General features: G+C 55.0%; 96 protein-coding genes and 3 tRNA genes (2 of these 99 only partly in view). 50 read left to right on the top strand and 49 right to left on the bottom strand.

Annotated features, from left to right (window positions below):
• On the bottom strand, positions 1-1,247 hold the beginning of the coding sequence (locus CJD38_RS01625; protein WP_107938546.1) for a neutral/alkaline non-lysosomal ceramidase N-terminal domain-containing protein. It extends 1,387 nt beyond the left edge of the window; the window shows 1,247 of its 2,634 coding nt (coding positions 1-1,247); its start codon is at positions 1,245-1,247; its stop codon lies off the left edge, out of view.
• A gap of 166 nt (positions 1,248-1,413) precedes the next feature.
• On the opposite strand from CJD38_RS01625, the gene CJD38_RS01620 reads away from it, so the two are divergent.
• Positions 1,414-2,565 (top strand): metallophosphoesterase, encoded by a 1,152-nt coding sequence (locus CJD38_RS01620; RefSeq protein ID WP_107938545.1) that lies wholly within the window; start codon positions 1,414-1,416, stop codon positions 2,563-2,565.
• Between the two features lie 155 nt (positions 2,566-2,720).
• The gene (locus tag CJD38_RS01615; protein WP_107938544.1) at positions 2,721-3,665 is read left to right on the top strand and encodes an LpxL/LpxP family acyltransferase; all 945 of its coding nucleotides are present in this window, start codon (positions 2,721-2,723) and stop codon (positions 3,663-3,665) included.
• A gap of 10 nt (positions 3,666-3,675) precedes the next feature.
• Here the strand turns inward: CJD38_RS01615 and CJD38_RS01610 are convergent, their stop codons facing one another.
• The 9 genes from CJD38_RS01610 to hemA all read right to left on the bottom strand — a co-directional run bounded on the left by CJD38_RS01610 (position 3,676) and on the right by hemA (position 10,797).
• Positions 3,676-4,005: a hypothetical protein gene (locus tag CJD38_RS01610; protein ID WP_107938543.1), complete on the bottom strand. Its 330-nt coding sequence runs from the start codon at positions 4,003-4,005 to the stop codon at positions 3,676-3,678.
• A gap of 17 nt (positions 4,006-4,022) precedes the next feature.
• The gene (locus CJD38_RS01605; protein WP_107938542.1) at positions 4,023-4,745 is read right to left on the bottom strand and encodes a HesA/MoeB/ThiF family protein; all 723 of its coding nucleotides are present in this window, start codon (positions 4,743-4,745) and stop codon (positions 4,023-4,025) included.
• Between the two features lie 104 nt (positions 4,746-4,849).
• A complete protein-coding gene (locus tag CJD38_RS01600; protein WP_107938541.1) occupies positions 4,850-5,209 on the bottom strand; it encodes a hypothetical protein in 360 nt (119 codons plus the stop codon).
• Positions 5,210-5,302: 93 nt separating this feature from the next.
• Positions 5,303-5,716, bottom strand: a complete 414-nt coding sequence (locus tag CJD38_RS01595) for a roadblock/LC7 domain-containing protein (protein WP_107938540.1) — start codon at positions 5,714-5,716, stop codon at positions 5,303-5,305.
• 3 nt (positions 5,717-5,719) lie between these two features.
• Complete coding sequence (locus CJD38_RS01590) at positions 5,720-6,220, bottom strand: GTP-binding protein (RefSeq protein ID WP_240625578.1); 501 nt, start codon at positions 6,218-6,220, stop codon at positions 5,720-5,722.
• Positions 6,221-6,261: 41 nt separating this feature from the next.
• Complete coding sequence (locus CJD38_RS01585) at positions 6,262-7,260, bottom strand: hypothetical protein (protein ID WP_107938538.1); 999 nt, start codon at positions 7,258-7,260, stop codon at positions 6,262-6,264.
• Positions 7,261-7,495: 235 nt separating this feature from the next.
• Positions 7,496-8,326, bottom strand: coding sequence for a peptide chain release factor N(5)-glutamine methyltransferase (gene prmC, locus CJD38_RS01580; protein ID WP_107938537.1), 831 nt, complete (start codon positions 8,324-8,326; stop codon positions 7,496-7,498).
• A gap of 18 nt (positions 8,327-8,344) precedes the next feature.
• Positions 8,345-9,424, bottom strand: coding sequence for a peptide chain release factor 1 (gene prfA, locus CJD38_RS01575; protein ID WP_107938536.1), 1,080 nt, complete (start codon positions 9,422-9,424; stop codon positions 8,345-8,347).
• A 107-nt stretch (positions 9,425-9,531) separates the two neighbouring features.
• Entirely contained in the window at positions 9,532-10,797 is a 1,266-nt protein-coding gene (gene hemA, locus CJD38_RS01570) for a glutamyl-tRNA reductase (RefSeq protein WP_107938535.1), read from the bottom strand.
• 281 nt (positions 10,798-11,078) lie between these two features.
• On the opposite strand from hemA, the gene CJD38_RS01565 reads away from it, so the two are divergent.
• The 9 genes from CJD38_RS01565 (at position 11,079) to ychF (ending at position 19,563) form a co-directional block, all read left to right on the top strand.
• On the top strand, positions 11,079-12,776 hold the full coding sequence (locus tag CJD38_RS01565; protein ID WP_107938534.1) for a tetratricopeptide repeat protein: 1,698 nt from the start codon (positions 11,079-11,081) through the stop codon (positions 12,774-12,776).
• Between the two features lie 52 nt (positions 12,777-12,828).
• Positions 12,829-13,410, top strand: a complete 582-nt coding sequence (gene lolB / locus CJD38_RS01560) for a lipoprotein insertase outer membrane protein LolB (RefSeq protein WP_161554126.1) — start codon at positions 12,829-12,831, stop codon at positions 13,408-13,410.
• A gap of 24 nt (positions 13,411-13,434) precedes the next feature.
• Positions 13,435-14,286 carry a 4-(cytidine 5'-diphospho)-2-C-methyl-D-erythritol kinase gene (gene ispE, locus CJD38_RS01555; RefSeq protein WP_107938532.1) on the top strand — a complete coding sequence of 284 codons (852 nt, stop codon included), beginning with the start codon at positions 13,435-13,437 and terminating at the stop codon, positions 14,284-14,286.
• An 89-nt stretch (positions 14,287-14,375) separates the two neighbouring features.
• Positions 14,376-14,450 (top strand) — tRNA-Gln (locus CJD38_RS01550).
• A 120-nt stretch (positions 14,451-14,570) separates the two neighbouring features.
• Entirely contained in the window at positions 14,571-15,524 is a 954-nt protein-coding gene (locus tag CJD38_RS01545; RefSeq protein WP_107938531.1) for a ribose-phosphate diphosphokinase, read from the top strand.
• Between the two features lie 402 nt (positions 15,525-15,926).
• Positions 15,927-16,796 carry a hypothetical protein gene (locus CJD38_RS01540; protein WP_107938530.1) on the top strand — a complete coding sequence of 290 codons (870 nt, stop codon included), beginning with the start codon at positions 15,927-15,929 and terminating at the stop codon, positions 16,794-16,796.
• 319 nt (positions 16,797-17,115) lie between these two features.
• Positions 17,116-17,808 carry a 50S ribosomal protein L25/general stress protein Ctc gene (locus CJD38_RS01535; RefSeq protein WP_240625576.1) on the top strand — a complete coding sequence of 231 codons (693 nt, stop codon included), beginning with the start codon at positions 17,116-17,118 and terminating at the stop codon, positions 17,806-17,808.
• Positions 17,809-17,883: 75 nt separating this feature from the next.
• A complete protein-coding gene (pth, locus tag CJD38_RS01530) occupies positions 17,884-18,462 on the top strand; it encodes an aminoacyl-tRNA hydrolase (protein WP_107938528.1) in 579 nt (192 codons plus the stop codon).
• A gap of 9 nt (positions 18,463-18,471) precedes the next feature.
• Complete coding sequence (gene ychF, locus CJD38_RS01525; protein WP_107938527.1) at positions 18,472-19,563, top strand: redox-regulated ATPase YchF; 1,092 nt, start codon at positions 18,472-18,474, stop codon at positions 19,561-19,563.
• 50 nt (positions 19,564-19,613) lie between these two features.
• On the opposite strand, the gene CJD38_RS01520 is transcribed toward ychF, so the two are convergent.
• Positions 19,614-21,194, bottom strand: a complete 1,581-nt coding sequence (locus tag CJD38_RS01520) for an OpgD/OpgG family glucan biosynthesis protein (RefSeq protein WP_107938526.1) — start codon at positions 21,192-21,194, stop codon at positions 19,614-19,616.
• A gap of 174 nt (positions 21,195-21,368) precedes the next feature.
• On the opposite strand from CJD38_RS01520, the gene CJD38_RS01515 reads away from it, so the two are divergent.
• Positions 21,369-21,445 (top strand) — tRNA-Met (locus CJD38_RS01515).
• A gap of 174 nt (positions 21,446-21,619) precedes the next feature.
• On the opposite strand, the gene CJD38_RS01510 is transcribed toward CJD38_RS01515, so the two are convergent.
• The gene (locus CJD38_RS01510) at positions 21,620-22,624 is read right to left on the bottom strand and encodes a sensor domain-containing diguanylate cyclase (RefSeq protein ID WP_107938992.1); all 1,005 of its coding nucleotides are present in this window, start codon (positions 22,622-22,624) and stop codon (positions 21,620-21,622) included.
• A gap of 148 nt (positions 22,625-22,772) precedes the next feature.
• On the opposite strand from CJD38_RS01510, the gene CJD38_RS01505 reads away from it, so the two are divergent.
• The gene (locus CJD38_RS01505) at positions 22,773-23,513 is read left to right on the top strand and encodes an SDR family oxidoreductase (RefSeq protein WP_107938525.1); all 741 of its coding nucleotides are present in this window, start codon (positions 22,773-22,775) and stop codon (positions 23,511-23,513) included.
• Positions 23,514-23,516: 3 nt separating this feature from the next.
• On the opposite strand, the gene CJD38_RS01500 is transcribed toward CJD38_RS01505, so the two are convergent.
• Complete coding sequence (locus CJD38_RS01500; protein WP_107938524.1) at positions 23,517-24,701, bottom strand: lipid-transfer protein; 1,185 nt, start codon at positions 24,699-24,701, stop codon at positions 23,517-23,519.
• 213 nt (positions 24,702-24,914) lie between these two features.
• Here CJD38_RS01500 and CJD38_RS01495 point away from each other — a divergent pair, with 213 nt between their 5' ends.
• Entirely contained in the window at positions 24,915-25,766 is an 852-nt protein-coding gene (locus tag CJD38_RS01495) for a hypothetical protein (RefSeq protein ID WP_107938523.1), read from the top strand.
• 375 nt (positions 25,767-26,141) lie between these two features.
• Here CJD38_RS01495 and CJD38_RS01490 read toward each other — a convergent pair.
• The 9 genes from CJD38_RS01490 to CJD38_RS01445 all read right to left on the bottom strand — a co-directional run bounded on the left by CJD38_RS01490 (position 26,142) and on the right by CJD38_RS01445 (position 32,287).
• Positions 26,142-26,217, bottom strand: a tRNA-Asn gene (locus CJD38_RS01490).
• A gap of 171 nt (positions 26,218-26,388) precedes the next feature.
• Complete coding sequence (locus CJD38_RS01480; RefSeq protein WP_107938522.1) at positions 26,389-27,573, bottom strand: pyridoxal phosphate-dependent aminotransferase; 1,185 nt, start codon at positions 27,571-27,573, stop codon at positions 26,389-26,391.
• 312 nt (positions 27,574-27,885) lie between these two features.
• Positions 27,886-28,335 carry a protein YgfX gene (locus CJD38_RS01475; protein ID WP_366511302.1) on the bottom strand — a complete coding sequence of 150 codons (450 nt, stop codon included), beginning with the start codon at positions 28,333-28,335 and terminating at the stop codon, positions 27,886-27,888.
• The gene (locus CJD38_RS01470) at positions 28,304-28,540 is read right to left on the bottom strand and encodes an FAD assembly factor SdhE (RefSeq protein WP_240625574.1); all 237 of its coding nucleotides are present in this window, start codon (positions 28,538-28,540) and stop codon (positions 28,304-28,306) included. The genes CJD38_RS01475 and CJD38_RS01470 overlap by 32 nt, the downstream gene beginning before the upstream one ends.
• Positions 28,541-28,605: 65 nt before the next feature.
• Positions 28,606-29,391 (bottom strand): succinate dehydrogenase iron-sulfur subunit, encoded by a 786-nt coding sequence (locus CJD38_RS01465; protein WP_107938520.1) that lies wholly within the window; start codon positions 29,389-29,391, stop codon positions 28,606-28,608.
• 15 nt (positions 29,392-29,406) lie between these two features.
• Positions 29,407-31,194 (bottom strand): succinate dehydrogenase flavoprotein subunit, encoded by a 1,788-nt coding sequence (gene sdhA / locus CJD38_RS01460; protein ID WP_107938519.1) that lies wholly within the window; start codon positions 31,192-31,194, stop codon positions 29,407-29,409.
• 2 nt (positions 31,195-31,196) lie between these two features.
• Complete coding sequence (sdhD, locus tag CJD38_RS01455; protein WP_107938518.1) at positions 31,197-31,577, bottom strand: succinate dehydrogenase, hydrophobic membrane anchor protein; 381 nt, start codon at positions 31,575-31,577, stop codon at positions 31,197-31,199.
• Between the two features lie 10 nt (positions 31,578-31,587).
• Positions 31,588-31,995, bottom strand: coding sequence for a succinate dehydrogenase, cytochrome b556 subunit (sdhC, locus tag CJD38_RS01450; RefSeq protein WP_240625572.1), 408 nt, complete (start codon positions 31,993-31,995; stop codon positions 31,588-31,590).
• A 58-nt stretch (positions 31,996-32,053) separates the two neighbouring features.
• On the bottom strand, positions 32,054-32,287 hold the full coding sequence (locus CJD38_RS01445; protein ID WP_240625570.1) for a DUF1674 domain-containing protein: 234 nt from the start codon (positions 32,285-32,287) through the stop codon (positions 32,054-32,056).
• A gap of 67 nt (positions 32,288-32,354) precedes the next feature.
• Between CJD38_RS01445 and ygfZ the strand changes: the two genes are divergently transcribed.
• Together ygfZ and CJD38_RS01435 are read left to right on the top strand one after the other, a co-directional pair.
• Positions 32,355-33,290 carry a CAF17-like 4Fe-4S cluster assembly/insertion protein YgfZ gene (gene ygfZ, locus CJD38_RS01440; RefSeq protein WP_107938515.1) on the top strand — a complete coding sequence of 312 codons (936 nt, stop codon included), beginning with the start codon at positions 32,355-32,357 and terminating at the stop codon, positions 33,288-33,290.
• A 161-nt stretch (positions 33,291-33,451) separates the two neighbouring features.
• Positions 33,452-34,969, top strand: coding sequence for a trypsin-like serine peptidase (locus CJD38_RS01435; RefSeq protein ID WP_107938514.1), 1,518 nt, complete (start codon positions 33,452-33,454; stop codon positions 34,967-34,969).
• Here CJD38_RS01435 and CJD38_RS01430 read toward each other — a convergent pair.
• A complete protein-coding gene (locus tag CJD38_RS01430; protein ID WP_107938513.1) occupies positions 34,941-36,497 on the bottom strand; it encodes a peptide MFS transporter in 1,557 nt (518 codons plus the stop codon). The genes CJD38_RS01435 and CJD38_RS01430 overlap by 29 nt on opposite strands.
• 57 nt (positions 36,498-36,554) lie before the next feature.
• Positions 36,555-38,903, bottom strand: coding sequence for a beta-propeller fold lactonase family protein (locus CJD38_RS01425; RefSeq protein ID WP_107938512.1), 2,349 nt, complete (start codon positions 38,901-38,903; stop codon positions 36,555-36,557).
• 212 nt (positions 38,904-39,115) lie between these two features.
• On the opposite strand from CJD38_RS01425, the gene CJD38_RS01420 reads away from it, so the two are divergent.
• From CJD38_RS01420 to CJD38_RS01405, 4 genes are all read left to right on the top strand, one after another.
• On the top strand, positions 39,116-41,110 hold the full coding sequence (locus CJD38_RS01420) for an alpha/beta hydrolase family protein (RefSeq protein ID WP_107938511.1): 1,995 nt from the start codon (positions 39,116-39,118) through the stop codon (positions 41,108-41,110).
• Between the two features lie 190 nt (positions 41,111-41,300).
• A complete protein-coding gene (mfd, locus tag CJD38_RS01415) occupies positions 41,301-44,705 on the top strand; it encodes a transcription-repair coupling factor (RefSeq protein WP_240625569.1) in 3,405 nt (1,134 codons plus the stop codon).
• A 439-nt stretch (positions 44,706-45,144) separates the two neighbouring features.
• On the top strand, positions 45,145-46,893 hold the full coding sequence (locus CJD38_RS01410; RefSeq protein ID WP_107938510.1) for a beta strand repeat-containing protein: 1,749 nt from the start codon (positions 45,145-45,147) through the stop codon (positions 46,891-46,893).
• Positions 46,894-47,044: 151 nt separating this feature from the next.
• Positions 47,045-48,628 (top strand): ShlB/FhaC/HecB family protein, encoded by a 1,584-nt coding sequence (locus CJD38_RS01405; RefSeq protein WP_107938509.1) that lies wholly within the window; start codon positions 47,045-47,047, stop codon positions 48,626-48,628.
• Between the two features lie 61 nt (positions 48,629-48,689).
• Here the strand turns inward: CJD38_RS01405 and yihG are convergent, their stop codons facing one another.
• The 5 genes from yihG to CJD38_RS01380 all read right to left on the bottom strand — a co-directional run bounded on the left by yihG (position 48,690) and on the right by CJD38_RS01380 (position 55,317).
• Positions 48,690-49,586 (bottom strand): 1-acylglycerol-3-phosphate O-acyltransferase, YihG family, encoded by an 897-nt coding sequence (gene yihG / locus CJD38_RS01400; protein WP_107938508.1) that lies wholly within the window; start codon positions 49,584-49,586, stop codon positions 48,690-48,692.
• Between the two features lie 34 nt (positions 49,587-49,620).
• Entirely contained in the window at positions 49,621-50,274 is a 654-nt protein-coding gene (locus CJD38_RS01395; RefSeq protein ID WP_107938507.1) for a nuclear transport factor 2 family protein, read from the bottom strand.
• A gap of 3 nt (positions 50,275-50,277) precedes the next feature.
• Complete coding sequence (locus CJD38_RS01390; RefSeq protein WP_107938506.1) at positions 50,278-50,784, bottom strand: protease complex subunit PrcB family protein; 507 nt, start codon at positions 50,782-50,784, stop codon at positions 50,278-50,280.
• 153 nt (positions 50,785-50,937) lie between these two features.
• Complete coding sequence (locus CJD38_RS01385) at positions 50,938-51,579, bottom strand: DUF1134 domain-containing protein (protein ID WP_107938505.1); 642 nt, start codon at positions 51,577-51,579, stop codon at positions 50,938-50,940.
• Positions 51,580-51,816: 237 nt separating this feature from the next.
• The gene (locus CJD38_RS01380) at positions 51,817-55,317 is read right to left on the bottom strand and encodes a Calx-beta domain-containing protein (RefSeq protein WP_161554125.1); all 3,501 of its coding nucleotides are present in this window, start codon (positions 55,315-55,317) and stop codon (positions 51,817-51,819) included.
• Between the two features lie 403 nt (positions 55,318-55,720).
• On the opposite strand from CJD38_RS01380, the gene CJD38_RS01375 reads away from it, so the two are divergent.
• From CJD38_RS01375 to CJD38_RS01325, 11 genes are all read left to right on the top strand, one after another.
• Positions 55,721-56,701, top strand: coding sequence for a response regulator transcription factor (locus CJD38_RS01375; protein ID WP_107938503.1), 981 nt, complete (start codon positions 55,721-55,723; stop codon positions 56,699-56,701).
• 34 nt (positions 56,702-56,735) lie between these two features.
• The gene (locus CJD38_RS01370; RefSeq protein WP_107938502.1) at positions 56,736-57,047 is read left to right on the top strand and encodes a rhodanese-like domain-containing protein; all 312 of its coding nucleotides are present in this window, start codon (positions 56,736-56,738) and stop codon (positions 57,045-57,047) included.
• A 26-nt stretch (positions 57,048-57,073) separates the two neighbouring features.
• Positions 57,074-58,399 carry a TolC family outer membrane protein gene (locus tag CJD38_RS01365; RefSeq protein WP_107938501.1) on the top strand — a complete coding sequence of 442 codons (1,326 nt, stop codon included), beginning with the start codon at positions 57,074-57,076 and terminating at the stop codon, positions 58,397-58,399.
• 186 nt (positions 58,400-58,585) lie between these two features.
• Positions 58,586-59,980: an OprO/OprP family phosphate-selective porin gene (locus CJD38_RS01360; protein WP_161554124.1), complete on the top strand. Its 1,395-nt coding sequence runs from the start codon at positions 58,586-58,588 to the stop codon at positions 59,978-59,980.
• A 26-nt stretch (positions 59,981-60,006) separates the two neighbouring features.
• Positions 60,007-61,014 (top strand): sulfate ABC transporter substrate-binding protein, encoded by a 1,008-nt coding sequence (locus tag CJD38_RS01355; protein WP_107938499.1) that lies wholly within the window; start codon positions 60,007-60,009, stop codon positions 61,012-61,014.
• Between the two features lie 2 nt (positions 61,015-61,016).
• Positions 61,017-61,235 carry a TOBE domain-containing protein gene (locus tag CJD38_RS01350; protein WP_107938498.1) on the top strand — a complete coding sequence of 73 codons (219 nt, stop codon included), beginning with the start codon at positions 61,017-61,019 and terminating at the stop codon, positions 61,233-61,235.
• A 32-nt stretch (positions 61,236-61,267) separates the two neighbouring features.
• Entirely contained in the window at positions 61,268-61,891 is a 624-nt protein-coding gene (locus CJD38_RS01345) for a class II glutamine amidotransferase (RefSeq protein WP_107938497.1), read from the top strand.
• 23 nt (positions 61,892-61,914) lie between these two features.
• Positions 61,915-62,922 (top strand): sulfate ABC transporter substrate-binding protein, encoded by a 1,008-nt coding sequence (locus CJD38_RS01340; protein WP_107938496.1) that lies wholly within the window; start codon positions 61,915-61,917, stop codon positions 62,920-62,922.
• A gap of 22 nt (positions 62,923-62,944) precedes the next feature.
• On the top strand, positions 62,945-63,799 hold the full coding sequence (cysT, locus tag CJD38_RS01335; protein ID WP_107938495.1) for a sulfate ABC transporter permease subunit CysT: 855 nt from the start codon (positions 62,945-62,947) through the stop codon (positions 63,797-63,799).
• The gene (cysW, locus tag CJD38_RS01330) at positions 63,796-64,704 is read left to right on the top strand and encodes a sulfate ABC transporter permease subunit CysW (protein WP_107938494.1); all 909 of its coding nucleotides are present in this window, start codon (positions 63,796-63,798) and stop codon (positions 64,702-64,704) included. Before cysT ends, cysW begins: the two co-directional genes overlap by 4 nt.
• A 68-nt stretch (positions 64,705-64,772) precedes the next feature.
• On the top strand, positions 64,773-65,906 hold the full coding sequence (locus CJD38_RS01325) for a sulfate/molybdate ABC transporter ATP-binding protein (protein WP_107938493.1): 1,134 nt from the start codon (positions 64,773-64,775) through the stop codon (positions 65,904-65,906).
• Positions 65,907-66,021: 115 nt separating this feature from the next.
• On the opposite strand, the gene CJD38_RS01320 is transcribed toward CJD38_RS01325, so the two are convergent.
• From CJD38_RS01320 to prfB, 3 genes are all read right to left on the bottom strand, one after another.
• Positions 66,022-67,260, bottom strand: coding sequence for a Bcr/CflA family multidrug efflux MFS transporter (locus tag CJD38_RS01320; RefSeq protein WP_206362843.1), 1,239 nt, complete (start codon positions 67,258-67,260; stop codon positions 66,022-66,024).
• A 10-nt stretch (positions 67,261-67,270) separates the two neighbouring features.
• Positions 67,271-68,779: a lysine--tRNA ligase gene (gene lysS, locus CJD38_RS01315; RefSeq protein WP_107938492.1), complete on the bottom strand. Its 1,509-nt coding sequence runs from the start codon at positions 68,777-68,779 to the stop codon at positions 67,271-67,273.
• 48 nt (positions 68,780-68,827) lie between these two features.
• Positions 68,828-69,923, bottom strand: a protein-coding gene (prfB, locus tag CJD38_RS01310) for a peptide chain release factor 2 (RefSeq protein ID WP_107938491.1) whose coding sequence is annotated in 2 segments (ribosomal slippage) — positions 68,828-69,850 and positions 69,852-69,923 — 1,095 coding nt in all. Because the reading frame shifts where the segments join, the coding sequence is not laid out codon by codon here.
• A gap of 193 nt (positions 69,924-70,116) precedes the next feature.
• Here prfB and CJD38_RS01300 point away from each other — a divergent pair.
• Positions 70,117-71,772: an OmpA family protein gene (locus CJD38_RS01300; RefSeq protein ID WP_161554123.1), complete on the top strand. Its 1,656-nt coding sequence runs from the start codon at positions 70,117-70,119 to the stop codon at positions 71,770-71,772.
• Between the two features lie 613 nt (positions 71,773-72,385).
• Here the strand turns inward: CJD38_RS01300 and CJD38_RS01295 are convergent.
• The 3 genes from CJD38_RS01295 to CJD38_RS01285 form a co-directional block, all read right to left on the bottom strand.
• The gene (locus CJD38_RS01295; protein WP_107938489.1) at positions 72,386-74,365 is read right to left on the bottom strand and encodes a DEAD/DEAH box helicase; all 1,980 of its coding nucleotides are present in this window, start codon (positions 74,363-74,365) and stop codon (positions 72,386-72,388) included.
• Positions 74,366-74,508: 143 nt separating this feature from the next.
• On the bottom strand, positions 74,509-76,413 hold the full coding sequence (locus tag CJD38_RS01290; RefSeq protein WP_206362842.1) for an N-acyl-D-amino-acid deacylase family protein: 1,905 nt from the start codon (positions 76,411-76,413) through the stop codon (positions 74,509-74,511).
• Positions 76,414-76,580: 167 nt separating this feature from the next.
• Complete coding sequence (locus tag CJD38_RS01285) at positions 76,581-77,504, bottom strand: branched-chain amino acid transaminase (RefSeq protein ID WP_107938488.1); 924 nt, start codon at positions 77,502-77,504, stop codon at positions 76,581-76,583.
• A 167-nt stretch (positions 77,505-77,671) separates the two neighbouring features.
• Here CJD38_RS01285 and CJD38_RS01280 point away from each other — a divergent pair, with 167 nt between their 5' ends.
• Entirely contained in the window at positions 77,672-78,490 is an 819-nt protein-coding gene (locus CJD38_RS01280) for a glycosyl transferase (protein WP_107938487.1), read from the top strand.
• Positions 78,491-78,529: 39 nt separating this feature from the next.
• Complete coding sequence (locus CJD38_RS01275) at positions 78,530-79,276, top strand: glycosyltransferase (RefSeq protein WP_146165891.1); 747 nt, start codon at positions 78,530-78,532, stop codon at positions 79,274-79,276.
• Positions 79,277-79,292: 16 nt separating this feature from the next.
• Here CJD38_RS01275 and CJD38_RS01270 read toward each other — a convergent pair whose 3' ends face one another.
• The 5 genes from CJD38_RS01270 to CJD38_RS01250 form a co-directional block, all read right to left on the bottom strand.
• Entirely contained in the window at positions 79,293-80,141 is an 849-nt protein-coding gene (locus CJD38_RS01270; RefSeq protein WP_107938485.1) for an FkbM family methyltransferase, read from the bottom strand.
• Positions 80,134-81,213, bottom strand: a complete 1,080-nt coding sequence (locus CJD38_RS01265; protein ID WP_107938484.1) for a glycosyltransferase — start codon at positions 81,211-81,213, stop codon at positions 80,134-80,136. The genes CJD38_RS01270 and CJD38_RS01265 overlap by 8 nt, the downstream gene beginning before the upstream one ends.
• Before the next feature lie 123 nt (positions 81,214-81,336).
• Positions 81,337-84,159, bottom strand: coding sequence for a bifunctional [glutamate--ammonia ligase]-adenylyl-L-tyrosine phosphorylase/[glutamate--ammonia-ligase] adenylyltransferase (gene glnE / locus CJD38_RS01260; protein ID WP_107938483.1), 2,823 nt, complete (start codon positions 84,157-84,159; stop codon positions 81,337-81,339).
• 20 nt (positions 84,160-84,179) lie between these two features.
• Positions 84,180-85,664 carry an amidase gene (locus CJD38_RS01255; protein ID WP_107938987.1) on the bottom strand — a complete coding sequence of 495 codons (1,485 nt, stop codon included), beginning with the start codon at positions 85,662-85,664 and terminating at the stop codon, positions 84,180-84,182.
• 28 nt (positions 85,665-85,692) lie between these two features.
• On the bottom strand, positions 85,693-87,174 hold the full coding sequence (locus CJD38_RS01250) for an amidase (RefSeq protein ID WP_206362840.1): 1,482 nt from the start codon (positions 87,172-87,174) through the stop codon (positions 85,693-85,695).
• A 71-nt stretch (positions 87,175-87,245) separates the two neighbouring features.
• Between CJD38_RS01250 and CJD38_RS01245 the strand changes: the two genes are divergently transcribed.
• Complete coding sequence (locus CJD38_RS01245; RefSeq protein ID WP_107938482.1) at positions 87,246-88,013, top strand: DUF1295 domain-containing protein; 768 nt, start codon at positions 87,246-87,248, stop codon at positions 88,011-88,013.
• Between the two features lie 53 nt (positions 88,014-88,066).
• Here the strand turns inward: CJD38_RS01245 and CJD38_RS01240 are convergent, their stop codons facing one another.
• The gene (locus CJD38_RS01240) at positions 88,067-88,414 is read right to left on the bottom strand and encodes a DMT family protein (RefSeq protein WP_107938481.1); all 348 of its coding nucleotides are present in this window, start codon (positions 88,412-88,414) and stop codon (positions 88,067-88,069) included.
• A gap of 122 nt (positions 88,415-88,536) precedes the next feature.
• Here CJD38_RS01240 and CJD38_RS01235 point away from each other — a divergent pair, with 122 nt between their 5' ends.
• From CJD38_RS01235 to crcB, 3 genes are all read left to right on the top strand, one after another.
• Complete coding sequence (locus CJD38_RS01235) at positions 88,537-88,953, top strand: Hsp20/alpha crystallin family protein (RefSeq protein WP_107938480.1); 417 nt, start codon at positions 88,537-88,539, stop codon at positions 88,951-88,953.
• 115 nt (positions 88,954-89,068) lie between these two features.
• Positions 89,069-89,956: a DnaJ C-terminal domain-containing protein gene (locus CJD38_RS01230; protein WP_107938479.1), complete on the top strand. Its 888-nt coding sequence runs from the start codon at positions 89,069-89,071 to the stop codon at positions 89,954-89,956.
• Between the two features lie 124 nt (positions 89,957-90,080).
• Entirely contained in the window at positions 90,081-90,482 is a 402-nt protein-coding gene (gene crcB, locus CJD38_RS01225) for a fluoride efflux transporter CrcB (protein ID WP_107938478.1), read from the top strand.
• 65 nt (positions 90,483-90,547) lie between these two features.
• On the opposite strand, the gene CJD38_RS01220 is transcribed toward crcB, so the two are convergent.
• The 3 genes from CJD38_RS01220 to CJD38_RS01205 form a co-directional block, all read right to left on the bottom strand.
• Positions 90,548-91,546, bottom strand: coding sequence for a class 1 fructose-bisphosphatase (locus CJD38_RS01220; protein ID WP_107938477.1), 999 nt, complete (start codon positions 91,544-91,546; stop codon positions 90,548-90,550).
• Positions 91,547-91,852: 306 nt separating this feature from the next.
• Positions 91,853-93,502 (bottom strand): chaperonin GroEL, encoded by a 1,650-nt coding sequence (gene groL / locus CJD38_RS01210; protein ID WP_107938475.1) that lies wholly within the window; start codon positions 93,500-93,502, stop codon positions 91,853-91,855.
• A 30-nt stretch (positions 93,503-93,532) separates the two neighbouring features.
• Positions 93,533-93,823, bottom strand: coding sequence for a co-chaperone GroES (locus CJD38_RS01205; protein WP_107938474.1), 291 nt, complete (start codon positions 93,821-93,823; stop codon positions 93,533-93,535).
• 445 nt (positions 93,824-94,268) lie between these two features.
• Between CJD38_RS01205 and CJD38_RS01200 the strand changes: the two genes are divergently transcribed.
• On the top strand, positions 94,269-96,173 hold the full coding sequence (locus tag CJD38_RS01200; protein WP_107938473.1) for a DUF1302 family protein: 1,905 nt from the start codon (positions 94,269-94,271) through the stop codon (positions 96,171-96,173).
• 70 nt (positions 96,174-96,243) lie between these two features.
• On the opposite strand, the gene CJD38_RS01195 is transcribed toward CJD38_RS01200, so the two are convergent.
• Positions 96,244-96,990 carry a lysophospholipid acyltransferase family protein gene (locus CJD38_RS01195; RefSeq protein WP_107938472.1) on the bottom strand — a complete coding sequence of 249 codons (747 nt, stop codon included), beginning with the start codon at positions 96,988-96,990 and terminating at the stop codon, positions 96,244-96,246.
• Positions 96,991-97,183: 193 nt separating this feature from the next.
• Here CJD38_RS01195 and CJD38_RS01190 point away from each other — a divergent pair, with 193 nt between their 5' ends.
• From CJD38_RS01190 to CJD38_RS18530, 4 genes are all read left to right on the top strand, one after another.
• Positions 97,184-98,875 carry a phosphoethanolamine transferase gene (locus CJD38_RS01190; RefSeq protein ID WP_146165890.1) on the top strand — a complete coding sequence of 564 codons (1,692 nt, stop codon included), beginning with the start codon at positions 97,184-97,186 and terminating at the stop codon, positions 98,873-98,875.
• A 41-nt stretch (positions 98,876-98,916) separates the two neighbouring features.
• Complete coding sequence (locus tag CJD38_RS01185) at positions 98,917-99,600, top strand: response regulator transcription factor (RefSeq protein ID WP_107938985.1); 684 nt, start codon at positions 98,917-98,919, stop codon at positions 99,598-99,600.
• Positions 99,590-100,855, top strand: coding sequence for a sensor histidine kinase (locus tag CJD38_RS01180; protein WP_107938470.1), 1,266 nt, complete (start codon positions 99,590-99,592; stop codon positions 100,853-100,855). The genes CJD38_RS01185 and CJD38_RS01180 overlap by 11 nt, the downstream gene beginning before the upstream one ends.
• Positions 100,856-100,971: 116 nt before the next feature.
• Entirely contained in the window at positions 100,972-101,748 is a 777-nt protein-coding gene (locus CJD38_RS18530) for a phosphatase PAP2 family protein (protein ID WP_206362839.1), read from the top strand.
• A gap of 3 nt (positions 101,749-101,751) precedes the next feature.
• Here CJD38_RS18530 and CJD38_RS01170 read toward each other — a convergent pair whose 3' ends face one another.
• Entirely contained in the window at positions 101,752-103,065 is a 1,314-nt protein-coding gene (locus tag CJD38_RS01170; protein ID WP_107938469.1) for an alkaline phosphatase PhoX, read from the bottom strand.
• Positions 103,066-103,255: 190 nt separating this feature from the next.
• Between CJD38_RS01170 and CJD38_RS01165 the strand changes: the two genes are divergently transcribed.
• On the top strand, positions 103,256-104,740 hold the full coding sequence (locus CJD38_RS01165) for a hypothetical protein (protein ID WP_107938468.1): 1,485 nt from the start codon (positions 103,256-103,258) through the stop codon (positions 104,738-104,740).
• Between the two features lie 182 nt (positions 104,741-104,922).
• The gene (locus CJD38_RS01160) at positions 104,923-105,795 is read left to right on the top strand and encodes an FAD:protein FMN transferase (protein WP_107938467.1); all 873 of its coding nucleotides are present in this window, start codon (positions 104,923-104,925) and stop codon (positions 105,793-105,795) included.
• Between the two features lie 60 nt (positions 105,796-105,855).
• On the opposite strand, the gene CJD38_RS01155 is transcribed toward CJD38_RS01160, so the two are convergent.
• Positions 105,856-107,676, bottom strand: coding sequence for an acyl-CoA dehydrogenase C-terminal domain-containing protein (locus CJD38_RS01155; RefSeq protein ID WP_107938466.1), 1,821 nt, complete (start codon positions 107,674-107,676; stop codon positions 105,856-105,858).
• Between the two features lie 112 nt (positions 107,677-107,788).
• On the bottom strand, positions 107,789-108,190 hold the full coding sequence (locus CJD38_RS01150) for an NINE protein (protein ID WP_107938983.1): 402 nt from the start codon (positions 108,188-108,190) through the stop codon (positions 107,789-107,791).
• Between the two features lie 192 nt (positions 108,191-108,382).
• Here CJD38_RS01150 and CJD38_RS01145 point away from each other — a divergent pair, with 192 nt between their 5' ends.
• Entirely contained in the window at positions 108,383-109,786 is a 1,404-nt protein-coding gene (locus tag CJD38_RS01145; protein WP_107938465.1) for an amino acid permease, read from the top strand.
• Positions 109,787-109,853: 67 nt separating this feature from the next.
• On the top strand, positions 109,854-110,828 hold the full coding sequence (gene hemH / locus CJD38_RS01140) for a ferrochelatase (protein WP_206362838.1): 975 nt from the start codon (positions 109,854-109,856) through the stop codon (positions 110,826-110,828).
• A gap of 142 nt (positions 110,829-110,970) precedes the next feature.
• Here the strand turns inward: hemH and CJD38_RS01135 are convergent, their stop codons facing one another.
• On the bottom strand, positions 110,971-111,990 hold the full coding sequence (locus CJD38_RS01135; protein WP_107938463.1) for an OmpA family protein: 1,020 nt from the start codon (positions 111,988-111,990) through the stop codon (positions 110,971-110,973).
• Between the two features lie 211 nt (positions 111,991-112,201).
• Between CJD38_RS01135 and sohB the strand changes: the two genes are divergently transcribed.
• The 3 genes from sohB to CJD38_RS01120 form a co-directional block, all read left to right on the top strand.
• Positions 112,202-113,236, top strand: a complete 1,035-nt coding sequence (sohB, locus tag CJD38_RS01130; protein ID WP_107938462.1) for a protease SohB — start codon at positions 112,202-112,204, stop codon at positions 113,234-113,236.
• Between the two features lie 15 nt (positions 113,237-113,251).
• Positions 113,252-113,884: a YbhB/YbcL family Raf kinase inhibitor-like protein gene (locus CJD38_RS01125; RefSeq protein WP_107938461.1), complete on the top strand. Its 633-nt coding sequence runs from the start codon at positions 113,252-113,254 to the stop codon at positions 113,882-113,884.
• Between the two features lie 76 nt (positions 113,885-113,960).
• On the top strand, positions 113,961-115,343 hold the 5' portion of the coding sequence (locus CJD38_RS01120; RefSeq protein WP_107938460.1) for a DegQ family serine endoprotease. Its footprint extends 81 nt past the window's final position; 1,383 of the gene's 1,464 nt are visible here — the first part of the coding sequence; it begins with the start codon at positions 113,961-113,963; its stop codon lies beyond the right edge, outside the window.

Raw genomic sequence — 115,343 nt, 5'->3', positions numbered from 1 at the left:
TGCCCCGGCCCGTTACCGCCATTCACATCTTTGTCGAAAACGAAAAGATCAGAGATCGAGTCACCTTCATCGGTCTGAGCGAAAGCTGCGACGAAATTATCGGTACCTGAAAGTGGGCCTGCGCCATCAGGGGCGTAAACAGTACCCATCAGTTTTTCGAAACCAAGTGACGCATAACCTTTGCTATCGCTGGACGTCAAAAGATTGTGGTTGCCCATCGAAGTGGGATGCACACCAAACCAATTGATCACACCGACAACGCTGCCGTTATTACGCACGAGATTGAGTTGCAAGAATCGCTTATCGACGTTGGTCTCGCGTCCATCTTGGTTGATGTACGCAGCGCGTTCGGAAGATGAGTTCTGCTGATAACCAGGCGGCGTGCGATTGATGTTCGCATTGAGCAATTGCCCAATGGATAACTTGATGCTTGCGCCTTCTGGATGCGTTTCAAGATTGGCGTGTGCTCTGCGAATTGCTTGAACCACACCGTCAACGATGACCTTGAAATTATCTGCGTCAAAATTGTTGTTGCCGATAACGGCAGAAGTCACCCACAACGCTGGTGTATTAATCAACGAAGGCAGGGTGGCTGACAGATCCGGGAGGCCCAAAGCAATACCAAAGCCACCGCCCGCTGAATGGGTGTGCGTGCCAGAGATCATCAAGTTGTTGCTGTCGTAGTACTGGCTGAGCACGGGATCAGCAGCGATGCGCGCAAGTATGGTTTGTCGTTCGAGAACGGAGACGCCCATGATGTCTTGCGAGATAAACAGCACGCGCTTGCCGTTGCAGGGTGATGCAATCGCGTAGGCGCGCGCATACAAACGTGTGTGAATTCCCTCTGGAACCTGTGGCGGAAAAACGTTCCCATAAAAATCTGCGTGCCCAGTCGGATTGCCGCCGAGAGGGCCGGTAATGTCATAGAGACCGCTGCCGAATTGGTACTGACTATTGCCGCGGCAAGCGCCTGCTGGCTGCGGTCCCGGATTCGTAATCGGCAGTTCAATAGGGCCGGGCGCGTCTGGCTGATGCGTTTTCGTATACGTCACGCCGTTGACCACCAGATCAGAGCTGGCGCCAACTTCAAGATGAGGGCTCTTGAGGATGCACTGCGCGCCGGCTGGCAGCGTTGGGCCTGTGGCTGCTGTCGATGAGCTTGAGCGGCTACATCCAGAAACCAATACGACTCCCGCACTCAACAGAATCCAATGCAACTTGCGCGGTGCGCTGAAGTTGTTCGACATGTTCCCCCACCCCTAATCTGACGACATTCGTTGTCACTTTATATTTGATGACGCGCGTCGTCAAATATGCCGCCGCCTATTGATACTCAAACGTCGGGGTCCTATGCGGTGCGTTCGTTTTGAGGGATGTACTTGATTTACTGCCAAGGCGTCCCATGTTCTTGGGATGACTAAGAAAGCCGTCCCGACGCTGCTGTTCATCAGCGCCCTGCTCCATCTCTATATCGGCCTGCGTTTGCAGCCGGATCTCGCCTTTAGCCCGCTGGCGCAATGGAGCCTGACGGTTTGGCTCGTGATCTCGACGCTGCTGATCCCTGCGCCTTTGTTGGTTCGGCTCTCGCCTATGGGCCGCGCAGGCGATGCAATTGGTTGGATCGGGTATCTGGCGATGGGCGTGTTTTCGTCGCTGTTCGTGCTGACGATCCTGCGCGACCTAACACTCGCCACTAGCGGCCTCATCAACATGCTTAGGCCCGACACCATTGCCATGCTTACGCTGCGCGAAAACTCAGCAGTCGGCGTTATTGCTCTGACAGTTTTCGCCTCGCTGATTGGCGTGTTCAATGCTCGTCGCCTCGCCAAGGTTGTCGAGGTGAATGTTCCCATCGCCAATCTGCCGCAGGCGCTGCAAGGTTTCAGCATCGTGCAGATCAGCGATATTCATGTTGGCCCTACAATCAAGCACGGTTACATCCGCGCGATTGTTGATGCAGTGAACAAGCTCAAACCGGATGTGGTCGCGGTAACTGGCGATATCGTTGATGGCTCCGTCGCGCATTTACGCAAGCATGTGGCACCGCTAGGCGAGTTGTCTGCGCGCCATGGTGTTTACGCGGTGACCGGCAACCACGAGTACTACTCCGGCGCCGACGCATGGGTCGCAGAACTGCGTCGCCTTGGCCTGCATGTGCTGATGAACCAGAACCAAGTGCTGAATCACGATGGTACTAATGTGCTGATTGGTGGTGTCACCGATTACGCCGCGCATAAGTTTGATCCCACTCATAAGAGTGATCCGCTGGCCGCACTGGTCGGTGTGACGCAGGCTATCGCCATCAAAGTGCTGCTGGCGCATCAACCGCGCACGGCACCTGAAGCCGAAGCGGCGGGCTTTGATCTGCAATTGTCTGGCCACACGCACGGCGGTCAGTTTCTGCCTTGGAAGTGGTTTGTGCCGCTACAACAACCCTTTACCGCCGGGCTTCATCGCCTGCGCAAGCTTTGGGTCTATACCAGTCGCGGCACCGGCTACTGGGGGCCGCCGATCCGTTTCGGTGCGCCTTCTGAAATCACGCATTTGAGACTGGTTGCGCAATAGACCCGCATAGGTAAAGCGTCATCATCCAAGCGCAGACATGGGGTACCATGGCTGCAACATCGACGGCAGCAGGACGCTCCTTCGGGGCCGACAACATTGAGCAGCGCTGAAATGGGCTGCCAATATCCATTTCGCTACATTTGCTGCCACTTCACATGCCAACCTCAACGCGGACGGACGCCATTCCTTCACGGTTCCGTGTCAGTTTCTTTCATCCTCGTCACTGGCTGACTTGGCTGGGCATTGGCCTGCTTTGGCTGATTTGTCTGCTGCCGATCCCGCTCGTACTCAGCTTTGGTCGAAAACTCGGCTGGCTTGTTGGCCGCATTCTCAAACGCCGCCGTCACATCACCCGCGTCAATTTGCAGCTTTGCTATCCAGAGCTGACGGATGCTGCACGTGAACGTCTCGTCGACGATCACTTCGAAGCCCTCGGCGCTGGCGTTTTCGAAACCGGGTATGCCGCTTTTGCTTCTGATGCCAGCTTACGCAAGCGTGGCGAACTGATCGGTGTAGAACATCTCGATGCGGCGATGAAGGGCGGCCATGGCGTGCTGCTGCTCACCGGCCACTTCACGACGTTGGAAATGGGCGCACGTTATTTGTGCATCAACAACCGCCCCTTCCACGCGATGTATCGCCCGCTCAACGATGAAGTGCTCGATTACTTCATGCGCAAATGGCGCGAAGGCCGCTCACTGCTGCCTGCGCTGCCGAAATCAGATTTGAAGAAGCTGGTGCGCACGCTGCGTGAAGGCCGCTGCATTTGGTACGGACCTGATCAATCACTGGATAAAGAAGGCGCCGCACATGTGCCCTTCTTCGGCGTGCCAGCTTTAACACTGACGGCAACATCACGACTCGCACACATGGGTCGCGCCAAAGTTGTGCCCTACTTCCCTGCGTTCGTGGATGGACGCTACCGCGTCACCTTCTTGCCTGCGCTTGAAAATTTCCCCGGCGCCTGCGAAATCGAAGACACCAAGCTGATCAACAAGATGCTGGAAGCTGGTGTGCGTTTATCACCCGCACAGTATTTTTGGTCGCATCGTCGCTTCAAACATCCGCCGCCGGGAATGCCTGATCCTTACAAGCGATAAGGGCAAATCTTTATTCGTCGATTTTAAGAACTTGCTCGCTCGGCGCACCGGCTTCTAACTGCCAGGCGCGCATTTCCAGCACACCCTTGATGTTGAGCGAGATCACCAGGTGCAAGCCACCTGCTGACAATTGCGAAGCCTCAGGCACCGCAGGCGAAAGCGGATTCGACCACAGGCGCGCCCACAACTCTGCACCGGCTGGAGGTTCACCTGCGTGATACGACTGCGGTTGCGCAGTGCCGCGCACCCAACCCGTAATTGATTCAGGTTGTGCAATCTGCGCCTCGTGCAGAATTCTGATTGCGAGGCGACGAGGCATTACGAGTTCTTGGTTAGACATCAGTCATTCCCTGCTAATTATTTTTTGCCGCAGACGACGCATTGCGTGTCTGCAGATATTTTAAGTCGACGCCAGCGCATCGATAGCGCATCCCAAGTCATCAGATGAGCTGCATCGTCACCCAGACCCAATAACAACTTCAATGCTGCGAGTGCTTGCAGGCTGCCGATGGTGCCAACGACAGGCCCGAGCACACCCGCTTCTTCGCAGGTCTCTTGCGCTTCGCCAGCATCCGGATACAAGCATGCGTAGCAAGGACCGCCGCGACGCAAATCAAACACTGCGAGCTGGCCTTCAAAACGTATAGCAGCGCCTGACACCAGCGGCTTACGCGCAGCGACACATGCGGCATTCACGGCAAAGCGTGTTGGAAAGTTATCGCTGCAGTCGAGCACGACATCGGCCTGCGCAATCGCTTCAGACCAGTTGGTGTCGTCACGCAGTTCTACTTCGACTTGCGGATTGAGTGCTGCGAGTTGTTCGCGTGCAGCCTCAGTTTTGCTGCGGCCGAGATCGTTCTGACGATACAGAATCTGGCGCTGTAGATTGGTCAAATCAACGCGATCACGATCGGCGAGAATCAAGCGGCCAATGCCTGCGCCTGCGAGATACAGCGCCGCGACTGAGCCCAGGCCACCCACGCCAATCACCAGCGCAGTAGAGTCCTGCAATAGTTGCTGACCATTAACGCCAATCTCGCGTAAAACGATCTGGCGGCTGTAGCGGGCGAAATTACTCATACGCGAATTCTGACATGCACCCTGAGCCCCGGGTAGCCGCGGGCATAAAAAATCCCCCCTTGTGGCACAAGGAGGGACAGTTGTTGCGGGATTAACGATGAGGCTTAGAAAGCCATCGCCATTTCAATGTCCAGTACCTTGCGACGCGCCAGCGCGAGATTGGATTTGCTCTTGTCCAATACTACGTAGAGGAACAGACCCTGCTTCTTCGCCAGTGGACGAATGATGTGGTACTGCTTGCCCAGCGTGATGAGGATGTCTTCGATGCTATCGCTTAGCTTCAGCAATGACATGGTCTTCATCTTGGCACGCACGACTTCTGTGTTACCTGCGGCAGCCACGTCGAGATCGACGCCGGTACCAACGCTACCAAGCATCATGCCGCTATTTGCATCGACCAGCGCGCTGCACATTGCACCGTCAACCGTCATGACTTCAGCAAGCGATTCCTGGATATTCGACATTTTTTCTTCTCCTTAATTGAACTTTTGAATGCGGGGGACCGGAAAGGGAAACTGCAGCCACGGCCGGTGCCGACTGCTACAGGATTAATGATTTCAGGAGCTACTCGACTCCAACGTGGTGGCACACTGCTTGGCCGCCCACAACACCTTGCCGGTCATCGCCATTTCATCGGCGACAACACACAGCACAACGGGCAAATGCTCGCGTCGCACGTCGACCAGCATGATTTTGCCCATGGCGTTTTCGATCAGAACTGAACCACTGCCATTCATCGACAACTCGCGCAGTGCCGCTTGGCCCAGCGCTAATAGAGAACTGGCCAGCGCAGACAAACGCGTCGCCGACATGCGGCCCTCCGCTTGAGCCGACGCTACTTCGAAACCATCAGCAGTAGCCACAACCGCAGCGGTGATACTCGGCACATCATTCATGAGTGTGCGCAGCGCTTCTTCGCAGGTTGCAACGTAGTTGCTCCCAAGAATGTTTAATACGGAACCAGATTTCATCGACTAGATCGTCTCGTAGGCTTCAATTTGCTGAAGCAAAGCTTCCAGCAGCAATAGAACGTCGTCGCGCTTGCGCACGTCGACAGCGAATACCGGCAGACACAGACCGCGGGTTTGCAGTGCTTGGGTGTAGTCGTGAATGCGCGTGGAGCCTTCAGAGCAGCGGCCAACGCCAATCACCATCGACGAATTGCGCGCCAGTTCCTCAAAGGCATCGAGGTAAATTTCCATCTGGGCCACGGCATCATCGCGACTGTTGTCGAGCAAAAGAATCATGCCGAGCGCGCCCTTCATCACGATCTTCCACATGAATTCGAAACGGGTCTGCCCCGGCAAGCCATAGAGTCGCAAGCGCTCGCCACCGTCAAGCAAGGTTTCACCGTAGTCCAAACCGACCGTGGTCTCAGCTTTGCCGTGCTGCGCCCTGTCGATGTTCGCGGCTTCAGTACTCACCGGCACGATGTCGCTGATTGTGCGAATTGCCGTCGTCTTTCCTGCGCCCATGGGTCCTGCAAAAAGTAGTTTCAACTCCTGCGCTGGCATCCTCAGTTGGCTCCAAGAGCCAAAGCTTTGCGAATCCGCTGCAACATGCCACCAGCAATTGATGCTTCTGAATTCATATGGATGTTTGCTGGATTTGCGCGCGATACCGGTTGTGCTTCTTCCAGAAAACCGCACAGCGCACAAGCATTGAGAAAGCCGCTGATGCGCGCCTCCGACATACCTGTCGCAGCCGCCAACTCCGGCGGAGTCAGACTCTTGTGCGTCAACAAAGCAGTGCACTTGATATCGGAACTGCGCCGACCGATCGGGCCAAAATCAGGCCAGCGCTTGAGTTTGTAAGACTTGCGTAGATCCAGTCTGGGCAGAAGACGCGCTTGTGAAGTGCTGACACCGATTGCCCACATTACTGCATCCCAGGGCATACGCTCATGCATCTCTTGTTCCATGTGACGCAGCTTGTCGAGATCAGCGGCCAACAAGGGCTGTAACGTGACGTCTTCCATAATCAATTGCGCGATGCCATCGGCATCCAAAGAACGCGGCCAGTGAATCATCTGTCGCGCTGGATTGATCAATCCAGTTTTATTGCCAACAGTGATCGACACTGCAATGAGATCGCGCGTCTGCATCAGTCCATCAAGACGTTCACATAAGCTCGCATGCTTGGTTGCACCAATCGTGCTCATCGCCGCACTGAGCTGTACGGTCGCAACTTGAAGACAATGCAACAAGCGATCGGCACGCAACGGCAATGTCAGACCGTCTGCGCCAGGATCTTCGGACGAACACGGAATGAAGATGTGCGCACTACGTCCATTCGCCCTCGGCTTTGATTCGCGACGCAGCATCGCCATCGCGAGTGGACTCGCCGGGTTATAAACAATGACATCGGAGTTGATATCTTCAGAATGCTGCCAAGATCCCGAAGTCTTGTTCTTGAGAATGCCCAACAGCGACTTCAGCGATACCTCGACATGACCTTCCAGTCCGATGCAGGCCAGTGAGTAGGTCGTGCCTTCTTTAGATGAGCTTTTGAACATATGCCGATCTCCATATCTTGAATGCACCTTGTCGCAATGTCGTCGTTGAAGACCGACATAACGCGGTAGCAATTACTATGGAGGCATTGTTCAGGACATCGCTTCAGTCAGTCGTCAAAGACCGATAGTCGGTAGGAAATTTCCGAATAGCGTGGCCGCGGCTGTACAAGCCGGGAATGAACGTAGCGATAAGTCAGATAAACGGTAGTAGGCGCAATAGCCCACCACTCGGTACTCAGTTGATGCAGCCACCGCTACAACGTTCATGACCGCCAAGATCAATACGTGATTCGATCTGTGTGAAGCCTGCCTGTGCCAGCAATTCACGCACAGCGGGAGCTTGATCGTAGCCATGCTCCAATAAGAGCCAGCCACCGGGCAATAAATGCGCTGGAGCACCAGCAATAATTTCGCGAATGGCGTTGAGGCCGTCGCCGCCATCGGTCAATGCCATCAGCGGCTCATGACGCAGAGCTTGCAAATGTGTATCGCCCAGCGTGATGTAAGGCGGGTTGGATACGATCAAGTTGCACTGTTCGCCTTCCAGCGCTTGCAGCCAGCAACCATTGCGCATACTCACACGCTGCAAGCCTAGCTGACGCGCGTTGTCGCGTGCGATGGCGAGTGCGGCGTCGGAAAAATCGGTGGCGATAACTTTTGCGTCAGGACGCTCAGTCGCAATCGACAAAGCAATCGCACCACTACCTGTCCCCAGATCAGCGATACGTGGCTCGCGTTGATCGCGCACCACTTCGAGCGCCCATTCCACCAACAATTCAGTCTCAGGTCGCGGCACTAAAACACCGGGGCCAACTTTGAGCGTCAATGTCCAGAAGCCTTTTTCACCGGTGAGATAAGCCACTGGCTCTTGCTTGGCACGACGCGCAACCAATTTGTCGAAGCTTGCTTTGGTCGCAGCATCAATCGATTCATTCATACGCATGAAAATCTGCGCGCGATTAAATCCGGTGACATGCCCGAGTAGCAGCTCAGCATCAAGACGCGCGCTATCACTGATCGGTTCGATCAAAGCCTGCGCTGCCATCAATGCTTGGCCAATATTCATCGCCAAAATTGCTCGCTCTTACTCGCCAATTTCCGCCAGCAACTCCGCCTGATGCTCAGCCAGCAATGGCTTGATCACCGGATCTAGATCGCCCATCACGATGCGCTCCAACTGATACAGCGTCAGGTTGATGCGGTGATCGGTGACACGACCTTGCGGGTAGTTGTACGTACGAATGCGTTCGGAGCGATCGCCGCTGCCGACGAGTTTCTTACGCGTCGCCGCCATTTCACTTTCTTGCTTGCTGCGCTTGGCATCGAGCAAACGTGAACCCAACAACGCCATCGCTTTCGCGCGGTTCTTATGTTGGCTGCGTTCTTCTTGGCATTCCACCACCACGCCGGTTGGAACGTGCGTGATACGGATTGCCGATTCGGTTTTATTAACGTGCTGACCACCGGCGCCGGAGGCGCGATAGGTATCAACCTTTAAATCCGCAGGATTGATATCAATCTGCGCTTCTTCAATTTCCGGCAGCACTGCAACGGTTGCAGCAGAGGTATGAATACGGCCCTGCGTTTCTGTTTCTGGCACGCGCTGCACGCGATGCGCGCCCGATTCAAACTTGAGCACCGAGTACGCGCCGAAACCTTCGATGCGTGAAATCACTTCACGAAATCCGCCGTGCTCGCCTTCGTTCATCGACAGCACTTCAATCTTCCAACCCAAGAACTCGGCGTACTTGGAATACATGCGGAACAAATCGCCCGCGAAGATCGCCGCTTCATCGCCGCCTGTACCTGCGCGAATTTCCAAGAAGACGTTATTGCCATCGAGGGGATCTTTCGGAACCAGATGGCCCTGCAAATCTTTTTCCAGCTGCGCTTGTCGCTCGCGCGCCACCGGCAATTCGGAATCCGCCATGTCGCGTAGCTCGCGATCCGGATCAGACTGCATCTGTTCGAGACTTTTGATCTCATCAGCGATGGCCAAAAAAGCTGAGAAGGTTTCAGACAAAGGGCCGAGCTGCGCGTATTCCTGCGACATGCGCCGGAATTTGTCGTTGTTATTGATGACTTCCGGCGTCGACATTTCGCCCGCGATTTCTTCGCGGCGGTCGGCCAGTTGCTGGAGCTTGGTGAGAAAACTTTCTTTCATATCGTTCCTGCCTTCATCGCATCAGGAGACGAGAACAGAATGAAAGATGAAGGCGGAATATCGCCCACTTTCAGTCGCTCCCTCTCCCGCTTGGGAGAGGGATTTGTCTAATTTTCGGAGTCTGGGAGGCCGTACAGCTTGCGCGCAGCATTGAGCAGCAACGCTTGCTCCACCGCACCGGCGTGACGCAGCGCCTGACTGGGCGCGTGCATCAGTTTGTTGCTGAGCGTGTCAGCGAGGAAATTCATTACGTCTTCTGGCGCTTCACCAGAGGCGAGACGGCGACGTGCTTTTTCCAACACGTCATCACGTTGCGTACGTGCATGTGCACGCAGTTGCGAAATGGTGGCGGCAGCGTCGCGGCCTTCCAACCAATGGCTGAATTCCTGTGCGTATTCGCGCACCAGCACTTCCGCCTGCTGCGCTGATGCTTCACGCAGTTTCATATTTTCTTCGATGACCGAGCGCAGATCATCAACGGTGTAGAGATAAACGTCTTCCATCTTGCCGATGCGTGGATCGATATCGCGTGGCACGGCAAGATCAATCATGAACACCGGTTTACGGCGACGGCGCTTGCCGGCAGCGAGTTCCATCACCGAATGTTCCAGCACATAACCGCTGGCGGCGGTGCTGGAGATGATCAGATCAGCATTGCCGATATGACCCGACAGATCATTGAGGCTGATCGCATAACCGCGAACTTCGCGTGCGAGTTTTTCTGCGCGCTCAAGGCTGCGGTTGGCGACGACAATATGACCGATGCCATGCTGATTGAGATAACGCGCAATCAGCTGAATCATTTCGCCCGCACCGATCAGCAGCGCGGTTTGTTCGTGCAGGTCAGCAAAGATGCGCTTGGACATCTGTACGGCGGCATAAGCCATCGACACCGGATGCGCGCCAACCTGAGTCTCATTGCGGACCAATTTGGCGACAGCGAATGAGTGCTGGAACAGCCGCGACAGAACCGGACCGAGCGAGCGTGTTTCATTGGCCACCGCAAAAGACTGCTTCATCTGACCCAGAATCTGCGGCTCGCCGATCACCATCGAATCCAGACCCGACGCCACGCGCAAGCTGTGCGTGATGCTGCCGTTGTCGCGATGGGTATAAAGGAATTTTTCGAGATAGCCTTCAGGGGCCTGACGCTCGCGGCGCCACCAGTCCAGAATCCGGCGCTCTTCATCGAGCGCTGCCACCGCCATGATTTCGGTGCGGTTGCAGGTCGAAATGATCGCGGCTTCATCAACACCCGGCAGCGCGCGCAGGCGGGTTAGCGCCAGCGACAGGTCGCTTTCGGCGAACGCCAAGCGCTCACGCGCCTCGACGGGCGCGTTGTGATGGGACAAGCCTAGAGTGATCAGTGCCATTCAGATGCAATTTTCCGGCATGGCCACCCTAGGCACAAGCGAAGTCGCAAATTTCTTATGCGTGCGTCATTTAAGGTTGATCAGCACCTGGTTCTATTAATGCGGCTATATTAATTTATAATTAATACTTTATAACTTATGCATTTATGAAATCTAAGCGCTCGTGCAATGCATGGCGGCGCTTATGAGCGCATCGTTCGTACATAAGCGCACTGCGAAACTGAACCGCAGTGTGATAGAAAGGTCTTTAAACGTAGATATCTAATTTCGGCACGCCCTCAGTGAATTCCACACCAATCTTTCGCCCATTCGTTCGCCCATTCGCTCTGACGCTGATTGCAGCCGCACTCACGCTCGCAGGCGCCACTGCGCATGCCGCAGATGCCAGCAAGAAAGCGGAGATGGACGCACAAGTGCACATCATGACGGGCGAAATGGCGGCTGGACGCGATCAGCCGGCCCTCGCCGCCAGCGAGTTTCTGAAAGCGCTGGAGACGATCAAAGACCCGGATCTGGCGAATCGCGCCACTTCGCTGGCGCTGAGCGCGCAGGACGCCGATCTCAGTCTGGCGACCGCAAAGCGTTGGTTAGAACTGGAACCCAATGCTCAGGAAGCACGCGAAGTGATTGCGCGTGTTTCGCTGCTCAAAGGCGACACGGCAGAAGCCTATAAACAATGTGAGGCCATCATCACCGGCGTGGCTGGCGGCGAAGACGACGGCTTTATGCAGATCGCGCGTCTGCTCAGCTTGGCCAATGAGTCACAAGCTGACAATGCACTTAAAGTAATGAATCAATTGGTCGTGAAGTGGCCACAGTCGGCTGCTGCTCACCATGCACGCAGCTTGTTGGAACTGCGCTTCAATAGAAATGCGCTGGCCTATACCTCGGCACAACAAGCCATTCATCTAGACCCGCTAAACAAAGAACATCGCATGCTGCTGGTTGGCGTGCTGGTGAAGCAGGGCAAGATTGCCGAGGCCGATGAGCAGTTCGAACAAACGGTCAAAGACGATCCAAAGATCACCGAAATGCGCATGGGCTACGCCAAGCTGCTGTTGGAGTCTGATCAGCGTGATGCGGCTCGCGTGCAAATTCGTCTCGTACTCAAAGACAAACCCGACCATATTGATGCGCACTACGCGCTGGGCGTGATGGCCTTCAACGATCGTGATTACGACGAAGCCGAGCAAGAGTACAAGCGCCTGCTGAACACCAAGCGCAGCATCGACGCCGCCTATCAATTGGGCCGCGTTGAAGAAGCGCGCAAGAACTACGCGCAAGCGCTGAACTGGTACGAGCAAGTCACCAAGGGTGAAGTGGCGATTGATGCCGTCGTGCGTCGCGCCTATGTCTTGGCTCAGGTCAAACAGTTGGATGCTGCGCAATCATTAATGGTGCAGCTGCGCGATGAACTGCCGCAGTTTGAACAACGCTTTTATCTGGCCGAAGGCGACCTGCTGCTGAGCGCTGGCGAAAACGATCGCGCGCTCAAGCTATATAACGAATCGCTGACAGCGCTGCCCGATGACATCGACCTGCTCTACGGTCGCTCATTGGTTTATGAGCGCACTGGCAAGATTGAACAGGCCGAAAAAGATCTGCGCGCCATGCTCGCCAAAGACGCCGACGACTCGCGCGCGATGAACGCGCTCGGTTATATGTTGACCGTGCACACTCAACGTTACGAAGAAGCCAACAAGCTGATTAGTCGCGCGCTGGAGATTTCGCCGAATGATCCTGCTGTCATGGACAGCTTGGGATGGGTGCAATTCAAGCTCGGCAAAAAAGATGAAGCACGCGCAACGCTGCAAAAAGCGTTCGATAAATTCCCTGATCCTGAAGTCGCCGCACATCTGGGTGAAGTACTGTGGTCACTGGGAGAAAAAGAGAAGGCCCGCGCGCTATGGGATCAAGCGATGCAGCAATCGCCTGACGCTACCGCGCTGCGCGCAACCATCGATCGCCTGACAAAATAAGTGCACGGACTAAAAGTCCGTCATTAAACTATCAATGAAGTCGCGTTTAATAATGACAATGGCAGCGCTCACGCTGCTGGGAGGATGCGCCGGCATGGTGCGTAAGAACGAACCAAAAACTGCAGAAGACCATTGGGACGTCCGCAGCGAACAACTGCAGAAGATCGATCGTTTTCTGATGCAGGCGCGCGGCTCTTATGGTCGCTTGGTGCCTGTTAAAACTGATTTGCGCTGGCAGCAAAATGCTGACGGCAGTTTTGACCTGCGTGTCGCCGGTCCTTTTGGCATTGGCGCAACAACCATCACCGGCACGCCCGATAACGTACAAGTGCGTTCGCGCGGCAACACTTATCAAAGCAACAATCCTGAGCAGTGGATTCAAGACAAGATGGGCTGGACGCTGCCGCTAGCGGGTCTGCGCTTCTGGATTTTGGGTATGCCCTCGCCGCACTCCGATGCCGACATTGATCTGGATCGCGAAGGTCGCGTGCTGACGCTTGAGCAAGATGGCTGGACGCTCAACTACACCGAATATCAAAAAGCAGGCAGCCACCAACTGCCGCGCAAGTTCGATGTCAGCAACTCAGACGTCAAACTCAAAATCGTTGTGGATTCTTGGAACGACCTGCCATAAGCAAAGTGCCGAGCACCCTTAACGATGCCCAACTTCCCCTTCACTACTGAATTTCCTTGGCCCGCACCGGCCAAGTTGAACCTGTTCCTGCATGTGATCGGGCGACGCGCGGATGGTTATCACAATCTGCAGACCGTCTTTCAGTTTCTGGATTTTGGCGACAGCCTGTTTTTTGTGCCGCGCGGCGATGGCGTAATCCGCCGCACCGATGGCCCCGCTGACATTCCGGAAGACCAGGATTTAGTGGTGCGCGCGGCGCACGCATTAAAGAGTGCCAGCGGCGCCGGCTTGGGCGCTGACATTGCAGTCACTAAGCGCATCCCGATGGGTGGCGGTCTTGGCGGCGGTTCGTCCGATGCTGCGACCACACTCGTGGCGCTCAATCGCTTATGGAATATCGGACTCACTATTGATGAGTTAGCCACTATCGGCCTCAAGCTCGGCGCTGATGTTCCGGTGTTTGTGCGCGGCCTTGCGGCTTGGGCTGAGGGCGTCGGCGAACATCTGCGCCCACTGAATCTGCCGGAACCCTATTATTTAGTGGTGACACCGCCAGTCGCCGTCAGCACTGGTGAAATTTTCAGCGCTCCCGAATTGCCGCGCGCCAGCGAGCCGATTACGGCCGAAGCATTTTTAGGCGGCGAAGGCCAAAACGACTGCGAAGCTGTGACCTGCGCGCGCTATCCGCTGGTGCGCGAAGCGCTGGATTGGCTGCGTCAATTTGGCCCGGCGCGCATGTCGGGCACCGGCGCATCGGTGTTTTTGGCCTGCCCTTCTCGCGCTGAGGCCCGGGGCCTGCAAGACCAAGTTCCCAAAGGATGGCACTCATTTGTTGCGGCGGGACTCAACCAATCGCCATTGGGCACGCTGGCTTAGAGCTAAAATTTTTTCGCGAGAGCGCGAACAAGGGGCGCATTTCGGGATTCACTAGGTATAATGCGCGCCGCTTAAGACGGTCGCTGTATTGGGGAGTCGCCAAGTGGTAAGGCAGCGGGTTTTGATCCCGCCATTCCCAGGTTCGAATCCTGGCTCCCCAACCATCTTTTCGTTTAAGCGCATTGATCACGATCAAACAACTTGGCACGGATAAGCTCAAGTTGTTGTGGCCTGAGCCAGCTTTGCCTTTTCGCTAAACCTTCACGATTTATACGAGACCGCATATGAGCGACTCCAAGCTGATGCTCTTTTCGGGCAATGCCTGTCCCAAACTTGCCCAGGACATCGCCGGTTACTTGAAGCTGCCACTAGGCCAGGCTTCGGTAGGTCGCTTCTCCGATGGTGAAGTCCAGGTTGAAATTCTTGAGAACGTGCGCGGTCGCGACGTTTTCGTTATTCAATCCACCTGCGCACCCACCAACGACAACCTCGTTGAACTGCTGATGATGCTGGACGCTCTGCGTCGCGCATCAGCCGGTCGCCTCACCGCTGTTATTCCTTACTTTGGCTATGGCCGTCAGGATCGCCGCCCACGCAGCGCGCGCGTACCGATCTCCGCCAAGGTTGTTGCCGACATGATCTCGCTCGGTGGCGCCAACCGCGTACTCACGGTTGACCTGCACGCTGACCAAATTCAAGGCTTCTTCGACATTCCAGTCGACAACGTTTACTCCTCACCTGTACTGCTCGGCGACATCTGGCGCCAGAAGTACGAAAACCTGATCGTGGTTTCACCTGACGTTGGCGGCGTGGTCCGCGCCCGCGCAGTGGCCAAGCGCCTCGACGACGCTGATCTGGCGATCATCGACAAACGCCGCCCGAAGGCGAACGAATCAAAAGTGATGAACATCATCGGCGACGTTGCCGGCAAAACCTGCGTCATGGTTGATGACATGGTCGACACCGCTGGCACGCTGTGCAAAGCAGCCGCCGCACTGAAAGAACACGGCGCAGTCAAAGTTGTCGCCTACGTTACCCACCCAGTTCTTTCTGGCCCAGCCGTCAGCAACATCACCAACTCGCAGCTCGACGAACTGGTCGTTACCGATTCGATTCCACTCTCGGCCGCTGCAGCCAAGTGCCCAAAGATTCGCCAGATTTCAATTGGCGGTCTGCTCTCAGAAACCATCCGCCGCATCAGCGCGGAAGAATCGGTTAGCTCGCTCTATATTGATTGAGAGCCAAGATATGCGGGGCTGTACTTCAGCCCCGAACGACTGAAGTCGATTTAAAAGCTGCTTAAAGCGGCTTTTTTATTGCCTGCAAGAAACCCTCGCGCATAGTTACTCGGTTTTGCAGCCCCGCGCACAGCCCACATCTTCTCTACAGGCTTGGTACGACAGAGTCTTGTATGGTCGTTCCATGCAGTACGACTCATAAGTCGCGCTGCTGTGAAGCGTCGGAAGGAACTGACCTGACCGGATTTTCAGCACGATTTCACAAAATCGTCCGGGCATAAAAACAAGGCCCCATGCCAGTTGGGGATATCAGTCGGCTAGCGAGCTGAGTCCACAGGTTTGCAGGATGTGCTGGGCATAGCTGCGCTGACTTCCTTTCACCTATCGCGCAGGGAAACTCTCATGAAAAGAATGATACTTATCATCACAATACCCGCCATGCTGGCTAGCGCTTTAACAGCTTGCGATGGCGACGATAGTTTGAACATGCCTCCAGCGGCCAAACTAGCCACAACCAACGAAGTCGCGTTTCTATTTGCTGCCTACCAGATTACAAGGAAGGCTCCAGAATATGGTTTCGACTTCCATAATCGAGCCACGCAGCCCACGCCGGTGTGTGACAACGGCCCCACCGGCACCGTCAGCTTTAAACCGAACACCACTACTCCCGACAGCAATGATGGTGAGGCTGTATTCAGCCAATGCCTCGTTGGTGTTGGAACAAGGGATGAAGTAGCAACTGGCAGAACGACGCTTAAGTGCGGCGCCGGAGATACCCAATGCAATACAGCATCGATCGAATTCTCCGATAGCGTCAACGGCGCTAGAACATTTGATTTCGATACGACCGATAGCACCAGCAGCCCGCCACTGGATGCGTCATGGAAAGTGAAGGGCGTATTCCCTTATGGCCCCAATATGTACAAAGACCAGGAGGGCACGATCACTTTTACCGACAACATCAATCGATACGCCATTCCTAACTTCGGTATCGCGGTGGTTTTTGACCATGTGGACCGTAGCAAAACAGAAGGCCGATTCGGCGTGATCTCTACTCCTAACGACTGCCCTTCTGGCAGTGTGTCGGCCAGCAGCGACCCAGCCGACCCAAGAACGATCACCCTGACCGGCTCTGATGGCAAACAGGCAACCGTTGTTGCAAACATCAACGGCAGCGCCGTTGTCACCTTGGCCGATGGAACAACACGCACTTACTCGGCAGGCGTAATGAGCTACCCGCAACAACTTTGCGCGAATGCGGCCCTCCCTTAACTGAGCAAGCTCTATAAGCGGCGGCTATTGTGCCGCCGCTTTTTTGCATTGAGCCCCAAAAAAGCTTCACTTGTTCTGATTTTTAGCAGTGGCCAAAGCCCTTCGAAAGGTCAAAGTAAATTATTGTTCTATTCTTCATAGTTCAATAATTTATAACATCGTGATGGACGATTAAGCATCACTCGAATCCGCCCCAAAAGGCATCTGAAACAGCTATTTCCCCTCGCAGCCAGCTTTGCGCAATAGCCCCGCGACCGGTAGAATGCGCGCCCCTTCGTGCCTGGTCGCGGGCGCGGGGTTCATTTATCGGAGAGTTATTGTGAAAACGAATTTCGTAGTTAATGCCGAAGCACGTACGCTGCAAGGAACGGGTGCGAGCCGCCGTCTGCGTCGTACGGGTAAGGTTCCTGCCATCATTTATGGTGGTAAGGATGCCGCTGTATCCGTGTCACTCGACCACAACGAACTGTGGAACCACCTCAAGACTGAAGCGTTCTACTCGCACATTCTGACCCTGAAGCTCAACGGCGCGGATCAGCAGGTTGTGTTGAAGGACATGATGCGTCATCCAGTTAAGGACACCATCCTGCACCTCGACCTTCAGCGCGTTCTGGCTGACGTTCTGTTGCGCATGCACGTTCCCCTTCACTTCACCGGCTCGGAAGTTGCTCCTGGCGTGAAGGTTGGCGGCGGCATCGTTGAGCACCACCTCAACCAGGTTGAAGTTGAGTGCTTGCCTAAGGATCTGCCTGAGTTCATCGAAGTTGATCTGTCGAAGCTGGAACTGAACGACATCGTTCACCTCTCGCAGCTCAAGCTGAGCGCTGGCGTTGAGCTGGTTCAGCTCAAGCATGACAACGACCAGTCGGTTGCTGCTCTGCACTTGCCACGCGCTGCTGCAGCTGAAGAAGTTGCTGCTGCTCCAGTTGCTGCTGACGTGCCTGCTGCAAACCAGAAGGCTCCAGTTGCTGCCGCTGCTGCTCCTGCCAAGAAGGACGCGAAGAAGAAGTAATTCTTCTCGATGCGAATCAGCCCCGTCCGCCTGCGCAAGTGGCCGGACGGGGTTTTCGTTTAGACCGACAGAAAAATGTCCTCGAATCTTCGCGCGATCATCGGCCTCGGCAATCCCGGTTCCGAATACGAACGCACCCGCCACAACGCGGGTTTTTGGTTTGTGGATCAACTCGCGGCTGCCGAACGCACCAGCTTTCGTGCAGAGTCGAAGTTTCAAGGCGAGTTGGCACGCATCAAATGTGGCGGCGCAGATTTGTTGTTGTTCAAACCGATGACGTTCATGAATCGCAGCGGCGAGCCCGCGCAGAAGCTCGCACAGTTCTACAAGCTCACACCCGCAGACATTCTGATCGCACACGATGAACTGGATCTGCCCGCAGGCACCGTGCGCATGAAAGCCGGTGGCGGTCACGGCGGTCACAACGGCTTGCGTTCATTGCATCAACATTTCGGCCCGGATTATTTGCGTCTCCGCGTTGGCATCGGCCATCCCGGTCACAAAGATTTGGTCCACAACTACGTACTCGGCCGCGCTAACAAAGCGGACGAGCAATTGATCAACGATTCGTTGATCTCGGCGGCAGCGGCGATTCCAGTCTGGCTAACACAGAACTGGGAAAAAGCCGTGCACCAACTGCATAGCAACAAATAGAGAAAATACATGGGCATCAAATGCGGAATTGTCGGTCTCCCTAACGTTGGCAAGTCGACATTGTTCAACGCGCTGACCAAGGCGCAGATCGCTGCAGAAAATTATCCTTTCTGCACCATCGACCCGAACGTTGGCGTGGTCGGCGTACCTGACCCTCGCCTTGATGCGCTGTCACTGATCGTCAAGCCGCAGCGCGTGTTGCCTGCGAGCGTTGAGTTCGTTGATATCGCCGGCCTCGTTGAAGGCGCTAGCGAAGGCAAAGGCAAAGGCAACGCATTCCTCTCGCACATCCGCGAGACCGACGCGATTGCTCACGTTGTGCGTTGCTTCGTTGATGACGACGTCATTCACGTGATGGATAGCGTTGATCCAATCCGCGATATCGAAGTCATCGGCACCGAACTCGCACTCGCCGATCTTGAGCGCGTCACCAAATCACTTGAGCGCTCTGCCAAGCTCGCCAAGAGCGGCAACGCTGAACACATCGCCCGTGTCGCCTGCCTTACGCGCGTACAAGCGCATCTGGATGCTGGCAACGCTGTGCGCAGCATGACCTTCGACGAGAACGAAAAAATCATCGTCAAAGAATTGCAGCTGATCACCGCCAAGCCCGGCCTCTACATCACCAACGTCGATGAAGCCGGTCTCGGTGGCAACGAATACGTTGATCGCGTAAAAGCACTGGCAGCGAAAGAGAACGCCACAGTCGTCATCGTCTGCGCGCAGATTGAAGCTGAAATTGCACAGCTTGAAGAAGCTGACAAAAAAGACTTCCTCGATTCTCTCGGCCTTGAAGAGCCGGGCCTCAACCGCGTGATCCGCAGCGCTTACGATCTACTCGGCCTGCAAACCTACTTCACCGCCGGCGTACAAGAAGTTCGCGCATGGACAGTGAAGGTCGGCGCCACCGGCCCACAAGCCGCAGGCGTGATTCACACCGACTTCGAAAAAGGCTTTATCCGCGCAGAAGTCATTGCTTACAACGACTACATCCAGTTCAAGGGTGAAGCTGGCGCAAAGGAAGCTGGCAAATGGCGCTTGGAAGGCAAGGAATACATCGTGCAGGAAGGCGATGTGATGCACTTCCGATTTAACGTCTAAGCGAAATCTTCGCTCATAGAAAAGCCCGGCATTGCCGGGCTTTTTTGTTTTTAGAACCGACGCTGATCCGGCGGAGGTGGCACCCACTGATACGTCCACGTCTCTGTCAGCGGCTGGCCTTTCAAGCGCAGGTACATGCGGAAATCAATTGGCTCAGTGCTGTCATCCGTTGGCTTGAGATCAAACATCGCGCGATAGCCATCGACTTCAAACTGCGGACGTGCAGAAGTGATTTCAACTTTTCCGCGTGATGACCAAATCACTGCTTCCACTTTGGCATCGCGTGCGAGCTGCGCGAGATTGCCGCCGTTGAAATCTACCGCGAAGCGCCACGAGAAATATTTGCGCGGCTGGCCAACAACACCACCCATGCCTGTGCGCGTTGCAACGACGCGTCCCAGCGGCGCAACCACGGGCATGCGCTCGCCCCAGCTCATGCGATAGCTAAAGAGCAACTCTTGCCCGGGCATTGGCTTGGTCGCCGAATTCCAGAACGCCACAATGTTGTCGTGCGTTTCATCAGGCGCCGGCAGCTCCAGCAACTGCACAGCCCCCTTGCCCCAGTTGTTGCTGCCACCATTACGCGGCTCAACCCACAGGCTCGGGCGACGATCGTAGAAAACGCCATCATCTTGGTAGTGATCAAAATTGCGATCACGCTGCATCAAACCAAAACCGCGCGGATTCTCATCGAGATAAGAATTAACGCGCACGGCTGTCGGGTTGTTCAGCGGACGCCACAACCACTCGCCACTGCCCGCATTGATCGACAGGCCATCGGTATCGTGAATCTCCGGGCGCCAGTCATTCGCCATGCGGCGATCGTTTTCGCCGAACAGATACATGCTGGTGAGCGGCGCAACACCCAGACGCTCGATCGGCTTGCGCGGATACAGCGCAGCGTCGACATCCATCGTCAGTGGCTCGCCCGGCGCGATATCAAAACGATAAGCGCCGCTGATGCTGGCGGATTCCATCAATGCGTAAATCGTGAGGCGCTCAGCAGTCGGCGACGGACGCTCCAACCAGAACGCGGTGAAGACCGGGAATTCTTCCGGCTTGTTCATGCCGCTATCAATCGCCAAACCGCGCGCTGACAAACCGTATTGCTTGCTGGTGCCAATCGCGCGGAAATAACTCGCGCCGAGAAACACTGCGAAGTCTGCGTTCCAATCTGAATGGAAGTGCACGCGCAGACCGGCGTAGCCCAGATCCTTCGGCAAAGAGCGTCCTTTAACGCCGCTCTTCGACAAATCGAACATCGACGGGTTGTAGGCCAACGGCTGCGAGATGCCGTTGACGACTTCATTGACGCGCACGGCTTCGCGGAAGCCCTGCCCCAGATGGAAAAACTGCATCTGGAAATTGAGGTTCTTGTCCGCCCAAAGCGAATGCTCAGGCTTGAAGCGGATCGACTGATACTGGTCGTACGACAGATTGGCCAGCGAGGCCGGAATATCACGCGAAGGCGGCGTATACGGCAGACCCGACAGCGAGCGCGCATAACCCTTGAGCCAGGCGTAATCAAAACGCTGACCCGGCGCAAAAGGCGGCGCCGCAAAAAGGTCAAAGGCCGGGAAGCTCGAAGCGGCAATCGCAATGGCGGATTTCAGAAAGTCGCGACGTTGCATGACTGATAAGTCCTAAATAAGGTAATTCTGATCGGGGTTCAGCCTGAATCGGCCATATGACCGTCATCAGGCGATCATGTTCGCCGATTTGCTCCGCCAAGGCATCAAAATCTGCATCGCAACATTTGTCGTTTACGTCACGACAACAACAACCTACAATGTGCGCCCTTCGACGGTGATATAGCTCAGTTGGTTAGAGCGCGGCACTCATAATGCTGAGGTCGGTGGTTCAAATCCACTTATCACCACCAATACCAAGCCCTTGTTTCTGATAAAGAAACGAGGGTTTTTTGTTTTGGGACCGCTTCGTTAGCATTTGCTGGCCGTGCCAGAACTGGGACACGCTGTGACACATCCCGATTTTTGCCAAATGCGCGCAATTGCCGCTCAAGCGCGCCGACTCAGGGACTAGGCACACCCAACTATCAATGTTGCGTGAGGGACTGAGGCTGCGCCTTTCTCGCTCTTTTGACTTGGTACATCGCGGAATCTGCTCGGTTGAGCGCCTCAGTAATGTCGTGATCACCGGGGGCTATGGTCGTTACCCCGACGCTGCCGCCGTGATATTCGATCTTGTTCTGACCGTGCGAAAAGTAGCTCGCAGTGGCTTCTTCCAAGCGGTCGCGCAAAACCGAACCTATGGCACCCGGCGCCAGCACGACGAATTCGTCGCCGCCGATGCGCGCAACAAGATCTGTTGGACGCACAACCGACGTCAGATTTCTCGCGATATAGACCAAAAGTTCGTCACCAACATCGTGACCATATTGATCGTTAATCGCCTTGAAACCATCCAAGTCGATGAAAGCGACAACCAGTGGTTTGCCGTCGCGCTCCGCGGTTGCCAGCATGCGCTGGAGGTCCTGTTCCATTCTTCGACGATTCGCCAGTCCAGTCAGTGGATCAGCCAAGGCATGCGAGGAGAGTTCCACGTTTTCTGCGTGAACCCGTCGCAATGCGCGCTCTCGTTCAACTTGCTGAGCAATGAGTTTGGCAAACTTGGCCAGGATATTGATGGTGTCGGGCTTGAGTGCGACGCGCTTGTCGCTAGCGGCGCACAAAGTTCCGTAGATGCCACCATCAAGCGTGCGAATGGGTTGGCTGAGATAAGTGCTGATGCCCAATGCGCGAGCAGCGTCGGAGTCGCCCCAGCAATTTGCAACGTCATCGGTGTAGGGTCGGCCCTCTTCGAGCGCACGTTTGCACAGCGTATCTCCCCACGGCACTGACAAGCCTTCAGGAATCTGCAACGTGCTCGAATTCCTGGAGTACAAGATATGCTGAAGACCCGCAATCTCATCAATCGTCGTGAGATACGTTGAATCTAGCCCGGTGATCGCCTCTAGCAACTCCAGCATTGGGCGCACTAGATTTTCCAGATCGTTGGTTTCGGTGACAGAATCCAGCATCCGTCTCAGAGCGTCATCCATGGCGTTCGAGTCCATTTATTTAATGGCTGAAGTTTACATTCCCGCACTGACGGCTTTATTTACTAGACGCTCACCGGGGCACTAATGCCGATAGACGCAGCGAGAAAGGTTGAACACATTCTGATTTGCCTGACGCGATGGAGCTGAAATGAACGCCGAAACAAACAACAAAGCCGTACTAATTATTGGCGCTGGCGAAGGCAATGGCTCGGCGATTGCGAAACGTTTTGCACGCGAGGGTTACGTCGCATGCGTTGTTCGACGCAATGCAGAGCCTTTGCAAGAACTGGTCTCGGCGATTGAATCTGAAGGCGGTCGTGCACGCGCTTTTGCAATTGATGCACGCAAGGAAGAAGCAATCGTTGATCTGATCGATCAGATTGAACGCGAGATCGGACCATTGGAAGTATTGGTTTTTAACGCAGGCGCCAACGTGCCCTCATCGATTCTTGATGAGACTGCGAAAAAATATTTCAAGATTTGGGAGATGGCCTGCTTCGCAGGTTTCTTAAGCGCGCGCGAAGCCGCCAAGCGAATGGTGACACGCAAACGCGGCACGATTATTTTCACCGGCGCCACCGCCAGCGTGCGCGGTGGCGCAAACTTTGCAGCGTTCGCAGGCGCCAAACATGCGCTCCGTGCACTCGCACAAAGCATGGGCAGAGAGCTGGGCCCTCGCGGAATTCACGTCGCGCACGTGGTGATTGACGGCATGGTCGACACCGCTTTTATCCGCGATAACTTTCCGAAGGTTTATACGGATCGCATGGATAAAGAAGGCATCATGCTGCCCGAGCACATCGCCGAAAATTATTGGTACCTGCACAGCCAACCGCGCGATGCTTGGACCTTTGAACTTGATCTGCGTCCGTATATGGAAACTTGGTAGCGATCAGGCCGCTTGATACAGCGTGACAACGCAAGCACCACCGAGACCCAAGTTGTGTTGCAGCGCATTGCGAACGCCGAATACCTGTCGCGGGCCCGCTTGATCACGCAACTGCCAGACTAACTCTGCGCATTGCGCAAGACCCGTAGCACCGAGTGGATGTCCCTTCGATAACAAACCACCAGAAGGATTGGTAACAACGCGACCACCATAAGTGTTGTCGCCATCCATGATGAATTTTTCGGCGGTGCCTTCTGGTGTCAGACCCAGCGCTTCGTAGGTCAGCAATTCGTTGGATGTGAAGCAGTCGTGCAATTCACACACGCCAATATCTTCTGGACCAACGCCGGCTTTTTCGTAAACCTGTTTGGCCGCGTTCACCGTCATGTCGTAACCGACGAGCTTGCGCATATCACCTTCATCAAAACTGGATGGGCCATCGGTGGTGAGTGCTTGCGCGGCAATTTTCACGCGCATATCGAGGCCGTGCTTTTTCGCGAAGGCTTCTGAGCACAACACCGCAGCAGCAGCGCCACACGTTGGTGGGCAGCATTGCAAACGCGTAAGTGGATCAAAGATTGTTGGCGCAGACATCACCTGCTCCAACGTAATCGGATCACGGAACACGGAGTAAGGATTGTTGGCAGCGTGTCTGCGCGCCTTCACTGCAATGTGCGCGAAGGTCTCTGCCTTAGTTCCGAACAATTCCATGTGCTTGCGACCACCGCCTGCAAATAACTGTGCTGCGATGGGCGCATCTGCATCACGACCTTGCACGTCTTGCATGGTGTCGACAAAGCGCTGCAAAGGATCAGGGCGATCAGCAAAACTGGAACTCAGTGCGCCACGCGACATCTGTTCAAAACCAAGTACGAGCACGCAATCAACACTGCCGCTCTCAATCGCCTGACGACCGAGATACAACGCGGTGGAACCCGTCGAACAATTGTTGTTGACGTTGATGACCGGAATGCCTGTCATGCCAACGCCGTAAAGCGCCGCTTGGCCGCAGGTTGAATCACCAAAGACATAGCCGACATAAGCTTGCTGGATCTGGCTGTACTCGACGCCAGCATCTTGCAGCGCTTTGGTGGTGGCCTTGGCGCCCATCACGTTATAGGGCTCACTAGCGCTCGGCTTGGTGAAAGGAATCATGCCCACGCCGACAACATGCACTGAATTGCTCATTTGAACCCCACTCGCAATGTTTTCAATTAGTTGATGGGCAAATAACGCTCATGCGAAATGACATGCCCAATATGCGCGGCATAGTAGGCACCGACGGGTAGGATATTCCCCCTCCCAAAGGGTAGTCTTGGAGTGACATGAGGCACTCGCCTTCAGGCATCGTTCATCTAAGATCATCAAACTGCATGATCTTTGTTTGAACCTGCTCCGAAAATGATTTCGCGCATTGTCATCCGACATCTGTGTTTTGCCATCGCGATCGGACTCGCGATCTGGGCATATCAGTCATTCGGATTTCGCGGCTTAGTCATCGAAGCACCGTATTGCGTCTTGATGATTGGCTTTGGGATCGCCATCGGCCTGCAAGCGCCTAGTGCTGTACGCAGCCTCACCGCGCTCTCCGTACTCGGCACCGTCTGCGTCGGCTGGGCCACATTCAAACAAACACAAACTTACGAGAACCTGACCAGCTTCAGCATCACCGCTGATCCGTATCGCTGCGTGCTGCGTTTGAACGGCACCATCCCGCCCGACCTGCCGCAGCTACTCGAACAAAAACTTAAACGCTTTCCACAAACTCGCGCCGTGATTCTGAGTAGCAGCGGCGGTTCAAGTTACGGCGTGATTCAAACCGCCGACCTACTCAGAAATCACCCAATCAACACTGCCATCTCCGCCGGCCAATGCGACAGCGCCTGCGCCTTTCTGTGGGTGACACAGAAGCAACGCATCCTTCTGCAAGATCCACTGATCATCACGCCCGGCTTTCATGCGCCCTACACGCTCTCGCCATGGGGACCGATTCCTTATCTGGAACAACGCAACGCACAAGTCAGCTATCTGAGAAACACGGTGAAAGCGAAAGACAGCTTCATCGACCGCGCAGAAGCCTTCATGCACGGCGTGGATCGCATGCGCCCCAGCGAGCTAAAGAAGTTAGGAATCCCAACACAGCTGATGAGCCGCAACGAAGTGCATCAACGTAACTTTTGCGATCCGCCACCCGTAACACCCAAACCCAAAGGCGATGCCGCACGCTGGCTGGCACAAACGAAAAAGCCCTGACAAATTTCAGGGCTTTTGCTTTTTGGGTGTTAGCACCATAGCGAGGACTCGACAAAGCCGCAGGATGCGGATTTGCACGAGCGCAGCGAGCCCGAAGGGTGAAAGCCACGGATGGCTTTCATAACCTGGGACGCAGTCCCAGGTGAGCCCCTCAGATACGAAAAAGCCCCGAGGGTTAGCTCAGGGCTTAGACGAAAAATATATGGCTCCGTGACCAGGACTCGACCAACCCGCAGGATGCGGAGTTGGCACGAGCGCAGCGAGCCCGAAGGGCTAAGCACATGGACGTGCTTAGTAACCTGGGACGACGTCCCAGGTGAGACCCATAAACAAAAAAGCCCCTAGATAAACTAGAGGCTTTTTCAAACAAATTAATGGCTCCGTGACCAGGACTCGAACCTGGGACCCAGTGATTAACAGTCACTTGCTCTACCGACTGAGCTATCACGGAACAGTTGGGGTGCGAATTGTAGTGTCAGAGACACCGCGAAGCAATGATTTTTTAGCTGAGAATCCATAAACAAGAAAGCCCCTAGACGAGCTAGAGGCTTCCTTAAAACTGACTAAGTGGTTCCGTGACTAGGACTCGAACCGGAGCCCCAGTGATTAACAGTCACTTGCCCTAGCCTTGAGCAGCCTGTCGCAGACGCTCAACGCTGCCCTTCAGCACCTTGTCGCTGGTGGCAAATGACAGGCGAACATGACCCGGCGTACCGAAAGCTGAGCCCGGAACAACAGCGAGCAGATGCTTTTCCAGCAACAGATCGGACAGTTCCAGATCAGTCTTGCAGCCGAGCTTGGCCATCAAGCCTTCAACGTTCGGGAACACGTAAAACGTGCCGTCGCCTGGCAGGCACTTGATGCCCGGCACGCTGTTGAGGTCGATTACGAGCGCATCGTGACGAGCCTTAAATGCAGCGACCATTGTGGTCACGCAGGTCTGGTCGCCGCTCAGCGCCGCTTCAGCCGCAACCTGTGCGATTGACGTCGGGTTGCTGGTGCTCTGGCTCTGGATGTCGTTCATTGCGGTGATGAGCTTGGCCGGGCCGCAGGCCCAACCAATGCGCCAGCCGGTCATCGAATAGGTTTTCGAGACGGCGTGGATGATCACGGTGCGATCGTAGAGATCTGGGCAGACGTTAACGATGTTGCTGAACGGCTCAGCCGCCCACAGAATTTTTTCGTACATGTCGTCGCTAGCGATGACGATGTTCGGATGCTTGCGCAGCACTTCGCCAAGCGCGAGGAGTTCGGCCTTGGTGTACGCCATACCCGACGGGTTGCTCGGGCTGTTGAGCCAGATCATGCGGGTGCGCGGCGTGATCGCGGCTTCGAGCTGAGCAGCGGTGATCTTGAAGCGCGTTGCGGCGGTGGTTTCGATAAACACCGGCGTGCCATCGGCCAACAACACCATGTCTGGATAGCTCACCCAGTACGGTGCAGGCACGATCACTTCGTCGCCCGGATTCAGCAACGCTTGGCAGAGGTTGTAGCAAGCCTGCTTGCCACCGACCGAAACCACAACCTGATTCGGCTTGTAGTCCAGCGCGTTGTCGCGCTTCATCTTTTCGATGATCGCTTTCTTCAATGCCGGCGTACCGCCAACTGGGGTGTACTTGGTGAAGCCGCTTTCGATGGCCTTGATTGCAGCATCTTTGATGTGCTGCGGCGTATCGAAGTCGGGCTCGCCTGCGCCCAATGAGAGTACGTCTTTGCCCTGCGCCTTGAGTTCGCCAGCCTTGGCGGTCACGGCGAGAGTCGGAGAAGGCTTGATACGGCCTACACGTTGAGAAAGCGTCAGTTCCACGAGATTTTTCCAAGTCGACGAAAGCGGCGCGGATGATACTGAAAAACAGGGGTTCAAGCACCCCTCCGAATAGGCTAATTGCGAGTAGCTACTCCCTCTCCCCATGCTTTTTATGGGGAGAGGGTCGGGGTGAGGGGTGAAGAAACGCGCTTCGCGAGCATTGCTCGCTGCGGTTCTGAACGCCCGGCCAAGGATGGCCGGGCCGGGGTTGGGGACGTGGCGCAATGTTGCGCCATGGATGGCGACATACATTCACGTAGCGGAAAGCCCCTCACCCCTGCCCTCTCCCCGCAAGCGGGGCGAGGGAGTTTCTTAGTTTGATGGTTCAGCTTTGAAAATTGAGAGACGCGCACGCAGTTGGCGCATCTGTTCGGCTTCGATTTCATCGCCCATCAACACGCGCGTGCGGCGGGTGCCGTTTTTGAGGCGGAAGTTGAGCACTAAGAAAGCGCTGTGAGTAAAGCTATTGCCCTGCAGCTCGGCGGAATACTCGCCAGTCTGATCGCGGACGGTCCAGCCGCCCTCGGCGTGCCAAGTCAATCGAGTCAAGGCTTTAAGTCCGAAACCGAACACCGAATGACGGCGCAGGCTGAACCAAGACAAGGCAATTAAGGCCAACAAGCTCAACATCATCGGGCCTTCTTTCATTGCGAAAGGCAGGATGGCGATGGGGATCACGTGGAGCCAAAACATCACCTTAAAAGCCCGCATCGACGGGCTCGGCGATAGATCAATAGTGGACACGAAGTTGTTCGATGACATTGGCGATCTCACGTTGTTCTGGCATTTCTTGAAAACCCATGACCCAGGCCCAGATATCTGGATCTTCTGCGGCCATCAAAGCAATGAACGCTTCGCGCTCGATTTCTGGTGCCACATCGTAGCGATGCTCCAGATAGCGCTCCATCAGCACATCCAGCTCTTTCATGCCGCGACGGCACAACCACTTCAATCGCGCTTTTTCCACGTTCGATCTCAGAAATAACAAAGGCGGCAAAGCCGCCCTTGTTGTTGAACAACTACTTACAAATCTTAAACAGTGCGCTCGACCATCATCTTCTTGATCTCGCCGATTGCCTTGGCAGGGTTCAAACCCTTAGGACAAGTCTTCGAGCAGTTCATGATGGTGTGGCAGCGGTAGAGCTTGAACGGATCTTCCAGCGCATCGAGACGATCGCCGGTGGCTTCGTCGCGGCTGTCGACCAACCAGCGGTAGGCCTGCAACAAGATCGCAGGGCCGAGGTAACGGTCGCCATTCCACCAGTAGCTTGGGCAGCTGGTTGAGCAGCAAGCGCAGAGAATGCACTCGTAGAGGCCGTCGATCTTGGCGCGGTCTTCCTCAGACTGCAGACGCTCACGCGTTGGTGCAGGTGAATCTGTTTTGAGCCAAGGCTCGATCGATGCGAGCTGTGCGTAGAAGTGCGTCATGTCCGGCACGAGGTCTTTGATGACCGGCATGTGCGGCAGCGGATACACGGTGACAGCGCCCTTCACTTCATCACAGCCCTTGATGCAGGCCAGCGTGTTGGTGCCGTCGATGTTCATTGCGCATGAACCGCAGATGCCTTCGCGGCATGATCGACGGAACGTCAGCGTTGCGTCGGTTTCGTTCTTGATCTTGATCAGCGCGTCGAGAACCATCGGGCCGCAAGTCGACATGTCCACGTCATACGTGTCCATGCGCGGATTGGCGCCGGTGTCTGGATCAAAGCGGTAGATCTTGAAGGTCTGAACATTCTTCGCGCCAGCAGGCGCAGGGAAATGCTTACCGGCTTTCTTGTCGATCTTGGAATTTTGCGGCAGTGAGAACTGTGCCATTTTCGTTCTTCCTGATTAGTACTTGCGGGCCATGGGCGGAATCTGGTCGACATCGGAGTCGAGCGGATTCATGTGCACCGGACGCTTGTCGAGCTTCACTTCCTTGTCGCCCGTGCGCCATGCAACCGTGTGATGCAACCAGTTCACGTCATCGCGATCTTGGATGTCATCACGTGCGTGCGCGCCGCGTGATTCTTTGCGGTTTTCTGCGCCAGTGATGGTGAGCAATGCCTGACCCAACAGATTGTCGAGTTCCAGCGTTTCCATCAGGTCGGAGTTCCAGATCATCGAGCGATCCGAAACCTTGACCTTGCCGAAGGAATCGATCACAGCATTCAGCTTCTGAATACCTTCCTGCATCATCGGGCCATCACGGAATACCGCGCAGTGTTTCTGCATGGTCTTCTGCATGTCGAGACGAACCTTTGCGGTTGGTTCGGTGCCGTTGGCGTGACGGAAGCCATCAAGACGCGACAGCGCTTTGTCTTCCGATGCGTTGGAAATTTTCTTGTGCGGCGTGTTGGCTTTGACCAACTCCGAGGTGCGGATCGCAGCGGAGCGACCGAACACCACCAGATCGAGCAACGAGTTGGAGCCGAGACGATTTGCACCGTGCACCGACACACAAGCCGCTTCGCCGACGGCCATCAGGCCGGGGACGACGGAGTCTGGGTTGCCATCTTTGAGCGTAACGACTTCGCCGGTGTGCAACGTCGGGATACCACCCATGTTGTAGTGCACGGTTGGCACGACAGGGATCGGTTCCTTCGTCACATCAACGCCAGCAAAAATTTTGGCGGATTCAGAAATGCCTGGGAGTTTGGCGTGCAGAACGTCTGCGCCCAAGTGTTCCAAGTGCAGGAAGATGTGGTCGGCTTCTGCGCCAACGCCACGGCCTTCGCGAATTTCTGTCGCCATTGAGCGCGACACCATGTCACGCGGCGCAAGGTCTTTAACGCTAGGCGCATAACGCTCCATGAAGCGTTCGCCTTTCGAGTTGGTGAGGTAACCACCTTCACCACGCGCGCCTTCGGTGATCAAGCAGCCCGAACCGTAAATGCCGGTTGGGTGGAACTGCACGAACTCCAAATCTTGCAATGGCAAACCAGCGCGCAACACCATCGCGTTACCGTCGCCGGTGCAGGTGTGAGCAGAGGTTGCCGAGAAGAATGCGCGACCGTAACCGCCGGTGGCGAGAATCGTCATGTGCGAACGGAAGCGGTGCAGCTGACCGGTGGACAGGTCCATCGCGAGCACGCCGCAGCATTGACCGTTTTCGTCCATCAACAGGTCGAGCGCGAAGAACTCAACGTAGAACTGCGCTTTGCACTTCAAGCTCTGCTGATACAGCGCATGCAACATTGCGTGGCCGGTGCGATCCGCAGCAGCGCAGGTACGCTGAGCAGGAGGACCCTTGCCGAATTCGGTGGTCATGCCGCCGAATGGACGCTGATAAATTTTGCCTTCAGGTGTGCGCGAGAACGGCACGCCGTAGTGTTCGAGTTCGATGATCGCGGGAATCGCTTCGCGCGTCATGTACTGAATGGCGTCTTGGTCGCCCAACCAGTCGGAACCTTTGACGGTGTCAAAGAAGTGCCAGCGCCAGTCGTCTTTGCCCATGTTGGCAAGCGCGGCGGAGATACCACCCTGCGCAGCAACGGTGTGCGAACGCGTTGGGAACACTTTGGTGATGTTGGCAGTTTTGAGGCCGGTTTCAGCCAGACCCAAGGTTGCGCGCAAACCAGCGCCACCCGCGCCAACTACCAGCGCGTCGTACTCGTGATGAATAATTTCGTAAGCCATTCTTATGATCCCAGTGCAACCTTGAGCACCGCGAAGATCGTGGACACGGCCACGATTGCGTGCAGAAACTTGTTGAGCAGCAGTGAAACAATCTTGCTGCCTTCATTGCCGATGTAGTCTTCAATCACCACCTGCACACCCAGCATCGAGTGATACAGCGCGGCCACGATAAACAGCACCAGCGTGATCGCCACTGACGGTGCGTGCACCCAGTGACGGACCATGTAGAAATCGCCGCCAGCAAGCTGGGCGACCGAGAACACAAACCAGAGCGACAGCGGAATCAAGGCGACAGCGGAAATGCGCTGCACCCAGAAATGATGGGTACCGTCTTTAGCAGAACCGAGACCACGTGCCTGGCCAAGCGGAGAACGCATGCTCATGGGCAACTCCTTATTTGGCGTAAGCCACGGCCCAAACCGCGGCCGTGAGAAGAAGAGAGACGATGACGACGGCGTAGCCAGTCGCATACGCGGTTTTGAGCTCATAGCCCTTGCCGATGTCCCAACCGAGGTGACGGATGCCGTTGCACAGGTGATACAGCAGTGCCCAGCTCCAGCAGAACAACAGTGCTTGGCCGTACCAAGCCGTGAGGTGCTTGGCGAACATGCCGTAGGTTTCTGGACCACCAGCGAGGGTGATCAGCCAAGCCGCGAGCAACATGGTGCCGATGCTCAGGCCAATGCCGGTCAGGCGATGGACAAAGGACAGCAGAGAAGTCAGCTGAAAGCGGTAATACTGCCCCAGCATAAACGGTGACATGGGCCGGGACGGTAGTCCTTTGGGCGGTTGGTGGCTCATTCTGGCTTCCTTTGAATCTTGCCGATGCTTAATAAAATCGGTGTGGGCGAATTTGCGGCTAAAAGTCTATGCAGCGACCGTTCTTTTCCCAATCCCCATAACGGGTAGGTTCAGGACCATCAACGCGGCCGCCTATTTCAGCAACAACACCGGGTGTTGTCGTCGTTACTTTGGAGGATGAAGCCGTCGCGTCTGCCTGCTCGCTCTTGAGCAACTCAGCCAACGACATCGCCTTTTCGGCCGGTGCTGGCGGGGTGTAAGTCTGGACAGTTGATTTTGTCGGTGAGGACACGAGGGAGATGGATCTGAACGGATCGTGATTCGATAACGCCGCATAGTGTGACAAAATTCACCACATCATGGCAACGAACTTTATGAAAGACACCTTTGTTGCAAGCCTTTCTCATCTAGCGAATGTGCGCGTTTTGGGCGCAGAGGCTGAGACGTTTCTACAAGGCCAGCTTAGTAATGACGTGCGATTACTCACGACTGAGCGCGCGCAAATCAGCTCATACAACAGCCCCAAAGGCCGCATGCTGGCGGTGCTGCATTTATTGCGTGATGCGCAAAGCATCGTCGCGGAAATCGACCGCAGCGTGTTTGAAGCCACGCTGAAACGCCTGCGCATGTTTGTACTGCGCTCCAAAGTCACGTTTGAAGTGATCAGCGATACGCCTGCACTCGGCATCGCTGGCTTGCGCGCCGTCGAACTGCTGCAAAGCGTCGCCCTGCCCGCACCGAATCAGCCGATGGACAGTGCTCAGCATGGCGAGCTGACTGTTTTACGTCGCCTCGGCGAGTTGCCACGTTTTAGTGTGCACGGCCCTGCCGCCGCCCTCGCCGATCTGCAACAGCGATTAACGCTTGATGCGGAAGCGGGCACCGAGCAGGACTGGCGCCGACTCGATATTCAGGCCGGCGTGCCTACCGTTTTTGCTGAAACCAGCGATCACTTTGTCGCTCAGATGGCCAACCTCGACACACTCGGCGGCATCAGCTTTAACAAAGGCTGCTACACCGGCCAGGAGATCGTCGCGCGCTTGCACTATCTCGGCCAACTTAAGCGCCGCATGTTCCGCGTTCGCAGCGCAGCGACCGATATCGTCCCCGGCACCTCTGTTTATGTTGAGGGCGAAACACAGGCCGCTGGCGAAGTGGTGCAGTCGGTCAATGCCGATGGCGGCAGCTTGCTCAACATCGTTTTGCAACTGACGCAGGCTGAATCGACTCAACTGCGTCTTGGCAGTGGCGATGGACCGCATTTAAGCGCGCCGGAGCCTTTAATCACTTCTTAAGCATGCAAGAATGTATTTATATTTTATATAATAAAATATTTTAAACATTGATAATAAAACGATGCAGGCAAAGCAAATTTCTCAATACAAAGCTCCGAAAAACTAAGATTTCCGAGATTTGAATTGGGTATAGTCCAGCACCATCATTTGCTCTGACTGACATGAATTTCCGCCAGTTTCTCGCCTGCATTGTCCTGCTTACTTCAAGCATCTCCGCATCTGCGGCGACGAAACTGATTCCTGATCTGCGGCATCTCGATGCACTGCCGATCCACAGCTTGCCTGTACTCAGCATGCAAAAATCCGTTGCTGCTGCGATCTCAAAAGATCAACCACTGCAATTCGCCGTAAGCGCACCGCTCTCGCTCACGTTAGACGATGGCAGCTGGGCGAAACTCGATGATGGCAATTGGAGCTGGCGCACCCGCGTTTACTCATCGGGCGCGCAATCGCTCAATCTGCACTTCTCACAATTTGATTTGCCTGCCGACGCCACACTGTGGCTTTACGATCCTAATGGCGAAGTGATTGCCGGGCCATACACCTCCGCCAATGAATTGAGCGATAAACAACTGTGGACCGCCGTCGTCAACGGTGAAACGGTGATCGTTGAATTACGCGTGTCGTCTGCATCGAAAGATCAGGTTCACTTGCAACTCGCAGAGGTCAATCACGGTTATCGCGGTTTTGCTAAGGCCAGCACCGGCAGCTTTGGCGACTCCGGCTCCTGCGAAATTGATGTCGCCTGCACCGCGGGCCAACCTTACCTCGCACAAGCACGCGCTCTTGCGCGCATTACGATTAGCGGCACTGCCTTGTGCAGCGGCCAGTTGGTCAACAACGTACGTCAAGACAACACACCGTTTTTTCTCACCGCCAATCACTGCGGCATTAGCAGCAGCAATGCGAGCTCAGTCGTTTTTTATTGGAATTATCAGAACAGTCGCTGCGGCGGTGACGGTGCAGAACCCACCTACCAAACGCAGTCTGGCAGCATCTGGGTTGCAGGCAATGTCAGCTCCGATTTCACCTTGTTGAAAACCGCGGTACAGCCGACCACTTCGTGGAATCTTTATCTCGCTGGGTGGAATGCAGGCAACAGCGCGCCTCAATCTGGCGGCATCGTTCATCACCCCGCTGGCGACGTCACTAAAATCGCGGTCTACAGTTCACCTGCGGTGAGCTTAAACAATCAGACGTTGTGCACTGGCACCTTACCCATCACTGGCAGCTGTTCGTCTACTCGTTCAGTGAATGTCTGGAGAGTCAGCTATACGCAGGGCGTGACCGAGGGCGGCTCTTCTGGCTCCGCACTTTATGATCAGAATAAATTGATTGTTGGCCAACTCTCAGGCGGTTCAACTAAATGCGGCGGAAGTAGCAGCGCAACAGATATCTATGGCCGCACCAATGCTGCATGGACCGCCACCAGCTCCGCTTCGGGTCAGCTGAAAGCCAATCTGGATCCAGACAACACCGGCACCTTGTCACTCGTCGGCAAAAATCTTGGCGCTGCCAGCAGCGGAGGCGGCTCTAGTGGGGGCAGCTCTAGTGGCGGCAGCTCTGGCGGCGGCGTTCCTCGTGGCACTGGCTCAATGCCTCTATTTACGCTGCTCGGCTTAGCTGCATTAGGTCTGTTCCGTCGTCGCCTCACTTCACGCCGTGCATCATCCGTTTAAGCAACGGCGTCAGTAAGAACATCACCAAACCACAAGCAATGCCGATCTTGGCGGAGTAGACGAACAGAGCGTCGTACTTCACCAAAGCGTCGGCAACGTTGAGCGTCGTACCTTCGGGAATCTGGATTGACGAGAGCTTGCCAAGCAGCGCAGCAAATACTTCTGAGTACGCAGTGCCCAACCACCAGCCGCCCATCATCACGCCGACAACGCGTGGCACCGAGAGCTGCGTGACCGCAGACAAACCAATCGGCGATAACAACATCTCGCCGACCTCCAATACAAAATAGGCCAGCACGAGCCACCACAGATTGGTGAGGCCATTCTCCTGCGGATGACGTGCGCTCCACACCAACACGACGAAAGATAATCCCGCGAAGATCAAACCCCATGCAGACTTGGCAGGCTTGCTCGGATTGAGTCCGCGCTTCTCAAGCCATGGCCATAGCCAGGCAAAAGTCGGCGCGAGGATTACGATAAAGAACGCGCCCAAGAAGGTGAGCTGACCTGCGGTCCAGTCGATGATGAAATGACGATTCATCACACGATCAGAGAACAGCACCCATGAACCATAGGTCTGCTCGTAGAGCGTGAAGAAGATCAGGCAACAGGCGATCAACACCAGCAGCACCGTCATCTGCTGACGCTCGATGGAATTGCAACGCGTGAACATGAACCAGAACACGCCTGTGAGCACAACAACAGAGATCGCGTGCATCGACCACAACACCGCGCTCATCTCTGGCAACCAGCTAATAAAGTTGAGCATCAGCGAGTGCTGTTGAATGAGCGCCCAGATGCCAAATAAACCTGCAAACGATGCGAGATAAATCAGATGCTCACGCGACAGTGGGCCAAACACACGTTCGCGTAAGGCTTCTGGATTGCTTGCTTCGGCATAACCCATCAAATGTTTTTGGCCAAGCGTAAAAGTGAGCAACCCACCGAGCATGCCAACACCAGCTGCGCCAAAACCAAAACGCCAGCCATACGTTTCACCTAGCCACGCTGCAATCAAGCTCGCACCCAAAGCACCGAGATTGATACCAGCGTAATAAATCGAAAATCCGGAATCGCGGCGCGGATCGTTATCTTTATAAAGTTTTCCAACAATCGTTGAAATATTCGGCTTGAGAAAACCCACGCCGAGAATGATCAAGGACAAGGAGAAGTAAAAGACATTCAGCGCCGCCAAGTCTTGATGCACAACGCCATTCACTGTGCTGGCCGCATGTCCTTCAAAGGCCATGCCGAAATGTCCAAGACACAAGAGCACGCCACCAAACACCACACTCTTGCGCATACCCAGATAACGATCTGCGAGTAGCCCACCAATCACCGGCATGGCGTAAACCAAACCGCCGTAAGCGCCCAGCAAGTTGTAACCGTGATCGTCACTAAACAGGTGGTACTTAGTGAGATACAACAGCAACAGCGCCTTCATCCCGTAGAAAGAAAAGCGCTCCCACATCTCAGTGAAGAAGCAGATGTAGAGCCCTTTCGGGTGACCCCATAATTCATTTGGCATGAGGGCAAATTACCGAAAAGGTTCAGGCAAATTCAATCCGCAGCAAATGCCAGGAATTCAGTTTGCTTTTCTCACAACCAAACTTATCGGCCTATCTCCGGTATGCGCAGCAGTATTCAGAAAAGTCAAAACACCGCTGTCAAGATCAACTGCATACTGATAAATAAAATCCTTGTTGAATTCGGCGGCATACAGGAATTTTCCGCTGGAATCGAAGGTTATTGCTGTTGGCTGATAAGGGCCGCGAATCGTCTCTGCTCGGCTGACCTGCCCATCCGTATCCACCGTCAAGTGCGATACGGTTTGACGATATCCATCGGTCACATATAGATGCCGCTCTGAAGGTGCAAGCGCCATTTGTTCGACCAAATTGGTTTGAAAGGCTACTCCAACTTTATTTGGCGACATCGCAGTGAGCAAACCACCAGACTCAACCTTGTACTGCCAGATTTCGCCGAAAGATCCGCCTCGAACCAGCACATATACATACTTGTTTGATGGCGCCACAAGGATCTGAACGGGATCAAAACCCGTATCAATTTTTTCTTTTCTGCTCAACACACCGTCTGCGCCAATGGCGTACCGCGTAATACTGCCGCTACCTGCCACATAGATATATTTTCCAGACGGATCGATAGTAAATGTCCGCGGATAACTATCCAGACTCGTTGTAGATGGAAGCATCGGAGTAAGCGCGCCGTCACTTCCGATCACAAATTGTGAAAGAACTGCGAACTGATCCGTATTCGCCGCGCTCATCGAATAAAGATATTTGCCTGAGGGTGCAATTTCCGTAATGCCAGTTGCTGCGGCAGGAACAGTCCGAACTTTTGTCAGCAAGCCCTGATTAACAACATATTCCACAATCGTGCTCGTCCCTTGACCAGAGGCATACGCATAATCTCCAGAAGGTAGGAACACCAGAGGTCCGACGCCTTCATAGGCTGACACCTCAGCACTAAATGCCATCGGGGTAAGAACGCCGTCTTCCCCGTAGATGTATTGTGAAATGGCTTGAATTCCTGATGCAGCGCCGCTACACAATGCATAGCCATATCCCGCGGGCTTTTTCACCGTAAACGGACTGCTACCGACAATTGTCGTCCCGGGCATAGCTGCAGAAATAGTTGTTTGCCCGGGCGCATACGGCGCCACATGACCTAGAACATCAACACCGGCAACCACTGTACTCGATGAGGTCCAAGTCACCTGCTGCGTAGCTACATAGGTGTAGCCGGCGCTATTGATGGCAGTTGCGATGAATTGAACCGCAGCGGTCTGTTGTATGGCACTTGAACTGACAGGAGTTACATCAATCCTGGCCAGCGGAGAGTTCAAATGTAAAACAACGGGCACGTTCAAGGTATGGCTCAGTCCATCTTCCGAGGCATAAGCTAGGGTGATGTTTGCGCTGTAATCACCATTGGGCATGCTGGCCAATGAATCACGCGAGATTGTTACTGTCGCTACATCGCTGGGCGAAGAGTTGCCCGACGTCGGGGTCATACTGAGCCAAGGCGCGCTGATGCCCTGCACCACCCAATCCAAAGCCTTGGCTGCGTTAGCTCCTCCTAATTCGTCGGAAATGTTCAAGGTTTGCGAGAGGGCCGCAGAAGATGTGTCGCCACCCACAGTGAATGCCAATGTGGCAGGTGACACTGTCAACAATGGCGCGGTAATGGCAACAGTGACGGTGGTTTCGACAGTTACACCGAAATTATTTGTGATCTGAATGATGCCCTGATGCGTTCCTGGCGCTAAGCCTGTGGTATCGACGGCATAACTGATATCCGCAGGTCCGGTACCTGCTTGCGGCATTACCGACAACCAAGATTGGGTAGACCGGGCGGTCCACCGATCCGCGTCATCAACATTGAGCCTGAATGTGCCACTGGAAGTTCCGTTGCTACCATCAACAAAGGACAACTCAACTGATGAGCTGCTCACGCTGAGCTCCGCAACGACTAACGTTATCGGCAGATCAACATAAGAAATGTTTGTAGCTTCTTCAATCGATGAAGCTCCACTGGGAAGCACTCCGGTCAGGAAGCGTAATTTGACCGTGTACGTCCCTGGGGACATGCCCCTGGGATAGACGCTCAGCGTGAATCCAACAGTATTGGCTGTCTCTGAAATCGCATTCACTCCCAGCCAAAAAGGCTGGGACACTCCGGGGGCGAAGCCTGCCACTACCCCGTCGCCCCTGTATGTCACAAGCACATTTTGCCGTAGGAGGCCTGACTGCGAACTGGCATTGAACGTAACTAATTTTGGGCTGACAGAAATTGAGGTGGAAAAAGCCTGGCCACCGCAAGCGGTCAACATCGCCGCAAAAAGTATCACAACAGCACGTATCATCGTCTTGATCTTGCAACCGGCACTTCCTGAACAATCCCGCATTTTCATTCCTCAAATTGCCAGTTAACGAACAACGTCAGTCGAGTCGACATCGATACACTGCTGCCTCACTTTTCCGGAATATTATCCCTTTTCTATTCCACTCGTGATGGCAGGCAGACAAGACCGTTATCATAATCTTTTAGGAGGGCGATACAGGTAAACTTCATCACGATATTGATTGCTATGGCACTTGCCACAATCCCCAGCATGAGTACCGAATGAAAGCTTTTACTGTTCAAGATCTGGTGACGTTAGAACGCATCTCTGATCCTCGCGTATCACCTGATGGCCACGTTGTTGCCTACGTCGTGCGCGAAACCGATCTGCCGAATAACAAAGGCACCCGCAATATCTGGCTGCTGGAACTGAACAACGCACAAGCCAAGCCGCGCAAGTTGACGAATAGCACTGGCAACAGCGATACGCCACGCTGGTCGGCTGATGGCAAATCAATTTATTTCAGCTCTACGCGTTCTGGCTCTACGCAGATCTGGCGCCTAGACATGAGCGGCGGTGAAGCACAGCAAGTCACCGACCTGCCCTTGGACGTTAACGCTTTTGTACTGTCACCCAACGGCAAACGCATTGCATTGTCGATGGAAGTTTTTATCGATGCCAAAGATTCAGCCAGCACCAAAAAACGTCTTGACGAAGTTGCTGCGAAAAAATCCACCGGTACGGTTTACGACAAACTCTTCATGCGCCATTGGGACACATGGAGCAATGGCACGCGCGCGCAGTTGTTTGTTGCCAGCTTTGATAGCAGCGGAGTTGTCAGTGCTGAACCCAAACTATTGAGTCGCGGCATTGATGGCGATGTGCCCAGCAAACCATTTGGTGACGATAGTGAAATCACTTGGTCGCCAGACAGTAAGACTTTGGCATTCGATGCACGCGTCGCCGGCACCACTGAAGCGTGGAGCACTAATCTCGACATCTTCACGGTGCCCGCAGACGGTTCAGCCAAACCTGTAAATCACACTGCCGATAATCTCGCGACGGATGTCTCGCCGCTCTTCACGCCCGATGGTCAGTCACTGATCTACAAAGCGATGAAGCACGCAGGCTTTGAAGCGGATCGTCTTGCCTTGATGATCAAGAATCTCAAAACCGGCACAACACGCGAGATCGCGCCGAACTGGGATCGCTCCGCAGATGCTTACGCACTCTCTGCTGATGGCAAAACGATTTACTGCACAGCAGACGATCTTGGTCAGAAGCCCTTATTCGCCATTGATGTCGCCACAGGAAAAGTCGACAAACTCACTGGCGATGGCACGGTTAGCGGATTTGGCCTTGGCGAGAAAGACATTGTTTACGCACTCAATTCCTTGCAGTCACCTGATCAGCTTTATCGCATCAGCTACAAGGGCGGCGTCGCAACACAGCTCACACACACCAACGCCGCACAGCTCAACAGCATTCAACTTGGCGACGCAGAGCAGTTTCACTTCAAAGGTTGGAACAAAGAAACTGTCTACGGTTACGTCGTCAAACCTTGGAATTATCATAAGGGCAAAAAATATCCTGTCGCCTTGATTATTCATGGTGGCCCGCAAGGCAGCATGGCGAACGACTGGCACTACCGCTGGAATCCGCAGACTTACGCAGGTCAGGGTTATGCCGTCGTCTTCATCGACTTCCACGGCTCAACCGGTTACGGCCAAGCCTTCACCGATTCCATCTCTGGTGACTGGGGCGGCAAGCCACTCGAAGATTTGCAGAAAGGTTGGAAGTACGCGCTGGAGAAATATGATTTTCTCGACGGCAGCAAAGCCGCTGCACTCGGCGCGTCTTACGGCGGATTCATGATTAATTGGATCGAAGGCAATTGGCAGGACACCTTCAAATGTCTGGTCAATCACAACGGCGTATTCGACAACCGCATGATGACTTACTCCACTGAAGAGCTTTGGTTCGATGAGTGGGAAATGGGCGGCGTGCAATACGAGAAGCCCGAGAACTTTGAAAAGCACAATCCAATAAACCACGTCAGTAAGTGGAAAACACCGATGCTCGTGATTCATAGCGCACAAGATTTTCGTGTGCCGATGGAACAAGGCATTGGGGCCTTCACTGCCTTGCAACGTCGCGGCGTTCCTAGCGAGTTCCTCACCTTCCCCGATGAGAACCACTGGGTACTCAAACCACAGAATAGTGTTCAGTGGCATGAGACGGTGAATGCTTGGTTGAAGCGCTGGATTGGCAGCTAAGAACTGCGCAATACGAAGCGAGCTTTCCTGCTGCTGCGATACCTGAATCGCGTGCCATAATTGGCTTCTTGAGGCAGCAAACGTCACCCGCAATGCGGGTTTGGCGCGTTTTGTTGTTATTTTTTATAGTATTTAGATGTTTTTATAAGCATCTAAGCACATCTGGCTTTAACAAACACAAGTCTTAACCGTGAATCTAAAAATACCCTCCAGCCCCGGCCAGCCCATTACCTGGCGCGGCGCACGCGGCAGTACGGCCGCGCTGACTGCTGCGCGCGCAGCTCAGGCGCATTCGGCATTAGTCACGGTTATTGTTGATGACGAGCAACACGCTTATCGATTGGAAGAAGATTTGCGCTTCTTCCTCGGCGGCACGTTGCCGCTGCTGCATTTCCCCAGCAACGAGACACTGCCCTACGACCAGTTCTCACCCCATCAAGAAATTTTGTCGGATCGTCTTGCGGCGCTGTATCGCTTGCCTGAAATGCCGCGCGGCGTTTTGTTGCTCACGGCCGATGCGCTAGTCCAACCGTTGCCGCCTCGCAACTGGCTTGCAGGCCGCAGCTTCATGCTCAAGATCGGCGACAAGCTCGATCCACAGAGTTTCCGTGCGCGCTTGGTTGCCGCTGGTTACAGCAGCGTTAGCGAAGTGCAGACGCAAGGCGAGTTCGCAGTACGCGGCGCCATCATCGATTTGTTTCCGATGGGCTCGGCTGCGGCCTATCGACTCGATTTGTTCGATGACGAAATCGAAACACTGCGAACGTTCGATCCTGAAACTCAGCTCTCATCAGAAAAAGTCACCGAGATTCGCTTGCTGCCTGCACGCGAATTTCCCACTGATAAAGAAGGCCTCGACAATTTTCGTCGTCGCTATCGCGAATATTTCACTGGCGATTTAGCGCGCAGCCGCATCTATGCGGAGGTCAGCAAGAATTTGATGCCGGGCGGCATCGAATCTTATCTGCCCTTGTTCCACGCAGAGACCGCATGTCTGTTCGACTATCTGCCGAAGAACACGCTGATACTGGAACTCGCCGATCTTTCTGCTGCACTCACCGAAGACTGGCGCCAGATCGAAGAACGCTTTGAACGCTATCGCGGCGACATTGAACGTCCGCTGATGCGTCCCGCCGACTTATTCCGTGACCCGGCTTCAACACTCGCACGACTGCAAAATTATCCACACGTGCGATATCGCCATGACGAAGGCGAAGAACTGCATTGCGTTCCGCTGTCGACCGTCGCTGTCGATATCAAAGTGCACTTGGCTGAGTCGCAAGATCGCGTGTTGTTCGTTGCTGAATCTGCGGGTCGTCGCGAAGCATTTCTCGATTGGCTCAAACCTCTCGGTCTGCTCCCGCGCTTACACGACAGCTGGCCGGATTTCGAAACGGATCGCAATCGTTACGGCATCACGCTTGGGCCGCTACAAGACGGCTTTCGTATTGCAGATGAAAATCTAAGCGTTATTTCAGAAGCGCAGGTATTCGGCCAACGCGCACCAGCACTCTCGCGCAAGCGCATGAAGGTGCGCGATCCCGAAACCATTCTGCGTGATCTCTCGGCGCTATCGATTGGTTCACCGGTTGTGCACGCACAGCACGGCGTCGGTCGCTATCTTGGCTTGCAGCTGCTCGAAGCTGGCGGCACGGAGTCCGAATATCTTGTTCTGGAATATTCCGGCGGCGACAAACTCTATGTGCCCGTTGGTTCGCTCTCACTGATTCATCGCTACACCGGCGCTGAAGATGCACAGGCACCGTTGCATAGTCTTGGTTCTGAACGTTGGTCCAAGGTTCAAGCCAAAGCGCGTGAAAAAGCGCATGACGTTGCTGCAGAGCTTCTACAAATCCAAGCACGCCGCATGGCACGCCCTGGCATGGGATTGGAAATTGATTGGGGCGATTACAACGCGTTCTGCGAAGGCTTTCCGTTTACGCCAACACCCGATCAGCAAACCGCGATTGAATCTGTGCTGGCTGATTTGCAGGCTGAAAAATCGATGGACCGCGTGGTTTGCGGTGACGTCGGCTTTGGTAAAACCGAAGTTGCCCTACGCGCCTGTTACGCTGTTGCACGCGCGGGCCGACAAGTTTGCATGCTCGCGCCAACGACGCTGCTGGTGCAACAACACGAAAAGAATTTCCGCGATCGTTTCTCCAATATTCCCATTCGCATCGGCGCACTTTCGCGTCTGCGCACCGCCAAAGAACAAACGGCGATGCTCAAGGAATTGGAAGAAGGCAAGCTCGATATCGTTATCGGCACGCATCGCCTGCTGCAGGAAGACATCAAGTTCAAAGATCTTGGCTTGATCGTGGTCGATGAAGAACATCGCTTTGGTGTGCGCCATAAAGAGCGCTTGAAAAATCTGCGTGCAGAAGTAGATTTGTTAACGCTAACTGCAACGCCAATTCCGCGCACGCTGAATATGTCGCTGTCGGGCCTGCGTGATCTGTCGATCATTGCTACACCGCCCGCATCGCGTATCGCGATTAAAACGACTGTCTCCGAGTGGAGCAATACGCTGGTGCAAGAAGCTTGCTTGCGCGAGCTACGTCGCGGCGGACAGGTTTACATCTTGCACAACGAAGTCGCCGACATCGGCGTTTTTGCGCAGAAGATTCAAGAGCTGGTGCCAGAAGGCAGCGTGCGCTTTGCACATGGCCAGATGCGTGAGCGCGAACTGGAACAAGTGATGCTGGATTTCTATCACCAGCGCTTCAACATTCTGGTGTGTACAACGATTATCGAATCCGGCATCGACGTACCAAGTGCGAACACTATTTTGATTGATCGCGCTGATTCACTGGGTCTCGCTCAGCTGCACCAGTTGCGTGGTCGCGTCGGTCGCAGCCATCACCGCGCTTACGCTTACTTGATGGTGCCGAGCAAACGTTCGATCACCGCTGACGCGCAGAAACGTCTTGATGCAATCGAGACACTCGGCGAACTCGGCTCAGGCTTTGCACTGGCCACGCACGATCTTGAAATTCGCGGTGCAGGTGAATTGCTCGGAGAAGAACAGAGCGGTCAGATTTCTGAAGTCGGCTTCACGATGTACGCCGACATGCTGGCTCGAGCCGTCAAGGCAATTAAATCAGGCCGACTCAACGACGAGCCTTTTGGTCAAAGCGATTGCGAAGTGGATCTGGGCGTCTCGGCATTGATTCCCGAAAGCTATGTGCCAGATGTTCATACGCGTCTGACGCTCTACAAACGCATTGCTGAAGCCAGCACTGAAAAAGAATTGACGGAGCTCAAGGTCGAGATGATCGATCGCTTTGGTTTGTTAACACCGCAAGTTGATCGCTTGTTTGACGCGGCACTGCTGCGCACCTTGGCCGCGCCACTGGGTATCGCAAAACTGCGCGTGGGTTCACGCAGCGCGACTATCGATTTCGGCAAGCAGCCGAAGATCGACTCCATGCGTTTGATCAAACTGATTCAAACGCAGCCGAAGACTTATAAGTTAGAAGGTCAAAAGCGTCTGCATTACTACGCCAATCTGGAAAGCGCCGAGAATCGCGCCACTCCATTGCTACTATTACTGACGACGCTGTATGGCGGCGCAGCGCCTAAGCCTGAATAAAGTGAGACGCAGCGCACATTTGATGGCATTGCGCCGATCGACGGTACGTTTACTCTGATCGCTGGCCTAAAGATGCGTCCGCATACGCCTATGCTTTACGTACTGTCAGCCGGAGATGGCTCTCCAGTCAGCTAACGCTTACGCGAGAACCGGAAAATGATGCGGGCCGAGTTGCATCACTTTTGACAGCCCCTAACTCGGAATTTTGGCAAGAGTTATTGACATATTTGATTAATTTGTGCGGTCTATCACACTATTTATATGAAGTTAGTGTGTCAGCGAACGGTTTCACTGATGGATCACTGTAACTTTACCGGTCCCAATGGGTAGTACTGTTCCTACAAATTTGCCTGATGATGGGCAATAGTTAATCATAAGACTGTTGGTAACTTTAAAAATGCCAATTAACGAATCAGCTACCTCCGCTGGAGTGACGAAGATGTTCAAGAAAACCGCTGTTTTAACCCTATCCCTTGTCAGCGGTGCTGCGATGGCACAAACCGCTGCAACGCTGCCAATTGTTGGCCCTCTTTTGACGGGCATTGCTAATGCCCTCAGCGTCCTCCCAACAACGCCGGGTTCAGGCGTTCTCGGTGTTACCGCACTCACCAACGGCGCAGACGGCTCCGGTATTGGTCAGGTTCTGGGCCTCGGCCTCGGCGGCGGCAAGACGCCTAATGTTATTGGTCAGCAGCTCAACAACCGCCTCGTGACCCCGCTTCTGGGTCTTGATGGCAACGGCGGCATCCTTGCCGTCGGCGCTGCCAACGGCAACAACACCACCAACGCTGCTGCTAGCGGTTTGGCCGCCGTTGCTGCCCTCTCCGGCAACAACAACGCCAACGGCGGTCTGGCTGCCCTTGGCATCAAAAACGGCAACAACACCGGCAACAGCAACACCGCTGGCGTCGCCGCACTTTCGGGCAACAACGCCGGTAACGGTGGCTTGCTTGGCTTGGGCATCCTCAACGGCAACAACTCGGGCAACGGCGCAGGCCTGCTCGGTTTGGGCATTCTCAACGGCAACAACACCGGTAATTCAGCTGGCGCTGGCGTCGCTGCACTCAGCGGCAGCAATGCCGGCAACGGTACGATTGGCCTCGGCGTTCTCAACGGTGCCAACTCGGGCAACGGCCAAATCCTCGCACTGGCTGCACTGTCTGGCAGCAACAGCGGCAAGGCCTCTCAGGGCCTGGGCATTAGCCTGCTGAACGCAGGTGATCCGCTCTCGATCTCTGTCAATGGCAACACGGTGGGCCTGAACACGCTCGCCAGCCAGGCACAGGCTGCGATCCCAGTTACAACGATTCTCCCTGGCATCCAGATCGGTGGCAGCAAAGTCACGACCTCCAACCCACTGCTTAACGTCGGCATCTTGGCTGGCGATAACGCAGGCAACGGCGGCGCGCTCGGCGTAGCACTTCTGTCTGGCAACAACACCGCACAGTCTTCTGCACTGGGCCTTGGCGTTCTCAACGGCAGCAACAGCGCGAGCGGTCCTCTGGCAGTTGGCGCACTGAACGGCGCTAACTCCGGCAACGGCACGTTTGTTGGCGCTGGCGTGCTCAGCGGCGACAACTCCGGCAACGGCGGCACCGTCGGCGCAGGCATTCTCAACACGGCTAACTCCGGCAACGGCGGCGTCATCGGCGCTGGCGTGCTCAATGGTCAGTCAAGCGGCACCGGCGACAACTCCGGCAACGGCGGCGTTCTGGGTGCAGGCATTCTTAACGGCGCTAATTCCGGCAACGGCGGCGTCATCGGCGGCGGCGTGCTCAACGGCGCGAACTCCGGCAACGGCCTAACCGGCGTTGGTGCAGGCGTATTGAACGGTGCCAACTCCGGCAACGGTTCAATTGCTGGCGCAGGCGTGCTCAACGGCGACGGCTCGGGCAATGGCAAAACGCTCGGTGCAGGCGTACTGAACGGCGCCAACTCCGGCAACGGCGGCGTCATCGGCGGCGGCGTGCTCAACGGCCCTGGCTCCGGCAACGGCGGCGTCATCGGCGGCAACGTCGGCGGCGGCGCAGCTATCCCGCCCAACCTTGGCAACCCTGGCAATCATGGTATCGGCAACCAGAGCAACGAAGACAACCAGTGCTTGTCCAGCGACCTGAAGAAAAACCAAAGCAAGAAGTCGAAAGATACTTGCGTGCCAAAAGTTAAGGTTGCTGCTGCAAAGAATTAATTTGCCGATATAAATCCGGCGCCTCATTTGCTTTGAGGCGCCGGAACGTGGCATAGACCACACGTCGGAGTTGTAAATCACTGAGGGCATAAGCGGACGGACGAGTGACTCACTCGTACCGCCATCTCAAAGAAAAGCAACAGGGATTGTCATGAGCGTAGAACTACCACCACCCGCCACCCCGCAACAGGGCACCGTCGAACAGCTGCAGTCACAAGCTGGTAGCGGAATCACTGTTCCCTTTCAGAACTACCAGTTGCATGTTAGCTCCGGCGATATTCTTAACGAAGAAACGGTCAAGAATGCAGTTAGCCTTGCCGACAATCTTTCCAATGCCGTGCGCAATATTGGCGCAGCGGCTTACCTCGAAGGCTATCCAGCCTCGCAGGTGACTTACGCGCTTTCCGGTCAAGACCTGTATGTATTGGTCGTGCCGGGCAAAATTTCTGGCATTCGTGCCAGCGAAGCGCTGAAGCCTTATCTCAATGGTCTCGAAACGGCTGACCCGATGCGCGATAGCGATCTGGAAGGCAAACGCACGCTCGCCAGCATGGCGGCTGATCGTGCAGGCATTAATGTTTTCCCTGTCTTTGAACCCGATGGCAACGGCGGTCAGGTTCTGGATTTTGAAAAGAACAATCAAGCCAGCGACCCAACGACGATTCGCGTTGAGTTCGGCAACCCGGGCAACCGTTTTGCCAGCCGCTACTTCGGCGATCTGGAAATCAAAACTGCTTCGGTTTGGGGTGATGAGTTCCGCGTGTTCGCACGAGAGGGCATTCAGAATCTCGACGCCAAGGGCAAGCCCGGCGACTATCACGAACAGAATGTGGGTTGGAACCGCGTAACGCCTTGGGGCGTATTCGGCATCAACGGCCGCAACATCAACTATAACTACACCGCAACTGGCACGACCACCACTGGGCCGTTCAGCACCGACTTGCTCGGTCGCATCTGGGTTGGCGAAGCGCTGTGGCTCTACCCGATCTACTCCGACTTCAACAGCCGTTGGAATGTTCAGGTCAAAGTTGATCGCACCAGCAAGGAAGGCAAGGTCGACGCAACGGGCACCACGTCAAGCGCCGTCTATCAACGCGAGCTGTACACCAGCGCTGAAGCATCAACGTCGTATGGCAGCAACTTTGCTTTCATTGGCCACACCTGGAACTTCACCGGCGGCGTGACCGCACGTAAAGGCTTCGGCGACGGCGATACCAATGTTGATCTGACCAATCCGCCTATCCATGGCGATCAGGGTTACCTGTTGTTCCGTCCTGCTGCATCGCTCAAGTTCTTCTGGAACAACAGCATTGCTACCGGCATTGAAGCCAGCGGCCAGTACAGCAGCGACTCCGTTCCAGAACAGCAGCAGTGGGTGCTCGGCGGCATGGGCAACCTCACCAGCGCGCTGCCTGGCGTGATCGTTGGCGACAAGGGTTACTTGGCACGCGTGTTCACCGAAGTGATGCTGCCAATCACCGACGGCTTGGAACTGCGTCCAAAAATCTTTGTTGAACGCGGCTCTGCAACTTACTCGAACCCAAACACGGCTTCTCAGCAGGTTGATGGCGCTCAAACGCTCACCGACGCAGGCTTGGAACTCGGCGTTAAGTTCACACAGCTGATCGACGCTTCGGTGTCGTATGCCAAGAGCTTTAACGATAAGAACATCACCGACGCCGTCAAAGATGCATCTGACGCACGTTTGTTCTTCCGTGTCAGCATCAAGATCTAATTCAGATCGTAGTAATAAAAAACCCCGCTTCGGCGGGGTTTTTTTTGGTGCCAATTAAAAGTTACTGGCCCTTGAGCAACTGTTCAATGCGCTGATCTTTCTCTGACCAAAGCGTACCAATCCACTTCTGAAAACGTTCGCGGTACACCGGATCATTTTCGTAATCGCCTTCGTAGAATTCATGCGGCACTTCGAGCTGGCGCACTTCCACAATCACTTTGCGCACTCGCCCTGCACAGAAATCCCAGAAGCCTTTAGCGCCATCCGGATAAACGATGGTGACGTCCAACAGCGAATTAAGTCGCTCGCCCAAGGCTGAAACCGTAAACGCAAAACCTCCCGACTTAGGTTTTAGCAAATGTCGGAATGGCGATTTTTGTTGGTCGTGTTTGGCTGGCGTGAAACGCGTGCCTTCAAGAAAATTCAGCACCAGCGCTGGCTGATTCTTGAATGCCTCACAAGCCTTGCGCGTAGTTTCAAGATCCTTGCCTTTCAGTGCAGGATTTTTAGCGACCTGTTCCTTGCTGTAGCGTTTCATGAAAGGGTAATCGAGCCCCCACCATGCAAGACCCAGCACTGGCACCCAGATCAATTCTTGCTTGAGAAAAAACTTAAAGAACGGCGCACGTTTTCCGAAAGCGCGCATCAGCACGAAGATGTCATTCCAAGTCTGATGATTGGCGCAAACGAGATACTGACCTTGTGGCGACACGTCCATATTCATGCGCAGATCCCACTCGATGCGCATTAGCAACTGAACCATGATGCTATTGGTCACCGCCCAGTGCTGCGCCAACCACGCCGCAGCAACTGAAAACCGATCACGCAGAGCGCCGTGAGGTATCAGCACTTTGAACAAAACCATCACGTATAACGGAGTCGCCCAAAACACTGTGTTGACGATGAGAAACAACATGACGACCGCACCGTGCAACGGTCCTGGCAGAAAACTCAACATTGCCTATTCCCCATCTTGAGCTCTTCCTGAGATTTTAGGGTTTTTTGATGTCTTCGGGTTTGGCTTCTGATTGCGCGGGAGCTGTCGGCGCAGCCGATGACGGCTCCACTCTAGCTTCGGGTGGCACAGCCAGCGCATCTTGCTCAGCAGCAGTCTGCCTCGGGTGCGCTGACCAATGCAGATGCATGATCTCCCAACTCGTTGGGGTGCGACGCAGAATCATGGTTTCCGTCTGCTCAAGATCAACATCCTGATCGCCGAACAATCCAGAAATTACCGCCTGCGTGAGTACCCATGCAGTCTGGCCGTCTGTAATGACACTACGACGAGTCGGTTTGTAGTCCGTGACTCTGGCAAATTCCGCATCGTCACTTAAATGATTTTTAACGTAGTCGTCGCGCGAAGCTTCGACAAATCCAGTCTCGAACAACCAAGCATCGGGAGACATCAAACTCACTACGGCATCGCGGTTACGTGTGCGCAGCGCTTCGTGAAACGCTTCAACAACATCAGCAGGTGTAGGGATTGCGACAACAACCGGCGGCGGTGCTACAACCTTCGCGACAACTTTAGGCGCGACTTTAGACACAACTTTTTTAGGCGGCGTTTTGTTATTGGCCGCCTGCACCTGAGCAGGTATCAGAGATGCTGCGAGCAGCATCGGCAACAAGCAACGCAGTGCGCTCACAAATTATTCCTTCGACAAACTAGTGGCCTGGATTTCACCGTCTTGGTTGAACACCACCACGCCACGATAGAACCCAGATGGCAGCCCGACCAATACGCATGGACTGGTGATGGCTTGCGTCGAAATCGCATCGGCTGCAGGTTTAATGAAAGTGCCTTTGAGCACAACCAGATCACGACGGATACCCGCTTTGCGGCTGATGGCAATACCAAAACCACCGGTAGCGCGGCGACCCATTTCCACCAAGGCATAAGGCCCGGCAGGCATTGCATCGCTATCAATCAATTTGATGCCGCGTTGATCCTGCCACTTACGAAACTCATTGGCATCAGCAAACACGCTGACAGCAGATTGTTCTTCTGTCGTACCGCATTGCGTCGAACGTGCAAGTTCACGAACTTCAACCGGTGAGTCGCCAGAAAAACGTAGCAACCAACCCAAATCAGATGTGCAGCCGGAGAGCACCAAAATCGCTGCTGCGCTCAATAATGTTTTTGTTTTGAATCCCATGCTGCACCCCTGTTCCGACGCCTTGCGGCGGATACCTCATAAATTTAAAAACACGCCGGCAGCCCTAACTGCGGCGTGTTTAATCGTCTGCCACCATAACTGCATTCTAGCCAATCATGGTTACGCTACGGAGACCCAAAGCAAACCTATATCTCAGAACGGATTCACCGTGCTGGTACGCGTGTAGTTCACGTAACCCAAGCTAGCACCAGCACGCAGGCCTACGCCGGTACGAATCGGTGCCAGCGTAACGTCGCCGACGCGCTGATAGTTCATGCCAACACCCGCAACAACGTACAGACTGCCGTCAACCGCTGGATAACGCTGGAACAAGTCATAGGTGCTGCGCAGGTTATAAACCAAGGTGAAGACTTTGGATGCGTTGCCGCCAAAATCCCAACCGATTGACGGGCCCTGCCAGTACACCGGCATGGAATCGCCACCCTTGTAATGCAGCGTGCCCTTGCCATAACGCAGACCTACGACCATCGCGCCTGAACCTTCATCACCAATGATGTAAGCGTTGGGGCTGCCAAAATCGCTAAAAGCTTTTTCAATCGCCTTGGCCAATCCTTCGCTCGTATCGCCAAAAGCGTGATTCGCAGTGCTAATCAGCTCTTGAGCGCTGTACGTCTCATTGCTAATTGCATGGTCGGCTGTGTTTGTAGCTGCTGGCGAAGCGGAGGCCGGCGCTGTTGGCGCACTAATCTCTGCACGCGAATCAATCGGTTGCTGAGTGACACAAGCCGAGAGCAGCAGAGATGTGAGTAAACCCACCGGTAGAGTTTTACGCATGATCGTTACCTATTCTTTAGTCGTGAATGCACCCTAGTGACCCCGATCTAGCTACTGAGTTCAGCCGGGGCCTGCCTTCTGGGCGATAGTATCTGCTCATGATGACGCTAGCAGTGCAATTAATCCGACCGCGTCGCTCTATGCATCCTGCATCCGCGACGTACAGGCCATCCTTGGCCATAAAAAAAAGCCCCCGCTATTTTTCATAGCGAGGGCTCAAGAGCACATCAGAGCGCTTTAAGGCGCCGGATTAAAATTACGCGTTGCGCAGGGTTGTCCGCCGCAATGATCGACATATCCACCGCCGATCTTGAGGAAGTCTGATTTCATCGCACGATCCTCAATTGTGCTGCGCGGGAATTCATGCGGATCTGCGCCATAACCCAGTTCTGGGCGTGGTGGCGTATTCGTGACGGGTGGAGGTGCAACACCATTGGGATTAGCTGAGCCATCTGCTTTAACGAGTGGACCACTGTCCCATACCGACAAGACACTGCCTGCGTCACCATCGCCGCTCGCACAAGGCAGATAGTCATACGGCTTGTCGTCTGGATGACGTCGACCAAAGCTGATATCGGGTCGCGCAACGCCTTCTGCAGTAACCGCAGGATGCGCGCCAGATTTCACTGCAGGCCCCAGTTGTGAAGAAGCACCACCCACCACCGCAGGGCAATGCACTTTGGCGCCGATGGTGCGCGCCATCACTTCTGCTGTCGTCATGCTGACTTGATGATCACCAAAAGCTGGCGTCAACAGCACGCGTTTCGGCGGCGTGTTGGCGTAAGGCGTGGTGGCGTTCAGATGTTGCGCATACCCGTTGTTCTCAGCGCGGTCCCACAACATCTGCATGAACGACAACACAAACTGCTGATCCAGTGATCCCGGGTAAGAGGTGTAGAGCAGCGAGGCATACATGTCGAAGTCGACGCTGCGTTGGAGCAAGGTCGAATAGTTCATGCCCGGCACGCCGAGCACACCTGCTTTCACATCAGGTGATATCGCCACCAAAGCACCACCAATAATGCCGCCTTGTGAATTGCCGTCGAAGAACAATTCGCGTCGATCGAGCACACATTGTCCGTTGACCTTGAACGCATCCTGCGAGCACAAGCCATTCGCATTCAACATTGCACGGCCCAAGTAAGTGAAGTTGATCATGCTCTGTTGCACACGATCCGCCAACGTTGGGAAGTTAGACACATCCGCCAAGATCGTCACCACATTGAGCACGTCACCAAACGGCGGATCGTAGTACGTCGTATCCAATTCGCCGGCAGTGATACTGGTGTCATGCGAGGCCATGCCGATCCAATCGGTCGAACAATAAACAAAGTTGTTCTCCTCAATCATGTCGCCGACCTGCCCGGAACCTTCTGACTTGGAGCCCAGCAATCCATGTCCATAAACCGCAACTCGCGCGGGCACAGCGGTCGTTGCCGTAGAAGGATCGACATTCCGCTCTAAACCAAAAGCCTTGTATGGAATGCGGCACAAGAAATCGAAAGTCTGCGTTGGCGTTGTTGGGTTACGCCCCGGCAACTGTGAACCCGGTGGGTAGTAGAGCCTTGAACCTGCGATACCGTTCGGCAAGGTCAAATACGAAGGCACCGTAATCACGCCACGCACTTCACGAGCGATGGTGCTGCTGACTTTGTCGCGCACGGTGATCTTGCTGATGGTCGGCGCATTGCCTTGGACATTGCCGTCGCCCGGCGTGGTGTCACCCAATGCTGCAAGTGAGTCGTCACGCATCTTCAGCACGCGCTCGGACAAACTGCGTCCGCTGGCCACCGTGAAATCCCAAGCCATATACAAGGAGCTGCGCTGTATACCCGCAGAGCCCAGTTTGGCAAACAGCGATTCCATATGCGCACGACGGCTGTTGATCTGCGGCAACAAGCTGCTGTGATTGTCGCGATAAATCTGGAATGCAGGCGGCGCAGCAATCGTATTGCCACTGCCATCTTTGAGATTGCGCAGCGCAACGATGTAACGATGGCCTTCTTTAAAGTTGATTGCCGGACGAATGATCAGCGCAGGGCCAGGATCAAACGTGGGGATCTCAATCGATGGCAGCAAGGCTTTGCACTGCGTGCGCAGCTGCTCGCCGACTTCCTTGATCTGTTCTGCCGCAGGCAAGCCCGCATCACCCGCGATACCGAGCACTGCATCAATCGGACGAATCGCATCGCAGGAAGTGAACTTGGTTAGATTGGCATCAAGCTCGCTCCAGATCAGATGACGCTCGCCCGTGTCTGCATCAAGCACAACAATCGGCTGACTATCGCGGAAGCTGTCACGAATATTCGTCAGCGGCACAGCGCCAGTTTTGACCGTGTTCAAATTCGGGATACGCACCAAGATCGCTTGTCCCGGCGAGAAACCATCGTTGCGATTCCATTCCGTCGGATCGATTGATTTGCCCGCAATGTTTTTAGGCATCGACAAAATATTGAGATTGATGCGCTTGCCCGTTGCGGCGCTGCTATCGGCCTTGGTGAAATGATCGTTAGGCCATGGGAACAAGCAGTAATGGTTGTCGAAGAAATCGCAGCGATCTGCCGTCAGCACATCGGGCAACACCTGCAAATCAATATTGCCGGCAGCAGGCGGCAGTTTGCTTTGAATGGTGCCGATGGCTTCAGTAGCGCCGGTGGCCAGCACTGCGTTGACCGGCGTGGTTAACAGCAGTTTGAAACTCAAGGTTCCAGACGCACCATCGCTACCAGTCGTATTCACAACAACGATTTGCTCCAGCGTACCTGCAGCAAAAGTCGCGGTGCCGCTCTTCGCAACATAATCTGCGCCTGCTTTCGCAGTGCCATCTTGCGTAGCGTAATTCACGCTGATGTTGCGACCACTGGCGCTATCCAGCGTCAGCTTGAACGTAAGATTTCCATCAACACGATAAGCCGTCGCGTCATCGATATTAATCTGGCGCGCGTGATCGTCATCCGTAATCGTACCGGTCGCAACCGAACGCTTGAGTGTTGCACCGCTCGCGCCGCTCAGCGTCACACTCATCGTGCGATTGGCTTGCACGTCTTCATTGCCAATCACGTCCACTTCAACGGTCTGGCTAGTTTCGCCGACAGCGAATGTGACATTGCCAGAAGACGCGCTGAAATCCGTACCCGCAGACGCCGTACCGCTGCCAGTGACGTAAGCGATGCTGATCGTTGATGCCGCTGCCTTGTCGAGTGTCACCGCGAAGCTCAGCTTGTTGCTGCCACCAATATCACCTTCTACGGCGGAGGCATCTGAGATGACCGCCTGCGGCAAGGCATAAGTCAGCGTGCCGGTGGCGGTCGCTCTATTCAGCGTTGCATTGATCGGCGCTGATAATTGCAGCGTCATTGTTTTATTACCCGTCGCCGCAGCATTGGCGATGGGTTGCACTTGAACAACCTTGGCGACCTCACCTGGATTGAACACCACGGTCCGGCCCGTTTGGCCGTAGTAGTCAGTGCCTGCCACCGCCGTTCCATTAACGGTGTTGTAAGTCACGTGCACGGTGCTGGTGGTGGCCTCGGACAAAACCACATTGAATCTGAGCCTGTCGTCCGCGGTTTGCGCCGCTGTTGCATCAGCGACACTTACTTTGGGAATGACCGCTCCGGGAACCGTTGGTGGCGTCGTTGTAGTGCCGCCCGGTTTGGGGGTGCTATCGCAAGCCGCGAGCAGCAATGCGCCGCCCAGCAACAACGCCCGTAAGCCTGTTAGACCTTGGTAACGCATGACTTCTCTCCTCCCACATGTCGCGGCCCCATGCATGAGCGCTTTGATAGTGGAACTGAAGTCTTGCGCCTCGGTTATCCCACTCGCTCAAGCTGGTTCAGCCGCAAAAATTGTTTTTTATTATTTAATAATATTTATTATAATTATTTTTTAAAACAAGGCCACCTCGTTTACCGAGGTGGCCCTTAAACGGCATGACTCGCCCCCACGAGTCCTGCTCCCTCCCCAAAAACCCGTTTGCTAGCAGCACGCTTTAATATGTTGCAGGCTGCCAGCGAAATCCTGATTCACCTGATGTTTTTCACAAAACAACAGTGCTGGCGATTTTGTCTCTCCGGAGTATGCTTGCCGGTCTATGCCGCAAACGATAGTAAATAGCGCTCAAACCAATGGATAAGGATTGATGGATTCCAGAGTAATACCTGACACCGTAGATCCGGTTGATCGCTATGTAGCGCGGCTGTATCGCTCCGCGTTCGCCGTGCCACCAGAGCAGTACCGAGCTTGGGCCCTGCGTGAATTGGCCAGCGTCATTCCCCATGACAGCGGCATTTGGGGCAGCGGCAGCCTCAGCCGCATGCGCTTTCATACCTTTACCGTTTCAAACCTGCCAGAAAGCTATCGCGCCACACTGGAAGCAACGACCGAGATCAACCCCATCCTGCCGCGCATGCTGCAGAACCTTGATACGCCAGTTGATATGCGCGATGTATTGCCCGACGCGCAGTTTTTCAAATCAGAAATTTACAAAAAAGTATTCGGTGCACACGGCATTTCGCGCATTCTCGCGACCGTGCATTTTGATCAGCGCAGCGGCTTATATTCGCTGGTCTCGCTGTATCGCAAAGATCGCAACAATCCCTTTACCGACGAAGAAAGAGCACGCCAGAAGCGCGTGACTTATCACCTGTTCAATGCGGTTTCGCATGCCTTCTTCCTGCACCTGAATCGCGATCACCAGAAGCCAGATAACTGCGCCGCAGCGGTGGTTGATCAGGAAGGCTGCTTCCAACAGGCTCAGCCGCGCTTTCTGGATTTCCTCGAAACCAATTTTCCAGGTCGCGCCGATCCCAATGTACTGCCCTTCCCCTTGCCGGCTTCTGGCGAGACCGAAGTGCTGGGCAATCTGTGTGCAAAAAGCGAACGCGCTGGCGACATGTTTATCGTCTATCTCTGGCCCACCGGCCCGCTGGACAGACTCACGCCGCGTGAACGCGAAATTGTTTTCGCCGTCGCTCAGGGTTTGTCGTTTAAGCAGGCGGCCAAAAAAATTGGCGTGGCGCCGTCTACGGTTGCCAACCATTTGTATCGCGTCTATCGCAAGCTTGGCGTCTATAGCCGCACGGAACTAGCTGCTTTGGTGCATCCACGCCCAGCCGATTAGAGGTAGACTCGGCGCACTATTTTTGAGCGTATCCATGCAAAATTTAACCCCGCAAGAATTCAAGGATCGAATGGCGCAGGGCGTTGCTGTTCTCGACGTCCGCACTCCTGAAGAAGTAGAGATTGCTGCTCTCTCAGGTGCGATCAACATTCCGATGAATGAACTGCCGACACGACTCGGCGAACTCGACTCCAATGCCCCTATCGCAGTGCTGTGCCATCACGGCATGCGCAGTGAAATGGCCAGTCGATTTCTTGAACGCAACGGCTTTGCCGATGTCGCTCATCTTGTGGGTGGTATTGATGCTTGGTCTGCCAGCATCGACACCAGCGTTCCACGCTACTAAATCATCATCTTGAGTTTGGGGTCACCATGCGTTTAAAGGCTTTATTGTTGTGCGCGGCCGTATCGCTGCCCGGTGCAGCCAGTGCCAATGAATTGTTGCGCGTTTATGAGTTGGCGCAGCAGAACGATATGCAGTTTCAAGCTGCCGCTGCGCAGCGTGATGCTGCGATAGAGGCCAAGCCGCAAGCGCGCGCTGCGTTTCTGCCGCAGATTACGGGCGGCTATGTACGCGGCAAAACCTTTCAGAACTCCAAGTACGCCAACCCTGCGTTCCAGACGGCTCCTGAAAACCAGAAGTTCATAACCGATGGCCTACAGGCCACGCTTAACCAAACAATTTTCAACTGGCAGTATTTTGAACAGCTACGCCAGTCTGACGATCAAGTCGCTCTCGCTGCAGCGAGCTACAACGCAGCACAGCAAAATCTGGTTCTGCGTGTTGCATCGGCTTACTTCGATGTGTTGTCAGCCAACGACAGCCTGCGTACAAGCCAGTCTGAGAAAAAAGCATTGGAGCGCCAGCTCGATCAAGCCAAGCAGCGTTTTGACGTGGGTCTTGCTGCGATCACTGACGTGCAAGATTCGCAGGCACGCTACGACCTGACATTGGCCTCTTTGATTTCGGCCGAGCAAACTCTTGCGAATAACAAGGAAGCACTCGCCGTAATTACAGGCGAGAACATGACCAAACTCACCACGCTTCAGGATGAGTTTCTGTTGCCGCCACCCGCACCTGAAAATGTCGACAGCTGGGTTGCCAGCGCTAAGCAAGGCAATTTTGATCTGCTAACTGCACAGCTGCAGGCTGATATCTCCAAGCGCGGCATCGACGTGGCTTGGGCCAAACATCTCCCTACTGTTGGGCTGATGGCTCAGTACTCCGACGGTGAACAAGGTGGCCTGTTCGGTGCGCAACAAACCACCAAGGAGGTTCAGCTACAGCTCACCGTGCCAATCTTCTCCGGCGGCGCGACCCAATCCGGTGTTCGCCAGGCCAAGGCCACGCATGCGCAGTACAAGGCGATGTACGAAGGCCAGAAGCGCGTTACCGAACAGCAGACCCGCAACGCCTATCTGGGCGTGATTGCTGGCGCCCTCCGCGTCAAAGCCCTGAAGCAAGCGGTGACTTCCAACACCACCGCCCTCAGCGCCAGCGAAACCGGCATGCAGGTCGGCACGCGTACCTCGGTAGACGTCCTCAATGCTGAGCAACTGCTGTACATGTCACAGCGCGACTACTACAAATCCCGCTACGAATACCTGCTGAGCTTTTTAAGGCTCAAAGCCGCCGCCGGCACCCTGTCCGTTCAGGACTTGAGCGTGATCGACAACCTGATCGTCGCCGCCCAGTAAGCAACTTCATTAAAGGCCCGCCGCAAGCAATTGCGGCGGGCCTTTCCTATTTGTAGACAGCCATTCACGGCGCCCCCTTACTCGTTATTCTATTTTGTATATATAAAAGTAACGATATATTCTTTTTAATAATGATCCGAAGTAGGCAAGATGCGCTCCATCAACAAGCAAAGGAGCGGGAAGATCATGTCGTACTCGAACAAGAAAAAGGGAATTTTCGCGGTGTCAGCCTTGACGCTCATTGCAGCGGCTGCCGCAGCACCAGCTTACGCCCAAGACAGCGGCGCGACTTCGGTTCAGGACTTGGACCAGCGCATCCGTATTCTTGAGCGCCAGCTCGAAATTCAGAAAGAAGATTCCGAAGCAAAAGCCAAAGAAGCCGCCGTTGTTACCGCTGGCGATAAAGGCTTTTCGATCAAAAGCGCCAAAGGCGATTACGAGTTGCAGTTCCGTGGCTTGTTTCAGGCAGATGCTCGCTTCTTCAACGGCGACAACCTCGGCGGCAATCCAGGCCGACTGAACGATCAGTTCCTGCTGCGTCGTGTTGAACCTACGATCTCAGGCAGCCTCGGCAAACTTGTCGGCTTCCAGATCACCCCTCAGTTCGGTGGCGATGCACCAGCTCTTCTGGATTTCTGGGGCGAACTGCGTTTTGACCCAGCTGCCAATGTTCGCGTCGGTCGCTTCAAACAGCCTGTCGGCTTAGAAAATCTGCAGTCCAGCCCAGCGCTCACCTTCATCGAACGCGCGCTGCCTACCAGCCTCGTGCCTAGCCGCGATAACGGTATTCAGTTGCATGGTCAGCTGTTCAGCCAGACGTTGAGCTACGCCATTGGCGTCTTCAATGGCGGCGCGGACGCTGGCGATGCTGCAACCCCAGACACCGACAACCGTCATGACATCGCTGCACGCGTCTTTGCCGAGCCGTTCAAGAACAGCCCAGGCATCTTGCAGAACTTGGGCGTCGGCATTGCTGCCACCACCGGCAACGCTTACGGCGCAGCGAACACCGTTGCTATCAAGAGCAACTACAAATCAGTCGCCCAGAACAGCTTCTTTGCTTATCGCGGCACCACCAATGCCAACGGCAAGCACACGCATTTGGCGCCACAGGCTTACTGGTACAACAACAACTACGGCATCCTCGCCGAGTACGTGATCTCTCGCCAAGAACTGAAGAATGGGCTCAACGAACGCAGCGTTTCGCACAAGGCCTATCAGGTTGCTGCCAACTACGTTCTCACCGGCGAAGACGCCAGCTTTAAAGGCGTAAAGCCGAAATCACCGTTCAAGATTGGTGGTGATGGTTGGGGCGCGTTTGAAATCGCTGCTCGTACCAGCGCTTTGACGCTCGACTCCGACACCTTCATCGCCGGCGGCGGCACCAGCTTCGCTGATCCAACCCTTGCAGCACGCAAAGCCACCGAATACGGCGTAGCAGCGAACTGGTATCTGACCACCAACGCAAAAATCGCCCTCAACTACGAAGCAACCCGCTTCGATGGTGGTGCAACCGCTCTTCAGGGCACAGATCGCCAGAATGAGCGCGCCATCATTGCTCGCGTCCAGCTGGCCTACTAAGTCACGGCTTAAACAGGAACATCATCATGAAATTTTCTAAAACCATCCTGGCAGCGCTGACCACCACAGCGCTGCTTCTCCCGGCCATCAGCAACGCTGCTAACGTGCAGTTGCTGAACGTCTCTTACGATCCAACTCGCGAGCTGTATCGCGATATCAACGCAAAGTTTGCTGAACAGTGGAAAGCCAAGACCGGCGACACCGTCACCATTCAGCAGTCGCATGGCGGTTCCGGTAAGCAGGCACGCGCCATCATCGACGGCCTCGAAGCCGACGTTGCAACGCTGGCTCTGGGTTATGACATCGACGCGCTTTACGACAAAGCCAAGCTGATCCCTAAGGATTGGCAGAAGCGCTTGCCGAATAACTCCTCGCCTTACACCTCGACGATTGTGTTGCTCGTACGCAAAGGCAATCCAAAAGGCATCAAGGATTGGAACGATCTGGCTCGTCCTGGCGTTAGCGTAATCACGCCTAACCCGAAGACCAGCGGCGGTGCGCGTTGGAACTATCTGGCGGCTTGGGCTTATGCGCAGAAGCAGAACGGTAACGACGAAACCAAGACCAAGGCATTTTTGAGCAAGCTGTTCAAGAACGTTCCAGTGCTCGACTCCGGTGCTCGCGGCGCAACGCAGACCTTTGTTCAGCGTGGCATTGGCGACGTACTGATCAGCTGGGAAAACGAAGCGTATCTAGCTCTGAACGAATTCGGCGCAGACAAGTTTGAAATCATCGCTCCTTCGATTTCGATCCTCGCTGAACCACCCGTCACCATCGTCGACAAGGTTGCAGACAAGCACGGAACGCGCAAAGTTGCGGATGCTTACCTGAAGTTCCTCTACACCGACGAAGGTCAGGAAATCATTGCGAAGAACTTCTACCGTCCAACCAACCCAGCTATTGCAGCGAAGTACGCTGGCAAGTTCCCCAAGCTGAACCTGGTGACGATTGCTGACTTCGGCGGCTGGAACAAAGCGCAGACCACGCACTTTGGTGAAGGCGGCGTGTTTGACCAGATTTACGGAGTTAAATAGTCATGAGCATCACCGCCATTAACACACGCAATCAGTTCCGCGGCAGCATCGTTGGCATCAACCGTGGCGAGATTGTTTCGGAAATTGAAATTGAAACTGCCGCAGGTATCGTCGGCGCCATCGTAACGTCCAGCTCCATCGACAGCCTGCGCCTCCGCGTTGGCGACGACGCCTTGGCCATTTTCAAGGCGACCGAAGTGTTGGTGGCGAAGCTCGGCTAATCAGCTGAACTAGCAACCAAAAGGAATAGCCCATGTGCCTCATCATCCACAAACCGCGCGGAACTGAAATACCCGCAGATCTGTTGGAAGCAGCCGTCTCGCTTAACCGCGATGGCTGGGGGCTCATGGGCTTTTCTCCTGATGGAGAGTTACTCGTAGAGCGTCACGCTAAAGTGGATCTGGACCAAATTCTGGCCACTGAACGCAAGCTTCGTGATTCCGAATACGTACTGCACTTACGTAAACGCACACGCGGCGCTGCAGATGTCGATAACGCACATCCATTCAAAGTCACCAATGGCATCTACATGATGCACAACGGCACCATTAAACTGGATGCACGTGTTGCAGGCATGTCGGACAGCTGGCACTTTGTTTCGGAGATTCTGCGGCCCCTCGCCCAGCGTCACACCGGTGTGTTGTTGGATAATGCCTTTCACCGCTTGTTGGAGATTGCACTGCGTCCAGAAAATAAGTTGGCGTTGTTGGACTATCCGGCACGTCGCATCATCTTGATCAATCAAGAGCATGGTGCAGAGTTGGATGGCTTATGGCTCAGCAGCACACGTTGGATTGATCGTCGCTTGTTGCCACTGGGCACCACCCCGCAGCCGCAAGAACGTAGTTACGAACCGTCTGAAGTCCGTTTCCTCTAATAAATTTTAAGGGCAGAATCAAAATGAAAAAAAACAAAGTACTGCTTACCTTGGCTGTTGCATTCGGCCTTGTGGCTGGCGCTGCACAAGCAGCAACACCTGAACTGCTCAACGCGTCGTACGACGTCGCGCGCAACTTCTACAAAGATTTCAATCCTGTTTTCATTGCAGACTGGAAGCAGAAAACCGGTCAAGACATTCGCATCAATCAGTCGCATGGCGGATCGACCAAACAAGCTCGCGCCGTCATTGATGGCCTAGAAGCTGATATTTACAGCTCCAACAATCCGCTCGACGTTAATGCGATCTCTGAAAAGGGACGCCTGCTGTCGGCAGACTGGGCAAAGAAATTCCCCAACAACAGCTCACCATCCTGGTCGACGATTCTGTTCGTTGTTCGCAAGGGCAACCCTAAGGGCATAAAGGACTGGGGCGATCTGGCCCGTTCAGGCGTTTCAGTCGTCGTACCTAACCCTAAGACTTCCGGCAACGGTCGCTACAGCTACCTCGCAGCATGGGAATGGGCCAAGCGTAAGAATGGTGGCGACGAGAAAGCAGCACGTACATTTGTGACCAGCCTGTTTAAGAACGTTCCAGTGCTGGACACGGGTGGCCGCGGCGCCACCACCACCTTCGCTCAGCGTGACATCGGCGATGTACTGCTGACGTTCGAAAACGAAGTGCGCCTGATTAAGGACGAACTCGGCCCAGACAAGTTTGACGTCGTCATCCCTTCGCTGACGGTTCGCGCCGACAACCCGATTGCTATCGTCGACAAGGTTGCGTCCAAGAAAGGCACTACCAAGATCGCGCAGGCCTATATCAACTTCCATTACTCGGATAAGGGTCAGGAAATCTTTGCCAACAACGATATTCGCCCCATCAACCCAGCAATTCTGAAAAAATACGCGTCTCGCTTCCCAGAGCTCAACGTATTTGATGTTGACCAAGCATTTGGCAGCTGGAACAAGGCACAATCAACCCACTTCGCCGATGGCGGAACGTTCGATCAGATTTTCCAAGGCAAATAGTTTTTCCAAGGCAAAAAATTAAATGAGCACAGCATCAAAACCGGGGCGACGTAAGTCGCCCCGTTCTGCTATTCCGGGGTTTGGAATTAATTTAGGGTTTACCCTGACTTATCTGTCCCTGATTGTTCTAATCCCGCTTGCAGGCGTCTTCATTAAGAGCGCAGGCCTCGGCTGGGATGGCATCTGGCATGTCGTCAGCTCGCCCCGCGTGCTGGCCGCACTCCAGTTGAGTTTTGGTGCTGCGTTGATTGCCGCACTCATCAACGCAGTTTTTGGCCCGCTGGTCGCATGGGTATTCGTGCGTTATCAGTTCCCGGGCAAGCGCTTCTTTGATGCCGTGATCGATCTGCCATTCGCACTGCCAACCGCAGTTGCTGGTATCGCGCTCACGTCGCTGTATTCGCCGAATGGCTGGATCGGCCAGTTCCTCGAACCTCTGGGCATCAAGGTGGCATTCACGCCGATCGGCGTGATCATCGCCATGACCTTTATCGGTCTGCCATTCGTGGTGCGCACCGTACAGCCTGTACTCGAAGAAGCTGAAAAGGAACTGGAAGAAGCCGCTGCCACCTTGGGCGCTAATCGCTGGCAAACCATCTCTCAGGTTATTTTGCCGACGGTGTTTCCCGCACTCCTCACCGGTTTTGCACTAGCGTTTGCACGCGCAGTTGGTGAATACGGTTCAATTATTTTCATCGCTGGCAATCTGCCAATGGTTTCGGAAATTGCACCGCTGCTGATCATCATCAAGCTGGAAGAATTCGACTACGCTGGCGCCACCGCCATCGCAGCAACCATGCTGACTATTTCCTTCGTCTTGCTGCTGCTGATCAATAGCTTGCAAGCCTGGAGTCGCAACCGGGGTGGCCGCAAATGAGTAATCCAGCAACCGACTATTCACTTCAGGATCCACCGAAGATCCCTTTTGAGCCGCTGATCGAACGCAACTCTTCAATCAGTGAGCCCACGTGGGTGCGCTGGTCACTGATCTTTGTCGCAATCCTTTTCCTCGCACTGTTCCTGCTGCTGCCTTTGATCAGCGTGTTCACCGAAGCACTGCGCAATGGCTTGGGCCCTTACTTTGCTGCGATTGTTGAGCCCGATGCACTGTCATCAATCAAGCTCACATTGATCGCCGCCGCCATTGCAGTACCGCTAAACCTTGCACTTGGTGTCAGCGCTGCGTGGTGCATCACCAAGTTCGAGTTCCGCGGCAAGAGTCTGTTGATCTCTCTGATCGACCTGCCCTTCTCAGTCTCGCCGGTCGTCGCAGGTTTGATCTATGTACTGATCTTTGGTCGACAGGGTTATCTCGGTCCGTGGGTGATGGATCACGACATCAAGATTCTGTTCGCAGTGCCAGGCATTGTGCTGGCGACGATCTTCGTCACCTTCCCGTTCATTGCCCGCGAATTGATTCCGCTGATGCAGGAACAAGGCACCGACAGCGAACAAGCTGCACTGTCGCTCGGCGCCAACGGTTGGCAAACCTTCTGGCATGTGACCTTGCCTAACATCAAATGGGGCCTGCTCTACGGCGTGCTGCTTTGCAACGCACGTGCGATGGGTGAGTTCGGCGCCGTCAGCGTCGTCTCCGGTCACATCCGCGGTGAAACCAACACCATGCCGCTACAGATCGAAATTCTTTACAACGAATATTCGTTCTCCGCTGCCTTTGCTGTTGCCTCGCTACTCGCTGGCCTTGCGCTCGTTACCCTCGGCGTTAAGAGCTTTCTCGAGTGGCGTTATGGCGATGAGTTGGCCGCTGGCCGTAAACATTAATTCATGAACGGCGTCGCCAAAGGCGACGGCGTTGAATAGTTAAAAATTTAAAGAGTTAATAGAAGAACATGGACATTCAGATCCGCGACATCTACAAAGGCTTCGGCAGCTTTCCTGCGCTGCGTGGCGCCAACCTTGATATTCGCTCCGGCGAATTGATTGCACTGCTCGGCCCATCAGGCTCCGGCAAAACAACTTTGCTGCGCACGATTGCTGGCTTGGAATTTCCAGACGCCGGACAAATTCTGTTTGGGGGCGTCGATACCGCGCCGCTGCCCGTTAGCGAACGTCGTGTCGGTTTCGTATTCCAACACTACGCACTGTTCAAACACATGACTGTGTTGGACAACATCACCTTCGGTCTGCGTGTACGTAAAAGCAAAAATCGTCCGGACAAAGATGCCATCCGTAAACGTGCACTAGAACTTCTCGACCTCGTGCAACTCTCAGGTCTCGAAAAACGCTATCCCGCACAGCTCTCTGGCGGTCAGCGTCAGCGCGTCGCACTCGCACGCGCACTCGCCATTGAGCCCAGCGTATTGCTGTTAGACGAACCCTTCGGCGCACTCGATGCCAAGGTGCGTAAAGATCTGCGCCGCTGGTTGCGCGAGCTGCACGACAAGACTGGTGTCACCACCATCTTCGTCACGCACGATCAGGAAGAAGCCTTGGAATTGGCCGACCGCGTTGTTGTGATGAATCGCGGCAGCATCGAACAGGTTGGCTCTACTTCCGATGTTTACGAGCGCCCAGCAACGCCATTCGTGTTCGACTTCCTCGGCAGCGTTAACGTATTCCCCGGCACCGTTAAGGATCGCAAGCTCAGCATCGACGGCGCCAACGTCACGCTGGATACCGACAACGATCACGCTGCAGGTGCTGTCGATATCTATGTTCGTCCACACGATCTACGCGTTGTTGAAGAAGGCAGCTCCGGCTTTGATGTAACGATCAAAACTGTGCAGCGTACCGGCGCCATCGTGCGTCTGATTACGCAGCTCAAGCACAACAAAGAGATCGTCGAAGTTGAGCTAGCGCACCTCGATCCACAAGCCATCAATCGCAAGGTTGGCGAAAGCATTCGTCTGCAGCCTGCAATTTATGGCTTGTTCCCACGCGCATCGCATGACTCAGTGCGCACACTGCCAGACGTTGATCCATTGGCCGTACCAGAGCATCGCGAACGCGGACGTCTTGGCTAAAAAGCCTTGATTGCAGCATTCATTAAAAAGCCGGGCATTGCCCGGCTTTTTAATTTATGAACAGGATGTTCTGTATGTGGGTGAGCGCATGGATGCGCAGGAACCCACAACAGCGCTATTTTTGCAACGGCGAAACTGGCACCGGCACCAGCAGCTGCAACAAAACGCGTGCACTGATCGCACAAGTACAAATGACGGCCGCCATCGGAATCGCCGTGCCATTGAAGAGATGCCCGACGACGGAGCCGGAGATAGCCGCAATTCCAAACTGCAAAGTACCGAGCAACGCCGCCGCCATGCCTGCGCGATCACCAAAAGGCGCCATTGCACCTGCGGTGGAATTTGGGAATGAAAAACCCAAGCAGCTCATGCCACAGAAAAGTGGAATCATGATGCCAAGCAGCCCACCAAAACCTGTCAATGCATTAATCAGCAGCAGCACGCCGAAGCCAGCGTTAGCCATCAGCGCAATGCGCAACACATGTTCTGAACGATAACGTTGCAGTACGAATGAATTGACCTGCGCAGCGGCAATCAAGCCCAAGGCATTCGAACCAAACAGCCAGCCAAAGTGCGCTGGTGATACGCCGTAAACATTGATGAAGACGAACGATGAAGCCGAGATGTAGGCGAACATACCGGCCTGAGCAACCGCACCCGACAGGGCATAACCCATGAAACGGCGATGCTGTAGCAAGCGCGTATACCCGGCGAGAACATTGCTAAGACGCAAAGATTCACTGCGGCCGCGACTAGTTTCAGGCAAAGCATAAATTCCTGCAAAGCAAAGTAGGCTGTAACCCGTCATCGCAAGAAAAATGGCTTGCCAGCCAAACAGCAAAAAGATTTGCCCGCCAACCAGCGGCGCGAGAATGGGAGCCACGCCCATGATCAGCACCAACGTTGAAAGCACTCGCGCCATCTCTTGTGGCGGAAACAGATCGCGCACCATCGCACGCGTAATCACCATACCTGCACAACCACCGAGCGCTTGCAGGAATCGCAGCATGACGAGGCTGTACATGCTGGGTGCATACGCGCATGCAAGCGACACCAGACTGTAAAGCGCCAAACCAAATAGCAGTGGTTTTTTGCGCCCGAAACGATCTGACACCGGGCCATAGATCAGCTGGCCGATGGCCAAGCCAATAAAGTACAGAGAGAGTGTGAGCTGCGTTGATTCCGTATCAGCGCCGAAGTGCGCCTGCAATGCAGGCAGGCTTGGCAGATACATATCAATCGACAGCGGGCCAATGGCCATCACCGCTGCGGCGGTAAAAACAAAACGGCGCAGGTTAACCTGCGCCGTTGTTGGCGCAACCTCTACATCTTTTGGTGCGCCGTTAGGATTCACTGATTGCGCCTTAAACTTCAGGTCTCATTTGTGGGAACAACAGCACATCGCGAATCGACGGCGAGTCCGTGAGGAACATCACCAGACGATCAATGCCGATGCCTGCGCCTGCAGTTGGTGGCAAGCCGTATTCAAGCGCGCGGATGTAATCAGCGTCGAAGAACATCGCTTCATCATCGCCGCCCTCTTTCGCAGTGACCTGCGACTTAAAGCGTGCGGCCTGATCATCCGGATCGTTCAACTCGGAGAAACCATTGGCGACTTCACGACCACCGACGAAGAACTCGAAACGATCCGTCACGTCTGGATCTGTGTCGCTACGACGTGCAAGCGGTGAAACTTCGGTCGGATATTCGGTGATGAAGGTCGGATCAAGCAGATTCGCTTCAACCGTCTTCTCGAAGATTTCGGTGAGCAACTTGCCGCTGCCGTAGCTGGGCTTGACGTCACAACGCAGGCTCTTCGCGAACTCGGCGAGATATTCACGCTCGTTGATACGCGAGGCATCAATCGTCGGATTGAACTGCTTAACTGCATCACGCATCGACCAGCGATTGAACGGCTTCTCCAGATCGTATTCGCGGCCTTGATACGTCAGCTGCGCAGAACCATTCACCGCCAGCGCGAGATCGCGAAGCATGTTTTCGATCAAGTCCATCAGCTCGCGATAATCTGCGTAGGCTTGATAAAACTCGAGCATGGTGAATTCAGGATTGTGGCGCGTGCTCAAGCCCTCATTGCGGAAGTTGCGATTGATCTCATAGACCTTTTCGAAACCACCCACAACGAGACGCTTCAAATACAACTCAGGCGCAATGCGCAGATACAGATCGCGATCCAGTGCGTTGTGATGCGTGATGAACGGCTTGGCCGTCGCGCCGCCAGGAATCTGCTGCATCATCGGCGTTTCAACTTCTGAGTAGCCGAGGCTATCGAGGAAGTTGCGGATGAAGCGCACCGACTGGCCGCGCTTTTCAAAAACTTTCTTTACTTCTGGATTCACAATCAAATCCAGATAGCGCTGGCGATAGCGCACTTCGGTGTCGGTGAGACCTGCCCACTTTTCTGGCAACGGGCGAATGCCCTTGGTCAACAGCTCCAAAGCGGTGACGCGAATCGACAATTCGCCAGTTTTGGTTTTCATGATGGTGCCGGTGGCACCAAAAATATCGCCAACATCGCTGCTCTTGAATTGCGCATACAGCTCTTCGCCAAGCGCAGCTTGCTGAACAAAAATCTGAATGCGGCCTGACATGTCTTGCAGCGTGCCGAAGCTCGCCTTGCCCATCACGCGCTTGGCCATCAAACGACCAGCGACGCGGAACGTGTCGGTGACGCCTTCCAGTTCTTCAGCCGTGTGGCTGCTGTAAACACCTTGCAAATGATCAGCCAAAGTGTCGCGGCGGAAAGTGTTGGGATAGGCGTTACCAGCGGCGCGCAGTTTTTCCAACTTCTCGCGACGCGTCGCAATGATGTGGTTCTCGTCCTGCGGCTGCTGTGGCTGTTCTTGTTCGCTCATATCACTTTATTCCGGCATGTTGCGCACTCGCATCTGCGAGCGAGCTAATTAGAGTCCCTGCTTAAGGCTGGCTTCGATAAACGGATCGAGATGGCCGTTGAGTACTTTCGTGGTGTCGGCAATTTCAACGCCGGTGCGCAGATCTTTGATGCGTGATTGATCGAGCACGTAGCTGCGAATCTGGTGGCCCCATTCGATGTCCGCTTTGGAGTCTTCCAGCTTCTGCTTTTCTGCCGAACGCTTTTCCATTTCGCGCTCGTACAACTTGGCCTTCAACATTTTCATCGCGCGATCACGGTTCGCGTGCTGCGAGCGCTGCGTTTGGCAGGCCACAACGATACCGCTGGGAACGTGCGTGATACGAATAGCCGATTCAGTCTTATTAACGTGCTGACCACCCGCGCCGGATGAGCGATAGGTAACGGCGGTGAGATCTGCCGGATTGATATCAATCTCAAAGCTGTCATCAATTTCTGGTGCGACAAACACACCAGCAAAAGAAGTGTGGCGACGATTGCCTGAATCGAATGGTGACTTGCGCACCAGACGGTGCACGCCAATTTCCGTGCGCAGCCAACCGAAGGCATACGGTCCTTCGACAAAGACGGTGGCGGATTTGATGCCCGCAACTTCACCCGCCGAGACTTCCATCAACTCGGTCTTGAAGCCCTTGCCGTTGGCCCACTGCAGATACATGCGCAGAATCATTTCTGCCCAGTCCTGAGCCTCTGTACCGCCGGAGCCAGACTGCACATCGAGATAAGCGTTGGCTCGATCCATTTCGCCGGAGAACATGCGGCGGAATTCCATATCGTCAGCGAGTTGGATCAGCGCGGTGATATCACGCGCAATTTCAGCGATGGTGCCGCTGTCGTTTTCGGCTTCAGCCAATTCGAGCAAGTCGGTGGCATCGTTCAAACCAGCATTGGCTTTGTCGATAGGACGAATCACGTCCTCAAGTTTTGCGCGTTCGCGGCCGGTTTCTTGAGCTTTTTTATTATCTGCCCAAAAATCGCCCTGCTCCATCTCGGCGATTACTTCGGCGAGGCGGTCGCGTTTGACATCGTAGTCAAAGATAGCCCCGGAGCGCGTCGAAACGCACTCGCAGGGCTGTGATCTCACTTTTGATCTGATTCGGTTCCATGGAACTGGGCACTTTTAAGGGCGCGAAGTATAACGGATGAGTGCCAACCCAAATCACGTTATGTGCGGTAGCGGGTTGTATCCGTCCCGCCCGCATGTTAAAAAATCACCGGATTTCCGGCAGACGCATCTACATGCGGCTGCTATAGTCATTTGAATCGCTTTTTACTGTCGGAACCGCTCAGGGGAGAATTATGAAATACCGTTCCGGTCTGCTGGCCGCGTTACTCAGCATTGCTATCGCTGTACCCGTTTTTGCTCAAGATGAAGCAGCACCTGTCGATGCTGCTGCGACTGAAGCACCTGCTGCTGATGCCCCACCGGCTGACGCTGCTCCTGCTGATGCCGCTGCAACTGATGCTGCGCCTGCTGAAGCCGCACCTGCCGACGCAGCTGCGACTGACGCTGCCCCTGCTGAAGCTGCTCCTACCGATGCAGCTGCAACTGAAGCCGCTCCTACTGATGCAGCCGCTGTTGAAGCTGCACCTGTTGATGCTGCGCCTGCCGATGCAGCCGCTGCTGAAGCCGCACCTGCAGACGCTGCAGCTCTGACCGACGCATCTGCTGCTCCTGCCGAAGAAGTTGCTGCTCCTGCTGAAGAAACCGCTTCCAGCGAATCGTCCGATTCCGGCAGCAGCGCAGGCGGTTCGGCCATCAAAGGCCACCCGTTCTACGTTTCGCCAATGTTCTCCTACACGCTTAGCGACGGCGATGCCGCTGTTAAAAACGGTCTGGGCGGCGTGATCTCTGTTGGTAAGCGTCTGACCGATGGCCTCAACCTCGAACTGAATGCTTTCTACAGCACGATGAAGGGCGACAGCAAAGCTAAGGCCGGCGGCTTTAGCGGCGACGCCAAGCTCAAGGGCTTCGGTCTTACGGCATTGTTGTTCCCACTGTCGAGCTTCCCTAACGCTTTCGGTATCGTCAGCGTTGACTACGCCACCGGCTCTAACGCTCCTTACGGTCAGCCACTGTTCTCGGCTAACCCAACCAGCGTCAGTTCATTGGACTACCGCAGCACCGTGTTTGATCTCGGCGTGGGTTACCTCTGGCCGATCACCGAACGCATCCTGCTCCGTACGGAAGCTCGCTACCGCATGAACTCGCACGGTCGCGAATTCCTCGGCATTCACAGCGGCGAACAGAGCGCTTTCTATGAAGGCGTGTTCAACGTCGGTGTACTGATCCCATTGGGCGCCAAGGCTGCTGCGGCTCCTGTTGCTACCGAAGCCCCAGTTGAAGTTGTGGCTGCTGCCGCTGGCGAAGCTGACAGCGACGGTGACGGCGTTGTCGACAGCCTGGACAAGTGCCCAGACACCCCAGCTGGCACCAAGGTCAACGCAGAAGGTTGCGCGCTTGATACCGATGGCGACGGCGTACCTGATGACATTGACGAGTGCCCGAACACCCCAGCTGGCGCGAAAGTGCTCGCTAATGGTTGCGCACTGAAGGGCGACTGCCGCACGCCGAAGGCTGGCGAAGCCATCGACGAAAACGGTTGCGCTGTGAACAAGGCGTTCATCCTCAAGGGTGTGAACTTCGAGTTCGATTCCGACCGTCTGACTGCAGATGCCAAGGAAATCCTCAATGGCGTAGCTGAGACCCTCAAGTCTTACGCTGACCTGAAGATTGAAGTGGCCGGTCACACCGACGACGTCGGCACCGAAGCCTACAACCTCGGCCTCTCTGAGCGCCGCGCTAACTCGGTCAAGACCTACCTCTCCAGCCGCGGCACAGACGTTTCCCGTCTGACCCCAGTTGGCTACGGCAAGACCAAGCCACTGGTTGACGGCACCACTGACGAAGACCGCGCGAAGAACCGTCGCGTTGAGTTGAACGTCAAAGAGTAAAAGCTACTGAAGTAAAAAAGCCCCGCCAGAGCAATCTCGCGGGGCTTTTCTTTGGGCGTTTGTAAATCCTGAATGAACCGGCAGAGGGGGCAAGCCACGTCTTTTGGTCGATGTGTTAGTTCGCCGCCTTGCGGCGTGGCTACTGCCTGCGCTTATTGAATGGGCGTGTTTCGCGCTGCGGCGCGAGTTACTTTTCTTTGCTGGTGCAAAGAAAAGTAACCCAAAGAAAGCACCTTTAGAAGCAAAGCCACTTTTGCTGTTCTATAGCGGACAGTCAGCTCGATGGCGCACTCCATCTCTAGGCATGTAAAAAGTGATAACGGCACTTTTTTCTCGCCTTGGAAACAGCAGTTAGAAATCGTTTTTGCGTTAAAAGCTGAAAGACACAAGTGGCTTTGCTTTTAGAAACGTTTTCTTTGGTGACTTTCTTTGACGTTAATCAAAGAAAGTTACCCGCGCTTCAGCGCGGAATAAGAAACCTCAATCAGCGCAAGCCGCGTTACGCCGCAAGGCGACGCACAGACACATCCATACCGCCGCCTGCACACCGTACCGTGCATAACGAAAACGGCCACCTCTCGGTGGCCATTTTCTTTACAACATACGTTCTGAACTAGAAGCGCTTAGGCCCACTCGGCTTGCTGTACTTACGCGGCACTGGTGCCGAAGTCGCTTGCTCGCCCGCCTTGGTGATCTTGAGCTGCTGACCGCACACCCAAACCTTCTGCAAACCACGGAAGGTTTCTTTCGGCATGCCTTCTGGCAAATCGATCAAGCTGTGATCTTCAAAGATTTCGATGCGACCAATGAACTCGCTGTCGATTTCGGCTTCGTTCGCAATCGCGCCAACGATGTTGCCGGGCTTCACGGCGTGAACATGGCCCACTTCAATGCGGTAGGTCTCCATGCCCTCTTCCGACGCACCGCGCGGACGAGATGCTGGACGCTCAGTGCTGCGTTCCGGACGGTCAGCAGCAGTAGTACGCTCTGGACGTTCGGTGCGCACAGGACGCTCAGTACGTTCAAATCTTTCTGCCGGAGCTGGGCGCTCGCTACGTTCTGCACGTGGTGCCACTTCAATCGTTGCACGTGGTGAATCACGGAAATCACGCGCTTCGCGAACAGGTGGCGTGCGACGGTCAGGCGTCGGGCGACGCTCTGAACGCTCGGAGCGATCCGAAGCAAACATATTTTCACGATGCGACGAACGCTCTGGGCCAGCAACGGCCGCAGCACGGCGTTCAATCGGGCCTTCTGCAAGCAACAGCGGCTTGTCGCCCTGCGCCATTTGCGCGAGTGCGGCTGCAATCTCGATCATCGGCACATTGTTTTCATGCTCGTACTGCTCAACTGCAGCACGCAGCGTATCGAGGCCACCAGCAGCAATCGTTTCGCTGATTTTCTGTTTGAAACGCACGATGCGCAGATCGTTCACCGCGCTGACGCTCGGCAACTGCATCAGCGTTACTGGCTGACGCGTCGCGCGTTCAATCGTTGCAAGCAGGTGACGCTCGCGCGAAGCAACAAACAGAATCGCTTCACCGCTACGCCCTGCACGACCGGTACGGCCGATACGGTGAACGTAGGATTCGGTGTCGGTTGGAATATCAAAGTTCACAACATGGCTGATGCGTTCCACGTCGAGGCCGCGAGCAGCAACGTCAGTAGCGACGATGATGTCGAGCTGGCCGCTCTTCAAACGATTAACCGTGCGCTCGCGCTGAGCCTGCACGATGTCGCCGTTAAGCGCGGCACAGGAATAGCCCCGTGCTTCCAGCTTCTCGGCCAGTTCAGTCGTTGCAGACTTGGTGCGCGCGAAGATGATCATGCCTTCGAAGGGTTCAGCTTCGAGGATGCGGGTCAGAGAGTTGAGCTTGTGCTCCATGCCGCTAGCCATCAGATAACGCTGACGGATGTTGGTGGCGGTGGCGGTTTTGCTCTTGATCGTGATTTCGACTGGATCGTGCAGATAGGTCTGCGCGATGCGGCGAATCACTGAAGGCATCGTCGCGGAGAACAGCGCAACCTGACGTTCTTTAGGCGTCTGCTGCAGGATGAACTCGACGTCGTCGATAAAGCCCATGCGCAGCATTTCGTCAGCTTCGTCCAGCACCAGGCAGGACAGATTGCTGAGGTTCAGCGTGCCGCGCTTCATGTGATCCATCACGCGGCCGGGGGTACCGACCACTACATGCACGCCGCGCTTCAGCGCTTTGAGCTGTGGCTCGTAGGACTGGCCGCCATAAATCGGCAGCACATGGAAACCCTTGATATGAGTGGCGTACTTCTGGAACGCCTCGGCAACCTGAATAGCCAGTTCGCGCGTTGGTGCCAGCACCAGCGCCTGCGGGCCAGCCTTGCCGATATTGATATTCGAGAGGATCGGCAGCGCAAAAGCAGCGGTTTTGCCGGTACCGGTCTGGGCCTGACCCAGCACGTCTTTGCCTTCCAAAAGATGAGGAATGGTCGCAGCCTGAATCGGCGAAGGCGACTCATAACCGACGTCATCCAGCGCCTTTTGAACGGGTTCGCTCAGGGCCAGGTCGCGGAAACCGGGACTAACAGACGTGGTTTCGGAGGGATCGGCAGACATGAGGGCACCAGGATGAGCAATACGCGGGGCTCTATTATCAGGCCAAAAGCCTCACGAAGCGAACCGAAAATGCGCTTTCCCGTCGCTAAATGCCCTCTTTCACGTTCTTAAAAACCTCTAAAACGCGCAAATCTATTCATAAGTTATACCGCCAAGGACGGCGCGGAAGCCCCATGTTCGCGGTTTAAAAGCACCCGCCCGAGCGTCTCGCGGCCAAAAACCGGGGTATATGCGCCCTGATCCCAAGCCAACTTGCCGTTAATCAGGGTTCGGGTCACGACCCCCCGCGGCCGGTTGACCAGTTGGTGGTGCGCAAAGCCTTCGCGATAGACATATTCGACGCAGGCTTCCGGCTCGTAAGCCTGCAAAGCCACCGGGTCGACCTGCACCAAATCAGCGCGTGCGCCAATCCGGATCTCGCCAGCATCGATCCCAAAGAACTGGGCCGGTTCCTTGGTCAGGCGATGCACCGCCTGAGCCACTTTCTGAATTCCATCTTCCTGCGCAAATTTGAGCGTGCGCAGATTGCCGTCATAAAACGCCATATTGGTCAGATGCGCGCCGCTGTCGTTAAAGCCAGGGAGTAGCAACGGGTTGAACAACAGCTGTTTCGTAATGGCGGCATTACGGTTGGCCGTCACCGTCCACCAGCGCAGATCGGTATCGAACGTGCGCAGCAGATGAAGGAAGAAATCGCAGTCATCAACATCGCGCACAAAACTCGCAAAGGTTTGCTTCTCGATCTCGCTACGCGCGCCCTGCGCACTGCGCTGCCAAGACAGCAGGCGCTCGTGAATGGCGGCCATCGTTTCGCCCTTCCACTCCGGCACGGGGCAACTTTCGATGGTCATGTCACGCAGATCGCGCGTTAGCACGTTGTCTGACAAACCCAACCATTGTTTAAGACGCGCAATGCCAAAGCCGCGCTTGCCGTGTTGCCACATGGCGCGGAATTCTGCGGCGTAGCCGGGAGACGTCATGATCGCGAGACGTCCCGTGCGATCTTCCAGATCACATTCGTTAAGACGACGCAGCACCGGAATCTCTTCAGCAATCGGCGTGATCACGCCATCGCTCCAAATCTTGAACGGCGCAGACAGCGCTTGCAGACGGAAGTGGCCGCGAATGAATTTTGAATTGAGCAGACGCGACATCATCAAGCCAAGCTTTAGCAGCGAACGGTTGGTCGTGATATCAATCGCCGCCACTGCAGTGACTTTCAGCGTGCGTCCGTAGAAGCGCCCTGAGGTCAGTAAAAAGTTGCGGAACACTGCGAGCTTGTCGTCCTTCGGCGGTGTGGCCTGCCAAACGCGGCCCCAGTTACGTACGATTTGCGTCAGGCGCTTGAGCTCGAAAAAAGGCGCGAACTGCGTCGGGATTTGTTTGTGTGTATTCGGACGATTCGCCAGATAGTGAAACGGCAGCGCGTCTGTTGAGAAACCGACATAGCCTTCACGCATGCCCTTTTCGACGAGCTGCTCCATCTTTTGCATCTCAGCTTCTGTCGGCTCGCGCGACACTGATTCATTGAGCCCCATAACTTCGATACGCAGCATCGAGTGCGGAATCATCGGCACGATATTTGGGCCGAGCGGAATCTTGCTGAAGTGATCGAGATAATCCTTGGAGTTATTCCACGTCACCGTATCTGCAACTTTACGCAGTACTGGCTTGGGCACATTCTCCACGCGAGCGAAGCAATCAACGATTGGGTCAGCGCCATCTTTGCGCTGCGCGCCGTAAGCAATCCCGAGCGAGCAGTTGGCAACAACGGCTGTCGTTGTGCCGTGACGCACGGCTTCCGGCAAGCCCGGTTCCAACTCCACTTCCAAATCAAAATGCGTGTGGATATCGAGCAAGCCGGGCATCAGCCATTGGCCAGCGGCGTCGATGACCTGGCTGACATTTTCTGCAGATAGGTTTGGGTTCAACGCAACAATGTTGCCGTCACGTATAGCAACGTCTTGCAGTTGCGGTAGGCCACCGCTGCCGTCGAACACCAAAGCATTCTTGATCAGTGTGTCCCACATCGTATTTTTACCGTCCATGGCGGACTCCCCTTTTGACCTGATCTTACGTCGGCATCAACTCGACCCAAGATGGGAAAAATGGCTCTGCCAATCTGAAAGTGCTGTCAGCCTAGGCGTACAAATGAAAACGCCCGCTCATGGCGGGCGTTTTCATGTTGAACGCGCGTGTAGCGCGTCAATCAAACTCAGGTGTGGCTCAACCACTCTGGATACGTACCGCTCTCGCCCTTAACGAGCTTGAGGTAGGCCGTCTGCAGCTTTTCAGTGATAGAACCGCGGCCACCATTACCAATCGTGCGATTGTCGACTTCGCGCACAGGCGTTACTTCAGCGGCGGTGCCGGTGAAGAACACTTCGTCTGCGATGTAAACCTCGTCACGCGTGATGCGGCGTTCCACAACTGGAATGCCGAAGTCAGCAGCGAGCTGGATGATCGTGCGACGCGTGATGCCGTCGAGACAGGCGTTGAGATCTGGCGTGCTGATTTTGCCGTCGCTCACCACGAAGATATTTTCCGCACTGCCTTCAGCAACGTTGCCGTTGGTGTCGAGCGTGATCGCTTCGTCGTAACCATCGCGCAGCACTTCGTTGAGTGCCAGCATCGAATTGATGTACTGACCGTTTGCCTTCGCGCGATGCATATTGGAGTTTGCGAAGCCGCGCGTGAACGAGCTGGTCTTCACGCGGATGCCGCGTTCCATATTGTCAGCACCGAGGTACGAGCCCCAGGTCCAAGCTGCAACGATCAAATGCGTCTTGAGATTGTCAGCGCGCAGACCCATGCCTTCAGCTCCGTAGAACACCATCGGGCGAAGGTAAGCGGATTCGAGCTTGTTGGCGCGCAGCACTTCAAGCTGAGCTTCGCTGATCTGCTCCGGCGTAAACGGCATGTTCATACCGAGAATCTTGGCCGAGTTAAACAGGCGCTTGGTGTGATCCTGCAGACGGAAAATCGCGGTGCCTTGTGGCGTTTTATACGCGCGTACGCCTTCGAAGCAACCGACGCCGTAATGCAGCGAATAAGTGAGGACATGGGTCGTGCACTCGCGCCAAGGCTTGAGTTCACCGTCATACCAAATAAAGCCGTCACGGTCGGCAAAGCTGGTCATCGCAAAAATCCTGTTGAAACAAGAAAGAACCGCAAAGCGCGGCTGGAAGCGATTATTATAAGGGCTAACCGCGGGACGAAAACTCTAATTTGGCTCACGGTTGGTCTTGAAACACTCTTTTGACCTTATAGAGTGCCTTTCTGAATGCTCCACTACCGCGCTAATCCATGAACACGACTAAACAAATTATCTGCGTTAAGTGGGGAACGATGTATGGCCCGGAATACGTCAACCGTTTGTATGCGATGGTTCGGCGCCACACGACTGGCCCCATCCGCCTAATTTGCCTCACCGATAATCACGAAGGCCTGCGACCCGAGGTTGAGTCCTTTGATCTGCCGGAACTGGGCTGTGAACATCCTCAGCGCACTCACGGCAAATGGAAGAAGGTTGTTCTGTGGGGGCGCGAATTGCACGGCTTGACCGGCACCGCATTGTTTGTGGACCTCGACTCTGTGATCGTCGACTCGCTCGACCCCTATTTCAGCTACGGCTCGCCGGACGATGTTCTGCTCGCACGTAACTGGGCCAAGCCTTTTCAGCGGCTGGGCCAAACCTCCGTCTTTCGCTTCCCGATCGGGAAGAACCCGCACATTCTGGACAACTTCCGCGCCGACCCACAGGGCACAGCCGATCGTTTCCATTACGAGCAGCACTACATCACCTCATCGGTCACCGGCGGAATCAAACTCTGGCCGGAAGCATGGACGCGGCATTTCCGCCTACATTGCATGCTGCCTTTTCCATTCCGCTATTTCTTCCAGGCCCGCTTGCCGAGAGGCTCACGCATCGTCACCTTCCCGGGCGGCCCGAATCCTAGCGACGTGATGCTCGGCCGTTGGGTGCCGGAAGCGCCTGCGCATGAATCACGCTGGGACCATATCCGTGGTGCATTCAAGCCGGGCATGACGCTAAAAGCACGCTGGAGACACTTCACGCGCTATGTCATACCCCCACAGTGGATTGCCGATAACTGGCGCGAGTAGTTCAGTGCTGGCATCACGCACAAAAAGGATTTCCAAGTCATGACGTCGTCCGCCCACGAGTCGCGCCAATTCGTCTGCATGAAATGGGGCACCAAGTACCCCGCCAACGACGTTAACCGTCTCTATCAAGCGGTGCGCGCAAGCACGCCCGGTGATATTCGTTTTTATTGCCTCACTGACGACGCCAATGGCATCGACACCGGCATTACCGTTCTGCCGATTCCAGACTTGCCACTGAGCATGGGCGGTGCAGAACGTGGCTGGCGCAAGCTGGCACTGTTCAATCCCCAGCTCACTGCCATTCAGGGACCGACACTGTTCCTGGATCTCGACATGATTATCGTCGGCTCGCTGGCACCGTTCTTTGAAGTCGGCCAAGACTTCAGTGTCATCAAAGATTACAAACGCATCCGTTACCGCAATCGTTATACCGGCAACACTTCGGTATTCCTTTATATCGGCGGCCAGGATTACGGCATGTATCCGCGCTTGCAGGAACTCGGCCCTGCAGTGGCAACGATGTATCGCAATGAACAGGAATTTCTTTCCGATACCATGCGACTGATCGGCAAGCTGCGCTACTGGCCTCGCAGCTGGTGCCCTAGCTACAAGTACGACTGCATTCCTTCTTTCCCGATGTCGCTGTGGCAAACGCCGCAGATGCCTGCTGATGCCAAAGTCTTGGTGTTCCACGGGCATCCGAAACCAGAAGAAGCCGCTATCGGCGCAGGTAACAAGTGGTATCGCCCTACACGCGCGGCACCTTGGCTTTCGCGTTATCTATAAACGCGAGAAGTTTTTTCTAGGCAGCAGCTCTTTCGAAAAGCCAGTTCAACTTTGTGATTCTGGCGCGGCGGTAACCCGCGCCTTCCATGATTCGCAAAATGTCCGCGCCGGTTTCAGGTTTGAATTCGGTGACTAGGGCTCTGGGCCAAAGCGATGCGGGGGCATGGCTGAAAAAATGTCCAAGAGCCCGCACTTCATGACCTTCGATATCAATTTTTAGCGCGTCAATACGATCAACATTGCGCGTTGCAAAAAGATTGGCCAGCGTATCAACCGGGACGGTAATGGTTTGCCCGATCGCGGATGCCTGATCCACCAAAGCATTTTGGCCGCGCTGGTCTTCGCATAATTGCAGCACGGCCTCGCCCTGCGTATCGCTCAGTGCCACTGGGCACACTTCGATATTGTGAATGCCATTGGTCGACAGATTGAATGCAAGACGGCGACGCATTTCCGGATCAGGCTCTACGGCAATGATGCGGATGTTCTCGCCAAATTGGCTGCACATAAACCAACTATAAGCACCCGCATTTGCGCCGACATCGACAAAGACAGCTTCGGGTCCGAGATATGAGGCTAACCACACCAACTCCTCAGGGTCAAAAATTTCTGGCGTGAACAACATCTTGGTCTCAGAAATATTGCCCCGCGGCAGCAAGCGCAGGCGCAGTCCCCAAACCAGAACATCCAAGGGATGGCGCGTGTTGTGCTTGATCGGGCTGCGTAGCCACAGCGAAAGCCGGTAGGAAAATCGCAGGCGCGGATTAAGGCAACGGCACAAGTTGATCAGTAAATTCCGCCAACCGCGCGGCGAAAAATAACCCCAAGGCTGCTCAATATCGAACCGCGGAACCGGCTTATGCATCTTGAAAATGACCCAAGCGATTCGTCGGCATGACGCGGGGCGCGCTAACTTCGGAGCGTTTACGCAGCGACAGATCACGGTAGAACTGCGTCATATCGCCAGAGACCGCATCCAGATAGTGCGCTGAAACATCGGCCGGTGTTGCGGGTTCGATTCGACGTTCCCATGAAAGGCGCAAAGCCTGCTTCAAGGCATCAATGTTTTCTACCGGCACGAGCACGCCGGGATATTCCGCAAGAATTTCCTTGGGCCCATCCGCATCGCTGGCAATCACCGGCACGCCGGCATCCAGCGCTTCCAGAATGACTCGCCCCATCGGCTCGGTGCGCGAAGGACAAACGAAGAGATCAAAGGCCTGATAGTAGTCCTTGACCTCGGAACGAAAGCCGAGGAATTGCACCGCAGGTCCAGCAAGACGCTGCAGCTTTTTGCGTTCACTGCCCTCGCCAATCAACGTCAGGCGAGTGTTCGGCAGTTCTGCCTTAGTGAAAGCGCGCAGCAGAATGTCCCAACCCTTGCTGCGTCCCAAGCGACCAACGCCACCAATTAAAAAAGTATCCGGCCCGGCGCCCATTTCCTGCCGCAGTGCATTGCGGCGCGCCGCATCAATCTGCGGATGAGGAACCAGCGAGTTCCGAATCATGCGCGCATCGCCCGCATAGTCCTGCGGAATGGTTTTCAGCTGCCACGGCGAAATACAAATCAAGCCGTCCATCTGCAAAAATTGCGGCCCGTTTATTCCCAGATGCAGCATCGAGACTTTGACGGCATTCGTTTTGCAACGTGAGAGCAGACGCGTAGACCGGCGCAAATGTGCATGAACCACATCGGCCTGAAATGCGTCCAGCGCAACTTGTAGAAAATGCTTGGCGAATAATCGAGTCGGGATTTCGACCACGCGCACACGAGCATCCAAATAATCAACAATGCTTGCACCGGTGCTTTCCTGACGATGCTGCTTACGCAGCACCAATAGCACATCATGCTCTTGGCATTGCGCATTGCAGGACTCGGCGGTAGACCGTTCCGAACCGGCAAACCCGGACGACAAAATAACGTGAGCTATCCGCATTTTATTTAGCAGGCTGCAAGGATAAATTCTTGCGAATCCTACGATTCATGTATTACGCGGATGTGAAGAAGATGTGACGAAGCGAGTAACAATACCCGCGACTAACGCGCTATCTGTAGCTCATCAAACTCCGAGTAGTTTGCGCCAGAGTGCGCTGACAACAACTTGTTGCTCGGCGAACTGACCGGATGCGGCCAACGCCGTCTCCATCTGCAAACCTCGTCCATGTGTCCAAGCTCGGTAGAGGCGATAGGCGTCAATGAGTTGAGCTTTTTGCTCAGCTGTCACTGAGCCTGCTCGCTCAAGCGCATCCAACTGCCGCCAGTTATCACTCCACTCCACCAGCGCCGCATCCTTATGCGCGTCGCGTAGCAGTAAGTATTGGGTGATGAACTCGGCCTCGGTCATGCCACCCTCGCCCTGCTTCACGTCCCACAAACCCGCCTGCTTCTTTTCGAGATTGGCGCGCATCTTGGCGCGCATGTCGATGATTTCTTGCCGCAGCTTGGCTTCATCACGCGGGCGCATCAGCACTTCAGCGCGAATGGCGCGGAAGGCCTCACCTAAAGCCGCATCGCCTGCAACAGGGCGCGCTCTCGTTAACGCTTGGTGTTCCCACGTCCAGGCATGATCACGCTGATAGTCAGCAAAACCTTTGAGACTGGTGACGAGCGCGCCTGAATTTCCATTGGGTCGAAGTTGCATATCCACTTCGTAAGCACGGCCCGCTGAGGTTTGCGTGGCCAGCCAATTAATCACGCGCTGCGCGAGGCGCGAGAAGTAGACATTGTTATTAATCGCGCGCGCGCCGCCGACACTCTCTTCATCCAATGCATCGCAGTCGTGCAGAAACACGATATCGAGATCAGAGGTGTAGCCCATCTCAATGCCGCCAAACTTACCGTAAGCGATAACGACAAATGATGCAGGCTTTCCGTCCGCGCGCTGTGGTTGTCCGTACTGCGTGCGCATTTCTGTCCAAGCAAATTCCAAGGCCTGCGCCACAATCACTTCTGCCAACCACGTCAGACGATCGCTCACTTTGACCAATGGCAGCGCATGCACCACGTCAGCCGCGGCAACACGCAAGGTGATTTCTTTTTGATAGCGCCGCAGCAAATCCATCGCCGCCTCGGTGTCTTCCTCACCAAAGTGCGCACAACGCGCAGCCAGTTCACGTGCCATATCTTCACGCTCTGGCGGTGAATACAAAGAGCGTGGGTCGAGCAAGTTGTCGAGCAAGGCAGGCGTTTGCGCCAGCAAATCTGTAAGCCATGGACTCGCCGCGCAAAGTTGCACGAGCTGCGTCCGCGCGGTCGCGCTCTCATGCAGCAAGGTGATGTAGTTAGCGCGACCTGCAATCGCATTGATAATTTTCAATGCACGCAATACCGCCTGCGCTGGATGTTCTTTTTGCAGACACTCTTCGAACAGCGGGGCTAACAGCGCTTGCAAGCGCAGCACCGTCGCCTCTTGCATGCTGCGAACCAAGCGCGCGCCTTTGAGATCGCGCAGTGCTTCGACCAGCTCAGCGGCGTCATCCTTAAAACCCGCAGCTTGCAACGCAGCTGTCGCTTCGCCGGGCCCACTGAGGCCATTCCAGATCGGTGCAATGATGGCGGCGAGCCCGCTATCGGATGTTGGTTGCGCGGCTTCAGGCTCACCAAATACGCGCTCAAACTCGCGACTGACGAATGCACGCGTCTCATTGAGTTGAGTCATCAGCGTCGACCAATCCGCCATGTCGAGGCCCACACATAGCGCTTCACGTGCCGCATCAGATTGTGGCAAGGCGTGAGTCTGCTCATCGCCGTACATCTGAATCGCGTTTTCCAAGCGACGCAGAAAAACGTAGGCGGCGTCGAGCTCACTGACAATCACGCCATCCAGATGTCCCGCCTGACCCAGATAACGTAACACCGGTCGCAAACGTGCATCACGCAGTGGCGCTTCTTGCCCACCGCGTACCAATTGGAATGACTGCACGATGAACTCGACTTCGCGAATACCGCCAGAGCCGAGCTTGATGTTCTGCTCCATGCCTTTGCGTCGCACTTCATCGCTGATCATTTTTTTCAGCGCACGCAGACTCAGAATGGAGGTGTAGTCGAGATAGCGCCGGTAGACAAATGGGCGCAGCGTTTTGAGCAGCGTCGCACCGGCATTGAGATCACCCGCAATCGGGCGCGCCTTGATAAATGCGTAACGCTCCCATTCACGACCGTGGACTTGGTAGTAGTCCTCCATCGCCGACAAGCTCCACGCTGGCGCGCCAGCGGAGCCAAAAGGTCGCAGCATGGTGTCAACGCGAAATACGAAACCATCTGCTGTTCTTGCAGACAGAATTCGTGCGCAATCTTGCGAGAGTCGGTTGAAATATTCTTCGTTGCTAACACTGCGAGTACCGTTGGTCTCGCCGGCCTCGGTGTAGCAAAAGATCAGATCAATATCAGAAGAGAAGTTGAGCTCATGGCCGCCGAGCTTGCCCATACCGAGAACCACCGGGCGCGCTTCTGCGCCACTTTCCTCGATGGGTTTGCCCCAGCGCTGCTGCAAATTCTTTTCTGCGAAGGACAATGCCTCTGCGCAACAGGCATCGGCAAGATCAGAAAGATCGCGCAGTGTTTCATCTAAAGGTGCAAGCACAGCAAGATCACGAAAAGTAATGCGCACCATCTCGCGTCGACGTGCGCGACGAAGCGCTGACATGATGGCGGCTTCATCAGCAGCCGCTGCACAGTTCGCTGTAATGACATGCGCTAGTTCAGCTTCAGCATAGGCATGCTCAAAAATGCCTTGCTCAATCCAGCGCGGCAGTTCCTCGATGTCACGCTCGCAAGCCTGTAGCGCAAATGGACTCGCTGCGAATACTTTTCGAGATGCCGCCGCTAATGCAGGACGCAAACGTTCAAAGCATTGCTGCGGTGTTTCTTGTTGTTCTGTCATGACCGGTTCTTATCGACTCGTTACACGGACGGCCACTTGTCCTTCCATGGCTTGGCCTGCTCAAGCTGTCCTGCAAGTTGGAACAGCATTCCCTCTCCACCATGAGCAGAGAGAAAGTGCACGCCCATCGGCAGGCCTTCTGGAGTCCAGTGTAGCGGCACTGACATGCCGGGCACGCCAGTGAGATTACCGAGTTGAGTGAATGGCACCCACTTCAAGTTTTCCTGCACCATCTGCTCAATCATTCCGGACTTGAGAATGACGCGAGACAAACCCAGTGTCATCAGGATTTTCATCGCGACGTGCTGCCACTGCGGTGTTGCGATCTGACCCACGCGCGGCGCTGGATACGCTAGCGTCGGCGTCATGTAGAGATCGTACTTCTGATGGAACTCGCCAAGCTGACGCGTGTAATCACCCCAGCGCCAATAGCCCTCCACATATTCACTGGCACGCGAGGCTTCACCGAATGCCGCCATTGCCAAGGTATCCAGTTCGAAGCCTTCGTTGCCACAACCGGTGCGGCGCTTGATCTCATTTACGGTGGCAGCGCACTGCGCAAACCACATGACGATGAAATCTTTTGCGAGTTGCAGGCCATCAACTTGTGGCTCTGCTTCTTCAACATGATGACCGAGCGACTCTAAAAGTTTGGCTGCATCCGTCACGGCTTTGATTGCTTCAGGATGCACTTCGCTTCCAATCGGTGAGCGCGTGCTGAAGGCGATACGCAATTTACCCGGAGCACGGCTCACTTCTTCCAAGTAGGAACGCTCAGGTGGCGCGAGATGACAGAGCGAACCAATATCGGAACCGTGCGTCGCATCAAGCATTGCTGCGCTATCACGCACCGAGCGCGAGACCACGTGATTCATCGCCGCACCGTGCATGGCCTCGCTCATCTGCGGGCCCCATGGCGTGCGGCCACGACCAGGCTTCAGCCCGAACAATCCGCAATAAGCTGCGGGAATACGAATGGATCCGCCGCCATCATTCGCACCTGCCATCGGCACAATGCCTGCGGCAACTGCGGCCGCAGAACCACCGGATGAACCACCGGTGATGTGATCGAGATTCCAAGGATTACGTGATGGGCCCCAAGCCTCTGGCTCGGTGATGCCTTTAGCGCCGAACTCTGGCGTATTGGTGCGCCCAAAGATCACTGCGCCTGCGCGCAGCCAACGTGCCGTAATTTCTGCATGCGCATCGGGTTTGTAATTTGCTGCCTTCAAACCTTTGCAGCCGTAGGCTGTTTGCACGCCTGCATATTCCTGAAATAAATCTTTAGTCAGAAATGGCACGCCTGCGAATGCACCTTCCAAGTTTTGCTTGGCACGGTCGCGCGCAATCTCATGCATAGGAATGATGATGGCGTTGAGCTTGGGATTTACTTCAGCGCTACGTGCAAGCGCAGCTTCCAGCAATTCACTCGCAGAAACTTGGCGGCTGCGCACCAACTCAGCTAATCCCAATGCATCGTGACGACGGTACTCTTCGGCAGATATCACGTTTGAATCTCCTCGTAATTATTCTTTAGATCGACGGACGCTTATCTTTCCACGGCCGCGCTTGTTCTAACTGCGCGGCAAGCTGGAATAGCATCGACTCTTCGCCAAAGCGCGCGATGAAGTGCACGCCAATCGGCAGTCCTGCTTTTGTCCAATGTAGCGGCACGCTCATCGATGGCGTGCCAGTGATATTCGAAAGCTGTGTGAACGGCACGCGTGCCAAGCTATTCAGCGCACTTTTTTGCACTAGGCCGGAACGCAGAAGGCCCTTGCCAAGATTAAGAGCCAGCAAAGGCCATACACCAATGCGTTCAGCCAACGGCGTGATTTGCGAACCGATGCGTGCAGCAGGCTGCGCTAATGTTGGCGTGAGATACAAATCGTATTGCTGATGAAACTCACCCAAGGCACGTGCGAAGCCGTTCCAACGTGCATGCGCTTCCACATACTCACCAGCAGGCAGGCTGCGACCCATCAGCGCGAGCACGCGTGTATCCATCTCAAAATCGCTTTCACGCGCACCAGTGATTTTTCGAGCGGAAGCAACGGTTGCGGCGACATGACCGAAATACATTTTCAGGAAACATTCCGCCACCGCGTGCCCATCAATCTTTGGCGTGTCTTCAATAACCGTGTGGCCCATGCTTTCCAACAAACGTGCGGTGTCTTGCACAGCGGCGATGCAGTGGGGATCCACGCCCATATCAATTGGTGAGCGTGTTGAAAAAGCGATGCGCAATTTCTTTGGCGCGCGTTGTGTTTCTTCCAGATATGAACGCTCTGGTGGCGCAATGCGGAAAGGATCGCCACTTGCAGCACCTTGCAACACATCGAGAATTGCAGCGCTGTCACGCACGCTGCGCGTGATCACATGCTCGCTGGATGCGCCTTCCCACACTTCGCCAAACGCAGGGCCCGCGCTGACACGTCCACGCGATGGGCGAAATCCAAACAAGCCACAGCAAGCAGCGGGAATACGAATCGAGCCACCACCATCACTCGCGCCTGCAATCGGCACAATGCCTGCAGCGACCGCAGCAGCAGACCCGCCGCTGGAACCACCGGTGCTGTGATCCAGATTCCAAGGGTTGCGCGTTGCACCAAACAGCTCTGGCTCTGTTGTGCCCTTGAGCGCCAACTCCGGCGTATTGGTTTTACCAAACACCACCACGCCGCTATCGAGTAAACGCTGCACAAAATGCGCGTGCTGCGTGGGTCGATAATTTTGGAACGCACGACTACCCGCCGAGGTAGTTACACCTGCGTAATCCTCTTGGATATCCTTAAGTAGAAATGGCACGCCAGCGAAGGGGCCATCCAGATTCTGTTTGGCACGGTCGCGCGCGATCTCGTGCATTGGAGTAACAATGGCATTGATCTTGGGATTGACCTGCGCACTGCGCGCAAGCGCAGCCTCCAGCAACTCTGCTGCAGACACCTCTTTTTTGCGCACCAGTTCGGCTAGCGCAAGACCATCAAGCTGCTGATACTCTGCTACGGAAATCACTGCTACCCGTCCCCTTTATATTTCTTTGACGCATAGAGTACCGTCAGTTCACAGACTTTAGGAGTCGCCGCATGTCCAGCACATTGCCCACTGCAAGTTCTGCTGTTACCCCGACAAAAGCGCCCGCATGGGCCGCCGGACTACGACGGTTTAATGATTACATGCTGCACGATCTGGGCGGTGGTCCGCGCCCACTCAGGTTTTCATGGGTGATTAATGCACAGAAGGCCGGCACGTTTTTCTTTCTCGGCTTCCTTATGTGGTTCTATTCCGATAAAACACCCGCCGCGACCTCGGCCGCCGCTTGGGTTTATCTGGCCATGCACGGCACCTATGGGCTGACGTGGCTGTTAAAAGATCTGACCTTTCCCGATCCGGGTTGGCAACGGCGCATCACCATCGGCAGTTCACTCTATGCGGCGTTTGCGCTGGCAATGTACTGGAGCTTCGGCTGGCTGTTGATCTCCGGCACCGCGCAGCCACACTACCCTCTACCTGATTTCGCTTGGTATAGCCTGTGTATGTCGCTCTGCATGTTTGGCAGCACCATCATGATTGCGGCTGACGCACAGAAATGTTTCACGCTGCGCGTGAAGCGTGGCTTGATCATGGATGGCATGCATAAACACATTCGTCATCCAAATTACTTGGGCGAGATGATGATCTATGGCTCGTTCGCTTTGATGGTCTGCCACTGGCTACCTTGGGTTTGGTTGGCTTATATCTGGGGCGGCATTTTTGCCGTCAACATGGTGATGAAAGAAGCCAGCATGTCGCGATATCCAGAGTGGGCGGATTACAAAAATAGAACGTGGTGGTTGGTGCCGTACTTAATCTGATGCTTCATTAAATAAAAAGCCCCGCATTGCGGGGCTTTTTATTTGCAGCAGAATTAACTACGAAAAATGAAATACACCGCACCACACATACATAACGCTGCCCAAAGGTAATCCCACTTCAGCGGCGTCTTCATAAAGTAAATCGCGAAGGGCACGAACACGATGAGCGTGATCACCTCTTGCATGATCTTGAGTTGCGGCAAGGTCAGCGCGGTGTAACCAATGCGGTTAGCGGGCACTTGCAGCAAATATTCAAACAGCGCGATTCCCCAAGAGATCATCGCGGCGACAAACCATGGTTTGCCGTTGAGATCGCGCAGATGCGCGTACCAGGCAAACGTCATAAAAATATTCGACAACACCAGCAAGCCGCCGGACTGCAGCAAGACGGACCAGTTCATGGGTACTCCCACTAGAAATTCAATACCGCAATATCTTAACGCGCCGCTCTTGAAAATTTTTATCGGTCACCCATCTTCTAAGTCATCCGGGAATGGTCCCGTTAACCTCAGGAGATTTCGCAATGACAGCATTACGTTTTTATCCTTGGGCCGCGCAGCGTGAATGGCTCAAGCAAGTGAATCAGGCTTATGACACCAGCGCCAACGATGCCAATTGGGCACCATCCGTTGACGTTGAAGAATACAAAGACAAGTTTGTGATTTACGCCGACGTTCCCGGCGTTGATCTAGCCAATGTCGAAATTACGCTAGAGAAAGGCGTGCTCAAACTCAGCGGCGTGCGTGAGGCGCGTGCGGAAAATGCTGAAGTCGAAAGCCGTCGCACCGAGCGTAGAAGTGGCCGCTTCCAACGCACCTTTACACTTCCAGATACCGCCGATGGCGACGCAGTTTCTGCCACGGGCAGGAACGGCGTTCTGGAGATCGTGATCCCCAAACGTGCGCAAGTTCAGCCTCGTCGAATCACGGTCACTCATTAACGTTTGACGGCGTAGCGTTGTGTCTCCCTAGGCACAGCGCTACTTTTAACGAAGTCTTCAGCCCGCGCACCCTACGCAGCTCGTCGGGTGCGCGGGCTTTCGCTATCCTGTACCTATGGATTACAAAGACTATTACAAAATACTAGGCGTTCCGCGCACGGCAACGGCGGACGAGATCAAGCGTGCCTATCGCAAACTCGCCCGTGAGTTTCATCCGGACAAGAACAAAGCCAAGGGCGCTGAAGACAAATTTAAAGAGATCAACGAAGCCAACGAAGTTCTCGGTGACGAGAAAAAACGTCAGGCCTACGACTCGCTCGGCGCCAACTATCGCGGTGGCGGCAGTGGATTCCAGCCACCACCTGGTTGGAATTTTGGCGGCGGTGGCCGTGGTCGTCGTGGTCATGCAGGCGCTGATCCCGGCGACTTCTCCGATTTCTTCTCCACGCTATTTGGCGGTGGCGGCATGGGCGGTGGTGGTTTCGGTGGCGGCGGCTTTGGCGGTCCACCAGAAGACACGCGCGCACGCATCAGCATCTCGCTGGAAGATTCATACAACGGTGCCAACCGCGCGATTAGCCTGAGCAACGGGCGCAATCTGAATGTGAAGATTCCCAAAGGCATCACCAGCGGCCAAACCATTCGCCTCTCAGAACAAGGCAGCAACGGTGGCAACTTGCTGTTGGAAATTGAGTTCGCCGCACACCCACAGTTCAAGGTGGAAGGCCGCGATATCAGTTGCAATGTAAACCTCGCCCCATGGGAAGCTGCACTCGGCACCAAGCTGCCAGTCCCCACACTAGGTGGCACTGTCGAACTCAACCTGCCTGCGGGCACGCAAGGCGGCAAGAAGATGCGCCTCAAAGGTCGCGGGCTGCCGGGCACGACGCCGGGCGATCAGTTCATCACCTTGCAGATTGTCACGCCGCCTGCGGCAACAGACGAAGATCGCAAGTTCTATGAAGACATGAGCGCGCATTTTAAATTTGATGCCCGGGCTTAAGGACACGCGTCATGCCCGCGAAGGCGGGCATCCAGTTTTTTGCCGCTGATTGAGTTTGCTAAAACTGGATTCCCGCCTACGCGGGAATGACAGGCTAAATAAATAGGACCGAGGACCAGATCGCATGAACCTCATCGCACTACTCGCCGTTGGCGCAGGCGGCCTCGCTGGCAGCGTTCTGCGCTGGGTGATTGGTCTGCGCATGAATGCGATCCTTCCGTCGCTGCCGCTAGGCACACTCGCCGCCAACCTCATCGGCGGTTACATCATTGGTTTAGCCGCTGGCGCAGTAACTGCCGATCTGGGCTTATCTCAGAACATGCGACTGTTTTTGATTCCGGGTTTCTGCGGCGGCCTGACAACGTTCTCAACGTTTTCGTTGGAAACCGTCACCTCATTCATGAACGGCCGCGTTGCCTGGGGCTTTGCTGAAATTTTTATTCATGTCAGCGGCTCGCTACTCGCAACGGTGTTGGGTTTATTCACTGTTCGTTTGTTGGTGCCGGTTTTGCAGAAAACAATCTAAGTCAGATTTCAGGCAAACAAAAACCCGCGCAAGAAAACTTGCGCGGGTTTTTTATTTCTCAAAATTTACTTGTGGTAGCCGGTCACGCGCTCCACTTCATTCTTCGAACCCATGATCACCGGCACGCGCTGATGCAGCTTTTGCGGCTGAAGATCAAGGATGCGTTCGCGGCCTGTGGTGGCTGCGCCACCGGCCTGCTCAACAATCATGCTCATCGGGTTTGCTTCATAGAGCAGACGCAGCTTGCCGCCTTGCGCCTTGGTCTTTGAATCCAGCGGGTACATGAAGATGCCACCGCGCGTGATGATGCGATGTACGTCGGCGACCATCGAAGCCACCCAACGCATATTGAAATCGCGCTCGCGTGGGCCTTCTTTACCGGCCTGAAGCTCGGTGATGTACCGCTGCACGGGCGGTTCCCAGAAACGTGCGTTGGAAGCGTTGATCGAATATTCCTTGGTGTCTTCCGGAATCTGCATATTGCGCTGCGTCAGCACAAAGCTGCCGAGTTCACGATCAAGCGTGAACGCGTGCACGCCGCTACCAACCGTCAGCACCAGCATCGTGCTTGGGCCGTAAACGGTGTAACCCGCGGCAACCTGCTGCGTACCAGGCTGCAGGAAAGCATCGTCACCCGGCTGCGCTACGCCTTCTGGCGACTTGAGGACCGAGAAGATCGTGCCGACGGAAATGTTGACGTCGATGTTGCTGGAGCCGTCGAGCGGATCGAATACCAGCAGGTAGCCGCCCTTGCACTGTTCGTTCTGGATCGGATACGAGTGATCCATCTCTTCGGAAGCGAGCGCGGCAACGTGACCGCCCCATTCGTTGGCTTCCAGCAGGATTTCGTTGGAGAGCACATCCAGCTTCTTCTGCGCTTCACCCTGAATGTTGCCGGTACCAGCATCGCCAAGCACGCCGCCCAATGCGCCCTTGCCGACGGCAATCGAGATGGCCTTGCAGGCGCGGGCAACAACTTCGATCAGCAAGCGTAAGTCAGGCTTGATATTGCCCTTGGCGCGCTGTTCTTCAATCAGGAATTGGGTGAGGGAGATCTGTTTCATGGACGGCTCGGGCGAATTTAATGTCGCCATTTTAAAGGACATGGGGTGCTGGTAGGAGCCTGCTTTGAAATTGGGGCAATCTTTCTCAATGTCCTCTCTCCCGCTTGCGGGAGAGAGTGGCCAGAGACCGAGAGAGGGCAGACCGCGTAGCGAGCGGAAGCGCTACTTGAGCATGCGTACCGCTCGCTACGCGAGCGCCCTCTCCCCTGCCCCTCTCCCGCAAGCGGGAGAGGGGGAAAGCTGGACACAAAAAAGGGCGCCCGAAGGCGCCCTCTTTTACAACTTTTTACTCGAACCGCTTGAGCTTTAGAAACCGCCCATGCCGCCCATGCCACCCATACCGCCGTCGCCGCCACCCATAGGTGCGCTTTCAGCCTTGGCAGGCAGTTCAGCAATCATGGCTTCGGTGGTCAACAACAGGCCAGCAACCGAGGCTGCGTTCTGGAGAGCCAGACGCGTAACCTTAGCTGGGTCGATGATGCCCATTTCGATCATGTCGCCGTACTCGCCGGTGCCGGCGTTGTAGCCGAACGAACCCTTGCCTTCAGCAACTTTGTTCAGAACAACCGATGGCTCTTCGCCAGCGTTGCGCACGATCATGCGCAGTGGTTCCTGAATAGCGCGGCGCAGGATGTTGATGCCGACCGTCTGGTCGTCGTTCGCACCCTTGAGCTTTTCCAACGTCTTAGCAGCGCGAACCAGCGCAACACCGCCGCCAGCCACAATGCCTTCTTCCACAGCTGCGCGGGTTGCGTGCAGAGCGTCTTCAACGCGGGCTTTCTTTTCTTTCATTTCGACTTCGGTGGCTGCACCAACCTTGATCACAGCTACGCCGCCGGCGAGCTTAGCGAGACGTTCGCTGAGCTTTTCCTTGTCGTAGTCGCTGGTTGCGTCTTCCATCTGCGCACGAATTTCTTTGATGCGGTTGGTGATCTTGTCCTTCTTGCCAGCGCCGTCGATGACGGTGGTGTTTTCCTTGTCGATCTGCACTTTCTTAGCGGTGCCTAGATCAGCAATGGTGGCCTTCTCGAGCGACAGACCGACTTCTTCCGAAATCACGGTGCCGCCGGTGAGGATTGCGATGTCCTTCAGCATTTCTTTGCGACGGTCGCCGAAGCCTGGAGCCTTAACAGCCACAACCTTCAGGATGCCACGCAGATTGTTGACGACGAGGGTAGCGAGGGCTTCGCCTTCAACGTCTTCAGCAATGATCATCAACGGACGGCCAGCTTTGGCAACGCCTTCCAGAACTGGGAGCAGTTCGCGGATGTTGGAGATCTTCTTTTCGGTGATCAGGATCAACGGATTTTCGTGCTCAACCTGCTGGCTCTGAGCCTGGTTGATGAAGTACGGGCTGAGGTAGCCGCGGTCGAACTGCATACCTTCAACAACGCTCAGTTCGTTTTCGAGGCCGGAGCCTTCTTCAACGGTGATGACGCCTTCTTTGCCGACCTTGTCCATTGCCTTAGCAATGATGTCGCCAATGTTCGTGTCAGCGTTGGCCGACACGGTGCCGACCTGTGCAATCGCCTTGCGATCTTTGCAAGGGGTCGAGAGACGCTTGATTTCGTTGCTAACAGCTTCGACAGCCTTGTCGATGCCGCGCTTGATGTCCATAGGATCAACGCCAGCGGTGACCGACTTCAGGCCTTCGTTGAGGATCGCCTGAGCCAGAACGGTGGCGGTGGTGGTGCCGTCGCCTGCTGCGTCGGAGGTCTTGGAAGCAACTTCCTTAACCAGCTGAGCGCCCATGTTTTCGAACTTGTCTTTCAGCTCGATTTCTTTGGCAACTGACACGCCGTCTTTGGTGACGGTAGGAGCGCCGTATGCCTTATCGAGAATCACGTTACGACCCTTAGGGCCGAGCGTTACTTTTACTGCGTTGGCGAGAATGTTTACACCGGCAACCATGCGGGCGCGGGCGTCATCACCAAACTTCACTTCTTTAGCAGCCATTTCAAATTCCTCTGAATTTTATGAGTTCGATTACTTGCTGAAGACAGCCATGATGTCGTCTTCGCGCAGCACGACGAGTTCTTCGCCGCCGAATTTCACTTCGGTGCCGGCGTACTTGCCGATCAGAATTTTGTCGCCAACCTTGACGTCAACGGCGTGCACTTTGCCGTCTTCGGTGCGCTTGCCCGTGCCTACAGCAACCACTTGAGCCGTCAAAGGCTTCTCAGCAGCGCTATCAGGAATGAGGATACCGCCAGCTGATTTCTTCTCTTCTTCAAGACGCTTGACGATCACGCGATCGTGCAGGGGACGTAGTTTCATGGACAAACTCCAGTCTTATCAATTTGTTAGGGGTCTCGTGGCGGGAGGCGCTGATAGCTTTAAACAGCCGTTGTTAGCACTCTCACACCGAGGCTGCTAATTGTAGGGGCTAACCAGCCATATTCAAGGGGCAGGTCCCAGAAGTACCCAGCGCCCTACCCCGCAGCCCGGGTAAAACCCGGGGACACGCTTTAGCCCAACAGCAAAAAACCGCGCGCTCATCACTTAGTTTTTTCCGCCAAACGCCAAACGGCACAGCGAAAGCTGCTGAACGGTGTCGTTTAGAAGAACTCCCACCCGATTAGGTGGCGGAAGGGGGTTAGGTAAGTCCCATTGTCGTGAAGCAGCTTGTAGTCACATCAAGTGACACGGGACTGCGAGACAACGTGCGAAAAAAAAGGGGCGGTCCGGCATCGGATCGCACTCCCGCCTAAAGGAGAGTTCAGTGAAACAAACAAGAAAGAGTCGTCGTTGGATTTATTCGAGCGCCGGACTTTTGGCGCTGACTGCGGCATCGGTTTTTGCCCAGGATGATTACAGCGGTACCACCACCAACGCAGAAAGCGACGGTAAAAGCTCCAGTTTCAATATCAGTTATTCCGGCTCGCTGCGCTATGACATGTCGATTGCCACGGCCAACGAAAATCCGTTCAACCAACGCGGCAATCTATTTAATGGCGTAACGGTTAATCGCGTTTCGTTTGATTATCCGCTGGGCTCTCCACCAACAATTTTCGCAACACCAGATCCAGCAACACGCACTGGCGATCCCGCGCATAACGCTTTCAATATGCAACTGCTGCGCGCTGATCTGCGCGCCGATATCAAATTTAACGAGAACTTCAATTTTGTCGCGCGGCTGCGCGCTGTAGCGGATCCCGGCGCCTATCAAGAGTTCGAGCCTGGTGACGTCGGCAGTCTGGCTGCAGGCCGCATGTATGGCCGCCCGGATTATTTTCACCAAGACGTTGAAGGCAAAAGCCGCCCCAACCCACTGGAATGGTCCAACCGTATTGGCATGATTGACTTGCCCTCTTTGTACTTTGCGTACAACAAGGGGCCATTGCTGATCAAACTGGGCAACCAAGATATTGCCTGGGGCCAAGCGATCTTCTTCCGCGTTCTGGACATTCCCAACGGCATCGATTTCCGACGTCATTCAATCTTGGACTACGCAAGCGAAGAGTTCCAAGACAAGCGCGTGCCATCACTGGCGCTTCGCACTTCGTATCAGTTCGATAGCGGCTGGTTGGCCGATGGCTTTGTGCAGAAATTCCAGCCGACGGTGCTGTCCAATCCCAACACGCCTTACAACATCATTGCCTCGCAGTTCACGGTGCATGACCGCTATGGCGATTACGACAACAAGCTGAACTACGGTCTGCGCTTTAAAGGCGATATCGGCAAGTTTGGCGTGCAGGCGGTTGCTGCACGTCGCTACAACCCGGACGGCGTTTTCCGCTGGACAGAATCAGGCGTGAATCGTGACATTCCTGGCGCGCCAGGTAGCGGCGGCCTGCTGATGCAAACGCCATTTGAAATTGATCCGACGGGTGTGTGGACGGCCAAAGAGTGGTTCACTTACGCCGCCATGTCACGCTTGGATGGTGTGCAGGGACTCAACAGCGCCATTGATGATTTTCCCGCTGGCACCGGTCCTCTTGGCGCGCTGAATGTTGGCACTGATATGCCTACTGCATCACTTGAACTCGATACGTTCTTCCGTCTCTCGGGCAGCGGTCTGCGTGGCCATATTGAACGTGAGTATCGTGCTGAAACCAATTTGGGCTTGGGCGGCAGTTACGTTACGCAAAGCAGCCCCGGCTCTTGGTTGGATCAGTTGATCATCAACGTCGAAGCGCTGTACACGCCAGACCGTAGCTTCACCAATCCATCGCTGGGCCAAAAGTTTCTCAAGCAAGATGAACTGGTGACCGCAGTGGTATTGGAAAAGTACCAGAGCATCGTCAAGGAGTTGCCGGCAACGTATGTGGTGGCGCAGTGGATGCACAGAACGCGTAGCGACATTCTCGGCCGCAGTCTCGAAGGTCAAGGTGGCGACACCAACAACGTACCGACGGGCAAGAATGGCTACGACGCTTTTGTATTCGCCTTGCAGCAGCCCTTCCCTAATCTGGTTTGGCGCGCTGACCTTGCGGTTCTTTACGAACCGTTTGCAGGTGGCATCCTTGTGCAGCCGGGCGTGCGTTGGAAACCAAATGGCAATCTGACCATCGAAGGTTTCTACAACTATCTGAATGGCAGCCTCAACGGCAATTCCAATAGCAGCTCGGTAGCAACCTTTAGCAGCCGCGATGAGTTCACAATGCGTGTGGGATATCAGTTTTGATCGCAGTGATGCACGTGTAAAAAGTAAATCAAAAAGGCGGGAGCAATCCCGCCTTTTTGATGCGCGCGATCTAGCCCGTCAATCTGCGATCGTGCTCTGCACGGATACTTGCCTCGGCTTGGGCGACCACTGCGTCGATGGCCTGCCCCGCTGGCTCAATCGGCGCCAACACAGTCCAACTCAAACGCTCACCGATGCCCATCGGGAATTTGCCGTAGCGATTGAGCGCCCAGGTGTTGTGGATGTAGATCGGAACCACGACTGCACTTGGGGCTTTTTTGAGCAGCGTTTTTACACCGCCGACTTGAAACGGCGCGACGTCGCCGGTCAGCGAACGCGTACCTTCCGGAAAAATCACCGCAGAACCACACGTGTCTTCAATCAGCTTGCCGAGACGGCCGACTTCTTTAAGCGCTTGTCGCGCGTCATCGCGATCAATCAAGGCGGCGCCGCTGTGACGCAGGTTGTACGAAACGCTAGGAATACCGCGCGCGAGTTCGATCTTGGAGACGAACTTTGGCAAATGTTTGCGCAAATACCAGCCGATTCCAGACACATCCAGCTTATTTTGGTGGTTGGCAATAAAAATAATCGGCCGATCGGTCGGCAGCGGCGCCGCCTGACTCGATGAAATGCGCGTGCCGAGAATCCACAGCGCGTGCACCAGAAAGAAGTTGAGCCAAATCACGGTGCGCTGATGCGCCTGCGAGCCAAAGATATTGAGCGCTACATACTGAACAACATGAAAAATGTTCAACAGCATCAACCACACGATCAAGAAAATCGGGGTCAGGATGCAGCTGAGGGCTTTCTTCATGAATGGCGTCGGGTGAGATTCAGGTATGCGTAAGTATCGCCGATTCAGGCGCAGCCAGATTCACCCATTCTTCAAATCCAAGGCTTCCTAACGAAATTCTCACGGTCGCATTGCTAGCTTTGCAGCATCAAATAGCCCTCTGGCAGTTAAGAACGTGGATTTTGGCAAACAACGAACAGCGCACACTCAGCCGATGAACTCATCAGTTTCATCGGAAGTCGTTGTAGTTGCGCCAGCGCAAACCTCGGCATCGTCTCTGTCGTTCCTGCCAACGCTGGGCGCCAACCAGTTGCTGCTGCTGACTGTTCTGTATCTGGTCACCACACAAAATCTGTCGCTGTTCGAGGCCATTGTGCACTCGCTGCCACGCCCATTCGGCGCACAGGAATGGCGAATTCTGGCATCGACGGTTTACGCGCTAGCCACAATATTAGTGCTCGCCATGGCGGGCCTGTGTCTGCCGCGCGTCCAGAAACCAGCGCTCGCGATCTTTGTGCTGATCTCGGCCGTTTGCAGTTATTTTATGGAGAGCTTCGGCACGGTGATTGATCGCGCGATGATCGCCAACGCTTTTAATACCGACGTCCACGAAGCTTCCGACTTGCTGAGTCTCGCCTTCTTCATGCATGTACTGACCCAAGGCGTTCTGCCGGCATGGATCATCGCTCGCCTGCCACTGCGCTTTGAAAGTTTTGGCGTAGAACTACGTCGACGCCTCGCGCTGGTCGGCATCATGCTTTGCGGTTTGCTGATTATTTTATTTAGTCAGTTCAGCACACTGAGCTTCTGGGGACGTGAAAACCGCAGCGTACGTCTCTACGTGAATCCAACCGCACCGATGTATGCGATGAAAGAAGCGGTCGTGGATCTGCTGCCCAAAGGTCCACCACCGACCTTGCTTTCCGTGGCGCCCGACGCCGTACGTGTAAGCAACCCCACTGCCAAGCCGCTACTGATCGTGCTCGTTGTTGGCGAGACTGCGCGCGCCGCCAACTTTGGTCTCAACGGTTACGCACGCAATACCACGCCGCGACTGTCGACTACGCCAGGGCTGATCAATTATCCGAATTTTGAATCCTGCGGAACGGCGACGCTGCAGTCCGTGCCCTGCATGTTCTCGCGACTGGGCCAACAGGAATTCAGCCGCAAGAAAGCAAGTGCCGAAGAAAACCTCCTCGACATCGTTGCCCGTACTGGCGTGCCGACGATTTGGCGCGATAACAACGCCGGATGCATGGGCGTGTGCGTGCGTACCGGCTCGGTTTCCTTCGAATCAGAAAGCGATCCCAAACTGTGTGCCGACGGCGAATGCCATGACGACATTCTGCTGAAAGATTTTGATGCAGTGATGCCGAAGACCGCAGGCAGCGCACACTTTTTAGTGCTGCACCAAAAAGGCAGCCACGGCCCGGCTTACTTCAAACGCTATCCAGAATCTGCACGTCACTTCACACCCGATTGCCGCAACGCAAGCGTACAGCGCTGCTCGCGTGAAGAAGTCGTTAACGCCTACGACAACACGATTGTCTACACCGACACGATGCTCGCAGACTTGATAGAACAACTGCGCGCACACCAAAACAGTGTCGATAGCGTAATGCTGTATGTGTCCGATCATGGCGAAAGCTTGGGCGAAAACGGCATCTACTTGCACGGCTTGCCGCGCAGTCTGGCGCCGGCTGAACAAACTCATGTGCCGATGATGGCTTGGTTCTCCGCCCATGCACCGGCCGCACTTAAAATCGACGTCAGCTGTGTCAAAGCACTCAGAACTCAGCCGGGCTCGCATGACAATCTATTCGACTCGATCCTCGATCTACTCAGCATCCGCACGGCAGCCTACAAACCAACACAAGATCTGTTTGCATCGTGCAAAAAACAGTAGCGAGTAATGCTAGCCTTGACGGCATGAAAACCGCCGCCCCAATGCGCCTGCTTTTGATTGAAGACAGCCAAGACCTCGCCGCAAATATCGGCGAGTTTCTTGAGGCTCGCCATCATCTTGTCGACTACGCCGGTGATGGACTCACCGGCTTGCATCTGGCCGCCACCAACAGCTACGACGCCGTCATTCTCGATCTCGGCCTGCCGGGATTAGATGGCGTAATGCTATGCAAACGCCTACGCAATGATGCGGGCAGCAGCTTGCCGATCTTAATGCTGACTGCGCGTGATACCGAGCGCGACAAATTGATCGGCTTTGAAGTCGGGGCAGACGATTACCTCACCAAACCATTCTCGCTACCCGAACTACACGCGCGCTTGCTCGTATTGCAGCGCCGTAGCAAAGGCGGCGGCACCAACATATTGCAGGTTGCTGATCTCACGCTTGATCGGCAGACCCTGGTCTGCCGTCGTGCAGGTACTCGCTTGGAACTCACTCCTAGCGGCTACAAATTGCTGGAACGTTTGATGTCGGTCTCGCCGAATGTTGTATCGCGTCGCGATGTTGAGATTGCACTGTGGGGCGATGACCCTCCGGACAGCGACGCCGCCTTGCGTGCACACATCCATGCACTGCGCCACACACTAGATCGCGATCACAGCATCAAGCTGCTGCACACCGTGCACGGCATGGGCTACCGCATTGGAGCGGACGATGCCCTTTAATTTGCGCCTCAGCTTGCGTTCGCGCTTTGTCGGAGCATTGCTGATCGTCGCTACGCTTATCTCTGGCGGTTTTTACTACGCGATGGATCAGTTCATCGACGTGCTGGAAGAAGAATTGGTCACCCAATCACTGATGCGTGAAGTCAACGCATTCACCGACTACCACCTTCAAAATCCAGGCATCAAACCGCCCGAACGCGACGGCATCCGTACTTACGTCTACAAAGCCGGCGAAGCGAGCACCGATTTGCCTACGCCGATGGCGAATTGGAGCAACGGCAAGACTGATGACTTCAAATGGAAAGGCAGCGAGTATCAAGGGATTCGCCACGATATCGGCGACACGCGAATTTATATGAGCATCGACCTCGTTCGCGTCGAAAACTTAGAGGTACGACTCGTCGGCCTTGCCTGGATATTCATCGCGGGTTGTTTAGTCGCCGCTGCAATCGTTGGCGCTGGACTTTCTTTGTTAGTCACGCGACCGGTGTCACGACTAGCTCGTCTGGTCACGGATATCGATCCGATGGATCGCGGCATTAAAGTTGGCGGCCAGTTCGGCGATCACGAAGTTGGTCAAATCGCACGTGCCTTTGATCAATACCTAGAAAAGATCGACCAATACGTCGAACGCGAGAAAGCTTTTACTGATGACGCGAGTCATGAATTGCGCACGCCGTTGTCGGTCATCATTAGCGCAACACATTTACTGCAAGAAGACCCCCAGCTCAGCGAACGCAGCATCGAACGCTTAGCGCGTATCCGCCGCGCGGCTTCACAAATGCAGGCTTTAATCGAGGCATTGCTATTCCTCGCTCGTGAAGACGGCGGCATTGCCAACGACAACTGTGCGTTGCATGAAATTTTGCACGAACGTGCAGATGCTTTTAGCGATCAGCTCACCGACAAGGCACTCAGCATTAACGTTGATATTCGCGTGCCCGTCACCGTGCAAGCACCGCAGGCGATGGTGCTTTGCGTAGTGCAAAACTTAATCAGCAATGCTATCCAGAACACCAGCAAAGGGCGCATCGACATTTCTCTGACTGAACACGAGTTCGTCGTACAAGACACCGGCACTGGCATTGCCAACAACGCGCTGGATCACATCTTTGAGCGACGCTATCGCGGAGCACAGAGTCGAGGACTCGGTCTGGGCTTGTATATCGTTCATCGCATTTGTGATCGTCTTGGCTGGCAGATTAGCGCTAGCAATGCGGATGGCGCGGGCGCACGTTTTGTTGTGAAATTCTGAACAGCGAACAAGCTGCTCCACGCTTAAGCTTTTCGTCGCTCAACAACTTTACGATCTTACGAAAAGCTTACGCCGCCACAACGCGGCACTAATGATCGGCTTGCAAAGATACGATCATGAACGAACGTATCGAATCTTCGCATCGCCATCCCCACCGCCATTCGCGGATGCTGCTGGGCCTTGTTGTCGTGATGATTACGCAACCTATGCACATGGCTTGGGCTGCCGATCAGCCCACTGGCAAGCCGATGTGGCAACAAAGCGGCGATATCTTGCAGTGGGGTATTCCGCTGATCGGACTCGGTCTGAGTTTTGTTCTCAACTCTGACGGCGATTGGTCATTTGGCGGCGGCGCGCAATCACTTACCTCGCCTGCGTTAGATGCCTCCTCCAGCTACAGCCCAAGCTTCGGTTGGCCCGGGCCCGATCTCAACGGTAGCCCGCGACATGATTTCGCGGTGTCGTTTGTGCGCATGGAGGTTGCAACCTACGCGCTCAAATATGCGGTCAATGCCAAACGCCCTAATGGTGGTAGCCAATCTTTCCCATCTGGCCACACCGCTGCGGCGTTTATGGGCGCTGAGTTCATTCGCAAAGAATATGGCCCTTGGTGGGGCCTGCCTGCGTATGGCGCTGCAAGCTGGGTGGGCTACACGCGCGTGAAATCGCACAACCACTATTGGCGCGATGTGATCGGCGGCGCGGCGCTCGGCGTTTTGTCTAACTACGATTTCGGCAGCATCAAAACCAAGAACGGAACCTTGTCGTTTACGCCTACGCTGATGATGCCGAGCGAGACCACATGGGCACGACCTGATCCGCTCGACACAACGCCAATCTCAAACCTTAATGCCTTGCCTGTGCCAGGCATTCAGTTGAGCTGGACCTTTTAAAAACTAAAGCCCTTCCGGCAATAACAATTCATAGGTGATGCCCAAGCCCGGACCATTCGGACCGCCGCGATCGCTGGTGAAATACATGCGACGGCCATCTGGAGAAAAAGCGATGCCCGCGATTTCTGAGCCGTCTTGTCCAGTGACTTGCAGCAACGGTTTGAGCGTGCGATCTGGCAGGATCACAACAACCTGCATGTCACCGCCATCTTCCGCAACCAACACATCGCCTTGCTTGGTGACGGTGATGTTGTCGACGCCGGAGAGAATTGGATTCTCGGCAGTCGCCAAGTCGTAAATCACTTCAAGCGTTTCGCTGTGCGTGTCGTACACCCAAATGCGGTTATCGCCTTTGGTGGAGAAGTAGACAAAGCCTTTGTGATTCCACACGCCCTCGCCGCCATCAAAGGCTGCGCTGTCTGGATGACGATTCGCATCTTGCGGTTGATCAGGGCTGAGTGCGTCGATCCATACGACCGGCTGCGGGCCATTCAGTGCAGCGGCAACACCACCACCGTTCACTTTTAATACCTGCAACTTTCCGGACTGCAGCGCTGGGCGCGCAGCACCGGCGGGCCAATCGGTGTTATCAGCAACCCAACGATAGAAGCGACCGTCGGGCATATCTTCAGTCATGTAAACCATGCGCCGCTGTGTATCGATGGCGGTCGCTTCATGTGAGAAGAAACCCAACGCCGGACGCGCAATCGCGCTATTGGCGCCGGTCGGGTCGCATTCCCAAACTTGTCCGTTAGGCCATTCTTCGCAAGACAGCCAAGTGTTCCAAGGCGTAACGCAACCTGCACAATTGAACGTGGTGTTGCCGAGGATGCGATAGGCATCGACCACCGTGCCGTCCGCAGCAAACTCCAGCACACCGCTGCCACCAAGTCCGGGCACAAAGATTTCAATAATGTTCGACAGCGGTGCCAGCTGCGGAAACTGAAAACCTAAAGAGCCGGCACCGGGGATTTCGCTATTGGAGATGTAATACCAACCGCCATCCGCCTTCGGCATCACACCGCCGCCATCCGGAAAGATGTGCCAGGGATAACTACTGCCCGGCGCGGGCACTTGACCGGTCACCGCCACCACGCGAGTCGAGAAACCCTCTGGCACGCGGATACCCCGTGCATCCGGCGCACCCAGCGGTCCGATATTGCCAAAGCGGCCGCGGCCACCAACCCCCGTGCTTGTGCCGCAGGCACTGAGCAGGCTGCCGCTGATGCTCAAGGCACCAGCGGTCAAAAACATCTGCTGGAGAAATTCACGGCGCGTCGCTGCGCCACGAGGGATCACGGCTTTTAATGGGTGCATGGGGGTCTCAAGCGCTGCCTGCATCTAAGGGCATCAATTTACCGTAAAGATTCTTACAGTTTGTGGACATGAGCCAATTTTCTGTGGGCCTCCTCATATGGGTGGCTCGCATAAAAATTTACGGCCTCATGATCCCAACTGGCCTCGGATACACCAGCCCATCTCAAAAATGGAATTAGGGAGTTGCACGATGACCTTACGCGCACCACGGCTGGTTTCGGCCTTTGTTCTTGCCTCGGCACTCTTCCCTCTATTGGCCTCAGCCGCCAGCTCAGAAGTCACTGAGCGCGAAGCACGCGCAGAAGCCAAACTCGCCGCCCAACTCACCGCCTGTCGTGTTGCCTTTGCCGACATTGATGCACGCATCGATAAAGCCGGTGTACGCGATGCGGGCTATCACCAGGTCGAAGGTTTTCCTTATCTGCGCAGCGATCGCTTGATGGCCTCTTTCACCAAAGAGATCAGCGATCCCGAAACTTACTCCACTTGGATTTTGCAGCTGCGCGATAACGAATCGTTTTCACGCGATATCGAACTGCGCAACCTTGGCCTGACGAATCAGGCGCGCGCTGGACTCTTGAGTGATCTGCGACTCTGCTCGGTCTGGCTGTCATTGAATGAACTGGAAAACGACACGACGCGCGAACGCATGATCAAAGCTGTGCCTGTACCTGCATCGCCTATTGCGGCTACAGCGTCCACCTCAAAACGCGACGCGCAAATCAAAGCTGACTTTGCGAAATCACTTACGCAGCTTTCTTCGCCGGGACCACTGGCGCTATGGCAGCCAGAAACTCCAAGCGCAGACGAAGAAGCGCCACCAACATTTGATCGCCTCTCGCACGATGAACTTGGCCGCAGCGGCATGACCACGCAGTGGTGGACATCACTCGCCGAAGCGCATGCACCACGCTGGCTGATTGAAACCGCAGGACCGCAAGATCGACCCGGCGCTCCGGTGTGGATTGAAACCAAAGATAACGGCACACAACTCAGCATCAATCTTGATCAGCCGACGGTTTATTACCAAGCGAGCTACATGCGTTTTGGTGGACGCAGCCTCATCCAGTTCGTCTACTTCATTTTCTTCCCTTCCAGCACACCGAATGCTGCGCCGCTCGATGGCATGGCTTGGCGCGTTACGCTCGATCCTGATGGCAAGCCCTTGGTCTATGACAGCGTGCGTATGGATGGCAGCGATCATCTTTGGTTTCCTGCACAAACACTGCCGACACATGCACTGCCACAAGATCAAAATGCGCTGGCGCTCGCATTGCAAACCGTGCCCAGCGAACCATGGGCCGTGCGCCTTAAATCTGAAGACCATCTTGCGCGTCGTCTCGTGCCTGTCGCCGCCGATAGCACTGCAAAAAAATACACCCTGAAACCCTACGAAGATTTGCTGACGCTCTCGCTACCAAAGGGCGGCACACGAAGCATCTATGGCCCGACCGGCCTACTCGCGAGCGCAAAATCGCCGAGCGCACCTTGGCAATTCGGCGCACTGCCCGCCACTCCGAATGGCACGCACTATTTCGATGATCCGTATTTGATCGAAACCGTTTTTGTTGCGCCTGCCTGGCCGCAAGAAAGTCCGCATAGCATCAGCACCAAAGATGTTCCGCCGCCAGACATGGCAAACGTTCTGATGCTTGGAGAGCCCGCTTCGCCCTGATCTGTAGGGCGGGAGCATCCCGCCATCTTGCTTGAATTGTGAATGAGGCTTGGATTGCAGAAGGCGGGATGCTCCCGCCCTACATAACTGACGACGTCATCGCTACACAGTAGACTCTGGGTCACTAACACTCAGTAGATTCTCTTAACACTTTGCAGCTTTTCAAATTTCCATTTCGCGCAATGGGCAGTGTTTGCGAGGTACGCCTCTACGCCGCCGATGAACAGCGCGCACAAGTGCAAGCCGATGCTGCGCAATCCGAAGTGCGGCGTCTGGAAAAAATCTATTCGCGCTATCTCGATGACAGCGTCACCACGCGCATCAATCGCTCTGCCGGTGATGCACGCGGCATTGAAGTAGATGAAGAAACCGCAGGCTTGTTCGACTACGCACAAGCCGCATGGGAACAGAGCGAAGGTTTGTTCGACATCACATCCGGCGTTCTGCGTCGGGTGTGGGATTTCAAAGCCGCTCGCATTCCAGCGCAAAGCGAAATCGACAATACGCTGCAACTGATTGGCTGGGACAAACTCTCATGGCAACGCCCGCATTTGGTGTTGCCGCGCGCAGGTATGGAATTAGACTTCGGCGGTTACGTGAAGGAATACGCAGCTGATCGTGCCGCGCAAGCTTGTCGCGATGTTGGCGCGCACCATGGCTTTGTAGAGCTGGGCGGTGACATTTCATTGATTGGCCCACATCCCGATGGCGCACCTTGGGAAGTCGGCGTTCGCAATCCGCGAAATCTAGAAGTAGCGATTGCACAGATCGCGCTCACCAGCGGCGGCATTGCCAGTAGCGGCGATTACGAGCGTTTCTTTGAACGTGATGGCAAACGTTACTGCCACATTCTCAATCCACTCACGGGCTGGCCCGTCAGCAGCCTCGCAGGTGTCAGCGTCGTTGCGGAGCAATGTTTGATTGCGGGCACAGCTACAACCATTGCAATGCTCAAAGGCGCAACTGAAGGACCGGAGTGGTTAGCGGAGTTGGGGTTGCGCCATATGCATATCGACACGAAAGGAAAAGTCAGCGGCAATCTCGCGACACGCTAATTTTTCACAAAAATAAAAAAAGGCGCCAATGGCGCCTTTTTTTATTCAAACCAGATCAACTTATTCAAAGATGAAATGATCAATCGGCAACTTGGTCAGCGTCTTGCTCGGCTTGAGCATCGACGATGCATGGCCCTTGGCGCGTGGCAGCAAGTGGTCGAAGTAGAAACGAGCCACAGCAATCTTCGCCTTGTAGAACTCAGGGCTCTCGCTGCCATTTCCTTCTGCCAATTTCTTGTCAGCAACCGCAGCCTGCAGTGCCCAGAAGTAAGCCAGCGTTACATAACCCGAGTACATCAGGAAGTGATGGCTGGAAGCGCTCACCTGTTCACGATCCTTGCGAGCCATCAGCATGATGCGCATGGTCAGCACGTTCCATTCGGCGCTGAGGCGCGCGAGGTCGGTGGCGTAGCGACGCAGCTTGGCGTTGCCCATGTGCTCAAGCGAGAACTTGGCGATCTGGCCGGTGAATTCACGCACGGCCTTGCCACGCGTCATCACGAGAACCTTACGACCGAGCAAGTCGAGCGCCTGAATACCGGTGGTGCCTTCGTACAAGGTGGAGATACGTGCATCACGCACGATCTGTTCCATGCCGTGTTCTTTGATGTAGCCGTGGCCACCGAACACCTGCACGCCCTGGTTCGCAGCTTCCAAGCCCATTTCGGTCAAGAAGCCTTTCATGATCGGCGTAAAGAAGCCGAGCTTGTCATCCCAATACTTGAACTTCTTGTCGTCGCCTTCAATGACGCCATTGGTCATGTGATCAGCGTACTGCGCAGCAAAGTAAATCATCGCGCGGCCGCCTTCGGCGATCGCTTTCTGCGTCAGCAACATGCGGCGCACGTCGGCGTGATTGATGATCGCGTCAGCAACTTTTTCTGGTTCCTGCTTTCCGCGCAGTGCGCGCATCGAGCGACGCTCTTTTGCGTAAGCCACCGCACCCTGCATCGACAGTTCTGCATGGGCAACGCCCTGAATCGCAGTACCGATACGTGCGGTGTTCATGAACGTGAACATGGCTTCGAGGCCTTTGTTCTGTTCTGCAATCATGTAGCCGACTGAGTTTTCAAAGTTGATGACGGCAGTGGCCGAAGCCTTGATGCCCATCTTGTGTTCAAGCGCGCTGCAGACGACGTTGTTGTGCTCGCCAACGGAGCCGTCGGCATTCACCTGCATCTTTGGCACGATGAACAACGAGATACCGCGCGTGCCGGCCGGCGCATCTGGCAGACGTGCGAGCACGATGTGAATGATGTTTTCGGTGAGGTCGTGATCGCCAGCCGAGATGAAAATCTTGGTACCGGTGATTTTGTACGTGCCATCAGCCTGCGGTTCTGCCTTGGTCTTGACCTGACCCAAGTCGGTGCCGCACTGAGGTTCGGTGAGGCACATGGTGCCGGTCCAACGACCGTCAGTCATCGGCGGCATGTAGATGTTCTTCAGCTCGGTGCTGGCGTGCTGCATCACGGTGTTCATCGCGCCGAGGCTGAGGCCGGGATACATGGTGAACGACCAGTTGGCCGTGCCCATCATTTCGGATTTGAACAGACCCATCGACATCGGCAGGCCTTGGCCGCCGTACTCGGTCGGGTGAGACAGACCCTGCCAGCCACCTGAGCAATATTCTTCGTAGGCTTCTTTAAAGCCCTTCGGCGTGCGAACTTTATTGTTCTCGAGAACGCAGCCTTCCTGATCGCCCGACAGATTCAGCGGGGCCAGCGTGCCTTCGCAAAGCTTGGCGCACTCTTCAAGAATGGCGTTGACGGTATCTGGATCAGCGTCCTTGCCGTTCGACAGGCCAGCGTAGTGCTTAGGAAAATCAAACACTTCGTTGATCAGGAAGCGCATATCGCGCAGCGGGGCTTTATAGGTCGGCATCGACGTAAGTCCTTAAAGGAGTGGAGATGAGATGATTCTGCAATACGGCACCGTACTGCACATTGGCCGATCCGAGGTAACCTTGCGTCCCCTGAGCAAATCGCTACCGCAGCTAACGCTGTCCGCTATTGAGTTCATCGATCTGACCATTGAGCGTCCAGTAGTCATAGATATAACCAATAAGAAATAGTCCGCCGGTGCAGAGATACAAAATGCCGGTGATCCATTTGCCCATGTAAAAGCGATGGATGCCAAAGATGCCAAGGAAGGTGAGCAGTATCCAACTCACGCTGTAACTGATGCCGCCCGACCGGTATTTGTGATCGGCACTGCGATCCATGCTTGGGATCAAAAATAGGTCAACGATCCAACCAATAAAAAACAGCCCCAAGGTAAAGAACCAGATGGTGCCGGTGATTTGACGGCCGTAATAGAAACGGTGGGCGCCCATAAAACCAAATATCCAGAGGACATAGCCCATCAGGAGGCCATGGCTTTTGATCTCAGAATTCATCATCACACTCCTCAAAATCACTACGAAGCCCGGCTATTCAAGCGGCTCGAACCATCATGGCACAGACAACTTGTCGCAACTGGGGACGTTTTTAACAACGTTACGGCATAATCCGGCTATAGATGGCGTGGCTTGTGCATGCCTAAGACGTAATGAACATCAAATATAAGAAGTAGGGAGCGTCCTAAATTTATGAATCTGTTCCGCACCAAGCCAATTGACCCCAATGCCAACACGGGCCTCAAACGCACACTCACCGCCTTAGATCTGACCCTGCTCGGCATCGGCGCCATCATCGGCACCGGCATCTTTGTACTCACCGGTGTCGCCGCCGCAGAGCATGCAGGCCCGGCCATCGTGCTGTCCTTCATCATCTCCGGCACGGCCTGCGCATTCGCAGCGCTGTGTTACGCCGAACTCTCGGGCGCGGTCGGCGGTGCAGGCAGTGCGTATGGTTACGCCTACGTCGGCATCGGCGAATTTGTGGCGTGGATTATTGGTTGGGATTTGATTCTGGAATACGGCGTTGCAACTTCGACCGTCGCGATTGGCTGGTCTGGTTACTTCGCCAAAATCCTGTCGTCGTTTTTTGGCATTGAGTTGCCTCATGCGCTCACCGCAGCACCCATGGAAGGCGGCATCTGCAATCTTCCCGCGATTTTGATTGTGCTGATGCTCTCCGGCCTGCTGTGCTGGGGCGTGAAAGAAGCAGCGCGCTTTAATGGCGCGATGGTGATGGTCAAGCTCGTGACAATTCTGGCCTTCATCGCAATTGCTGGCCCACATGTGGATCCTGCGAACTGGCATCCGTTTATTCCTGAACAGGTGATTGATGCTGATGGCAATTCACACTTTGGTTTTGCTGGCGTCACCACTGCCGCAGCGTTGATCTTCTTTGCTTACATTGGTTTTGATGCGGTCTCCACCGCAGGTGAAGAAGCGGTGAAACCGCAACGCGATTTACCGATTGGCATTCTCGCTTCACTCGGCATTTGCACGGTTCTCTACATCATCGTTTCCGGCATTCTCACCGGCGTAGTGCCTTACACTCAGATCGACATCAAAGCGCCAATAGCTGCTGCAATGGGCACCCTAGGCATAGGTTGGGCACAGGGCATGATCGCCACCGGCGCCATCTTCGGTATCACCACCGTGATGCTGGTGCTCTACTACGCTCTGACTCGTATTGTGTTGGCGATGTCACGCGACGGCTTGTTGCCTGCGCCGATGGCAGCCGTGCATCCGAAAACGCAGACGCCAGTGAAATTGATTTTGGCCAGCGGCGTGGTGATTGCACTCATCGCCGGCTTCTTCCCGATCGGCAAGGTTGCAGAGCTGGTGAACCTCGGCACGCTCGGCGCATTCTTCTTGGTTTGCCTCAGCGTGATCATCCTGCGCAAAACCAAACCTGACTTGAAGCGTCCATTTAGAACGCCATGGGTGCCGTTGCTTCCACTGATTGGCATGGGCTTCTGCGCTTGGTTGATGGCCAGCCTGCCAGCCCTCACTTGGATCGCATTCGCGATCTGGATGTCGATTGGTTTGGTGATTTACTTTACCTACTCGCGCCATCACTCCGCGATCAACTCAGCTTAATCTTCACTCCAACTTTTAACCTCGCGGCTGCCCTATCGCAGCCGCGTTTTATTTCTAGACTATGGCAATGATGCATAACTCCAAAGACAAAGCTGGCGTACTGCTGGTCAATCTCGGCACACCCGACGCGCCAACCGCTCCAGCGATTCGGCGTTATCTGCGCGAGTTTTTGTCTGACACGCGCGTGGTCGAAATTCCGCGCGCAGTGTGGTTGCCGGTGTTGTACGGTTTCATTCTGCCTTTCCGTCCGAAGAAACTTGCGCATGCTTATGCGTCCGTCTGGAGCGAGCGCGGTTCGCCGTTGCTCGCGGTATCGAAGCAGCAAGCGCAACAGCTACAAACCTTGCTCGGCGCTGATGTTCCCGTTGCCTTGGGCATGACGTATGGCAACCCAAGCGTTGCCAGCGCTTTGGCTGAGCTCAAACAAAAAGGCGCAACACGCATCGTGGTGCTGCCGCTGTATCCGCAGTATTCCGGCACTACAACCGCTTCGGTATTTGATGCGATCGCTCGCGTGCTTGCGCGTGAACGTCATATCCCCGAACTGCGCACCATCAACGACTATCACGCGCAGCCGGCTTATATCGAAGCACTGGCCGCCAGCGTTCGTGCATACCGACAAACGCATGGTGCGAGTGAGCATCTGCTGATGTCCTTTCACAGTATTCCGCAGCGCTATGTGAATCAGGGCGATCCTTACGATGCGCAGTGCAAGAAAACCGCAGCGCTGCTTGCTGAAGCCTTGCAGCTCAAACCTGAAGAATGGTCAATCAGCTTCCAGAGTCGTTTGGGTCGCGAGCCTTGGTTGCAGCCGTATACCGACGTCGTGTTGCCGCAATACGCTGCAAAAGGCATCAAAACACTAGACGTGATTTGTCCTGGATTTTCGGCGGATTGTTTGGAGACGCTAGAAGAAGTGGCGATCCGTTATCGCGAGGATTTCTTGGCTGCGGGAGGCGAAGGCTTTCGTTATATCCCGGCGCTGAATGCCGATGATGCGCACATTCGCATGATGCAGAGCTTGGTGCAGTCAGCGCTCTAATCCGTAGGGTGCGCCGTGCGCACCGAATTCTGAGTTAGCTCTGCAACGCGTGCGCACAGCGCACCCTACTGGCTCTTGCGAAATTCGGTACATAAAAGAAAAACCCCGCCAATTGGCGGGGTTTTTAGTTACAGCGTTCTACTTACTTCTGCGGCGCGTCGGTTTTGATTTCTACGCGACGGTTGAGCGCACGACCTTCGGCCGTATCGTTCGGAGCAGCTGGTTTGGCTTCGCCGTATGCGCTGGTGTTGATGCGACCAGCAGCAACGCCCTTGCGAACCAGATAGGTTTTGACGACTTCAGCGCGGCGCTCAGACAGCGCCTGGTTGTAGCCTTCGGTGCCGATCCAGTCGGTGTGGCCGGACAGTTCGATCTTCAGGCTTGGGAATTTCTGCGTCAGGCCGTTGATCGTGCCAGCTGCGTTATCCAAGGTTGCCTTAGCAGGATCGGTCAGTACGGACTGATCGAAGTCGAAGTAAACGTTTTCGAATTCGCCGGTCTTGGCGGCAGCAACCGCGCCGTCATTACCCTTAGGAGCAGCGGCTGCTGGAGCAGTTGCAGCAGCGGCGGCTGCAGAGGCAGAAGCAATCGTAGCAGCGCTACGCTTGCCGAATGGGAATACCAGACCAACCTTTACGATTGGTTCAGCAAACGATTTCTCGTTGCCAGCTGGCAAATCATGTGCGTTCACCCAGCGATAGCGAGCGTCAGCGCGGAAGCCGACATCGTAGCTAGCAATTGGGAAATACTTGAAGAAACCTACGCCAGCGTCAGCGAAGAAGTCCGTGGAGTCATCGCCGGTATCGCGACGTTCATTCTTCATGCCGCCGAGGCCGATGCCAACATAAGGCGAGAAGCGTGGGTCACGCGAGTAGAAGAACAGACCGTCGATCTTGGCGCCATATTCGCGCCAGCTCGTGCCACCAGCTTGAGCCTTGGCTTTATCGTAGAAACCACCGATTTCCACGCCCCAGTACTTGTTCAGCGCCTTACCGGCGCCAACCGAGAAGCCGTTACCGGTTTCGGCATTGCGATCTTTGTCCGAGAACACGGTGTCGTACATCACGGAAGCATAAGGACGCGTTTCAGTCGCCTGCGCGAAGGCAGGTAGAGCAGCAACAGCGAAAATCAGGCCAGCAAATGCCCGGGACATAGTGTTCATTGTTTGAATCTCCAACCCAAGTTGAGGCCGCTAAAGCGGCTCGGAAATAAGCCTTGTTAGTATACGCAAATAACATGCAAATCGTTAACCCGCACCGAATTTTACGTTATTTTTATTAGCATATGTAATCCAGCGCACTCACTTGAAAAGCCAAGACGGCGCATCCATTAAACTCTCCTAATCGACTTTAAAGCATCCCGGAGTACATTTTGTGACCGATTTTCTGTTGCAGTACGGTCTTTTTTTGGCCAAGACCATCACCCTCGCTGCGGCGGTTTTTATGGTGCTGGCAGGCCTGTTTTCACTGATCCGCGAGGCCCGCGAACAGTCGCATGACCACCTTCAGATCAAGAACATCAATGATCGTTTCGAATTGATGGCGGACACGCTGAATCACCAGTTATTGGACGAAAACGAGCTCAAACAGCTTCAAAAGACCCGTAAAGCAGAAGACAAAGCAAAAGAGAAAGCAGCGAAGAAAGGCCTTCAGCCGCCTCGCCCTCGCCTGTTCAGCTTAGGGTTTGATGGCGACCTCAACGCCACCCCGGTGGAATCGCTGCGCGAAGAAATCAGCGCCGTGCTGCAAGTGGCCCGCAAGGAAGATGAAATTGTCCTGCGCCTGGAAAGCGAAGGCGGATTGGTGCACTCCTACGGCCTGGCCGCATCCCAGCTCACGCGTATCCGTGACCGCAAAATCAAACTGACCGTCGTTATCGACAAGGTCGCCGCCAGCGGTGGCTATTTGATGGCCTGCGTCGCTGACAAAATTATTGCCGCTCCTTTCGCCATAATTGGTTCGATTGGCGTGGTCGCGCAGATTCCCAACTTCCATCGCGTGTTGAAAAAGAACGAGATCGACTTTGAACTGCACACCGCTGGCCAGTACAAGCGCACGCTGACGATGTTTGGCGAAAACACCGACGAAGGCCGCGAAAAATTCCGTGAAGAGTTGGAAGAAACGCATCAGCTGTTTAAAGCCTTTGTGACCGAGAACCGTCCGGTTCTTGAGATCGACAAAGTGGCGACTGGCGAACATTGGTTCGGCACCCGCGCGCTGAGCCTGCGTTTGATCGACGAGATCAAGACCAGCGACGACTATTTGCTTGATCGTTCGAAAGACGCCGACATTTACGAGATTAATTACCGCCGTCGCCAAACCTTGGGCGATCGCCTCTCAGGTGGTCTGGTCAAACTTGGGATGGGTCTGCGCGGTGGCGTTGAGAAAGCTTGGTCGCGTCAGGTCTAAAGAGAGAAACTGCAGATGAAACTTTCCAGCAAAACTTTTAAAGACGGCAGCCTGATTCCCGGTCGCTGTGGCTTTTGCGTTCAGGCTCCGCGTGGACATGTTCGACTCTCGCAGAATCTGAACCCGCATCTGGCTTGGTCTGGCGCACCTGCAGGCACACGTTCATTTGTGCTGACGGTGATTGATGCCGACGCGCCGACCAAACCGGACGACGTCAATCAGGAAGGTCGCGAAGTCCCTGCTGATTTGCCACGCGCTGAATTCGTGCATTGGCTGATGGTGGATATTCCGGCCGACGTCACTGAAATTGCTGAAGGCAGTGGCTCCAATGGCGTGACGGTCAAAGGCAAATCCGCGCCAAGCGGCCCAGCAGGTGCACGCCAAGGCGTCAACGATTACACCGGCTGGTTTGCTGGCGACGCTGGTATGGCAGGCACTTATTTGGGCTATGACGGCCCTTGCCCGCCCTGGAATGATGCACGCGTGCATCACTACACGTTCACGATTCACGCGACCGATCTTGATCAGGCAAAGGTCAAAGGCGCTTACACGCTAGCCGAGCTTCGCAAAGCACTCGATGGCCATGTGCTAGCCAGCGCCAGCATCCGCGGTCGCTACAACTTGAACGCACGCATGCGCGTGAAATAAAAAATCTGAAACTCGGTTCAACAACTGCGGTCTTAGCGTCGCTGCCCGTTATCAGAACATAAAGATAAGGATCTCCATGTCTCGTCAATTGCTCGTAAAGATTGTTGCCCCTCTTGCCGTTTCGGCCTCGATTGTTGCCGCGGCGTTCATGATGTCCAGCGCGCCGGTCGCCGTGACCGCAGGCACCGCCGCTTCTGCACTCGCAGCTGCCGCATTGCCGATTTCTCAAGGCGTTGTGCCTTCGCTGGCACCGATGCTCAAGCAAGTGATGCCAGCCGTGGTCAATATTTCGGTTACGGCCAAAGCAGAGCAACGCGTACAGAATCCACTCTTGCAAGACCCTTTCTTCCGCCGCTTCTTTGGCGCACCCGATCAGCAAGAAGATCCACGTGGCCAACAGCAACCTGAAGAGCGCGAAGCGCAATCGATCGGCTCCGGCGTGATCGTCGATGCCGTCAAGGGTTACATCATCACCAACAACCACGTGGTCGAGCAGGCAGACACCATCAAAGTGCGCCTCAGCGATAACCGCGAGTTCGATGCCAAGCTGATCGGCAAAGATCCGGAAACCGACGTTGCGGTACTGCAGATCAAAGCTGACAACATTAAAGCCGTACCGTTGTCTGATTCTTCCAAGGCAGAAGTCGGCGATTTTGTTGTCGCCATCGGCTCGCCTTTTGGCCTGCGCCAGACCGTCACCTCCGGCATCATCAGCGGCCTGAGCCGCCAGACCGGTATCAGCGAAGGTGGCTACGAAGACTTCATCCAGACTGACGCGTCTATCAACCCGGGCAACTCCGGCGGTGCGCTGATCAATCTGCAAGGCCAACTGGTCGGCATCCCGAGCAACATCTACTCGCCGTCCGGCGGCAACATCGGCCTGGGCTTTGCGATTCCAGTAAATCTCGCCAAGAGCGTGATGGATCAGTTGATCTCGCATGGCTCCGTACAGCGCGGCCGCATCGGCGTGATGGGCCAGGATCTTGACCCGCAACTGTCAAAGGCTATGGGGCTGGATCGCAGCAACGGCGCGGTCATTACCAAGATCGTTCCCAAGTCCCCAGCTGCTAACGCTGGCCTGAAGACTGGCGACATCATCCTTGCCGCAAATGGTCACGAAATTGAGAACTTTGCCCAGCTTCGTAACCTCGTCGGTTTGATGCGCGTAGGTGACAAGGTTGAGATGAAGATTCTGCGCGACAACAAACCACAGACGGTCACGGTTGTTATCGGCAAGAGCACCGAGCAAACCGCTGCTGCTTCTGAGCTAAGCCCCTTGCTGGCAGGCGCGTCCTTTGCGCCGATTGATGAGTCCGTCAAGCAGTCCACTGAAGATGTGCGCGGCGTACTGCTCAAAGCGCTGGAACCACGTAGCCCTGCGGCACGTACGGGCCTGCGCCCGGGCGACATCGTCGATGCGGTGAATCGTCAGCCGGTCGACAGCATGGAAACCTTCCAG

This window comes from Stenotrophobium rhamnosiphilum, from assembly GCF_003052265.1.
Classification (GTDB): domain Bacteria; phylum Pseudomonadota; class Gammaproteobacteria; order Nevskiales; family Nevskiaceae; genus Stenotrophobium; species Stenotrophobium rhamnosiphilum.
Note: the sequence above shows the minus strand (reverse complement) of the source record. Positions and strands in the feature narration are given on the sequence as shown.

Bases quoted from the DNA above. Each gene is read 5' to 3' on its own strand.
- CJD38_RS01620 (WP_107938545.1), top strand. From the start codon at position 1,414: ATGACTAAGAAAGCCGTCCCGACGCTGCTGTTCATCAGCGCCCTGCTC.
- CJD38_RS01615 (WP_107938544.1), top strand. From the start codon at position 2,721: ATGCCAACCTCAACGCGGACGGACGCCATTCCTTCACGGTTCCGTGTC.
- CJD38_RS01610 (WP_107938543.1), bottom strand. From the start codon at position 4,005: ATGTCTAACCAAGAACTCGTAATGCCTCGTCGCCTCGCAATCAGAATT.
- CJD38_RS01605 (WP_107938542.1), bottom strand. From the start codon at position 4,745: ATGAGTAATTTCGCCCGCTACAGCCGCCAGATCGTTTTACGCGAGATT.
- CJD38_RS01600 (WP_107938541.1), bottom strand. From the start codon at position 5,209: ATGTCGAATATCCAGGAATCGCTTGCTGAAGTCATGACGGTTGACGGT.
- CJD38_RS01595 (WP_107938540.1), bottom strand. From the start codon at position 5,716: ATGAAATCTGGTTCCGTATTAAACATTCTTGGGAGCAACTACGTTGCA.
- CJD38_RS01590 (WP_240625578.1), bottom strand. From the start codon at position 6,220: ATGGGCGCAGGAAAGACGACGGCAATTCGCACAATCAGCGACATCGTG.
- CJD38_RS01585 (WP_107938538.1), bottom strand. From the start codon at position 7,260: ATGTTCAAAAGCTCATCTAAAGAAGGCACGACCTACTCACTGGCCTGC.
- prmC (WP_107938537.1), bottom strand. From the start codon at position 8,326: ATGAATATTGGCCAAGCATTGATGGCAGCGCAGGCTTTGATCGAACCG.
- prfA (WP_107938536.1), bottom strand. From the start codon at position 9,424: ATGAAAGAAAGTTTTCTCACCAAGCTCCAGCAACTGGCCGACCGCCGC.
- hemA (WP_107938535.1), bottom strand. From the start codon at position 10,797: ATGGCACTGATCACTCTAGGCTTGTCCCATCACAACGCGCCCGTCGAG.
- lolB (WP_161554126.1), top strand. From the start codon at position 12,829: ATGACAATGGCAGCGCTCACGCTGCTGGGAGGATGCGCCGGCATGGTG.
- ispE (WP_107938532.1), top strand. From the start codon at position 13,435: ATGCCCAACTTCCCCTTCACTACTGAATTTCCTTGGCCCGCACCGGCC.
- CJD38_RS01545 (WP_107938531.1), top strand. From the start codon at position 14,571: ATGAGCGACTCCAAGCTGATGCTCTTTTCGGGCAATGCCTGTCCCAAA.
- CJD38_RS01540 (WP_107938530.1), top strand. From the start codon at position 15,927: ATGAAAAGAATGATACTTATCATCACAATACCCGCCATGCTGGCTAGC.
- pth (WP_107938528.1), top strand. From the start codon at position 17,884: ATGTCCTCGAATCTTCGCGCGATCATCGGCCTCGGCAATCCCGGTTCC.
- ychF (WP_107938527.1), top strand. From the start codon at position 18,472: ATGGGCATCAAATGCGGAATTGTCGGTCTCCCTAACGTTGGCAAGTCG.
- CJD38_RS01520 (WP_107938526.1), bottom strand. From the start codon at position 21,194: ATGCAACGTCGCGACTTTCTGAAATCCGCCATTGCGATTGCCGCTTCG.
- CJD38_RS01510 (WP_107938992.1), bottom strand. From the start codon at position 22,624: ATGGATGACGCTCTGAGACGGATGCTGGATTCTGTCACCGAAACCAAC.
- CJD38_RS01505 (WP_107938525.1), top strand. From the start codon at position 22,773: ATGAACGCCGAAACAAACAACAAAGCCGTACTAATTATTGGCGCTGGC.
- CJD38_RS01500 (WP_107938524.1), bottom strand. From the start codon at position 24,701: ATGAGCAATTCAGTGCATGTTGTCGGCGTGGGCATGATTCCTTTCACC.
- CJD38_RS01495 (WP_107938523.1), top strand. From the start codon at position 24,915: ATGATTTCGCGCATTGTCATCCGACATCTGTGTTTTGCCATCGCGATC.
- CJD38_RS01475 (WP_366511302.1), bottom strand. From the start codon at position 28,335: ATGTCATCGAACAACTTCGTGTCCACTATTGATCTATCGCCGAGCCCG.
- CJD38_RS01465 (WP_107938520.1), bottom strand. From the start codon at position 29,391: ATGGCACAGTTCTCACTGCCGCAAAATTCCAAGATCGACAAGAAAGCC.
- sdhA (WP_107938519.1), bottom strand. From the start codon at position 31,194: ATGGCTTACGAAATTATTCATCACGAGTACGACGCGCTGGTAGTTGGC.
- sdhD (WP_107938518.1), bottom strand. From the start codon at position 31,577: ATGAGCATGCGTTCTCCGCTTGGCCAGGCACGTGGTCTCGGTTCTGCT.
- sdhC (WP_240625572.1), bottom strand. From the start codon at position 31,995: ATGAGCCACCAACCGCCCAAAGGACTACCGTCCCGGCCCATGTCACCG.
- ygfZ (WP_107938515.1), top strand. From the start codon at position 32,355: ATGGCAACGAACTTTATGAAAGACACCTTTGTTGCAAGCCTTTCTCAT.
- CJD38_RS01435 (WP_107938514.1), top strand. From the start codon at position 33,452: ATGAATTTCCGCCAGTTTCTCGCCTGCATTGTCCTGCTTACTTCAAGC.
- CJD38_RS01430 (WP_107938513.1), bottom strand. From the start codon at position 36,497: ATGCCAAATGAATTATGGGGTCACCCGAAAGGGCTCTACATCTGCTTC.
- CJD38_RS01425 (WP_107938512.1), bottom strand. From the start codon at position 38,903: ATGAAAATGCGGGATTGTTCAGGAAGTGCCGGTTGCAAGATCAAGACG.
- CJD38_RS01420 (WP_107938511.1), top strand. From the start codon at position 39,116: ATGAAAGCTTTTACTGTTCAAGATCTGGTGACGTTAGAACGCATCTCT.
- CJD38_RS01410 (WP_107938510.1), top strand. From the start codon at position 45,145: ATGTTCAAGAAAACCGCTGTTTTAACCCTATCCCTTGTCAGCGGTGCT.
- CJD38_RS01405 (WP_107938509.1), top strand. From the start codon at position 47,045: ATGAGCGTAGAACTACCACCACCCGCCACCCCGCAACAGGGCACCGTC.
- yihG (WP_107938508.1), bottom strand. From the start codon at position 49,586: ATGTTGAGTTTTCTGCCAGGACCGTTGCACGGTGCGGTCGTCATGTTG.
- CJD38_RS01390 (WP_107938506.1), bottom strand. From the start codon at position 50,784: ATGGGATTCAAAACAAAAACATTATTGAGCGCAGCAGCGATTTTGGTG.
- CJD38_RS01385 (WP_107938505.1), bottom strand. From the start codon at position 51,579: ATGCGTAAAACTCTACCGGTGGGTTTACTCACATCTCTGCTGCTCTCG.
- CJD38_RS01380 (WP_161554125.1), bottom strand. From the start codon at position 55,317: ATGCGTTACCAAGGTCTAACAGGCTTACGGGCGTTGTTGCTGGGCGGC.
- CJD38_RS01375 (WP_107938503.1), top strand. From the start codon at position 55,721: ATGGATTCCAGAGTAATACCTGACACCGTAGATCCGGTTGATCGCTAT.
- CJD38_RS01370 (WP_107938502.1), top strand. From the start codon at position 56,736: ATGCAAAATTTAACCCCGCAAGAATTCAAGGATCGAATGGCGCAGGGC.
- CJD38_RS01365 (WP_107938501.1), top strand. From the start codon at position 57,074: ATGCGTTTAAAGGCTTTATTGTTGTGCGCGGCCGTATCGCTGCCCGGT.
- CJD38_RS01360 (WP_161554124.1), top strand. From the start codon at position 58,586: ATGTCGTACTCGAACAAGAAAAAGGGAATTTTCGCGGTGTCAGCCTTG.
- CJD38_RS01355 (WP_107938499.1), top strand. From the start codon at position 60,007: ATGAAATTTTCTAAAACCATCCTGGCAGCGCTGACCACCACAGCGCTG.
- CJD38_RS01350 (WP_107938498.1), top strand. From the start codon at position 61,017: ATGAGCATCACCGCCATTAACACACGCAATCAGTTCCGCGGCAGCATC.
- CJD38_RS01345 (WP_107938497.1), top strand. From the start codon at position 61,268: ATGTGCCTCATCATCCACAAACCGCGCGGAACTGAAATACCCGCAGAT.
- CJD38_RS01340 (WP_107938496.1), top strand. From the start codon at position 61,915: ATGAAAAAAAACAAAGTACTGCTTACCTTGGCTGTTGCATTCGGCCTT.
- cysT (WP_107938495.1), top strand. From the start codon at position 62,945: ATGAGCACAGCATCAAAACCGGGGCGACGTAAGTCGCCCCGTTCTGCT.
- cysW (WP_107938494.1), top strand. From the start codon at position 63,796: ATGAGTAATCCAGCAACCGACTATTCACTTCAGGATCCACCGAAGATC.
- CJD38_RS01325 (WP_107938493.1), top strand. From the start codon at position 64,773: ATGGACATTCAGATCCGCGACATCTACAAAGGCTTCGGCAGCTTTCCT.
- lysS (WP_107938492.1), bottom strand. From the start codon at position 68,779: ATGAGCGAACAAGAACAGCCACAGCAGCCGCAGGACGAGAACCACATC.
- CJD38_RS01300 (WP_161554123.1), top strand. From the start codon at position 70,117: ATGAAATACCGTTCCGGTCTGCTGGCCGCGTTACTCAGCATTGCTATC.
- CJD38_RS01295 (WP_107938489.1), bottom strand. From the start codon at position 74,365: ATGTCTGCCGATCCCTCCGAAACCACGTCTGTTAGTCCCGGTTTCCGC.
- CJD38_RS01290 (WP_206362842.1), bottom strand. From the start codon at position 76,413: ATGGACGGTAAAAATACGATGTGGGACACACTGATCAAGAATGCTTTG.
- CJD38_RS01285 (WP_107938488.1), bottom strand. From the start codon at position 77,504: ATGACCAGCTTTGCCGACCGTGACGGCTTTATTTGGTATGACGGTGAA.
- CJD38_RS01280 (WP_107938487.1), top strand. From the start codon at position 77,672: ATGAACACGACTAAACAAATTATCTGCGTTAAGTGGGGAACGATGTAT.
- CJD38_RS01275 (WP_146165891.1), top strand. From the start codon at position 78,530: ATGACGTCGTCCGCCCACGAGTCGCGCCAATTCGTCTGCATGAAATGG.
- CJD38_RS01270 (WP_107938485.1), bottom strand. From the start codon at position 80,141: ATGCATAAGCCGGTTCCGCGGTTCGATATTGAGCAGCCTTGGGGTTAT.
- CJD38_RS01265 (WP_107938484.1), bottom strand. From the start codon at position 81,213: ATGCGGATAGCTCACGTTATTTTGTCGTCCGGGTTTGCCGGTTCGGAA.
- glnE (WP_107938483.1), bottom strand. From the start codon at position 84,159: ATGACAGAACAACAAGAAACACCGCAGCAATGCTTTGAACGTTTGCGT.
- CJD38_RS01245 (WP_107938482.1), top strand. From the start codon at position 87,246: ATGTCCAGCACATTGCCCACTGCAAGTTCTGCTGTTACCCCGACAAAA.
- CJD38_RS01240 (WP_107938481.1), bottom strand. From the start codon at position 88,414: ATGAACTGGTCCGTCTTGCTGCAGTCCGGCGGCTTGCTGGTGTTGTCG.
- CJD38_RS01235 (WP_107938480.1), top strand. From the start codon at position 88,537: ATGACAGCATTACGTTTTTATCCTTGGGCCGCGCAGCGTGAATGGCTC.
- CJD38_RS01230 (WP_107938479.1), top strand. From the start codon at position 89,069: ATGGATTACAAAGACTATTACAAAATACTAGGCGTTCCGCGCACGGCA.
- crcB (WP_107938478.1), top strand. From the start codon at position 90,081: ATGAACCTCATCGCACTACTCGCCGTTGGCGCAGGCGGCCTCGCTGGC.
- CJD38_RS01220 (WP_107938477.1), bottom strand. From the start codon at position 91,546: ATGAAACAGATCTCCCTCACCCAATTCCTGATTGAAGAACAGCGCGCC.
- groL (WP_107938475.1), bottom strand. From the start codon at position 93,502: ATGGCTGCTAAAGAAGTGAAGTTTGGTGATGACGCCCGCGCCCGCATG.
- CJD38_RS01205 (WP_107938474.1), bottom strand. From the start codon at position 93,823: ATGAAACTACGTCCCCTGCACGATCGCGTGATCGTCAAGCGTCTTGAA.
- CJD38_RS01195 (WP_107938472.1), bottom strand. From the start codon at position 96,990: ATGAAGAAAGCCCTCAGCTGCATCCTGACCCCGATTTTCTTGATCGTG.
- CJD38_RS01190 (WP_146165890.1), top strand. From the start codon at position 97,184: ATGAACTCATCAGTTTCATCGGAAGTCGTTGTAGTTGCGCCAGCGCAA.
- CJD38_RS01185 (WP_107938985.1), top strand. From the start codon at position 98,917: ATGCGCCTGCTTTTGATTGAAGACAGCCAAGACCTCGCCGCAAATATC.
- CJD38_RS01180 (WP_107938470.1), top strand. From the start codon at position 99,590: ATGCCCTTTAATTTGCGCCTCAGCTTGCGTTCGCGCTTTGTCGGAGCA.
- CJD38_RS18530 (WP_206362839.1), top strand. From the start codon at position 100,972: ATGAACGAACGTATCGAATCTTCGCATCGCCATCCCCACCGCCATTCG.
- CJD38_RS01170 (WP_107938469.1), bottom strand. From the start codon at position 103,065: ATGCACCCATTAAAAGCCGTGATCCCTCGTGGCGCAGCGACGCGCCGT.
- CJD38_RS01165 (WP_107938468.1), top strand. From the start codon at position 103,256: ATGACCTTACGCGCACCACGGCTGGTTTCGGCCTTTGTTCTTGCCTCG.
- CJD38_RS01160 (WP_107938467.1), top strand. From the start codon at position 104,923: ATGGGCAGTGTTTGCGAGGTACGCCTCTACGCCGCCGATGAACAGCGC.
- CJD38_RS01155 (WP_107938466.1), bottom strand. From the start codon at position 107,676: ATGCCGACCTATAAAGCCCCGCTGCGCGATATGCGCTTCCTGATCAAC.
- CJD38_RS01150 (WP_107938983.1), bottom strand. From the start codon at position 108,190: ATGAATTCTGAGATCAAAAGCCATGGCCTCCTGATGGGCTATGTCCTC.
- CJD38_RS01145 (WP_107938465.1), top strand. From the start codon at position 108,383: ATGAATCTGTTCCGCACCAAGCCAATTGACCCCAATGCCAACACGGGC.
- hemH (WP_206362838.1), top strand. From the start codon at position 109,854: ATGATGCATAACTCCAAAGACAAAGCTGGCGTACTGCTGGTCAATCTC.
- CJD38_RS01135 (WP_107938463.1), bottom strand. From the start codon at position 111,990: ATGAACACTATGTCCCGGGCATTTGCTGGCCTGATTTTCGCTGTTGCT.
- CJD38_RS01125 (WP_107938461.1), top strand. From the start codon at position 113,252: ATGAAACTTTCCAGCAAAACTTTTAAAGACGGCAGCCTGATTCCCGGT.